Here is a 110,852-nt window from a genome sequence, read left to right as displayed (position 1 = left end):
GGTGTCATCTGAGGCCGGCTGGCTGAACCGACGGCCTCCGGCTCGGACTCCGGGCCCGTATTTGACCTTTTTCCTATTCACACGGCGGGTGGAAGCGGACATAGAATCGCTCCATGCGCTCCGATCGTGTCCGCCTGTTCCAGACCCTGCCGCACACCTGCGGCTATTTTGCCGAGCGCACGGCACAGAACCTGGTGATCGATCCGGCCGCGCCCCAGCTCGACCAGCTGTACGGCCCGGCGCTGGAACGCGGCTTCCGTCGTGCCGGCGGCCACCTTTACTACCCCTACTGCGTCAATTGCCGTGCCTGCACGCCCTGCCGCATCGATGTGGCGCGCTTCATGCCCGACCGCGCGCAACGCCGGTGCCTCAAGCGCAACGCCGACTTGCAGGTGGTGGAGTCCATGGCCGGCTATAACGCCGAGCGGCACGCGCTGTACGAGCGCTACCTGCGCAACCGGCACCCGGGCGGAGGCATGGACGAAGCCGACGCCAGCGACTTCCGGCGCTTCCTGACCGCGCCGTGGAGTCCCACCCTGTTCCTCGAATTCCGCCTGGGTTCGCGCCTGCTCGGCGTGGCGGTGACGGACGTCTGCCTGCAGGGCCTGTCGGCCGTGTATACGTTCTTCGACCCGGACGAAACCGCGCGCAGCCTCGGCACCTACGCCATCCTGCAGCAGGTGGCGCTTGCCCAGCGCCGTGGCCTGCCGTGGATCTACCTGGGCTTCTGGATCGCCGGCCATCCCAAGATGGACTACAAGCGCCGCTTCCGCCCGATGCAGATCCGCACCAGCGAGGGCTGGGTGGACATGCCCGAGCGTTGAGCGGCCTCGCCGCCCAACGCTGGCGTCAGCCCTGCGCCGCGGTGCGCGGCACGACCGGATAGGGATACAGCTTCACCAGCGGCACCGACAAGCCGTCGTCACCGACGACGCGGCAATGCGTGCGATTGAGTTGCCGTGGTTCGTCGACGCCACAGCTGTGCGCGATGATGCCCACTTCATGCATCACGTTGGTGGCGTAGTGCGCCACCCGTTCGCTCTTGTCGGTGACCACCAGGCCCCGCTGCAACTTCGGGTTCTGCGTGGTGATGCCGGTGGGGCAGGTGTTGCGATTGCATTGCAGCGACTGGATGCAGCCGAGCGCGAGCATGAAGCCACGCGCGGAATTGACGAAGTCGGCGCCCATCGACAGCGCCCACGCCACGTCGTACGCGGTGATGCATTTGCCCGAGCAGATCACCTTGATGCGATCGCGCAGGCCCTTGACGATGAGCATGTCGACCAGCGCCGGCAGCGATTCGTGCAACGGCAGGCCCACGCCTTCCATCAGGGTCTGCGGCGCGGCGCCGGTACCGCCTTCGGAGCCGTCGACGATGATGAAATCCGGGGCCGTCTCGATGCCGCGCTTGTGCACCTCGTCGCACAGGTCGGCAATCCACTCGACGCCGCCCATCACGGCCTTGAAGCCCACCGGCTTGCCGGTCAGGTCGCGGATGTGGGCGATCGCATCCATCAACTCCTGCACATTGCCGATATCGAGGTGACGGTTGGGGCTTTGCGAATCCTGCCCCACCGGAATGCCGCGAATGGCGGCGATTTCAGGCGTCACTTTCACTGCCGGCAGCAAGCCGCCCATGCCGGGCTTGGCGCCCTGGCCCAGCTTGATGCTGACCATCCTGACCTGCTTGTGCGCGCAGATGGCCAGCAGCTTCTGGTCGTCGAGCTTGCCGTCGGGCGTGCGCACGCCGTACTTGGCCGTGCCGATCTCGAAAACGATGTCGCAGCCGCCCTCGAGGTGATATGGCGCCAGGCCACCTTCGCCCGTATCCATCCAGATGCCGGCCTTCGCCGCGCCGCGGGACAGCGCGCGCACGGCCGGCGCGGACAGCGCGCCAAAACTCATCGCGGAGATATTGAAGAACGCCGCATGCTCGTACGGCTCACGCGCAAACGGGCCGAGCGTGACCGGTCGCGGCTCCACGTGCTTTTCGCCCAGCGCAGGAAACGGCGCGTTGACGAAGAACGGCACGCCTTCGCCGCGCAGGTCGCGGGTGGAGCCGAAGGCGTTGGTGTTGTCCACGTTCTTGGCCGCGCGGTACACCCACATGCGCTGCGCACGGTTGAACGGCAATTCTTCGCGGTCGCTGGAATACAGGTACTGCCGGAAGAACTCCCCCAGGTGCAGGAACCAGTAGCGGAAGTGGCCGATCACCGGGTAGTTGCGCAATACCGAGTTGGTGGTCTGGTTGCGGTCCACCAGCCACACCACCATCACCACCACGACCAGCAGGACCAGGAACAGCAGGAACAGTGCGGCGAAGGTCTCGACCACGACCACCAGCCAATGGGCAAATCCCGACGATTCCATCGCATTCTCCTGTTGTCATGCATTTCCCCCTCCCCGTAGGGAGAGGGGGCAAAGCTTACAGCTCCACGCGCAGTGCCCTGGCCGCGCGGATGGCCTTGGCCTTGGCGCCGTCGATGCCCTCGTCACGCGCCAGCGTCACGGCCATGCGGCGACGGCCCTTGACCGCCGGCTTGCCGAAGATGCGCAACTGCGTGTCAGGCTCGGCCAGCGCATCGGCCACGTTGAAGTAGCGCGGACCTTCGCCCTCGCCTTCCACCAGCACGGCACACGAGGCAGACGGACCCAGCTGGCGGATCGCCGGCACTGGCAGGCCAAGGATGGCGCGTGCGTGCAGCGCAAACTCGGAAAGGTCCTGCGAAATCAGCGTCACCAGGCCGGTGTCATGCGGCCGCGGACTCACTTCCGAGAAAATGACCGCGTCGCCCTTGACGAAGAACTCGACGCCAAACACGCCCCAGCCACCGAGCGCGCCCGTGATGGCGGCGGCCTGGCGCTGCGCTTCGACGAGCGCGGCGTCGCTCATCGGCTGCGGCTGCCACGACTCGCGATAGTCGCCGTCTTCCTGCCGGTGGCCGATCGGCGCACAGAAGCTCACGCCGTCCTTGTGGCGCACGGTGAGCAAGGTGATCTCGTAGTCGAAATCGACGAAACCCTCGACGATGACGCGGCCCTTGCCCGCGCGGCCGCCGGACTGGGCGTAATCCCAGGCGTGCTGCAGCTCGCTCTCCTGCCGCACCACGCTCTGTCCCTTGCCGGACGAGCTCATCACCGGCTTGATCACGAACGGCAGGCCGATGCTCGTCGCGGCGTCGCGGTAATCCGCCTCGCTGTCGCAGAAGCGGTAGCGCGAGGTGGGCAGCTGCAGGTCTTCGGCGGCGAGGCGGCGGATGCCTTCGCGGTCCATGGTGAGCCAGGCGGCGCGCGCGGTAGGGATCACACGCAGACCTTCCTTCTCCAGCTCGATCAGCGTGGGCGTGTGGATCGCCTCGATCTCCGGCACGACCAGGTTGGGCCTTTCCTGCTCGATCAAGGCGCGCAGCGCGGCACCATCGAGCATGTCGATGACGTGGCTGCGATGCGCCACCTGCATGGCCGGCGCGTTGGCATAGCGGTCCACCGCGATCACTTCCACCGCAAGACGCTGCAGCTCGATGGCCACTTCCTTGCCCAGCTCGCCGGAGCCCAGCAGGAGCACGCGCAGGGCATGGTCGGAATAAGGCGTGCCAAACGGCTTCATCGAAATCTCCGGGGTGTCAAAGATGCATTGTAAGCGTGGCCGAGGGCATCGCTCCAACCCGCCGCGCAATGACTCTTTCGTGCGTTGACAGCCGGACGCAAGCGGCGTTGAGTGTGCTCGTCACCGTCCCCACGGAAAGACCATGCGCAAGCCGATCGCCCCGCTGCTGCTTGTGCTGGCGTTGTGCCTCGCCGTCTGCGCTCTTGCCAGGGCCGCTGCGCTTGCCACCGACGACAGCACCTGGATGACCGTGCTGCTGGACGGCCGCAAGATCGGCTATGTGCATATCCGGTACCAGCGTGACGGCGACTTCGTCACCACCACCCAGACCCTGTCGATCCAGTTTCGTCGAAACGGCAAGGACATCCCGCTGAGCAGCATGACCCGCAGCGTGGAAAGCGCCACTGGCCAGCCGCTGGCCTTCTCCGCGCGCACGACGCTGTCCGCGACGGACAGCACGGTCGCCGGCCAGCGGCAGGCCGACGGCAGCTTCATGGTCACCACCACGGTCGGCGGCATGTCGCGGCAACAGGCGCTGGACTGGCCGGGAGGCGCCGTCCTGAGCGAAGGCCAGCGGCTGGCCCTGGTTCGCGCCAACAGTCATCCGGGCCAGCGCTACGAGCTGCGCATGTTCGATCCGGCCAGCCTGCGCGTCGCGCGTGCCTCGATGGAGGTCATCGGCACCGAACCCGTGGCCTTGCCCGGCGGCACGGCGACCCTCGTGCACCAGCGCCAGCGGCTCAGCTCGCAGCGCGAAACGCAGGTGGTCGACCTGTGGCTGGACGAGCGCGGCCAGACCCGCAAGGGCACGCTCAAGCTGCTCGGCCGCGAGATGGAAATGCTCGCCTGCAACCAGGCCTGCGCGCTGGCGCCGGTGCAGCCGACGGACATGTTCCGCGCGGCGCTGGTGAACTCGCCGCGCGCGATCCGCGGGGCGCTGGCGACGTCGTTCCTGCGCTACCGCCTGCATGTCCCGGAAGGCGAGCCGTCGCCGGCCATCGACACCGATGAACAGCACGTGGTGACGCTGGGGCATGGCGACTGGCTGGTGGATATCGGCGCCCCGCGCGCGGGCGGCGAGCCGCCGCCGCGGGCGGAGGATTCGCTGCCCAATGCCTGGCTGCAATCGGATACGCCGCTGATCCGCCGGCTCGCCGGACAGGCAGTGGGCGCAGCGCCGGACAACCTGCAGAAAATGCAGCGGCTGCGCCGGTTCGTGAGCGACTACGTGTCGCCGCACGGGCTCGACGTGGGCTATGCGTCCGCGCTGGAGGTGGCCACCCAGCGGCAGGGCGACTGCACCGAGTACGCGGTGCTGCTGGCGGCGCTGGCGCGGGCGCAAGGCATCCCGGCGCGGGTGGTCACCGGCATGGTCTACAGCGACCGCTATGCCGGCCGCTCGCACGTCTTTCTGCCCCATGCCTGGGTGCAGGCCTGGGTCAACGGGCGCTGGCAAAGTTTCGACGCCGCGCGGCAGGGTTTCGACAGCACCCACCTGGCCCTGGACATGGGCGACGGCGATCCCTGGCATTTCTTCAATGCGACCAACCTGTTCGGCCGCCTGCGCATCGATGACATCCGCTCGACCGGGCAACCCGCCAGCCGGGCCGTGCCCTGAGGCGCACTTGCTGTTGATATCTTTTTGATATCTACTTCCTCCATCCAAGGAGGAATCACCATGAACGAGCAGCAGGGTTTTTCGGTGGCTGGCATCCCGACCATCGTGTTTTGCATCGCGCTGGCAGCGATCGCCGGGGCGTTCTATGTCGGCATGGTCAGCGGCCCGGCGCCGTGGATGGGCCTTGCCGGCGCCGGCGTCATGGGTGTGACTGCGCTCATGCTCAAGGGTTTCTTCCAGGTGGCACCGAACGAAGGCCAGGTCCTGCAGCTGTTCGGCAAGTACACCGGCACGGTGCGCCACGAGGGCCTGCGCTGGACCAACCCGTTCTACAGCCGGCGTCGGGTCTCGCTGCGCGTGCGCAACTTCGAGAGCGGCAAGCTCAAGGTCAACGACAGCGACGGCAATCCCATCGAGATCGCCGCCGTCGTCGTGTGGCAGGTCGTCGACACCGCCGAGGCGGTGTTCTGCGTGGACGACTACGAGAACTTCGCCACCATCCAGAGCGAGTCCGCCCTGCGCCAGATGGCCCAGAACTATCCTTACGACGCACATGACGACGGCAAGCCCGCCCTGCGCAGCCACGGCGAGGTGATCAACAACCATCTGCGCGACGAGATCCAGGCGCGCCTGGACAAGGCGGGCATGCAGGTCATCGAGGCGCGCATCAGCCACCTTGCCTACGCCCAGGAAATCGCCCAGGCCATGCTGCAGCGCCAGCAAGCCAGCGCCATCGTCGCCGCGCGCGAGCGCATCGTCGAAGGCGCCGTGGGCATGGTGGCGATGGCCCTGGACAAGCTCAGGCAGCAAGGCGTGGTGGAGCTGGACGAAGAGCGCAAGGCCGCCATGGTCAGCAACCTGCTGGTGGTGCTGTGCGGCGATCGCGCCACCCAGCCGGTGGTGAACGCCGGCACGCTCTATGGCGGCTGAGAAAAAAGCCTACCCGCTGCGCATCAGCGCAGCCGTGCTCGAAGCCATGCAGCGCTGGGCCGATGACGATCTGCGCAGCGTCAACGCGCAGATCGAATTCGTCTTGCGCGAGGCGCTGCGCAAAAACGGACGACTGAAGCGCGGCGCGCCCGATCCCGTCGTCGACGACGACAGCGACTGACGCCCCTGCCCCGCCCTGGTGCCGCTTCGACGCGGCCTGCACGAAGCCAGCGCTACGGTCACGGCCTGCGCTGACACGCTCGCATCGCACGGCGCGTGCGATCGCCCAAGGGAGAGACGTCCCATGTCCCACGAATACCGTTCGCTGCCCATCGGCCCCGTGATGTGCGACACCTGCTTCCAGTCGGGCGAAAAGGTCGAGATGCTGCCGCATCCCCGGCTGCCGCCCGAAGACCAGGCCTGGAGCGACGCGCAGCACGTCGAATTGCAGAGCTACCGCTGCCCGGAATGCGAGGGCGTCCAGGTCTTTCGCGTCGACTGATGTACCGCGGGCGCGCGGCGCAAGATCCGGATGGCCGCCGACACCATGGAACTGCATGCTTTGGACACCCGTCCAGGAGCCCAAGCCATGCACTTTCGCATCTCCGGTCTGCCGGCCGAACCCTTCGCCGAGTTGTTCTCACTGTCTGACGCGGCGCTCGCCGCCCGCCAGGCGATGCGCACGGTGGCCGACAAGCCACACGCCTACCCTTGCCGTATCAGCCTGACCGATGCCGAACCGGGCCAGGCGGTGATCCTGCTCAACTACGAGCACCAGCCGGCGGACTCGCCGTTCCGCGCCAGCCACGCGATCTATATCCGCGAAGGCGAACGGCAATTCGACGAGGTCGACCAGGTGCCCGACCAGTTGCGGCGACGCCTGCTTTCCGTGCGTGGCTTCGACGAACGCGGCCTGCTGCGCGATGCCGACGTCGTGCCAGGTACCGCCCTCGAGCCCTTGCTCGAGCGGCTGTTCAAGGACGAGGGCACGGCCTATCTGCATATCCACATGGCCCGCCCCGGCTGCTATGCGGCGCGCGTGGACCGCGCCTGAGGACGTTCAGCGCGGATCGCGCGCGGCCAGCGCCGTGCCGAGCGCGATCCAGCCGACGATGAAGGCCACGCCGCCCAGCGGCGTGATCGCGCCGAACCAGCGCGGCGCACCCAGCGCCAGCGCGTAAAGGCTTCCGCAGAAAATCACGATGCCGCCGGCGAAGGCGGCCAGCGATACGCGCCGGGCCAGGCCGTGCGCCGGAACGATGGCCACCAGGGCCAGCGCCAGCGCGTGCCAGAAGTGGTAGCCCACGGCCGTGTGCCAGAGCTCGGCGCCGCGCACATCCAGCACATCGCGCAGGGCATGCGCGCCGAACGCGCCGAGCAGCACCGCGCTGGCACCGGCCAGGCCAATCAACGCGCCGACGGCAGGGGCAGTTTGTCGCATCGCCGGGTGTTCCTCCGCTCGCCTGGCGCCGGGCGGGCGGCCAGTGTCGTATTCTTGAGAGATGACTCCTTCCGATTCTCGCATGAAGCTTCCCCGCATCCGCCGCATCGCGCTGCTGCTGATGCTGGTCCTGGGCACCTTGCTGGTGGCTGCCTGCGACCGCGGCAGTTCGGCCCAGTGGCGACTCACCGACGTCAGCGGCCACATGCCCGACCTCGACTTCCGCCTGGTCAACGACCAAGGCAAGCCGGTCAGCGGAGCTGACTACCGTGGCAAGGTGGTCCTGCTCTACTTCGGCTACACGCATTGCCCGGATGTCTGCCCGCTGACGCTCGCCCAGCTTCACGTGGTGATGCAGCGACTGGGCCCGCTGGCCGACGGCGCGCGCATCCTGTTCGTGAGCGTGGATCCGTCCCGCGACACGCCGGACGTGATGCACGCCTACGTCAACGCTTTCGACCCCCGTGCCGTGGGCCTCTCCGGCGCGCCGCGCGAGATCGAGGCCTTGAGCAAGCGCTACCGTTCGGCGTTCACGCGCGAACCGGACAAGGGCGACGGCCAGTACGAGGTGAGCCACAGTTCGGCCATCTATGTGTTTGACCGCAACGGCAAGGCTCGCCTGCTGTCGACGCCCGAAAGAACCCAGGACGACCTCGTCCACGACCTCCACCTGCTGCTCGGCACGGGAGCGCCCGCATGATCTGCCGCCGTCACGCCATCCGATGCATGCCCCTGCTGGTTGCCGGCCTGCTGCTTGCAGGCGGCGCGCAGGCTACCGAGGCGGAACACATCCGTGCGAGCCAGGCATGGCTGCGCGTGCTGCCCGGCGACCTGCCCGCCGGTGCGTACGTGACGCTGGAGAACAGCGGGGACCAGCCGGCCAGCCTGCGCGGCGCCAGCAGCGCGAGCTATACCAGCGTCATGTTGCACAAGAGCAGCACCGAAGGCGGCATGGGCCGCATGAGCATCGTGGAAGACCTGCCCATTCCCGCGCATGGCAAGGCCGCGCTGGCACCCGGCGGTTACCACCTGATGCTGATGAAGGCCGCGGCGCCGGTGAAGCCCGGCGACAAGGTGAAGCTGATCCTGCGCTTCGGTGACGGCAGCACGCTGGCAACGGACTTCCTGGCGCGGCCGGCGAACGCCTCCGGCCCGGACGACGCGGCCGCCGCGCAAGACCACGGCCACTGAGCGGCCGCCTGCGCTCCCCGCGCGGCGGCGGCAGGGCAGACTCCGTCGCGTCAGTCGCGCGCCGCCTGCTGCACCGGCGCAACCGCCGTGCCACGACGCGTCGGCCACGGCTTGCGGCGAATGCGCCCGCTGCGTGACAGCCGCAACCATTGGCGCATGGCCAGCAGTCCACCGATCGACTCGATGATGGCCGCCGGCACCCACATGATCACGCCGCCGACCAGCTGTGCCGTGAGCACGTTGAAGGTAAACGCGCGGCCACAGACTTCGAAGATGGGATAGAGGTCGGTCTTGGAGAACGTGACGATGGCGCCGGCAACGATCTGCGGCGTCATCGTGATGCCCGGCGACAGCACGCGAAGGCCCGGCGTCATGCGACCCGGCGGGCGCGGCCTGTGGTCGAGCACCAGCCACCAGTAGCTGAAGCCACTGACCAGCATCGACCAGTTCATGAAGCGGTAAATGCGCCAGTCCAGCATGGCCAGCGTCTGCATCGACGGCACCAACCAGACCAGGATCAGCGCAACGAACAGGATCGTGGCCACCGCCGGATTGAGCAGCACGCCACTGGCCAGGCGCCATGGCCAGGAGCGCAGCACCGGCTGCAGCAGGCGCAGGCGCCACCGCAACGGCAGGCCCTTGCGCAGGACCGTGCCCGGATAGGACGCGATGATCAACAGCGGCGCCAGGTGGTGCAACAACACCTGCTGGATGCGATGCATGAAGAATTCATGCTCGAAGAAGTAGTCCAGATAGGTGTGCAGCGACACATAGATGATCGTCATGCCGACCCAGAACGCCAGCTGGCGGGCAAGGCTCACCCGCAGCCGCCGCGCGCCGCGCGCATAAAGCACGCCGCACACCACGAAGGTCAGCAGGAAAACCCAGGAAAACTCCCAGGGCACGATCCACTTGAGTACGCTTGCCATCATCGATCAGTTCCGGGCCGGCACGCCGGCGACCGCACATCATAGTTCCTCGCGGCCACCAGGCCTGCCCGCCCCCGCTGCGTCACAACACCGCCCACGAACTTGCGTCCCAGCTCAGGTGCGACGCCGGCTGTGGCGCGAGCGGCGCCAGCCGTAGAGCAGGCCGGCCAGGATCACCAGGCTGGGCATCAGCACGATATTGATGAACTTCAGGCGCAACCCCAGGGCATCGATCTCGGCATTGAACTGATGCTGCACTTCGCGCAAGGCCTTGTTGATCTCGAGCTGTCGCTGCAGGAACTGCTCGATTTCGGTGCGCTGCTCGGTGCTGACCGTGTCGCCCCGCCCTGTTTTCGCCGGCTGCAGCTCGCTCAGCCGGTTGCGGGTGACCGCCAGCTCGCGCTGAAGCTCCTGCTTCTTCGCCAGGTATTTCTGGTCGGCCGCGCTTTGCAGCGCCAGGACGCGGGTGAACGGCCGCTGCGAGCTCACCCGCCCGTGGATCGACAGCAAGGCCGACGAGCCGCTGAGGTTGTCGGCGATATTGGTGATCAGGTCGCCGTTGTTGGCGATCGCGCTGAGCTGGGGCTGGCCCAGCAGGCTCTGCGTATAGGACACCCACAGGCGATCACTGAGCAGGTCGGTATCCGCGACCAGGATCACCTCGGTGTTGGCTCCCGAACTGGCCAGGTGCCCGGCCTGGGCCGCGCGCTCCGGGAAGGCGCTGGGAAACTGCCCGTGCAGTCGCGCGGCAATGACGTAGTGGGCATTGTCCGCCTTGTAGTTGTCGAGCAGCCCCGTCGGATTGCTGATGGACTCGCGCACCCGCTCGCTGGTCACGACCTCGGCATCGGTCGTGGTCTGCATCAGCGGCTGCAGGCGCGACGTGGCCCCCGGCGCCAGGTCGAAGTAACCGGTGCTGGAAACATTGACGCGCTGCAGGCTGGCCGTGATCACATCGTTGCGATTGAGCTCCTGCTGACCCAGCCCGAGCATGGCCGGATGATTGGCCGAGCTGTTGTCGGCCAGTTCGATGCGCAGCGCGCGGGAGCGATCGAGCACGACCTTCTGCGGGTCGTACAACACGCCCCACGCCGCGAACAGGCGCTGCAGGTCCGAGTTGTGGTCGTCGGTGGCGCCGCTGCTGTCCACGAACGGCGTATTGTCCATCTCCGCCACGGGATCGACGAACACCACCAGGTGGCCGCCGCGCAGCACGTACTGGTCGATCGCGTACAGCGCATCGGCCGACAGGCGCTTCGGGTGGATCACCAGCAGTGCCTGCATGTCGGCGTCGACACCCTTCAGCTTCGACGCATCGAGGGTCTTGACCTCGAACTGCTGGCCCAGCTGGCGAATGACCGTCCAGGGTTCCTCGCCGATCACCGGGTTGCCCTGCACCGGCAGGCTGCTGATCAGGCCGATTCGCGGCTTGGACGGCTGGTCGAGTTCGTACAGCAGCTTGGCGATGTCGTACTCGAGGAACGTCTCGCGCGAGGGATCGAACAAGGGGATCGCCAGCGTCTTGCCGGGCAGGTGCTCTTCTCCGTCGGCATCCGCCTCGGCGTTCGGCGGCAGCGTGCTGCCGACCAGGCCGAAGAACACGCGTTCGCCGTTGGTGCCGCCGTTGATCGGCGTCAGCCCGTAGCCTTCCGCGCTGGCCTCGTCGTCGGAGTACGGCACCGGGTCGACGATCTGCAGGCGCAGCCGGCCATGGGAGCGCGCCACCATCTCCTGCAGCATCTCGCTCACCCGCTGCTCGTAGCTGCGCAGTTGCGGCAGGTCGCGCGTGGCGTGGTCCGAGAAATAGAGCGTGAGCCTGAGAGGCGCGCGCAGCTTGCCGACGATCTGCGCCGTGCCGGGCGTCAGCGTGTAAAGCTTGTCGGCGGTGAGGTCCACCCGCGCCACGCGCAGCCAGCGACTGCTGCCCAAAGTGATGGCGACGAAGGCCACGGCCAGCACGACGAGCGCGGACAACAATACGGTGCGGCGGCGAAAGTGAATGCGCACCATGGTTCAGGGCGTCCGCTTGAGATCGAGCACCAGCACGCCCGCGGTCAGCCAGGCCGCCATGCTCAGCACGAAGTACAACAGGTCGCGCAGGTCCAGCACGCCGCGCGAGATGGCCTCGAAGTGCCGCAACATGCTCAGGTGCGCCACGGCGTTGACCAGCTTGCGCGGCAGCGTGCCCTGGAAGAAATCCATCACCTGTGGCTGTCCCGCCAGGATCAGCAGGAAGCACACCACCAGCGTGAGCACGAACGCCACGACCTGGCTTTGCGTCACCGCCGAGAGGCAGGCGCCGATCGCCAGGAAGGCACCGGCCATCAGCCAGCTGCCCATGTAGCTGGCGAGAATGACGCCGTTGTCCGGCGAACCGAGGTAGTTGACGGTAATCCAGATCGGAAACGTGAGCACCAGGGCCAGCCCGATGAACAGCCACGCCGCCACGAATTTGCCCAGCATCGCCTGCGCCAGCGTGAGCGGCAGGCTCAGCAGCAACTCCAGCGTGCCGCCCTTGGCCTCCTCCGCCCACATGCGCATGGACACCGCCGGGACCAGCACGAGGTACAACCACGGATGCATCACGAAGAACGGCTGCAGGTCGGCCTGGCCGCGCTCATAGAAGTCGCCGGCATAGAACGTGAGGATGCCGGCCAGCACCAGGAAGATGACCAGGAACACGTACGCCACGGGCGTCACGAAATAGCTGCGCAACTCGCGCCGCGCGACCGCCGCCACCGGGCTCATGCGCCACCCTCGACGCCCGCGGTGGTGATGTGCCGGAACACCTCGTCGAGACGGCCACGCTCCAGCTGGATCTCGGAGACTTCCAGGCCCTGCTGGCGCAGCAAGGACTCGACCGGTTCAAGAATGCGTTCGCCCGCCTTCGGGAAAACCGTGATGCGGCCGTCCAGCGGATCCACTTCGATCGATGCGACCTGCGGCAGGCGACCCAGCATTTCCTGCGACACGCCGCTGCCGGGCGCGCTGAACGACACGGCGCCGTGATAGCGCGAACGCGCTTCCAGTTCCGCCGGCGTGGCATCCGCCAGCAGCCGGCCGTTGGCAATGATCACGACCCGGTTGCACAGCGCGTGGACTTCTTCCAGCAGGTGGGTGGAAATGAGGATGGTGCGATCGCGTGCCATCGCGTCGATCAGCTGCCGCACGGTGTGCTTCTGGTTCGGATCGAGGCCGTCCGTCGGCTCGTCCAGCATCAGCACCTGGGGGTTGTGCAGGATCGCCTGCGCCAGGCCGACGCGACGGCGCAGCCCTTTCGACAAGGTATCGATGCACTGGTCCAGCACGCTTTCCAGCTGCAGGCCGCCCACCACCAGTTCGAAGCGGCGGTAGCCCGCATCGCGGCGCAGGCCGCGCATGCGAACGATGAAAGTGAGGAACTCGCGCACGGTCAGTTCGCCATAGCTCGGCGCGCCTTCAGGCAGGTAGCCGAGGGCGCGCTTGGCCTTCAGCGGCTCCTTGCGCACGTCATGGCCGCAGACCCGCGCGGTGCCCGAAGTCGGCTCGAGGAAGCCGGCGATCATGCGCATGGCGGTGGTCTTGCCGGCGCCATTGGGACCGAGCAGGCCCAATACCTGGCCTGGCTCGGCGCGGATGCTCAGCGCGTCGACCGCGGTCAAGGCGCCGTAGCGCCGGGTGAGCTGTTCGGTTTCGATCATGTCCGGTCGAGGCAAGGGGCGGGCTGGCGCAGCAAGCGTGCCGCCGGTTGGTCCAGCGAGGTCGACCCGCAATGTAACCGAAAAGTTCGCCCGTGCCGGGCGATGCCATGGCAGAAATGAAAAGGCCCTTCACGGGGAAGGGCCTTCTCGAGGTGTTGCCGTGGACAGCTTACTGCGCGGTAGTGGCAGCGCTGGCCGGGGCAGCGGCGGTACCGGCGGCGGCCGGGGCCTGCTCGGTGCCTTCATCCAGGGTCGGCGGCTTGATGCCCGCTTCCTGTTCCGGGGTCTGCTCCGGAGCCCAGGTCAGCGGCAGGTAGACGTCGTACTCGTCGAAGGTCTTCTCGTTGTCGCCCTGCTTGACCTTGATGTCGTAGAAGCGGTTGACCACTTCGTCGAACTTGTAGCCATGGGTCTGCGAGTAGGCCTTGAGCAGGTCGCGGGTCTGCGGCACGCCAGCGGCGGTACCGTTCCACACGGCCTTCAGCGCCGGGCCACCGAAGGCCAGGAACGCACGGACGTTGTTGTCGACGATCAGGCGGCCAAAGCGGTCATGACCACCCGGGGCATTGTTGTCGGCGTTGCCTTCGGCGGCATTGGCGCTGCTGCTGGAGGCAGCGGCAGCGGCCAGGTCCGGGGCCTTGGCCGCGGTCAGTTCGATCGACTGGCCGCCCACGTTGAGGCTGGTCGCGCTGATCGGCAGGGCCACGTCGAAGGTATAGGTCTGGTCGCCGTAGCTGGTGGTGTAGATGATGCGCGGACCCACCACGTTCACGCCAAGCTTCTTGGCGGCAGCCTGGATCTCGGCGACGGCCTTGTCGGTCGCGTCATTGAGGGCCTCGAGGCCACCCTTGCGCTCGATCGACGAGGACACCAGCAGCACCGGCGTCGCCTGCGTCTGCTCGACGTACGGGATCAGCTTGGTGTAGTCGACGTTCTGCACCGACGCCAGCACGTTCTGCAGGTTGTTCAGGGTGAACTGGATGAACGAATCCGGGTCGCCGTGAATGTACAGGCTGGAATAGCGGTTGATCAGGTTGAAGCCGTAGGCGACGTCATACGACCAGGTGATCTTGGTCAGCTGGCCACGGCTGCCCTGGCGCTCCAGGTCAAGCGTGAAATGCTTGTCGTTGCCGCGCCAGTCGTTGTCGAGGTTCCACACGATGGTGGACTTCTTGGCGGTCGAGTCGATCTTGTCGAAGCTCGGATCGGCCGAAGCGATCGTCAGCTTGCCGTTGCCGACCTTGTCGTCCTGGCTGGTCCAGCTCAGCTCGGCACCCGGGCCGTAAGGCTTGCCGGAGAAGTCGAACTTGATGTTCCGGTCGTACTCGCGCTGCACGGAATACTCCGGGAAGCGACGGAAGTTGCTCAGCACGTCATAGACCTGACGCATGTCCTTGCCGACGACCAACGACCTTTCCACGTGGCCGTTGCCAGGCATGACCACGCCCACGACCACCGCCACGACCACGACGATGATCAGGGCAACAATAAATTCAAGAACACGCATCATTCCAGGGTTCTCCGCACGTCTCTCTGTATACGGCACAAGGCAGTCGCCGGAGACCGGCCCGCCACGGGAGATTCCCGAAGAATCGCTTCATGACAGGGGGTCGGCCGGCGCCGAAGCCACCGATGGTACTTGCTCAGGCGCAGGAACGCCATCAGGCCGTAAAGGCGGCTCTACCGGGGCCCCGGGGGCCGCCCCGGGCGGCTCCCGGGCGGGTCAGACGATGCCCAGTTCCAGCGCCTTCAGCACTGCACGGGTACGGTCGCGCACGCCCAGCTTGGACAGGATGTTGGACACGTGGTTTTTCACCGTCCCCTCGGCCACTTTCAGGGAGTTGGCGATCTCCTTGTTGCTGTAGCCCCCGGACAGCAGGCGCAGGATCTCGGTCTCGCGCTCGGTCAGCGGGTCCGGCTGTTCCAGGCTGGTGAACTGGTTCTGCATGCGGCCCACCCCGGCCAGCAGCCGCTGGGTGACCATCGGCGCCACCAGCGAGCCCCCGGCCGCCACCGTGCGCACGGCCTCGACCAGTTGCTCCAGCGATACATCCTTCAGCAGATAGCCACGCGCGCCGGCCTTCAGGCCCTGCAGCACCAGCTGGTCGTCATCGAAGGTCGTGAGGATGATGGTGGGCGGCAATTCGTTGCGCGCGGACAGCGCCTGCAGCACTTCCAGGCCACTCATGTTGGGCATGCGCAGGTCGAGCAGCACGACATCGGGCTTGACGCGCGGAATGTCCTGCACGGCCTGGGCACCGTCGGCGCACTCGGCCACCACACGGATGTCCTCCGCCAGGTCCAGCAGTGAACGGACACCCTGGCGCACCAGGTTCTGGTCGTCGACGAGACAGACGGAAATCATCGCGGATCCTCGGAGCGGTTGTAGCCCACCGGCCATGCAGGCGGGCAACGGGGAAGAACGATGCGGCTATCCAAGCAGTTCATTTTGGCATGACCCATCGATCAGGCGTGAGAGCTAGCGCATGCCCAGCGCCGGCGGCTCGAATCGGGAGGGGGTATGGGCCAGTTCCGGCACCTCGCCCAGCGGCAGCCGCACCGTGAGCGCAAAGCCCTGGCTGACCTCCAGGTCCACCGTGACGCTGCCGCCGAACTCGGCCAGGCGTTCGCGCATGCCTGACAGGCCATTGCCCGGGCGGAAATTCGTGGCGCCACGGCCGTCGTCGCGCGCCGCCAGTTCCAGCAGGTTCGCGTTGACATAGTCGAAGTGCAGCCACAGGTTGCGCGCACCCGCATGCTTGGCCGTGTTGGTGATGATCTCCTGGGCGCAGCGCAACAGCACCTGGGCCCGGCGCGGGTCTTCCACGCTGAAGCGCGGCGGGGTTTCCACATGCACATGCAGTCCCGGCACGCCTTCGATCAGGCTGCGAAACGCCTGGGTCAGGTCGATGGCGTCGTCCTGGCGCAGCTCGCTCACCACTTCGCGCACGTCCGATAGCAGGTGCTTGGCCGTGGCCTGCGCCTTGAGCACATGCTCGGCGGCCTGCGGGTTGGTGAGGTGGCTGGCCACTTCCAGGTTGAGGCTCAGCGCCGTGAGGTGATGCCCGATCAGGTCGTGCAGGTCGCGCGCGATGCGCATGCGCTCGGCGATGCGGGTCGACTCGGCCAGCAGCGCACGGGTGGCGCGCAGTTCCGAATTGAGCCGGCGCTGGTCTTCCCGGGCATCGGCCTGCTGGCGCGCCACCAGCGAGGCGACGAAGCCCAGGGCCGCAAAACCCATGTAGATGCTGGCCTGGAACAGGCCCCAGATGAAGCTGTAGTTCAACTCGGGGAAGGTGGAAAACACCGCCGCCAGCGCAAGGTTCCAGGTCAGCAGCCACACCACGCTGAGCCAGAACGGCACCAGCCAGGGCAGCACTACCGAGGCCACCACCATCAGGATCGCCGACAGGCCGCTGTGGCTGTACCAGCCCACCGCCAGCGTGGAAATGGTCATCAGCGTCAAGCCGACCAGGCGCGTGCCGAGGTTGCGCCGGGTGGTGCCCAGATTGCTGGTCAGCAGCAGGTACAGCACGCCGAACAGCAGATAGGACAGCGTCCACAGCAGCAGCGCGAAATTCGGCCGGTTGAGCTGGTCCAGCCGTTCGGCGGCCCAGCTCGTGATCAGCGGCATGCCGGAGCAGAGGTAGGCAAAGAAGCCGGTCAGGCGCAGCAGGCGGATGTGATCAATATTGAATCTGGGCATACCGGCATCATTAGCCACCGCTCAACTTGGTGCAATGCGTGAGAAGTCATTGCCCTGCCCCTGCCGGAAGCCATGCCGGCTGGCGCTTTACAAACGTTTTACATGGTGCGCCGTGATATGTGTGGCCGTCGGTCGCATGCCATAATGCCTCCGTCACGCGGGGCCGACAGTCGGTCTTGTCCTCGAACCACACAAAGCGGAGCAACGAATGGCCCTTGCCATCCGCGACGTGCGAGAGCACGACCTGGATGCCGTACTGGCGCTCAACAACGCCGCCGGCCGCACCATCCTCGCCCTTGACGCGGCTCAGCTGCGCTATTTCTACGACCATGCGGACTATTTCCGCGTGGCCGAGATCGATGGCCATCTCGCCGGGTTCCTGATCGCGCTGCGCGAAGGCAGCGATTACGACAGCCCGAACTACCTCTGGTTCGGCGAGCACTACCCGCAGTTCGCCTATATCGACCGCATCGTCATCGCCAACGCCTATCGCCGCCATGGCCTGGGTCGCATCTTCTATTGCGACGTCACCAGCTATGCCGAAGTGCGCGTGCCGTTGCTGACCTGCGAGGTGTTCCTGGAACCGCGCGACGATGTCGTGGTGTTGTTCCACGGCACCTACGGCTTCCAGGAAGTCGGCCAGCAACGCATGGGCGCCACCGGCCCGCAGGTCAGCCTGCTGGCCAAGGACCTGCCCAGCTATACCTTCGTGCGCGAGACCTACCTGGACCACGGCGGCCTGCCGCCCGAGCCCTGGCTGGCCGAACGCGAACGCCCTTTCCACCCTGATGCTCCCCAGCGTCGCCTCGCAGGAGACCGGCGCCCGTGAACGCCCGAATGGATACACAAGACGCCTGTGACCTGCGTTTCGGCCAGGTCGGTATTGCCAACGTGCGCATCCGCCGCGTCGACGCCGCCGCACTCTGCGAGGAACTGGAGCGCCGCGTGCGCGCCGCGCCGCAGTTGTTCTCGCGCGCTGCGGTGGTGCTCGACCTCAGCCATCTGATGGACCTGCCCGATGACGGCACGGTCGACGCCCTGCTCGAGGCCGTGCGCAGCGCCGGCATGCTGCCCGTGGGCCTGGCCTACGGCACCAGCGACGTCGAGGCGCTGTCCCGGCGCATGGGCCTGCCACTGATCGCGAAGTTCCGCGCCGCGTACGAGCCCGCCGATGGCGGCAGCATCGCGCCGCCCGCGGCGCCCGCGGCCCCGGTGGCGGCCGAGCCGCCGCGCCGTGCCGAGGCCGTGCGCAGCGAACCGGCCCCGGCAACCACCCCGGGGCTCGGCGCGCAGCATTTTGACGGCACCGTGCGCTCGGGCCAGCAGATCTACGCGCGCGAGCGCGACCTGGTCGTCACCGGCACGGTCGCCAACGGCGCCGAAGTCATCGCCGATGGCAGCATCCACATCTACGGCCACCTGCGTGGTCGCGCCATGGCCGGCGCCCAGGGCGACGAGAAGGCGCGGATCTTCATTTCCGACTTCCGCGCCGAACTGGTCGCCATCGCCGGCCACTACCGCGTGTTTGAACAAATTCCGAAAGACCTGGAGGGCCACTCTGTGCAATGCTGGCTCGACGGTGAAAAATTGCTGATCGCACGTCTGTGACGAAAGCCTAATTACTACAAAAGCAAGATGCGGGAGATGAGCCTTGACTGCTGAGATTATCGTTGTCACCTCGGGCAAGGGCGGCGTCGGCAAGACAACCACCAGCGCCTCGCTTGCCACGGGCCTCGCCATCGCCGGCAAGAAAGTCGCCGTGATCGACTTCGACGTCGGCCTCCGTAACCTCGACCTGATCATGGGCTGTGAGCGGCGCGTGGTGTACGACTTCGTCAACGTCGTGCACGGCGAAGCCACGCTCAAGCAGTCCCTGATCAAGGACAAGCGCTACGAGAACCTTTACGTGCTGGCCGCCAGCCAGACGCGCGACAAGGACGCGCTCACCCAGGAAGGGGTGGAGAAGGTCCTCGAGGAACTGGGCAAGGAAGGCTTCGACTATGTCGTGTGCGATTCGCCCGCCGGCATCGAAAAGGGTGCGCACCTGGCGATGTACTTCGCCGACCACGCCGTGGTGGTGGTCAACCCCGAAGTGTCCTCGGTACGCGACTCCGACCGCATCCTCGGCCTGCTCGCCAGCAAGACGCGTCGCGCGGAACGCGGTGACGGCGCCATCAAGCAGCACCTGCTGCTGACGCGCTACAACCCGGCCCGCGTGGCGGTGGGCGAGATGCTCAGCGTCAAGGACGTGGAGGAAATCCTCGGCATCAACGTCGTCGGCGTCATTCCCGAGTCGGAAAACGTACTGGCCGCATCCAATGCGGGCGTGCCGGTGATCCTCGACGACAACTCGTACGCGGGCCAGGCCTATAGCGATACGGTCGCCCGCATTCTCGGCGAGGAACGTGCCCTGCGCTTCCTCGAGGTGCCGAAGAAGGGCTTCTTCCAGCGCGTGTTCGGAGGTTGATCGCGATGGGTATTCTTGATTTCCTGAAGCGCAAGCCGGAACCCACCGCTGCGGTCGCCAAGGAGCGTCTTCGCATCATCGTGGCTCAGGAGCGCTCCACCCGTGGCGCCCCCGACTACCTGCCGTTGCTGCGCAACGAGCTGCTCGAAGTGATCAAGAAATACGTCCACGTCGACCTCGACGCCATCAACATCAACGTCGAGCGCGACAGCGGACACGAGATCCTCGAGCTCTCGGTGGCGCTGCCCGATAACACGCCGGCCAAGTCCATGTGACCGCGCGGCGCGGGCCATGCGGTCCGCGCCGCCACCTGTCGTGTCGCCTGGCCAGCGATCCCTGGCCGCCGGACGCATGCACGTGGATGCCATCCCTACCCCTCCCGAAGCCAGCGTCATGCGCCTGGGCGAGCTCGGCTTCGCCGCGCCGGCAGCGCTGCTGGCCCGCTATGGCCTGCGGCTGACGCGCGTTGCGCCGGACCAGGCCATTCCCGGCAGCTACTGGGGCGACGAAGAGGCCGGCATCATCGGGCACATGGTCTACGCACGCGACGACACGCCCGTGCATTCGCTGCTGCACGAGGCTGGCCACCTTATCGTGCTGCCGGACGCTCGCCGTGCGGCCGTCCATACCGACGCCACCGATTCCATCGACGAGGAAGACGCCACCTGCTACCTGCAGATCGTGCTGGCCGACGAGCTGCCGGGCGTGGGACGGCAACGCCTGATGACGGACATGGATGCCTGGGGGTATTCGTTCCGGCTGGGCTCGGCCCAGGCGTGGTTTGAGCAGGATGCCGACAATGCGAGGCAGTGGCTGATCGCGCAGGGCTTGCTGGATGAGGGCGGGCGCCCGGCTTTTCGCTGAGCGCCCCCTGCACGCCGTTCGACGGCGTGACCGACGAGCCGGCCCCGCCACGCCAGCAACCTACCGCGGCTCGGTGATTTCCGTCTGCAATTCCGTCTCCACCGTCGGCGCCAGGTGCTGCGTTGCCACCGGCCGTCGCGTGACCGCGCGATACCAGCGCCACGACAGCCAGCCGATGACGGTCAGCACGCTCGCCCCCAATGCCAGGTACAGCATGTGTCCCGACAACAGCGGCGACAACACGCCCGCCACGAACGCGCACAGCAGCAGGCTCGAGAACGCCTGCACGGACGACGCGCCGCCGCGGCGATGCGGAAAGCGATCGAGCAGCAGCAGGGTCAGCGTAGGGAACGCCAGCTGGACGCCAATGCCGTGCAGCACCAGCGGCAGCATCGACCAGGGCAGCACCGGTTCGCGGGTCACCAGCGCGATGAGCAGGTGCAAGGCACAGGCCAACAGCAGCGCGCCGTAGCCGAGGTTGACGGTGAAGGCCACGCTGCGGCGGCTCGCCAGCCGGCCGGACATCCACGCGCCAGCGGCCAGGCCCGTCACCACGGGCAGGAACAGCCACGGAAAGCCCTGCGCCGACAGATGCAGCAAGTCGCGAACGATATGGGGCGCCGATGAGATGTACAGGAACAGCCCGGCAAAATTCACCGAACAGGAAATCAGCAACGGCCAGAACTGGCGGTCCCGGCCGAAGGCCAGGTAGCCGCTCACCAGGGTGCGGGGATGGAAGTTCGTGCGCGCGGCGGGCGGATGGGTTTCCTCGAGGAACAGCACCAGGGCCACCGCCAGCATCAGGGTGAAGCCCATCAGCACCCAGAAGATGCCATGCCAGCCATTGAGGAACAGCAGCTGGGCACCGACGATCGGGGCGACCACCGGCGCCACGCTGAAAATCATCATCACCCGCGACATCAGTTGTTGTGCCGCCGCACCGGCCAGGCTGTCGCGCACCACGGCACGCCCCACCACCAGGCCGGCGCCGGCGCACACGCCCTGCAGCGCGCGGCAGGCCAGCAGCATGGTGTAGGAGGTGGACACCGCCGCGCCTGCCGAGGCGAGCGCGTAGACCAGCATGCCGGTGACGATGACCGGCTTGCGCCCGATGGCGTCCGAGATGGCGCCATGGAACAGGCTCATGGCCGCATAGGTGATCAGGTACACGCTGATCATCTGCTGCAACCCCGCGCTGTCCACGCCGAACCGCGCGCCGATCAGCGGGAACGCCGGGAACACGGCGTCGATCGAGAACGGGCCGATCATCGACAGCCCCGCCAGCAGCCAGGGCAAGCTGCGCCGGACAGGGCGCTGGGTTGGGGTCATGGCAACGGGAGCGGCAGGCGAGGAGCGCCGAGTATAGCGGCGCCGCGCACGCACCCGAGCCATGACGAGTGGCCGTGCTTCAGCTAGCATCACCCACCACAGGGAGATGGCATGCCTCCCGCTCCGGCGACGCCACCCCTGTAGTGGCTCGCGGGAAGCAAACCACCTTCGGGTTGATGATGCCTGCACCACCGGAGCTTCCGGGGCGCAGGCGCGGGTGCCTGTTTCCGGGAAGTCCGCCGACTTGCCAGGGAGACGAAACGTGGGCTTTACCGGATTTGTTGCCGTAGGTATTGGAGGCGCGCTGGGCTGCTGGCTGCGCTGGACGCTGGGCGTGCTGTTCAACCCGGTCTTTCCGACCCTGCCGCTGGGCACCCTCGCGGCCAACCTGATCGGCGGCTTGCTGATGGGCATCGTGCTGGGCCTGTTCGACCACTTCCAGGCCCTGCCACCCGAGCTGCGCCTGTTCGCGGCCACCGGCTTCCTGGGCGGCCTCACCACTTTTTCCACTTTTTCGGCCGAATCGACCACGCTGCTGCTGCGCCAGCAATACCTCTGGTTCGGCGGGCACCTGGCCATGCACCTGGTCGGCTCGATTGCGATGACGGTGACCGGCATCGCGCTCACGCGTGCGCTGTTGCGCCACTAGGGGGCGACATGAAGCAGGAAGTCTTGCATCAGGGTGTGCAGCTGTCCTTCTATTGCCACACGCGGGCACGCCACGACGGCGTGCTGATGTACGAGTGGCTGCTCGAGCGCGCCCGGAAGATCGGCATCGGCGGCGGCTCCGCCTTCCGTGCCGTCTGCGGCTTCGGGCGCCATGGCGTGCTGCGCGAAGAGCAGTTCTTCGAGTTGGCGGACGACCTGGCGGTCAAGGTGGAATTCCTGCTCACCGAGGCCCAGGCGCAGACCATGCTCGAAGCGGTGCGTGCTTGCGGCGTCGACGTCGTTTATGCAATGTCCCCGGCAAGCTTTGCATCATTGGGCAAGACCTGAGATCCCGACCGGCCACTTCGTTGTCTTCCATGCGAGGAATGCATGAGCCAGGATTCCCTGAAGCAGCGCGCCACCGGCTTGCTCGAACACGCCGGCATCCATATCGACGGCTCCGGCCCGACTGACCTTCGCGTCCACGACGAGCGGCTGTACTCGCGCGTATTCGCCCACGGCTCGCTGGGCCTGGGCGAGAGCTACATGGACGGCTGGTGGGACGCCGGCGACGTGCCCGGCCTGTTCACGCGCCTGCTGAGTGCGCATATCGATGCCGACCTGAAGACGCTCGACACGCTGATCGCCCACTTCAAGGCCCGCTTCATCAACATGCAGCGCGGCGAGAACGCCTTCGAGATCGGGCGCGCGCACTACGACCTGGGCAATGACCTGTTCCGGGCCATGCTGGGCCGGCGGCTGGTCTACTCGTGCGGCTACTGGGCGCAGGCGGACAACCTCGACGACGCGCAGGTGGCCAAGCTCGACCTGATCTGCCGCAAGCTGCGCCTGCAACCGGGACAGCGCGTGCTGGACATCGGCTGTGGCTGGGGCGAGGCGCTGAAGTATGCGGCCGAGCACTACGGCGTGGCGGGCGTCGGCATCACCGTCTCGCAGGAACAGGCCGAGTTCGCGCGCGAACTGTGCCGGGGCCTGCCGGTGGAGATCCGCCTGCAGGATTACCGCGAAGTCGACGAGACGTTCGACTCGGCCTTTTCGGTCGGCATGTTCGAGCACGTCGGCCCGCTCAACTACCGGACCTATTTCGAAGTGGCGCGTCGCTGCCTGCGCAATGACGGGCTGTTCCTGCTCCACACCATCGGCACCAACAGCACGCCGAGCCGGCCCGATCCGTGGATCGAGAAATACATCTTCCCCAACTCGGTCATCCCTGCCGCCAGCCAGGTGACGGAGGCGCTGCAAAACCTCTTCGTGGTGGAGGACTGGCACAATTTCGGTGCCGACTACGACCGCACGCTCACCGCGTGGCGCGCCAACTTCGACGCGGCCTGGCCACAGCTCTCGGCGCATTACGACGACCGTTTCCGCCGCATGTGGCAGTTCTATCTTTCGGTCTCGGCCGCCGTGTTCCGCAGCCGGCGCAACCAGCTGTGGCAGATTGCGCTCAGTCCCCATGGCGTGCCGGGCGGCGTGCGGGTGCCGCGCTAGGCGTCGGGGCCCGGCGCACGCACGCTTCGACGAAACCGCCGGTTTTCTGCATCATATCGAGGCCGGGACGGGCGTCCCGCGCATCCTTGCCCTCCCATCGCCGGGAAATCGCCTTGAAGCTGCTTCGACTCATCGGTGCCCTGCTCGCCCTCAGCCTGCTGTTCGTCGGTACCGCCATGGCGCAGCCGGGGCTGTGGGTGGCCAGCAACGGCCACGCCACGGTCTACCTGTTCGGCACCGTGCACCTGCTGCCGTCCGACACGAACTGGCGCTCGCCGGCGCTGGACAAGGCGCTGGCCGAAAGCCAGCGGCTGAGCATCGAGATCGTGGACGATGACCCGGCCTCGATGCAGGCGCTGGTGATGAAGCACGGCGTCGACCCGGCGCACCCGCTGTCCAGCAAGCTGGACGAGGCCGACGAGCAACAGCTGGAGACGGCCGCCAGCCTGGCCGGGCTGCCGGGCGGCGCGGCCGCCCTGCAATCCATGCAGCCATGGCTCGCGGCCATCACGCTCAGCATGGCGCCGCTGATGCAGGCCGGCATGGATCCCGAGCTCGGCGTGGACAAGCTGCTCAAGGCCCGGATGCAGGAGGCCGGCAAGCCCATCGACGGACTGGAAACCGCCGAACAGCAGATCCGCATGCTGGCGGACCTGTCCGAACCGATGCAGCTGGAATTCCTGCGACAGTCGTTCAAGGAAGCCAGCGAGGGACCGCAGAAGCTGCGCGAACTCATCGACGCCTGGCGTGACGGCGACACCGCCGCCATTGCACACATCGAGGACGAGGACCTGCGCAAGCAGAGCCCGCGGCTCTACCAGAGCCTGATCGTCGAGCGTAACCAGGCCTGGGCCAGGGTGATTGCCGAACGCATGAAGCAACCTGGCGTGAGCTTTATCGCCGTGGGTGCAGGCCATCTGGCCGGCCCGGACAGCCTGCAGGTGCAACTGGAGCGGCTGGGCGTGACCGTCCGGCGCGAGTGAGCACTGGCCGGGCAGCGACCGCAAGCTGTCGCCATGGACGCCAATCTGGCACCATCGCCCGGTTAAGCGCGCCGTCCCGCGTGCAGCCCATCGACGCAACTGCATGAATCTGCAAGCCAATTACGAACAGATACCACTCAAGGAATACGCCGAGCGGGCCTACCTCGATTATTCGATGTATGTAGTGCTGGACCGCGCCCTGCCCTTCGTGGGCGACGGGCTCAAGCCGGTGCAGCGACGCATCGTCTACGCCATGAGCGAGCTGGGCCTGGCCGCCGGCGCCAAGCCCAAGAAATCGGCGCGCACCATCGGCGACGTCATCGGCAAGTTCCATCCGCACGGCGACACCTCGTGCTACGAGGCGATGGTGCTGATGGCGCAGCCGTTCTCGTACCGCTATCCGCTGGTCGACGGCCAGGGCAACTTCGGTTCGCCGGACGATCCCAAGAGCTTCGCGGCGATGCGCTACACCGAGTCCAAGCTCAGCCCCATCGCCGAGGCGCTGCTGGGCGAGCTGGGCCAGGGCACGGTGGACTGGGTGCCGAACTTCGACGGCACCATGGACGAGCCCAGCTGGCTGCCCGCCCGCGTGCCGCACGTGCTGCTCAACGGCTCCATGGGCATTGCCGTGGGCATGGCCACCGACATTCCGCCGCACAACCTGCGCGAAGTGGTCAGCGCCTGCATCCGCCTGCTGGACGACCCCGACGCCACCGTCGCGGACCTTTGCGAGCACATCCAGGGCCCCGACTACCCGACCGAAGCGGAAATCATCACGCCGCGCAACGAGCTGCTGGCGATGTACCAGGGCGGCAGCGGCTCGGTGCGCGCCCGCGCCGTGTACCACCTGGACGAGGGCAACATCGTCATCACCGCGCTGCCGCACCAGGTGAGCCCGTCCAAGATCCTCGAGCAGATCGCCGCGCAGATGCGCGCCAAGAAGCTGCCGATGATCGAGGACCTGCGCGACGAGTCCGACCACGAAAATCCGATCCGCCTGGTGGTGGTGCCGCGCTCCAATCGCGTCGATGCCGACGAGGTGATGCAGCACCTGTTTGCCACCACCGACCTGGAAAAGAGCTTCCGCATCAACCTCAACATGATCGGCCTGGATGGCCGGCCGCAGGTGAAGGATCTCAAGCGCATCCTGTCGGAATGGCTGAGCTTCCGCACCACCACGGTGACGCGCCGCCTGGAGCACCGCCTGGCCAAGGTCGAGCGGCGCCTGCACCTGTTGGAAGGCCTGCGCATCGCCTACCTCAACCTCGACGAGGTGATCCGCATCGTCCGCACCGAGGACGAGCCCAAGCCGGTGCTGATGGAGCGCTTCAGGCTCAGCGACGAACAGACCGACTACATCCTCGAAACCAAGCTGCGCCAGCTCGCCCGCCTCGAGGAAATGAAGATCAATGCCGAGCGCGACCAGCTCGAGGAAGAACGCGCGCGCATCAATGTGCTGCTCAAGTCGCCGGCCAAGCTCAAGGGCCTGATCAAGGAAGAACTGCGCGCCGACGCCACCAGGTTCGGCGACAACCGCCGCTCGCCGCTGGTGCAGCGCGGTGCCGCGCAGGCGCTGGACGAGAGCGCGCTGGTCGCCAGCGAACCGGTCACCGTGGTGCTCAGCGCCAAGGGCTGGATCCGCGCCGCCAAGGGCCACGATATCGACGCCGAGGGCCTGAACTACCGCGAAGGCGACAGCCTGCTCGCCTCGGTGAAGGCGCGCACTACGCAGCAGGTGGCCCTGATCGACTCCACCGGCCGCAGCTACTCCACGCCCGCGCACACGCTGCCGTCGGCGCGTGGCAATGGCGAACCGCTGACCGGACGCTTCAGTCCGCCGCCGGGTGCCAGCTTCGACGCCGTCGCGGCAGGCGACAACGACACGCGCCTGATCCTGGCCACCGACCACGGCTACGGTTTTGTCACCCGCTTCGAGGCACTCACCGGCCGCAACAAGGCCGGCAAGCAGATCATCACGCTGGGCGACGGTGCCCGCGTGCTGGCGCCGCAGGTCAGCGCCGACCCGGCACGTGATCGCATCGTGGTGGTCACTACCGAAGGCCACCTGCTGATGTTCTCGGTGGCGGAACTGCCGGAACTGGACAAGGGCAAGGGCAACAAGCTGATCGACGTGCCCAAGGCCAAGCTCAGCGCGGGCGTGAAAGTCGTCGGCGTGGCGGTGGTTGCCGAGGGCAAGGGCGAAGTGACGCTCTATGCCGGCCAGCGCAAGCTCACCCTGAAGTGGTCGAACCTGGTCGAGTACGGCGGCAATCGCGCCACCCGCGGCGGCCTGCTGCCACAGGGCCTGCGCCGGGTGGAACGGATCGAGACGACGGCCTGAACGCCGGTGGCGGCGGGAACTTCCCGTTCGCCACCGGTTTCGAACAGGGATGTGTGCACACCGGCGACGGTTGCGCGTTACCAGCAGCATGTCCCCGGAGTTGTCCATGCAGACCATCCGCACTACCGCCTTCATCGTCGCCAGCCTGCTGACCACGGCCGCGTGGGCCCAGAGCGCCGGCCAGCCGCCGCTGAACCTGAAGCTGCCCTCGGACGTGCCCGCGGCCAGCGCCAGCACGGCCCCAGCGGCCGCCAAGGCGGCCTCCGACAGCACCGGAACGGCGACGCCCCCGGCACCGCCCGCGGCGTCGGCAGCGGCCACGGGCGCATACAGCAAGGACCCGCCGGGCACCTACTACGGCGACACCTCCGGGGCACCGGGCAAGTCGGCGCAGCCGGCGCAGGGGGCGGTCACCTGTGACGATGCCACCTACAACCAGCCCCAGGTGCACGGCGAAGTCAGCACGGGGGTGGTCAGTTCCAGCCATCACGGCAGCGGCAACTGGCAGTCGGGCGGGGTCACGCTCAGCCAAGCCTTCGGCAGCTGCGGCCATCCCAGCGGCGGCATGAGCATCTCCGTCGGCGGCAGCACGGGCCATTTCGGGCACTGAAGCTGCCCCATGCCCTGCCCGGGACCGGACCCGAAGGGTCGAAAGTTCTTGGAAAGGGTCGGCCAGCAGACTGGCCGCATGAATGATCGTAACCATGGCATGCGCCTGTCGCGCCTTTTCCAGCCTCACGCCAGCTGCGCCGGAGCTTTCGAGTGATCCAGAACGTCGAGTTCCGCTACGAAGGCGGCCGCAGCGGGGTGCTGCTCATTCACGGCCTCACCGGCACGCCGACCGAGATGCGCCTGCTGGGCAAGGGTCTCAACCGCGCCGGATATACCGTGTACGGCATGCAGCTGGCCGGTCACTGCGGCGATGTCGATGACCTGCTCAAAACGAGCTGGCACGACTGGTACGCCAGCGTGGAAGCCGCCGCCGAGAAGTTCCGCCACGAGGTGGACCACCTGTTCGTGGCCGGCCTGTCGATGGGCGCCGTGCTGGCCCTGAAGCTGGCGGCCGAGCGCCCGGAATGGGTCAAGGGCGTGGGCGTGTACGGCGCCACGTTCCGCTATGACGGCTGGGCGATTCCGTGGATCGGCAAGTTCTCCTTCCTGCTGCCGCTGCTGCACAAGTTCGGCATCGGCAGGCACCGCATGGTGCACGAAGGCGAGCCGTACGGCATTCGCGACGAACGCCTGCGCGCGCAGATCAGCTCGGCGATGCTCAGCGGCGACAGCGCGGCTGCCGGCCTGCCCGGCAATCCGTGGCCGTCGCTGGCGGAGATGTACAACATGGCCGCCGTGGTGAAGCGCGAGCTGCCCCGGGTGACGGCGCCCTGCCTGATCGCCCATGCGACCCAGGACGATATCGCCAGCCTCGAAAACGCCTACCTCGTGCAGCGCTCGGTGTCCGGCCCGGTGGAGACGCTGTGGCTGGAAGACAGCTACCACATGATCACGGTGGACCGCGAACGCCGCCTGCTCACCGATCGCTCGGCCGAATTCTTCCGCCAGATCGCCGCCACCTACGAGCCCGCTGCGCGCGCCGCGGCCTGAGGACCCTTCGTGAGTCCCCTGGTTGTCACGCTGTGGCTGCTCAACGTCACCCTCGACACCGTCGGCCAGCTCGCCTTCAAGGCGGCGGCCGGCGACCCGCGCGCGGGTGACGGCCTGGCGCGCTGGAAGTACATGGCGGCGCGGCTGTGGATCTGGATCGGCGTCATCTCGTATGTGGTCGAGTTCCTGGTGTGGATCGCCTTCCTGTCGCTGGTCGACCTGTCCGAGGGCGTGCTGCTGGGCTCGATCAATATCGTCGTCATCATGATCGCCGGGCGCATCCTGTTCCGCGAGAAGCTCACGCCCCTGCGCGTCACCGGCATCCTGCTGGTCACCGCGGGCGTGGCCATCGTCGGCGTGGCCGGTGGAGGCTGATCGCATGAAGCGCTTTTATTTCTTCGGCTTCTCCATCCTGGTGCTGTTCGACACGCTGGTGCAGCTGAGCTTCAAGTACGCCGGCAACCACGCGTTTCCGCCCGAGGCGAACTGGGCGTGGATCGTGCGCGTGTTCGGCCATCCGTGGATCTACGTGGCCGTGATCGGCTACATCGGCAACTTCTTCACCTGGATGACGTTGCTCAAGCACGCACCGATCGGCCCCGCGTTCGCGGTGACGCACCTGGAAGTGGTCAGCGTCATGCTGTTTTCCGTGTGGCTGTTCCAGGAGCCGCTGACCTGGCCGCGCGTGCTCGGTGCGGCCACCATCGTCGCTGGCATCATCTGCCTCGCCTTCGCCGAGAGCGGAGCGCACCCGGAACACGATGCGCCCACCGAGGCGAAGGGCGCCCTGGGCGTCGCCGCCGGCGACTGAGAGCCCACTCATGCGCGAGCTGCCACCTACCGCCGGGCTGCCGCTACGCCTGACCGACCTCAGGCCGGGCCGCGCGGCCCTGGCCGCGCACATGGCGCGGTGGCTGGGGGTCGAGCAACTGCAACTGGAATGTTCCGGTACCGCGGCGATGGTGGTGGCGCTGCGCGCCATGCAGCGGCTGCGCCCGCAACGCGATGAAGTGGTGGTGCCGGCATGGACCTGCCCGCTGGTGGCGCTGGCCATCCATCGCGCGGGCCTCAAGCCCAGGCTGTGCGACCTGGCGCCCAACCATTTCGACATGGATGCGGCCCTGCTCGCGCAGATCTGCAACGAGCGCACGCTCGCCATCGTGCCCACGCACATCGCCGGCCGCGTGGCCGACGTACAGGCGTCGCTCGAGGTGGCCCATCGCCATGGCGCCTACGTGCTGGAAGACGCCGCCCAGGCGCTCGGCGCGACGCAGGACGGCCGCAGCGTCGGCCTGCTGGGCGACGCGGGATTTTTCAGCCTGGCCGTCGGCAAGGGCCTCACCCTGTTCGAAGGCGGCCTGCTGCTGGCGCGCGATACCTGCCTGCGCGATGCCTTTGCCGCCAGCCACGACGACACCATCCATGCGGATGCGGGCATGGACTGGAAGCGTGCGCTGGAACTGGTCGGCTATACCCTCGCCTATCGCCCGTCGCTGTTGCCGCTCGCCTACGGCCGCCCACTGCGCAAGGCGCTGGCGGCCCATGACCCGGTCGCGGCGGTGGGCGATGATTTCGGCCCCGACATCCCGCTGCACACGGTGAGCGCCTGGCGCCAGGCCGTGGGTGCACGCGCGCTGCCGCGGCTGCGCCCGTTCCTCGACACCACCCGCGCCCAGGCCGTGCACCGTGTGGCACGGCTACGGCAGATCCCGGGCATCACGGTGTTCGACGACGCGCCCGGCCAGCGCGGCGCGTGGCCCTTCCTGCTGCTGACGCTGCCGGACGAAGCCATGCGCGACAGCGCGCTGGAGACGCTGTGGACCGCCGGCCTCGGCGTCAGCCGGCTGTTCATCCATGCCCTGCCCGACTACGGTTACCTGCGCGACATCGTGGCGGACACGCCGCTGCCCAACGCACGCGCATTCGCCGCGCGCTCGCTCACCATCACCAACAGTCCTTGGCTGGATGAAGCCACCTTCGAGACTATTTGCCAGACGCTGGCGCGTGCCGCAGGCGCCGGGCACGCGGCCTGAAGGTGACCGCCGGCGGCGCCGTCAGACGCTGCTCTCGGCAATCGCCGCCAGCAGGCGCGTGTTGAACTCGCGCTGCTGGGCCTGCCAGGCATCGAGCTCGCTTTGCGGAACGGGGGTCTGGCCATCGATGCCGCTCAGCATGCGCTTCCACCAGGTGCGGTAGCGGTACGCGGACACTTCGCCATTGATGTCGCTGGCGATGATGCGCCCGCGCAGTGCCTCGATGATGGCCATGGCGTGCGATTCCTCCAGACGCCCCTGGTCCCAGTTGGTGCGCGCCGTGTCCACGCTGAAGGCGTCCTTGTCGATCGACAGGTAGGTCGCCTGCGGTGCCTGCCGCAGCTGCCGGACGAAAGCGCAGGTCATCGCATCCGGATCGTCGAAACGGCGAAACGCATCGGACAAGCCGAAGCGCGCAGCCCAGTCGACATTCACGTCCATGCACCAGTAGGTGAGCTTGCCGGCCTGCAGCGGGCGCAGGTAATTCTCCCACGCGTGCTTTGCGCCAATGTCGCCGGAGGTGATGCCGACCACGTGCACGTGCGTCACGAACGGCAGCATGGCGACGCGGCGTACCCACGAGCCGCAGTGGATGCCCCACGGGAAGCGCATGTTGTCCGGATGGTTGTCAAACACCACCAGCTGGAACGGTCCGCGCGCGCGCTGGCGCTGCACCAGCGGCCAGGTGAGGTGGTGGTAATCGCCCGAGCCCATCAACACCGTGCCGTAGTCGGCCGGCAGGCGCGCGTCGAGGTGATCGCGCAGGCGGTCAAACGTGCGCAGCGTGCAGCCGAAGCGGATGGCCTCCTGCCAGTCCGACAAGCCCACGGAAGTGGCACCCGGCAGCTCGCCCACCGAGCCATCGAAATCCAGAATCAGCGGTTCACGCCTGGTCATGCGTTGCCCATTGGCTGTCGCTCTCGAAGAACCTGCCCAGCCGTCGCGCCAGCATGCGCAACAACGGATTGCGCAGGTAGATCGCGTGTCGGGTCAGGGTGAATTGTGCACCCAGATAGGACTTGATCTCCGGATCGGTCCAGCCGGCCACATAGTGGGTCAGCCCCTGTTCGCGGGCCCAGGCCAGGTTGTGGAACCAGCTGGTGAAGTAAAGATTCTGTTCGCGTGCCTGCGGATAGGCAAAGCCCACGTATTTGTCGATCAGTTTGCCTGCCACCGCGAAGCACAGGTTCCAGCCGATCATCGCGCCCTCGTGGCGGTAGACGAAGACCACGCCGCCGTTGCCGGCATCGCGCAGCACGGCGGCAAAGAAGTCACGGCTCAGCTTGTCGAAGTGGATCTCGCTCTGCGCGAAGACATTCTCGTAGAGCGCGTAGTACGCATCGACCACCGCTTCGTCGGCGAAGCGCGGATCGCCACAGCGGACCGACTCGACGGCAACGTCGTCCCGCTTGCGCAGCTTGCGCCGGATGTCCTTGCGGCGGCCCGAGGACAACCGCGCCAGGTAGTCGTCCTCGCTGGCGAAATCGATCGGCACATAGGCCAGCGCCTGGCCCTCCAGCAGGATGAAGCCGGCCGACCGGCAGGCGTCGGCAAAGCGGCGGCACCACTGGCCGGTAGCCGCATCGAACAGCGGCGAGGCCTGCGGAAGGTCCTTGACGATCAGCAGCCGCTGGCCGCGCCCCAGTTCATCGCGCAGCTCGACGGGCAGGCGCGCCGGGTCGGCATCGGGCGGAAACAGCGCATATTCGGACACCGTGGTGCCCACGAACGCCGTGCGCCAGCGCAGCAGGCGTCCCCACCAGCCGTAGCCCGGCGCACGCACGAGCTTCTGGCGGACCTCGGCGTCGGCCGTGGTCAGCAGGTCGAAGGGCGCGACGAAGGCCGGCGTACCCGCCGCCTCCAGCACACGAAAACCGATCGGTGGATGTTCCGCAAACCGGGCGATCAGCGCATCCGGTTCGAGCTGGTTGAGGTACCGCACGCGGCATTTCCACTGGACACAAGCCCATAGGATACGACTCCGCGGCACTGGTCGGCATGCTCGCGCACGCCGGGGCCACCGATAAGGTTGGCGAAAGGGAGCCCATGCAGGATCGGGCATACCGTTCCGTATGCGTCGGCATTCTGGACATTGCCGCGTTGGTTCGTCACCCTTGGGACGAGGCATCGGACCGATGCCCTTTCAATCCGGCGCCGTGGAATCCAGGAAAGCAGACATGAGCACAGTCCAGCAGGAAACCTTCGACATCATCGCCAAGCAGGCCAAGATCGAGCTCGATACGATCAAGCCGGAGTCCACCCTCAAGGATCTTGGCATAGCGTCGCTGGATGCCATCGAGGTGATCTTCGACATCGAAGAACACTTCAACATCAACCTGCCCAACGAAGACACCGATTTCGACAATGGCACTGTCGGCCACCTTGTCGAAGCCATCGAGCGCCAGCTCGCACAGAAGACCACCGACGGCTAAGCCATGCGCCGCATTGTGATTACCGGGATGGGCGCGATCTGCGCGCTCGGCCACGACGCGCCTTCCACCTGGAAGGCGATGGCCGAGGGCCGCTCCGGCATCGGCCCCATTCACCACATCGAGGCCGGCCAGTTGCGCAACGACGCGATTGCCGCCGAGATAACCAACTACGATCCGTCCAGGTATTTCGACGAGGCGCGGCGCGCCTTGCTCGATCCGTTCAGCGAGTACACGCTGATCGCGGCCAACGAAGCGATCCGGCAATCGGGCATTCGCTTCGAGGGTGAGGCCGGTGCGCGCACCGCCGTGGTCATCGGCACGGGCGTCGGTGGCGAGACGGTTCGCGACGATCTCTACGAGCGCCTGTATGGCGAGCACCAGGGTCGTTTCCACCCGCTGAGCATCGTGCGCATGATGATGAACGCGCCGGCCAGCCAGGTGAGCATGGTCCATGGCATCACCGGCCCGGCGTTCGTGGTGGCCAGTGCCTGCGCCTCGTCCAACCATGCCATCGCCCAGGCGGCGATGATGATCCGCTCGGGCCTCGTCGACGCGGCCGTCGTGGGCGGCACCGAGGCCTGCATCACGCTGGGCACGCTGCGCGCGTGGGAGGCGATGCGGGTGCTGGCCCCGGATACCTGCCGCCCGTTCAGTGCCGGTCGCCGCGGCCTGGTCCTGGGCGAAGGCGCAGGCATGTACGTGCTGGAAACGCTGGAGTCGGCCCGCGCGCGCGGCGCCGAGATCCTGTGCGAACTGACCGGCACCGGCATGAGTTCGGATGCGGGCGACATTGCCGCGCCGTCGGACATCGGCGCCGCCGCGGCCATGAACGCGGCGCTTCGCGACGGCGGCATGTCGCCGGATGAAGTGGACTACGTCAACGCCCACGGCACCGGCACGGCCGCCAACGACAGCACGGAGACGCGTGCCATCCACCGCGTGTTCGGCGCGCACGCCCGCGAACTGGTGGTGACCTCGACCAAGCCCATGCATGGCCATGCCCTGGGCGCGGCCGGCGCACTGGAGCTGATCGCGGCGATCGGTGCCGTCCGCGAAGGCATCGTGCCGCCCACGCTCAATTATCTTGGCCCCGACCCGACCTGCGATCTCGACTACGTGCCCAACGAGGCGCGCGAGATGAAGGTGAATGCGGCGATCAGCAATTCGTTCGCGTTCGGCGGGCTCAATGCCGTGGTGGCGATTCGCCGGACCCCCTAGTCCGCACGCCCCTTTCCCGACGGGACGAGGGGTGACCTCCAACTGGTGGCCGCGCCATCACGGCCCGGCTGTTCACAGCCGCGAATAGGCCCACGACTGCATGCGGCCGTCCTTGTAGGGCATGACGCCGTGGAACGGCCGCGGGTCCTGGTCGAACACCAGCGGCAGGAAGTGCCGGTCCCCTTCCCACATCGGCAGTTCCATCAGCCGGTCGACGGGCACCCACTCCAGCGTGCCTTCGGGGTTGGCGGCCAGCGGCGTGCCGCTGTAGCGATCGATCACGAAGATGAAACCCAGCCAGTCCTCGCCCTGCTTGCCGAAGCCGGGCCAGTTGAGCGTGCCGCGCATGCTCATCGACTCGCACACGATGCCCGCTTCCTCGAGGATCTCGCGCCGCATGCACGCCGCAATGTCCTCGCCGGGCTCCATCTTGCCGCCCAGGCCGTTGTACTTGCCCAGGTGCATGTCGTCGCTGCGCGCATTGCGATGGATCATCAGCACCTGGCGGCGATCGGGCGACAACACATAGCCGAGCGTGGCGACGATGGGCGTGTAAGGCATGTGGCACGGCACCTGGGGAAAGCCACAGTTTAAGCCATGTGGACGACCGGACTTGCGCCGATCGCACCGGGCCGGCGACCATCTGGGTCATGTCCGCGTCCTCGACCCGACGACCGCTTCGCTGCCGCCTGCCCTGGCTCGTCCCTGCCCTGCTCGTGCTGGGCGGCCTGGTCGGTTGCGGGCGCCAGGCGCAGGCGGTGGACAGCGGCGAGCGCGTGTTCGAGGGCCAGAACTTCCGCGTGGTGAGCATCGACCTCCGGCGCGAATCGCTGAGCCTGCACTGGAAAGACCCTGAAACGGGCGAGCCATTCGGCAGCATCAACACGCTGCGCCAGTGGGGCATGTCGCATGGCCGGCGCATGCTGTTTGCCGCCAACGCCGGCATCTACGACCGCCAGTTCGCGCCGCTGGGGCTGTTCGTCGAGAACGGCAAGACCGTAGTGCCGCTCAATCTTGCCCACGGTAATCCGTCCTCCGGCAACTTCTCGCTGCTGCCCAACGGCGTGTTCGCCGTCTATCCCGATGGCCACGCCGCCGTGCGCACCAGCGCGCAGTTCAAGGCCGACGCCAGGCCGGTGCAGTGGGCCAGCCAGTCCGGCCCGATGCTGGTGATCGACGGCAAGCTCAACGACCAGTTCATCGACGACTCGTCCAGCCTCAAGTGGCGCAGCGGCGTCTGCGCCAAGACTCCGCACCAGGCGGTGTTCGCGGTCAGCGAGGCGCCGGTGAATTTCCACACGTTCGCTCGCCTGTTCAAGGAAGAACTGGGCTGCCGCGATGCGCTGTACCTCGACGGCACCATTTCGCAGGTCTACGTGGAAGGCGATGGCTACGCCGGCGCCCCCACCTTCATGGTCAAGCCGTACGCCGGCATTTTCGCGGTGTTCGGCCAGCCCACGCCCTGAGCTCGACCCGCGCATCGCGCCGGCCTCGATCTTCCATCACCTCCCACGGACAGACTGACACGCGCCATGACCCAACCTCGACGCTTCCGCTGGCTTCGCTTCCTCCTGGGGACCGTGCTGATCCTCCTCATCGGGGTCGTCGCCGCCCTGTGGTTCCTGCTTGCCGGCAGCCGCGCGCGGCTTGATGGCGAGGTGCACCTGGCCGGGCCGACGGATGCGGTGGCGATCACCCGCGACGCGCTGGGCACGGCGACGCTGCAGGGCAAGAACCGCGACGACCTCAGCTTCGCGCTTGGCTATGTGCATGCGCAGGAGCGTTTCTTCGCCATGGACTTGATGCGCCGGTTGCCGGCCGGCGAACTGTCCGAACTGGTGGGCGCCAAGGCGCTGGATACCGACATCAATCATCGCCGCCATCGCCTTCGCAGCGTGGCAGCAGCCGCCTATGCGCAGCTGCTGCCCGAGCAGAAGCACACGCTCGACCTTTACGCCGCCGGCGTGAACGCCGGCCTGGCCGACCTGCATGTGAAGCCGTGGGAATACCTGCTGCTCAACAGCAAGCCACAACCGTGGCGCCCCGAAGACAGCTTCCTGGTCATCTCGGCCATGTATCTCGACCTCAATGGCGATGGCCGCAACGACCGCGAACTGCACATCGCCGAACTGCGCTCGGTGCTGCCCGACGCGGTCGCCGATTTCCTGCTGTCGCCCGACCAGGACTGGGAAGCGCCGCTGAAGGGCGACCTCTCGCGTCCGCCGGTGATTCCCGGCCCCGACGTGCTTGATCTGCACGGGTCGCAACCGGCCACGCACACGGACAGCAGCGCGCTTACCGCGGCCCTGCTGCCGGCGCTGGACCAGCCCCGTCCCGGCAGCAACAGCTTTGCGGTGGCCGGCAGCCTCACCGAGGGCGGCAGCGCGATCCTTGCCAACGACATGCACCTGAGCCTGCGCGTGCCCAATATCTGGTTCCGCACGCGCCTGCGCTATCCCGACCCGACCGCGCCCGGCGGACAGCGCGATGCCAATGGCGTGTCGCTGCCCGGCACGCCGGCCCTGGTGGTGGGCTCCAACGGCCAGGTGGCCTGGGGTTTCACCAACAGCTACGGCGACTGGCTGGACTGGGTGCGCGTGCAGCGCGACCCCAACGACGCGAGCCGCTACAAGGTGCCCGAAGGCTGGGCCAGCATCGAGTCGCATGACGAGGTCATCCGCATCAAGGACGCACCCAGCCATACGCTCAAGGTGGAAGGCACGCGCTGGGGCCCGATCCTGGGCAAGGACGCCGACGGCACGCCGCTGGCGCTGGCATGGATCGGCGATCGTCCGCGCGGCTACAACATCAACGTGATGCTGCTTGAGCACGTCGACAGTGCCCACGCCGCGCTGGACCTTGCGCCCACCATGGGCATGCCGCCACAGAACCTGCTGGCGGCCGACAGCGCCGGCCATATCGGCTGGACCGTCACCGGCAACAGCATTCCGCTGCGCAAGGGTTTCGACCCCGAGCTGCCGGCCGACTGGTCGGCCGCCGATACGGGCTGGGTGGGCTGGGCCGAACCGTCGCAATATCCGCGGGTCGAGGACCCCGCCGATGGCCGCCTGTGGACGGCCAACAACCGCACAGTGGACGGCGCCGACCTCGCACTGCTCGGCAATGGCGGCCACGACCTGGGGGCGCGTGCGCAGCAGATTCGCGACGATCTGCGCGCCCGCAACAGCTTCACGCCCGGAAACCTGCTCGACGTGCAGCTGGACAATCGCGCGGTGCTGCTGGGCCGCTGGCAGCGCCTGCTGCAGGACACCTTGGCGGGCACGCACAACGCCGACCTGGAGCAGTTGCGCCAGCTGACCGCCAACTGGAGCGGGCGTGCCGCGCCAGAAAGCGTCGACTACCGACTGGTGCGCACGTTTCGCGACAAGGTGAAGGAAGCCGTGCTGGCGCCGTTCGTGGCGCGGGTGCAGCAGAAGCATGCGGACTTCAGCTGGCCCGGCATGATCGACGCCGAGGCCGCCGTATGGACACTGCTGCGTGACCGGCCCGAGCACCTGCTCGACCCGAAGTACGACAACTGGAATGCCTTGCTGACTGCCTGCGCCCATCAGGTCGTGGACGAACTGGGCCAGCAGCCGGGCGGCCTTGCCGCGCGCAGCTGGGGCGAGTTCAACCGCACGGAAATCCGCCACCCGCTGTCGCGCGCCCTGCCCCCCTTCGTCGGACGCTTGCTCGACATGCCGGACGAACCGCTCGCCGGCGACCACAACATGCCGCGCGTCGCCTCCCCCGGTTTTGGTGCGTCCGAGCGCCTCGATGTCATGCCCGGCCACGAGGCGCAGAGCCTCCTGCACATGCCCGGCGGCCAGAGCGACCACCCGCTGTCGCCCTATCACGGTGCCGGCGAGGCGGACTGGGTCAATGGCCGGGCCACTCCGCTGTTGCCGGGACCCGATCAGCACACCTTGACCCTGCTGCCCAAGGCAGGCTGAGCGCGGCCATCATGGGGCAAGACCGGCAACGGACGTCTTGACGTCCGTTGCCGGCCGACGCATTGCGCAAACGCCGGCGTATCCCTATAACTACGCCTCGCCCACGCCAGACCCGTGGCCATGGGGAAAGCAGCGACCTTCGTACCAGGCTGGCCCGCAACCGCGCGGCCAGCCGGTGCGGCCGGTTGCCCATGCGACGGCCCGGCGAAGCGCCGCCCGATCTTCACTGAAGTACCGCTGTCCGCATGCCTCTCACCGGATGCAAGGAAACAAGGTATGGAAAGTTCGAGTCAGCCCTATGCCTCGCCGCTGCGTGCGTCCGGCGTGATCGCCCGCGCGTCGGCGACAGCCATGCGCCCTGCCCACGTCGCGCTGGCGATAAGCATGATCGCCCTGGGCATCCTGGGCTTCATCTACGGTGATGTTGCGCTGGTGTGGCAACGCATCCCCATCCCGCTTGGCCCGGGCCAGACCTTGCTCGCCTACGCCTGCGCGGCCATCGAGCTTGGCACCGGCGTCGGCCTGCTGGTCAGGCGAAGCGCGCGACCGGCTGCACTGGTGCTGCTGGTGTTCCTGTTGCTGTGGGCCGCATTGCTCAAGCTGCCGGCCGTCGTGCTGGTGCCGCAGATGGAAGCGACCTGGCTGGGCTTCGGCGAAATCGCCGTGATGCTGGCGGGTGGATGGGTGCTGTACGCGGCGCAGGCAGGCAACCACGCGACAGCGTCCGCCAGCTTCATCACGGGCCCGCGCGGCATCCGCTGCGCGCGGCTGCTGTTCGCGCTTGCCTTGCCGATGATCGGGCTGTCCCACTTCTTCTACGGCGAACAGACCGCGGCCCTGGTGCCGGCCTGGCTGCCCTCCCGCCTCGGCTGGGCCTACCTCACCGGCGCCTGCAGCATCGCCGCCTCCCTGGGTGTGCTGCTGGCCATCTGCCCGCGCCTCGCCGCTACCCTGCAAGCCGTCATGCTCGGCGTCATCACCGTGCTGGTCTGGTGCCCGGCGATCGTGGCCGCACCGTCGGACCGCACATCCTGGACCGCCATGGTGATCTCCTTCGCCATCGCCAGTGGTGCCTGGCTGATCGCCGATACCTATCGCGGCACGCCCTGGCTCGCCATGGGCAGACGCGGGTCGACGTTGCCCGCGCGCTGAGCGGGCCTGTCGTCAGCCGAGCAGCTTGGTGCAGACCGCCTGGTAAAGCGCTGGCAACCGCTCCAGGTCCGCGACTGCGACACACTCGTCGACCTTGTGGATGGTGGCGTTGATTGGTCCCAGTTCCACCACTTCGGCACCCAGCGGTGCAATGAAGCGGCCGTCGGACGTGCCGCCGCCGGTGCTCTGCTCCGGCTCGGTCCCACACAGTTCGCGGCAGGCGGCAATGATGGCCTCGCGCACCGCGCCACCCGGCGGCGTCAGGAACGGTTCGCCCGAGAGCGACCAATCGATCTGCCAGTCCAGGCCATGCCGGTCGAGGATGGCCTCGGCACGCGCGCGCAGATCCTCCGCCCGGCTCGCCGTGCTGTAGCGGAAATTCATCAGCGCCACGAGCGTGCCCGGGATGACGTTGTTGGCGCCGGTGCCGGCATGGAGGTTGGACACCTGGAACGACGTCGGCGGGAAGTCCTGGTTGCCCTCGTCCCAGCGCTCGGCGGCAAGCTCGGCCAGCGCCGGTGCGAACGCGTGGATGGGATTGTTCGCTTTTTCCGGGTAAGCCACATGGCCCTGGATGCCCCGCACCACCAGCCTGCCCGACAGCGAACCGCGACGGCCCACGCGAATGAGGTCGCCCAGCCGCTCCTTCGACGATGGCTCACCCACCACGCACCAGTCGATGCGTTCGCCGGTCGCACGGAAGTGCTCGGCCACGCGACGCACGCCATCGAGATTGTCCGGCCCCTCCTCGTCGCTGGTGAGCAACAGGCCAATGCGTCCGCGATGGCCGGGATGCGCTGCCACGAAGGCTTCCAGCGCCACCGCCATGGCCGCCACCGAGCCCTTCATGTCAGCGGCGCCGCGGCCGTAAAGCAGTCCATCGCGAATGGTCGGTTCGAACGGGTCGCTGCGCCACTGCTCCACCGGTCCGCTGGGCACCACGTCGGTATGGCCGAGGAACACCAGCAAGGGACCACCCTGGCCGTGCGTCGCCCAGAGATTGTCGACCTCGCCGAAACGCAGGTGTTGTACCTCGAACCCGGCTGCGGCCAGTCGATCACCGAGCAGTGCCTGGCAACCCTCGTCGCCGGGCGTGACGGAACGACGGCGGATCAGCTCGCAGGTGAGATCGACGACGGGGGACATAAAACTCCTCGGAGAATTGTATTGAAACGCCGATACCGCCGCGGCAGGCGCACGCCACTCAGCTGCTGAGCACCGTGCCCAGCGCGTGGCCAACGGCATAGGTGATCGCTGCCGCCGCCACGGTAATGCCCAGTTGCCGCGCGATGGAAAACAGCATGCTGCGCCCGGTGAACAAGGCCGTGCCCATGCCGATCAGCACCAGCCCCGCCATGGTGGACGCGATGCTGCCCACGAACGCCGCCTGGCCTTTCAGGATCAGATAGGGAACCACCGGGAAAAACGCGCCCAGCGCAAACAGGCAGAACGACGACAGCGCGGCACCGTAGGCGGACCCGCCCAGCTCGTCGGGGTCGATGCCCAGGTCTTCGCGCACCAGCGTGTCCAGTGCGTTGCGCGGGCGCTCGGAGATCTGTTCGGCCAGCGCTTCGGCCGTGCCGGGCTCCATGCCCTTCTCGCGATAGATGCCGGCCAGGCTGTACGTACCGTCTTCCGGCGCGACCGCCAGCCGCTCTGCGCGGGCGGCGATCTGTGCCTGGTAGAACTCGCGCGAACTGTTGACCGACAGCCATTCGCCCAGCGCCATCGAGCAGGCCCCCGCCACCAGCCCCGCAAAACCCGCCAGCAGGATGGCGTGCTCGCCGGACGCGGCACCGACCATGCCCATGACGAGGCTGCCGTTGGAGACCAGCCCGTCATTGGCGCCCAGCACCGCCGCGCGCAGCGTGTTGCCGCTTTGCGTGCGATGCCTGCCGCTGCGCGTGGCGGGTGCGTGCGGCTCCAGGAAGTGGTCGCGGTGGCCGCTGCGATCCACCGGCGTGGGCAGGTGATCGGCGTGCTCCAGCCGCACCACCGTGGGCATCACGAACTCCGTGCCGAATCGGCGTGCAAACCACGACAACACGTGCACGCGCGCACCGATGCGCGCCGCAGGCACATCGGCGCCCATCTGCCGGAGCCGCTCCTCCCAGAACAGCGCGTTGGCGCGTTCACCGTCGGCGATGCGACGGTAGGCATGGCTGAGCCGTTTGTCGCCGGCGATGTCGGCAAGTTGCTCGTAGAGCGCTGCGTTGTCGCGCTCGATGCGCAGGTTGCTGCGGTAGTGCCGTGCCGAGCGCGGTCTGGTCATCTCAATGGCCGAACAGCTTCTTGAAGCCGTTGTCGGTGAAGCCGACGCTGACCGAGCCGTCCTGCTGCAGCACGACGGGGCGGCGGATCAGCGCGGGATATTCCTTCAGCAGCAGCGTCCACTCCGGATCGCTGCCCGGATTCTTGCGCTGCGGCAGCAGGGTGCGCCAGGTGGTGGACGCCTTGTTCACCAGCTTCTCCCAGCCGCCGAGTTGCTGCGCCCACGCCTTCAGCGTGGTGGCCGGCACCGGCTCGGCGCGGTAGTCGACGAAGGTGTACGGCACCTCGAAACGGTCCAGCCAGTTGCGCGCCTTGCGGCAGGTGTCGCAGGTGGCCAGGCCATACAGCGTCACGCTCATTCGGCGCTCCGCAGCAGTTCGTTGATGCCGGTCTTGCTGCGCGTCTTCTCGTCGACCTGCTTGACGATGATCGCGGCATACAGGCTGTGCGAACCATCCCTGGACGGCAGGCTGCCGGACACCACCACGCTGCCGGCCGGCACGCGGCCATAGCTGATCTCGCCGGTGGCGCGGTTGTAGATGCGCGTGGACTGGCCCAGGAATACGCCCATGCCGATCACGCTGCCCTTCTCCACGATCACGCCTTCGACCACTTCGGAACGCGCGCCGATGAAGCAGTTGTCTTCGATGATGGTCGGGTTGGCCTGCAACGGTTCCAGCACGCCGCCAATGCCCACGCCGCCGGAAAGGTGCACGCCGGCGCCGATCTGCGCGCACGAACCGACCGTGGCCCAGGTATCGACCATGGTGCCTGCGCCGACATGGGCCCCGATGTTCACGTAGCTCGGCATCAGCACGGCGTCCTTCGCCACGTGTGCACCACGGCGCACCAGCGCACCCGGCACCACGCGCGCGCCCAGCCCCTGCAGTTCGGCGTCATTGCCGTGTGCAAAGCGCAGCGGCACCTTGTCGAACGCCAGCGCCGGGCCGCCATCGACCACGCGATTGCCATTGATGCGGAAGTACAGCAGCACCGCTTTCTTGATCCACTGGTTGACCGTCCAGCCGCCCTTGCCGTCGGGCTCGGCGACGCGACGCTCCCCGGATTCCAGCAAGTCGATGACCTGCTCCACGGCCGGCCGCAGGTGGGTGTCGATTTCGGCCTGGGTCAGTTCGTTGCGACGCTCGAAGGCGTCATCGATAAAGGCTTCGATGCTTTGCATGATTCTTCGCAGGACAGATGGGTACCTGCGAATGCTAACCCAGCAGGCCGGCGGGAGTAACGAACGGCACGCCCCGCCACGCCGGGCCCTGCGGCTCAGGCCACCTTGGTCGTGCCCAGGCGGTCCAGCAATGCCTGCAGCAGGCGATCCTGCTGGTCGACGGCCAGCGGCGCATCGTGGCGGTTGGTGATGAGGAAAAAGTCCTCCACGCGCTCGCCGAAGGTGGCGATGCGCGCATCGTGCACGCGCACGCCGGCCTCCAGCATCGCCTGCGCCACCGCTGCCAGCAGGCCCGGGCGATCGCTGCAGACCAGCGCCAGCCGCGTGCGCCCGCCCACGGTGCTGAAGGAAATCTTGGGCGTGGCCTGGAAGTGCTTGAGGTGGCGCGACATGCTGCGTCGGGACGGCTGGTGCACGTGGCCGGGCTGGGACAGCGCACGATGCAGGCGCTGCTTCAGCTCTTCGGCGCGCTCGGGACTCGCCGGCTGTTGCGTATCGGCCTCCAGCAGCAGGAACGTATCCAGTGCCATGCCGGTGGGCGAGCTGAGGATGCGCGCCTCCATCACCGAGAGATGCAGGCGATCGAGCATGATCGCCACGGCGGCGAACAGGCCGTCGCGATCGGGTACGTAGACGAACAGCTCGGTGGTGCCGCGGATCGACTGCGGATGCACCTCCACCAGCGGCGTGGCGCCGTGCGCGCGCAGGACCGCCGCCGTCTGCCACGCGATCTGTTCGGGCCGATGGCGCAGGAAGCTCGATTCGGGGAAGCCGCGCCACGCCCGCAGGCAGGCATCGGCGGCAAACCCCTCCCCTTCCAGCAGCAGCAGCGACTGCTCGCGACAGGTGCGCACGCGCGCCCCGGCGTCGGGCGGCAACTCCTCCTCGCTGCGCAAGGCATAGCGCGTGGCCGTATAGAGGTCCGCCAGCAGGCGATCCTTCCAGCCATTCCACAGCCGGGGGCTGGTGCCGATGATGTCGGCGATGGTCAGCAGGTAGAGCAGGTCCAGCCGCTGCGCGGTATCCACCGACTCGGCGAAGCGCTGCACCACGTCGGGATCGGTGATGTCCTGCCGCTGCGCCGTCGTGCTCATCAACAGGTGCCAGCGCACCAGCCATGCGACCAGTTGCGTGTCCGCCTCGGGCAGCCCAAGTCGTGCGCCGAACGCCAGCGCCTCTTCTTCCCCGAGCACCGAATGATCGCCACCACGCCCCTTGGCGATGTCATGGAACAACGCCGCCAGCAGCAACAACTCCGGCTTGGGCAAGGTGGGCCAGACTTCGCAGGCGAGGGGAAACTCGCCCGCCGCCGCCGGATCGGCGAAGCGCGCGACGTTGCGCAGCACGCGCAGCGTGTGTTCGTCCACCGTGTAGACGTGGAACAGGTCGTACTGCATGCGCCCGAACACGGTGCCGAAGGCCGGCAGGATCGCCGCCAGCAGACCGTGCCGATTCATGCGCCAGAGCGCTTCCACCGCCGGCGCGCCCAGGCGCAGCAGGCGCAGGAACGCGGCCAGCACGTCCGCATCGTCGGCGAGCGAGCGCTCCAGGACGGCGGCCGCCTGGTGGATGCGGCGCATGGTGTCGGCAGTGAACCCGATCAGGCCCGGTTCGCCCAGGCGGACGATAAAGGCCTCGACCAGCGCCGCCGGACAGCGCAGGAAAAGTTCGGGGTCGCGTGCCGCCAGGCGCCCGCCGTAGCGCACGAAATCCTCGCCGACCGGCTGCGGCTCGGACGGCGGCTCCAGCATTTCCTCGAAGCGGTCGGCCATCTGCACGCCCAGCCGCTCCACCTGGCTGGCGGCACGGTAATAGCCCTGCATGAACTGTTCGACGCCAAGGTTTTTTTCGTGCTCGTCGCGGAAACCCAGCCGCTCGGCAAGGGCGCGCTGGTAATCGAACAGCAGCCGTTCTTCCGGGCGCCCCGCCTCCAGGTGCAAGGCAAAGCGGTAGCGGCGCAGGGTGGCCTCCGATTGCTCGAGCGTGTCCTTCTCCGCCGGATCGAGCAGCCCTTCGGCCACCATGTCGTCGAAGTCGTCCGCATGCGCCAGGCGGCGGCCGAGCCAGCGCAGCGCGTCGAGCGTGCGCAGGCCACCCGGGCCATCCTTGAGGTTCGGCTCGAGGTTGTAGGCGGTGTCGTTGTAGCGCGCATGGCGCGCATCGCGTTCGGCCAGTCGCACGGCCAGGTACGCCGCGGGCGGCCAAAGGCCGGGGTCGTTGACGATGGCATCGAGACCCTCCTCCATCGCCGCATCGCCCACCAGTCGCCGCGCATCGAGCAGGCTGGTGAACACGCTGGCGTCCTGCTCCGCCAGCACGCGGCACTGCGGCAGGTCGCGCACCGCGTGACCCACTTTCAGTCCGATGTCCCACAGGGTGGCAAAGCATTGCTCCAGCGCGCGCAGGCGCGCCGGCTCGGACGGACCGACCAGGGCGAGCAGGTCCACGTCGGAACAGGGAAACAGCATCCCCCGGCCAAAGCCGCCCACGGCAAACAGCGCGGCCTGGGTCACCTCACCCAGGCATGCCGTCCACACATGCACCACGATGCGTTGCACCGACTCACTGCGCCGGCGCGCCAGCGCCGACGCATCGGCGCCGTCGCGAAAAGCGGTGGCCAACGCGCGATCCACGTCGCCCAGCAACTGCCGCAGGGCGCGCCGCGCATCCGTCGATACGCCCGAGCGCGGCACCACCGTGGGCAGGCGGGGCAGCGGGGGCAACACGACGGGCGTAACGGACATGGGGGTATTCGCGGCGGCAGCGTCGGTGAAGGGGACAGTCTGCCACGCGCGGACGCGGGATTCAGGCTCGCGCGCGGCGGCCTTCATGCGCATGCCGCCGGGCGCTCCCCGCGACGGCCGGCGCCCGCAAGGACGCGCCGGCCCGGCAGCGTGGTGTCAGCCCGCGTCCGGCCAGGGCGTGAGGATCTCGAAGCCGTGGTCGGTCACGGCGATGGTGTGTTCCCACTGCGCCGAGAGCGAATGGTCCTTGGTGACCACGGTCCAGCCATCAGGCAGCTGCTTGGTCTGCGGCTTGCCGGCATTGATCATGGGCTCCACCGTGAAGGTCATGCCCTGCCTGAGCTCCAGGCCGGTACCGCTGCGGCCGTAATGCAGCACCTGCGGCTCGTCGTGGTAGACCTTGCCGATTCCGTGGCCGCAGTACTCGCGCACCACCGAGAAACCCGCCGCCTCGGCGTGCTTCTGGATCGCCGCCCCGATGTCGCCGAGGGTGGCGCCGGGGCGCACGGCCTGGATGCCCTGCATCATCGCCTCGTAGGTGGTATCCACCAGGCGCCTGGCCAGCACCGACGGAGTGCCGACGAAATACATGCGGCTGGTGTCGCCGTGCCAGCCATCCTTGATGACGGTGACGTCGAGATTGATGATGTCGCCATCCTTGAGCACCTTGCCCGGCGTGGGAATGCCGTGGCAGATCACGTGGTTGACCGAGGTGCACAGGGTCTTGGGGAAGCCGTTGTAGCCGACGTTGGCCGGAATCGCCTTCTGCACGTTCACGATGTGCTCGTAGGCAAGGCGGTCCAGGTCCTCGGTGGTGACGCCGGGCTTGACGTGCTCCTTGAGCATCGCCAGCACTTCGGCCGCCAGCTTGCCGGCCTCGCGCATGGCCTGGATGTCTTCGGGGGTTTTCAGGGTGACTGCCATAGTTCCACTCACATGGCGACAAACCGGCCCGGTTCAACTCGTTGAATCCGCTGCGACTTGCCGCGCCGCCGGCGCACCGGCTACAATTTCGAAGTTTTGCTGACCACCTGCATCCGATCCGATCGGGCGCATGCCTAGTCGCAAAGCGGGGGAGATTGTAACCGCGTTGCGGTACAGCCCCCCAAGTCCTTGATTGGACACTTAAACGCCACACACGCATCGGCACCGCCTTCGGGGTGCCGTGGCATGCCCACCACATGATACGGGCTGCCGCGGTCGAAGCCGGGGATGCGTGGAGGTCCCAACCCCCGGGCTTTCAACAGCCCATGAAAATTGGAGTTACACCATGGCTCAAGTCACCATGCGCCAGATGCTCGAAGCTGGCGTGCATTTCGGTCACCAGACCCGTTACTGGAACCCGAAGATGGCCCCGTACATCTTTGGCGCCCGCGGCAAGATCCACATCATCAACCTCGAGAAGACGCTGCCGCTGTTCACCGACGCGATGAACTTCCTGTCGGCGATCGCGCAGAAGCGCGGCACCGTGCTGTTCGTCGGCACCAAGCGCTCCGCCCGTGAGCCGCTGGCCGAGGAAGCCGCGCGCGCCGGCATGCCGTTCGTCACCGCCCGCTGGCTCGGCGGCATGCTGACCAACTTCCGCACGGTCAAGCAGTCCGTTGCCCGCCTGAAAGAGCTGGAAGCCGCTGAAACCGACGGCAGCTTCGAGAAGCTGGTCAAGCACGAAGTGCTGGCCCGTCGCCGCGAGCGCGACAAGCTCGAGAACTCGCTGGGTGGCATCAAGGACATGAACCGCCTGCCCGACGCGCTGTTCATCATCGACATCGGCCACGAAGACATCGCCGTGCAGGAAGCCAAGAAGCTCGGCATCCCGGTCATCGCGGTGGTCGACACCAACTACAACCCGGAACTGGTCGACTACGCCATCCCGGGCAACGACGACGCCATCCGCGCCATCCAGCTGTACGCCCGTGCCGCCGCCGACTCCATCCTGGAAGGCAAGGCTGCCGCCCCGGCTGCCGCCCAGGGCGACGCCAACGAGTTCGTCGAGCTGGACGAAGAAGGCAACCCGGTCGCCAAGGACGAGCGCAAGGCTGCGCCGCCGCGCCGCGACAACCGCGGTCCGGCCAAGAAGGGCGCTGGCGCGCCGCGTCGTGACGGTGGCCGTGGCGGCCGCGGTCGCAGCGACGAGTCGTCGTCGGACGGCGAGTAAGCCTTACCGCCCCGGCCCTTCACGGGCCGGGGCGCATCAAAGATTTTGAGGAACCCAGATGACTGCCATTACCGCAAAACTGGTTAGCGAACTGCGCGAGCGTTCGGGCGCCGGCATGATGGATTGCAAGAAGGCCCTGGTCGAGAACGCCGGCGACATCGAAGCCGCGGTCGAGTACCTGCGCAAGACCGGCCTGGCCAAGGCCGACAAGAAGGCTGACCGCGTGGCCGCCGAAGGCCGCATCGCCACCGCCCAGGCCAACGGCCAGGCCGTGCTGGTCGAAGTGAACAGCGAAACCGACTTCGTCGCCAAGGCGCCGAACTTCATCGAGTTCACCAACGACGTCGCCACCGCCGTGCTGGCTTCCGGCGCCGCCGACATCGACGCCGCCAAGGTTGCCGCCTTCCCGGGCGCCGACAACGTCGAATCCGCCGCCAAGGCCCAGACCGCCACCATCGGCGAGAAGATCGAAGTGCGCCGCGTGGCCCGCATCGCGAATGATGGCCCGTTGGCCACCTATTCGCACGGCGGCAAGATCGGCGTGATCGTGGCCCTCAAGGGCGGCTCGGAAGAGCTGGCCAAGGGCATCGCCATGCACGTGGCGGCCATGAACCCGCCGCACATCAAGCCGGAAGACGTCCCGGCCGAGTTCATCGCGAAGGAAAAGGACATCGCGCTGAGCCAGATGACCGAGAAGGACAAGGCCAAGCCGGCCGAGATCCTCGAGAAGATCATCTCCGGCAAGATCAACAAGATCGTCTCGGAAGTGACCCTGGTCGGCCAGCCCTACGTGCTGGACACCAATGTCACCGTTGGCGACGCCCTCAAGAAGGAAGGCGCCGACGTGGTTGCCGTTGCCCGCCTGGTCGTGGGTGAAGGCATCGAGAAGGTCCAGGAAGACTACCTGGCCGAAGTGCAGAAGGCGATGCAGGTCTAATCCACCTTGCCGCCTTCGGGCCTCAGGAGAGCCGCGGGAAACCGCGGCTCTTTTGTTTTCATGAGGGCCCTCGCGCGAGCCGGCCAGCCCGGCTCGCGCGACATCGGCGGCCAGGCCATGCCCGGGCCGCCGCCGGGAACGGGCCAGCCTCGCCCTGCAGCACAAAACGCTTACTCCTTCGCGTCGCTGCCATTACAATGCGCACGTTTTGCCCCACACAATCCGGAGAACCCATGAGCGCACCGCTTAATTACCGCCGCATCCTGCTCAAGCTCTCCGGTGAAGCCCTCATGGGCGAGGCCGACTACGGCATCGACCCGAAGGTAATCGGCCGCCTGGCCGACGAAATCATCGAAGTGCAGAAGGCCGGCATCCAGATCGGCGTGGTGATCGGCGGCGGCAACATCTTCCGTGGCGCGGGCCTCGCGGCTGCCGGCATGGACCGCGTCACCGGCGACCACATGGGCATGCTCGCCACCGTCATGAACGCACTGGCCATGCAGGACGCCATCGAGCGCCGCGGCGGCTTCGCCCGCGTGATGAGCGCCATCCAGATCCACGACGTGGCCGAGGACTTCATCCGTCGCCGCGCCATCCGCCATATCGAAAAAGGCCGCATCGCGCTGTTCGCCGCCGGCACCGGCAATCCGTTCTTCACCACCGATTCTGCGGCGGCGCTGCGCGCGGTGGAGCTGGGTGCGGACCTGCTGCTCAAGGCCACCAAGGTGGACGGCGTATACACCGCCGATCCGGCTCGCCATGCCGACGCCACGCGCTACGACCACCTCACCTACGACCAGGTCATCGAACGCAAGCTCGCGGTGATGGATACCGCCGCCATCGCCCTGTGCCGCGACCACGCCATGCCGCTGCGCATCTACGACATGACGGTGCCCGGCAACCTCATGCGCATCATGCGCGGCGAGGCCATCGGCACGCTCGTTTCGGACCACTGACCCGCCCGCCCCGGGACACGCCCGGGGCCGCTCCCATGCGGCTTTCGGGCCGACCTCGCCTGCTATACTCGCGGGCTTGCACGCTATACCAGGGTGATATCCATGCTTAACGACATCAAGACCGATGCCCAGACCCGCATGGGCAAGAGCATCGACTCGCTCAAGCACGACCTGACCCGCCTGCGCACCGGCCGCGCCAGCACCGCCCTGGTCGAAGGCATCAAGGTGCCCTACTACGGTTCGGACATGCCGCTGAACCAGGTCGCCTCCATTGCGCTGGGTGATTCGCGCTCGATCATCATCACGCCGTTCGAGAAGAGCCTGATCGGCCCGATCGAGAAGGCCATCATGGCGTCCGATGTCGGCATCACCCCGACCACCGCCGGCGTGGTGATCCGACTAAACATGCCGCCGCTGACGGAAGAGCGCCGCAAGGAACTGGCCAAGCACGTGGCGCACGAAGGCGAGAACGCCAAGATCGCGATCCGCAACGTGCGTCGTGATGCCCTGCAGCAGGTTAAGGACCTGCTCAAGGAAAAGCTCATCACCGAAGACGACGAGCGCAAGGCCGAGGACGAGATCCAGAAGCTGACCGACCGCTTCGTCAAGGACGTCGACGGCGTCGTGAAGCACAAGGAAGAGGAGCTGATGGCGCTCTGAGCGCCACCGCCCCTGCACCATGACCAGCGCCGACCCTGCGCGGATACCGCGCCACATCGCCATCGTCATGGATGGCAACGGCCGCTGGGCAAAGCTTCGCCATCGGCCGCGCACGTTCGGCCATAACGCTGGACGCAAAGCGGTCCGCCAGGTGGTCGAGGGTTGCCTGCGCGAGCACGTCAAGGTCCTCACCCTGTTCGCGTTTTCGAGCGAGAACTGGAAGCGTCCCGAGGACGAAGTCGGCGCGCTGATGGAACTGTTCGTGCGCGCGCTGGACAAGGAAGTCGACGAGCTGCACGGCAACGGCGTACGCATCCGCTTCGTGGGCGACCTGGGCGCCTTCGACCCTGGCCTGCGCCAGCGCATGACGTCCGCGATGGCGCGCACCGCCGGCAACGACGCCCTGCACCTCAACATCGCCGTGAACTACGGCGGGCGCTGGGACATCGTGCAGGCCGCGCGCAAGGCGGCCGAAGCGGTCGCGCGCGGCGAACTGCGCGCCGACGAAATCGACGAAACCCTGCTTGGCCACTGGATGTCGCTGGCCGACCTGCCGCCGCTGGATCTTTTCATCCGCACCGGCGGCGAGTGTCGCGTCAGCAACTTCCTGCTCTGGCAGCTCGCCTACGCCGAGCTGCATTTCACCGAAACTCTCTGGCCCGACTTCGACCAGGCTTGCCTGCGAAGCGCAATCGACGACTATGCCCGCCGCGAACGCCGCTATGGCAAGACCGGCGAACAAGTCGCCTCCAAGGCGTAAACCAAGGACCTGCATGCTGCTCCAGCGCACCCTCACCGCATTGCTGCTCGCTCCGTTGGTGATCCTGCTGATCCTGCTGACGCCGACCTGGCTGTTCGCACCGATCGTGGCGATCGCCTTCCTCGCAGCCATGTGGGAATGGACACGGCTTTCCGGCCTCAAGGAAACCGCACGGCGTACCCTGCTGCTGGTGTTGACCGGCGTGCTGCTGGCGCTGAGCTGGTGGGTCCGGGGCACCGCCTGGTGGCCGGCGCTGCTCGGCCTGGGCGTGGCCTGGTGGGTGGCGAGCGGCCAGTGGCTGCGCCATTTCGCCTTCGCCGCCGCGCCGACGCGCGAAAACCTGCTGTTCAAGCTCGGCGCCGGCCTGCTGGTGATCGTGCCTGCCTGGGTGGCTGCGGTATCCATCCACGGCTCGGGCGAACACGGCCACTGGTGGACGCTGCTGGCCCTGCTCATCGTCTGGGCCGCCGATATCGGCGCCTACTTCAGCGGACGCCAGTTCGGTCGCCGCAAGCTGGCCCCCACCATCAGCCCGGGCAAGACCTGGGCTGGCGTTTATGGTGCCTTCGTGGCCGGCGCCATCGTCGCACTGGTCGGCGGCCTGCTGCTGGGTGTACATGATGGTCAGCTGTTCGGCCTGATGGTGTTGGCGGTGGTGACGGTGGTGGCCTCGATCGTGGGCGATCTGCTGGAAAGCCTGATGAAGCGGCACGCGGCCGTGAAGGATTCGGGCACCCTGTTCCCGGGTCACGGTGGCCTGCTTGACCGCCTCGACAGCGTATTCGCCGCCCTGCCCGTGTTTGCACTTGGCAAGTTGCTGCTGGGCCTATGAGTACAGGCGCGCCCCGCAACATCGCGGTCCTTGGCGCCACCGGCTCCATCGGCGGCAGCACGCTCGACGTCGTTGCCCGTCATCCGGAGCGGTTCCGCGCCAGCGTGCTTACCGCGCACAGCAATGTGGCGTCGCTGGCTGCACTGTGCGCGCAGCACCGGCCTGACCTGGCCGTGATTGCCGACCCGGCGCTGGAAGGCGAGCTTGCGCGCCGCCTGGCCGCTGCGGGCGTTCATTGCGATGTTGCCAGCGGCCATGGCGCGATCACGGCGGCGGCGTCAGGTGCGCTGTGCGATACCGTGGTCGCGGCCATCGTCGGCGCCGCCGGCCTGGATTCCACGCTGGCCGCGGCACGCGCCGGCAAACGCCTGCTGCTGGCCAACAAGGAATCCATCGTGATGGCCGGCCCGCTGCTGCTGGAGGCCCTGGCCGCCGGTGGCGGCGAACTGATTCCGGTGGATTCGGAACACAACGCGATCTTCCAGTGCCTGCCCGGTGGCCGCTCCAACCTGGCGGCCAGTGGTGTCCGACGGCTCATCCTCACCGCGTCCGGCGGACCCTTTCGCGGCCGCAGCCGCGCCGAACTGGCGGGCGTGACGCCCGAACAGGCCTGCAAGCATCCCAATTGGGTGATGGGTCGCAAGATTTCGGTGGACTCGGCCACGCTGATGAACAAGGGGCTGGAGGTCATCGAGGCGCATCACCTGTTCGGCGCCTCGCCCGACACCATCGAAGTATTGGTGCATCCGCAAAGCCTGGTGCACTCGCTGGTGGAATACGTGGACGGTTCGGTGCTGGCGCAGCTGGGTAATCCGGACATGCGTACCGCCATCGCCTATGCGCTGGCCTGGCCCGCCCGCGTGGACGCCGGCGTCGCGCCGCTGGATCTCGCCGCGTGCGCACCACTGGCCTTCGAGCAGCCTGACCTCGCCACGTTCCGCTGCCTGGCGCTCGCCTTCCAGGCCCTGCGTGCGGGCGGCGACGCGCCGGCGATCCTCAATGCCGCGAACGAGGTGGCCGTCGAGGCTTTCCTTGCCGGCAGCCTCCCCTTCCTGGGCATCGCCAACCTCGTCGAAAGCGTCCTTGCGGAACTGCCGTCCCGCTCTGTGGTCGATGTGCAGACCCTGAATGAACGCGACCGGGCAGCCCGCGAAGCCGCCCGCCGCATCCTCCGCAACGCGTGCTGACAAGCCTGATAAGCTCTTGCAGATGAATCCTCTCTTCGGCTCGGTGTTCTGGTTGCTGGTCACGCTCGGCGTGCTGGTGACCTTTCACGAATTCGGCCATTACTGGGTAGCGCGGCGCTGCGGCGTCAGGGTGCTGCGTTTCTCCGTGGGTTTCGGCAAGGCCATCTGGAAGCGCATCGGCAAGGACGGCACCGAGTACCAGGTCGCCATGATTCCGCTGGGCGGCTACGTGAAGATGCTCGATGCCCGCGAAGGTGACGTCGACCCAGCCCTGGCCGGCCAGGAGTTCACCGGCAAGCCCGTGTGGCAGCGCATCGCGATCGTCGCAGCAGGCCCGGGCTTCAACCTCCTGTTCACCGTGCTGGCGTTCTGGCTGATGTTCATGCTGGGCAAGCCGGACCTGGCGCCGGTCGTCGCCGCCGTGCCGCAAAGCATGGCCGCCGAGGCCGGCATCCATGCCGGCGACCGCATCCTCAGCATCGATGGCCGCCCGGTCGCGACCTGGAGCGACTCCATGGACGCGGTGGCCAACGCCATGCTGGGGCGGGATCCGCTGCCGCTGCAGGTGCGCGGCACCGACGGCACCCAGCGCAACCTGGTGCTGCCGCTCGACCGGCTGCCGGCCGGCGAGGACATCGGCCAGTACCTGGACACGCTCGGCCTGAAACTCGCCCCGCTGCCCCCGGTCGCCGCCACCGTGCTGCCCGGCAAGCCGGCGGCCGAGGCCGGCATGCAGGGTGGCGACCGCATCGTGAGCATCAACGGCCAGCCGGCCGCCGGCTACGACGATTTCCAGCGCCTGATTCCCCTCGAGGCAGCCAAGTCCCCGCATCTGCACGTGATCGTGGAGCGCGGCGGCAAGGCCTTCCCGCTGGACATCACGGCCCGCAAGGAATCGCTGGAAGGCCAGCCCGTCACCTGGGTGATCGGCGTGTCCTCGCTGGAGCACGAGAAGGCCGTCCTGCGCTACGGCCCCGCCAAGGCCTTCGGCGCCGCGCTGCAGACGACCTGGAACAGCGCCGCCGCCACCTTCAACATGATCGGCAAGATGCTGACCGGACAGGCTTCCACCAAGAACCTTTCCGGCGTGATCGGCATCGCCCAGGTCGCCAACGCCTCGGCCAGCATGGGCCTGGGCTGGTTTTTCAGCTTCCTGGCCATGGTCTCGCTGAGTCTTGCGATTCTCAACCTGATGCCGATCCCCGTCTTGGACGGCGGTTACCTGCTGTATTACCTTATTGAGTTGGTCAAGGGCAGCCCTGTCAGTGAGCGCGTGATGATGGCCGGTCAGTATGTCGGCCTCGTCCTGCTGTTTACGTTAATGGGGTTGGCTTTCTACAACGACATCCACCGCTTCCTGCCCACGTGACGCGCGCGGCTTCGGTCTCAAGCCGTGCTGTGTCGGTGGTTGGTGGCGTGCTGGTGGCACGTGCTTCGGCACGCCCGCCACAACGGCATGGCGGTGGTTTACCCGGTGCATCTGGGGAAGATGCAAGCACCCTTTCAAGGCTGGGCTTGTCCTGGCTTCACGTATTGATGGGGGCGGCCCAGGCCGTCCCCTCAGAATAAAACCAACGGAATCGACGATGAAGCGTATCGCCGCCCTGATCCTGCTTGCCTCCCTGTCCGCCAATGCCCTCGCATTCGACCCGTTCGTCGTTTCCGATATCCGTATCGATGGCCTCAGCCGCATCTCCACCGGCACGGTGCTCAACTACCTGCCCATCAACAAGGGCGACCGCCTGACCAACGATGGCGCCCAGCGCGCCATCCGCGCGCTGTACCAGACCAAGTTTTTCAGCGAGGTCGAGGTCGAGCGCGAAGGCAGCATCATGGTCATCAAGGTCGTGGAGCGCCCCTCCATCGCCAAGCTGACCCTGCGCGGCAACAAGGACATCAAGGAAGACGACCTGCGCAAGGGCCTGAAGGAGATCGGCCTGGCCGAAGGCGAAACCTTCGATCGCCTGTCGCTGGATCGCGTGCAGCAGGAACTGATCCGCCAGTACTACAACCGCGGCAAGTACAACGTGTCGATCGATCCGCACGTGACCAACCTTGACCGCAACCGCGTGGCCATCGACATCGAGATTCGCGAAGGCAAGGTCGCGAAGATCAAGGAAATCAACATCGTCGGCAACAAGGCCTTCACCGACAAGGACATCCGCAAGGGTTTCGAGTCGGACACGAGCAACTGGCTGTCCTGGTACTCCAAGGACGACCAGTACTCGCGCGAAAAGCTTTCCGGGGACCTGGAAAAACTGCAGTCGTACTACATGGACCGCGGCTATGCCGACTTCGGCGTCGACTCCACCCAGGTGTCGATCGCGCCGGACAAGCGCTCCATGTACATCGCCGCCAGCGTGAAGGAAGGCGACATCTACACCATTTCGGACGTGCACCTGCTCGGCGACCTGGTGCTGCCGGAGGAATCGCTGCGCCAGCTGGTGTTCGTCCACCAGGGCGATACCTTCAACCGCAAGGCGATCGAGGCGAGCACCAGTTCGATCAAGAACATCCTCGCCAGCATCGGCTACGCGTTCGCCAAGGTGACGCCGGTGCCGAAGCTCGACAAGGACAAGCGCACGGTTGACCTCACGCTCTACGTCGAGCCGGGCAAGCGCGTGTATGTGCGCCGCGTGGTGTTCCAGGGCAATACCCGCACCGAAGACGACGTGATGCGCCGCGAAATGCGCCAGCTGGAAGGCAGCTGGTTCTCGCAGCCGGCCATCGACCGCTCCAAGATCCGCCTGCAGCGCCTGGGTTATTTCAAGACGGTCAACATCGACAAGGCGCTGGTGCCGGGCACCGAGGACCAGGTCGACCTCACGGCGAAGGTGGAAGAACAATCCGCCGGCAGCCTGATGTTCGGCGTGGGCTATTCGCAGTACTCGGGCATCATCCTGTCCGCGTCGGTGTCGCAGAACAACTTCCTCGGCACGGGTGACAGCTTCTCCGTGGGCGCGTCGCGCAGCGACTACTCCACCAGCGTCAACGCGAGCTACTTCAACCCGTACCTGACCGACAGCGGCGTCGGCATCGGCTACAACGTCGGTTACACGAAGAGCAACTACGGCAACACCAACAGCGACTTCGTGAACTACGAGAGCAGCCTGAAGTCGTTCTCGAGCTTCCTCAGCTTCCCGATCTCCGAGACGGACAACGTCCGCGCCGGCCTCGGCATCAGCAGCAACAAGATCAACCTCAGCTACCAGTACATCACCACGGACGTGAACGGCAATCAGGTCATCCAGACGGCGAACTACTCGCCGCAGGTGATGATCGATTACCAGAACGCACTGGGTCACCAGACCATCCATACCTGGGACGCGACGCTGGGCTGGAACCACGACACCCGCAACGGTTACTGGGCGCCCACCCGCGGCGGCCTGATCTCGCTGTCGACCGACATCGCGCTGCCGGGCTCGACCGTGCAGTACTACAAGATCTTCGGCGAAGCCAACCACTACTGGCCGATCGGCAAGGGCTTCGTGCTCTACGTGGACGGTCAGGTTGGCTACGGCAAGGCCTATGGCCAGACCTTCGACAACGATGGCGGCACGACCTACAAGGCTGGCGACCCGGTGACCTTCCCGTTCTGGGAGAACTACTACTCGGGCGGTGTGCGCGACGTGCGCGGCTTCCAGGACAACACGCTGGGCCCCCGCGTCTGTACGGGCGTGGACGCGACCGGCAAGCCGATCCAGCCCAACGCCAATGGCACCTGTACCGGCAGCGTGTACAGCTATGCGCAGCCGATCGGTGGCGCCTTCAAGGTGCTGGGCACGGCCGAGCTGTACCTGCCGCTGCCGTTCCTCAAGGACATCAACACCGCCCGCGTGTCGTGGTTCGTCGACGTCGGCAACGCCTACGAAAACTACCAGTCGTTCACGGCCAGCACGCTGCGTGCCTCGACCGGTATCTCGCTGCACTGGCAGGCGCCGATCGGCCCGCTGATCATCAACTTCGCGGTGCCGTTCCGTAAGCAGAAGGACGACGGCCACTACGAAGAGCGCATCCAGTTCACCTTCGGCAGCCAGTTCTAAGCGCAGCCGTCGGCCCGGGGCCAGGGGTAAGGAGGGCGCGGCCAGGCCGCGCCTTCTCTTTTGCGCCCGGGAGGGCTTCACGCCCTACAATGTGCCGATTGCAGGGAGCCATGCATGAGCGTTTTCCACACCACCGTGGCCGAACTCGCTGAGCGGTTCGGCCTTCAGTTCCATGGCGACGGCGCCCGTGCCATCGATGGCGTCGGCACGCTGGCCGGCGCCGGCCCCAGCCAGCTGAGCTTTCTGTCCAACAGCAAATACTCGGCCCAACTGGGCAGTACGCGCGCCGGCGTCGTGGTGATGCGCGAGGAGAACCTTGCCGACAGCCCCGTGCCGGCGCTCGTCGCGCGCGACCCTTATGTCGCCTACGCGAAGATCGCCGCGCTGTTCGAACGCCTGCCGGCAGCGCCAGCCGGCATCCACCCCAGCGCGGTCGTTGCCGCGGGTGCCCGCGTCTCCCCGTCTGCCAGCGTCGGTCCCTGCTGCGTGATCGAGGATGGCGCGGTGGTGGAGGATGGCGTCGTGCTCGGTCCCCACTGCATCATCGGCGAGGGCTGCATCGTCGGCGCCCAGTCGCGGCTGGTGTCGCGCGTGACGCTGGTCACGCGCGTGACCCTGGGCAAGCGGGTGCTGGTGCATCCGGGCGCGGTGATCGGCTCGGACGGCTTTGGCCTCGCCTTCGACCGCGACCACTGGATCAAGCTGCCGCAACTCGGTGGCGTGCGCATCGGCGACGACTGCGAGATCGGCGCCAATACCACCATCGACCGCGGCGCGCTGGATGACACCGTGCTGGAAGAAGACGTGCGGCTGGACAACCAGATCCAGATCGCCCACAACGTCTACATCGGGGCACACACCGCCCTGGCCGGCTGCGCCGCCGTGGCGGGCAGCGCAAAAATCGGACGTTACTGCATGATCGGCGGCAATGCCGGCGTGCTGGGCCATCTGGAAGTGGCCGACCGCGTTACCATTACGGCCAAGAGCCTGGTCACGCATTCCATACGCGAGCCTGGCGAATATTCCTCGGGCGTGCCACTGCAGGAAAACCGCCTGTGGCGGCGCAATGCAGCCCGCTTCAAACATCTGGACGAATACGTGCGCCGGCTTTCGGCGCTTGAGAAGGACAACAACAATGAGTGACCTCACCGTGCCCTTCCACCTGCCCGTGAACGTGGAGCATATCCAGCAACTGCTCCCCCATCGCTATCCCTTCCTGCTGGTCGATCGCGTGGTCGAACTGGTGCCCGACAAGAGCGTCGTGGCGCTGAAGAACGTGACGATCAACGAGCCGTTCTTCCAGGGACATTTCCCCGGCCACCCGGTGATGCCTGGCGTGCTGATCGTGGAAGCCATGGCGCAGGCGGCGGGGCTGCTCACGCAGATCTCCAGCCGGCTCAAGGGCAACACCGGCAGCCCGTTGTTCTACCTGGCCAAGGTCGACAACGCGCGCTTCAACGCGCCGGTGGTGCCGGGCGACCAGTTGCGCCTGGAGGTGACCCTCAAGCGCCTGCTGCGCAGCATGGGCCTGTTCGAGGCGCGCACCATGGTCGACGGCAAGGAAGTGGCCAGCTGCGAACTGATGTGCGCCGCGAGGTCCGAGAAATGATCCATCCCACCGCGCAGATCGATCCCTCCGCCGTCATCGGCGACAACGTCAGCATCGGCGCGTACAGCGTGATCGGTGCCGATGTGCAGATCGGCGACGGCACGGTGATCGGCCCGCACGTGGTGATCGAAGGACCCACACGCGTCGGCCGCGACAATCGCATCAGCCAGTTCGCATCGCTGGGTGGCGCGCCACAGGACAAGAAGTTCGCCGGCGAACACACCGAGCTGGTCATCGGTGATCGCAACCTGATCCGCGAATTCGTCACGATCAATCGCGGCACCGGCGACGGTGGCAGCGTGACGCGCATCGGCAACGACAACTGGTTGCTGGCCTACGTCCACGTGGCCCACGACTGCCACATCGGCAACAACACGGTGTTCTCCAATTATTCGGCGCTGGCCGGGCATGTGGAGATCGGCGACTTCGTGATCATGTCGGGTTTCTCCGGCGTGCATCAGTTCTGCAAGGTCGGTGCCCACGCCTTCATCGGCATGGGCTGCCTGGTCGGCTCCGATGTGCCGCCCTTCGTGATGATGGCCAACGAGCAGCGCGGCCGCCCGCGTGGCATCAATAGCGAAGGCCTCAAGCGCCGCGGCTTCGATGCGCCCCGCATCGCCGCCATCAAGCGCGCCTATCGCACGCTCTACATGGCCGGCCTCACCCTCGCCGATGCGCGCGAACAGCTGACCACGCAGGCCTCGGAAAGCGAGGACGTGCGGGCCATGCTCGAGTTCCTCGATCGCAGCGAGCGATCGCTGGCGCGTTGACGTGTGCGCGGCACAGGTCAACGGATCAGGCATGCGCCCGGGCCCCGACGCTCGTGAGTGACGCCATGTCCCGGGCCGCGGTGTCCACCCGGGCACCCCTGATCGCCCTGATCGCCGGCGAGGATTCCGGCGATCAACTCGGCGCCGACCTCATCGCCGCCCTGCGCGACCGCTACCCCGATGCCCGCTTCGTCGGCATCGGCGGTGCGCGCATGCAGGCGGCCGGGTTCGAGTCCTGGTACGACATCAAGGAGCTGTCGCTGTTCGGCTTCGCCGAAGTGGTGTCGCACCTGCCGCGCCTGCTGCGCCTGCGCAAGGAGCTGGTCGCGCGCCTGGTCGCCGCGAAGCCTTCCGTGGTGGTCGGCATCGACGCCCCCGACTTCAACCTGGGCGTGGAAAAGCGCTTGCGCGCGGCGGGCATCCGCACCGTGCACTACGTCAGCCCGTCGGTATGGGCCTGGCGCGAAAAACGCGCGGAGAAGATCGGCCGCAGCGCCGACCGCGTGCTGTGCCTGTTCCCGATGGAACCGGCCATCTACGAGAAGCATCACGTCGACGCACGCTTCGTCGGTCATCCGCTGGCCGACCGCTTCGCGCTGGTGTCCGACCGCACCGGTGCGCGTGATTTCCTCGGACTGCCGCACAACGTGCCCGTGCTCGCCGTCCTGCCGGGCAGTCGCGCCTCCGAGATTGCGCGGCTGGGGCGCAGCTTCATCGACGCCGCGCGGCAGGTGGCGGCGAATCTGCCCGGCCTGCGCGTGATCATCCCCGCCGCGAACGAGCGCGTGCATGCCACGCTCAAGGCCCTGCTTGGCCCGGCGCAGGGCGAGGACGCCCCGCTGCTGCTCGATGGCCGTGCCCATGAAGCCATGCTCGCCGCCGATGTGGTGCTGCTGGCGTCCGGCACGGCGGCGCTGGAAGCCATGCTGGCCAAGCGCCCCATGGTGGTGGGCTATCGCGTGTCGCCGGTGAGCTACCGCATCGCCCGTGCGCTCAACATGCTCAAGACCGACGTGTATGCCTTGCCCAATATCCTGGCCCGCGCCGGCGGCATGGGCGACAACGTCGTGCTGGTGCCTGAGCTGATGCAGGACGATTTCACCGCGGACAAGCTGGCTGCGGCGACGCTGGCGCTGTTCCAGGACAGCGAACGCCGCGGCGCCATCGTGGCCGCCTTCGAACAGTTGCACCTGGCGCTGCGTGGCGACCTCCAGGGCCATGCCGGCGACCTGGCTGCGGCGGCCGTGGCCGAACTGATCGAGGACGGGCGTGGTGGCTAGCCGGCGCGCAGTAAGCCAGGCCGGCCACCTGGTTGCCGGCGTCGACGAAGCCGGTCGTGGGCCGCTGGCTGGCCCCGTGGCGGTAGCGGCCGTGATCCTCGACCCCGCGCGGCCCATCCAGGGCCTGAACGATTCCAAGAAGCTGACCGAGGCACGCCGCGAAACCCTGTACGCGCAGATCGTCGAAAACGCGCTCGCACACTGCGTGGTCATGGTGATGCCGGACGAGATCGACCGCATCAACATTTTCCAGGCCACCATGACTGGCATGTGCCGTGCGCTGGCCGCCCTGACGCCGGCCGCGCATGAAGCCTGGATCGACGGCAACGCCCTGCCGCGCGACCTGCCCTGCGCCGGCCGCGCCATCGTGGGCGGCGATGCCCTGGAACCGGCAATCAGCGCAGCCTCGATCCTGGCCAAGGTCAGCCGCGATCGCTGGATGGTCGCGCTCGACGGCGAACACCCGGGCTACGGTTTCGCCGTGCACAAGGGCTATCCGACGCCGGCGCATCTGGATGCCCTGCGGCGGCTGGGTCCGTGCCCGTCGCATCGACGCAGTTTCGCGCCGGTGAAGCTGCTGGTGGACCAGGGCGTCCTGTTCTGATCGCGACGTCCAATTGGACGTCCATATCAAGCGCGATGATCCACGGGCCAAGCATCAGCGGGGCCAAAAACGACGCGCCTGCACATGCCCAATGGCCCGCGCGGAATGCGCACCGCGGCGTTAGCATGCAGTCGTGTTTCGAAGACCCATGACCTGCGGCACGGTGTCCGGGAAAGCAGGAACTAACCGGGTTTTCCGCTCTCTATCCGTCAACGAGGTCTGTTTTCGAGGCAACCTTTTCCGTCCTTGCCGCATCCCAACGGATACAGGAAGCGAAGTCGCCGGGCCGTCCACAGAGCCCACGCCAAGTCAACCGAAACGCCCGAATCCGCGGCACGGTGCACTTCCGGCACAGCATGGACGCACAGCCAACCCAGTGTGCTCCCATCGGCCACGGGGCCCATCAACGACGTCCACGCGCGCAACTGACCGCAGGAGTCGTGTCATGACGCTAACCAACCGCCCGCGCAACAACACACCGCCTGGCAGCACCGCGAACGTGGTGCGTTCGCCGCTGCTGACGCCCGAAGAACTCACCGCCATCGTCGATGCCGAATACCAGCACGTCGACTACGACCTGCACCCGCTGAAGGTGCGCGGCCTCGACCACTACATCGACGGCCCCGACGGCGACGAGCGCTTCCACATTTCATGAGCGCCTGAGGGATTGCGACGACGGACGTGCCTTGGCATCCGTCGTCGCGATGCGCCTGCGATCCATCGAAGCGGCCTGACCGGCCGTGCCGACCGCTGCCGCTGGGTGGGCCCCGTGGCCAGGGGTAGCCCGCCGACGCCCCGGGCCGGCATGGCGCCAGTGACGGAGCAGCCCGCGCCTGCGCTAATCTGGCGACAGGGGGAACCAACATGAAACGAACCTTGCGCCACGCGCTGGCCGTCGTCCTGCTTTGCGCCACATCCTTGTGCCTGGCCCGGCCGGGGCCGGGCGACCTGCCGCCGGACTATCTTGGCCACGACGCCAACGGGCATGAAGTGCACGTGTCGGCGTTGCACGGCAAGGTCGTGATCGTCACGTTCTGGGCTTCCTGGTGCGGCTACTGCAGGAAGGAACTGCCCGTGCTGGCCGCGCTGCAGAAGCTCAAGGGCACGGCCGACCTGCAGGTGGTCGGCGTCGACCACGACGACGACCTGGACACCTTCAGGCAGCTGCGCCGGCGCTGGAAGGATCTCGATGTGATGCTCACCTACGACGCTGGCGACGGACGCATCGCCAAGCCCTACGGCGTCAATGGCATTCCCCACATGGTGATGATCGGGCGCGATGGCCGCATCGCGGACGTCTACGTGGGTTATGGCGAGGACATGCTCGACAGCATCCTCGCCAGGGTCGACGAACTGCTGGCCGAACCGGTGCCCGCCGCACCGGTGGCCGCCGTCCCGGCGGCTGCGCCCTGAGCACGGACGGAATCGCGCGGCCGGGAGCAAAGTCAATTCTTGCCCGCCCCGGGCCGCGCCGTTAGGCTGAACTTCCATTTCGCGCGTGCGCCATGTCCGTTCGCTTCGCCCACCTCCATTTGCACAGCGAATACTCGCTGGTCGACTCGACCATCCGCATCAAGGCGCTGGTCGAGGCCTGCGTGCGCCATGGCGTGCCTGCGGTGGCGCTCACCGACGACAGCAACATGTTTGCGCTGGTGAAGTTCTACAAGGCGTGCAGCGCAGCCGGCATCAAGCCGATCGGCGGTTGCGACCTGTGGATCAGCGCGCCGGATGACCCGCGTCCGTGGCGCCTGACCCTGATCTGCCAGGATCGCGAGGGCTATCTCAACCTGTCGCGACTGGTGTCGCGCGCGTGGCGCGACGGCCAGCAGAGCGGACGCGCGCTGGTCGACGCCGCGTGGCTGACGCCGGAAGCCACCCGTGGCCTGATCGCCCTGCTCGGCCGCGAGAGCGAAGCCGGGCGCCTGGCCGTCAACCAGGGCGTGGACGCCGCCGCCGCGCGCCTGCGCCCGTTCGCGCTGCAGATGCAGGACCGGCTGTACCTGGAGCTGACGCGCTGCGGTCGCGAGGGCGAGGAAAACTGGAACACCGCCGCGCTGGCGCTGGCCTCGCGGCTCGAGCTGCCGGTGATCGCCAGCAACGACGTGCGTTTCCTCAAGCAGGACGATTTCGAGGCGCACGAGGCGCGCGTGTGCATCAACCAGGGTCGCGTGCTGGCCGATCCCAAGCGCCCGCGCGACTACAGCGACCAGCAGTACCTGAAGACGCCCGAGGAAATGGCCGCGTTGTTCGCCGACCTGCCCGAGGCGTTGGAAAACGCCGTCGAGCTGGCCAGGCGCTGCACGCTGGAGCTGAGCTTCGGCACCTATTACCTGCCCGATTTCCCGGTACCCGAAGGCCACGACCTGGCCAGCTATATCCGCCTGCTGGCGCGCGACGGCCTCAAGGAGCGCCTCGCCCATGCACCGCTGGCGCCCGGTCGCACGCTGGAAGAGTACGAAGCGCGACTGGAGCGCGAGCTCGACGTCATCGTCCGCATGGGTTTTCCGGGCTACTTCCTGATCGTGGCGGACTTCATCAACTGGGGTAAGCAGAACGGCATCCCGGTCGGCCCGGGCCGTGGCTCGGGTGCCGGTTCGCTGGTGGCCTGGGTGCTGAAGATCACCGACCTGGACCCGATCCAGTTCGAGCTGCTGTTCGAGCGCTTCCTCAATCCCGAACGCGTGTCGATGCCCGACTTCGACATCGACTTCTGCATGGATCGCCGCGACGAGGTGATCGACTACGTCTCGCGCAAGTACGGCCGCGACCACGTCAGCCAGATCATCACCTACGGTTCGATGGCGGCGAAGGCCGTGCTGCGCGATTCCGGCCGCGTGCTGGGCATGGGTTACAACCAGGTCGACCGCATCGCCAAGCTGATTCCCGCGCGCCCGCTCGACCTCACCCTGTCCTGCGCGCTGGGTCGCTCGGAGAAGGCGAAGAAGGAGCCCGATCGCGTCGTCAAGGAATTCTGCGAGCTGTACGAGCAGGACGAGGAGGCGCGCACGCTGATCGACCTCGCGCTCAAGCTCGAAAGCCTCACCCGCAATGCCGGCAAGCACGCCGGCGGCGTGGTGATCGCGCCGACCCCGCTGACCGACTTCGCGCCGCTGTACTGCGAACCGGGCGGCGGCGGCGTGGTGACGCAATACGACAAGGACGACGTCGAAGCCGTCGGCCTGGTGAAGTTCGACTTCCTCGGCCTGCGCACGCTCACCATCATCGACTGGGCGGTGAAGGCGATCAACGCGCGGCGCGCGACCAGTGGCGAGGAAGCACTGGATATCTCGGCGCTGCCGCTGGACGATCCCGCCCCGTACGAACTGCTGAAAAAAGCGCAGACGGTGGCGGTGTTCCAGCTCGAATCCTCGGGCATGCAGCGCATGCTCAAGGACGCCAGGCCCGACCGCTTCGAGGACATCATCGCGCTGGTGGCGCTGTACCGCCCCGGCCCGATGGACCTGATCCCCAGCTTCGTGGCGCGCAAGCACGGCCGCGAGGAAGTGGAATACCCCGACCCGCGCGTCGAGCCGATCCTGAAAGAGACCTACGGCATCATGGTCTACCAGGAGCAGGTGATGCAGATGGCGCAGATCGTGGGCGGCTACTCGCTCGGCGGCGCCGACCTGCTGCGCCGCGCGATGGGCAAGAAGAAAGTCGAGGAAATGGCGAAGGAGCGTGCCAAGTTCCGCGAGGGCGCCGCCAAGGACGGCCTCAGCGGCGACAAGGCCGATTCCATCTTCGACCTGATGGAAAAGTTCGCCGGCTACGGCTTCAACAAATCGCACGCGGCCGCTTACGCCCTGGTCTCGTACCAGACCGCCTGGCTGAAGGCGCACTACCCCGCCGAGTTCATGGCCGCGACGATCTCGTCGGACATGGACAACACCGACAAGGCGGTGACCTTCATCGAAGAGTCCAAGGCGATCGGGCTCAAGGTGCTGCCGCCGGACGTCAATGCGTCCGAATTCATGTTCGTGGCAGTGGAGTCGAAGGTCATCCGCTACGGGCTTGGCGCCATCAAGGGCGTCGGCCAGGGTGCCTGCGAGGCGATCGCCGAGGAACGTCATCGCAGCGGCCCCTACAAGGACCTGGCCGACTTCTGCCGCCGCGTCGATTCGACCAAGCTCAATCGCCGCGTGCTCGAGGCGCTGATCCTGTCCGGCTCGCTCGATGCGCTGGCGACCAACCGCGCCAGCCTGATGGCACAACTGCCCAACGCGATGAAGGTGGCCGAGCAGCACCTGCGCGACAAGCAGTCGGGCCAGAACGACATGTTCGGCGCGATGATGGGCAGCGTGGCGCCGGTGGTACAGGTGGACCTGCCGACCGTCGCCGACTGGCCGCTCGAGCAGACCCTGCAGGGCGAGCGCGACACGCTCGGCCATTACCTGTCCGGCCACCCCACCGATCCGTGGAAGGACGAACTGGCCCAGCTGTCGACCTGCCCGCTCGGCGAGATTGCCGTCCGCTACCAGCCACCCAAGCCGCGCAAGAACGACGACGGCGACAACAACCGCTTCCGCCGTGGCCCGGATACGCCGTGGACGGTGGCCGGCATGGTCACCGCCATCCGCAAGCGCGGCGACAGCGACGCCTTCGTGCGGCTGGAAGACGGCACCGGCATCATCGAGGTGAGCTTCTTCGGCGAGCTTTACCAACAGGTCGCCCCCCTGCTGACGCGGGACGAGCTGCTGGTGGTCGAGGGCGGCCTGCGCATCGACGATTTCTCCGGCGGCGGCTTCGCCCTGCGTGCCCGCGCTGCCTACACCCTGGGCGATGCCTGTCGCCGTTTCGCCCGCCTGCTGCGGCTAAAACTGAACGGCGTGGGGCCCGGCTTTGTCGACGACCTGCGTCGGGCGCTGGCCGGCTACCGCGGCGGTCGCGCCAGCGTGGTGCTTTACGGCTACCACAACCAGGTCGCCCAGGCTGACCTGGAGCTTGGCGAGGAATGGCGCGTGGACGCCATCCCCGAGCTCCTGCGCGCCATCCGCGCGGTGCCCGGGGTGGAGGCGGCCAGGTTGCGCATCGTCAAGACGGACGACCGGCCGCGAGGCGACTGAAACCCCTTCCCAACTCGCTCCCCTGTCGTCGTTCACGCGAACGCGGCAAGCCCTTTGCCGCAGCCCAAGGGCTGGTTATCCAATACCTTTGCCTGGTCGTCGCACGGCCCCGGGAAGACGCTGGATTCCCGCGTTCGCGGGAATGACGGGTTTGTGAAGCCTTAGGCACCATTCCCATACGCCGCCGTTCCCGCCTTGTTCCGCGGACCGGTATACTGCTCCGCTTCCGTGTCACGAATAGCACCGAATGAACCCCAACTTCCTCGATTTCGAACAACCGATCGCCGAGCTGGACGCGAAGATTGAAGAGCTTCGCCACGCCAGCCATGGGCAGGCGTTCAACATCGACGAAGAAGTCGGTCGCCTGCGCGAGAAGCTCAAGCTCAAGACCAACGAGATCTTCCGCAACCTGACCCCGTGGCAGGTGACCCAGCTGTCGCGCCATCCGGCGCGCCCGTACACGCTGGACTACATCAGCGTGATCTGCGACGAATTCCATGAACTGGCCGGCGACCGCGCGTACGCGGACGACGCCGCCATCGTCGGTGGCCTGGGCCGCATCAATGGCCGCTCGGTGATGATCATCGGCCACCAGAAGGCACGCGACACCAAGGGCAAGGTACGCCGCAACTTCGGCATGCCGCGTCCCGAGGGCTACCGCAAGGCGCTGCGCCTGATGAAGATGGCCGAGCGCTTCGGCCTGCCCCTGCTCACCCTGATCGACACCCCAGGCGCCTACCCCGGCGTCGGCGCCGAAGAGCGCGGCCAGAGCGAAGCCATCGCGCGCAACCTGCTCGAGATGGCCGATCTGAAGACGCCCATCGTCTGCACGGTGATCGGCGAAGGCGGATCGGGCGGCGCGCTGGCCATTGGCGTGGGCGATCGCACCATCATGTTGCAGTATTCGACCTATTCGGTGATCTCGCCGGAAGGTTGCGCCTCGATCCTGTGGAAGAGCGCAGAGAAGGCCAAGGACGCCGCCGAGGCGCTCGGCCTCACCGCACCGCGCCTGCTGGAGCTGGGCCTGATCGACAAGGTCGTGCGCGAGCCGCTGGGTGGCGCCCATCGCAACCCGCACTCGATGGCCGTGCGCCTCAAGGCCGTGCTGATGAACCAGCTGGACGAGCTGGAGGCGATGCCGACCGCCGACCTGCTTGAACAGCGCTATCAGCGCCTGCGTCGCTACGGCGCCTACACGGAATAACCCGCCATGGGCGTGCGCGGGCTCGACCACGTCAACCTGCGCGCACCCGCTGAACTGGTCGAACGATTGCGTCGGTTCTACGTCGAGGTGATCGGCCTGCACGAAGGCCATCGCCCCGTCTTTCGTTCGGGCTCGCGTGGCTACTGGCTCTATGCCGGCACGCAAGCCGTGATGCACCTGACCATCACCGCCGAAGGCGATGGCCAGCCGCAACGCGCCGGCTGGCTGGGCCACTACGCCTTCGCCTGCGACGATCTTGCCGCCACGCGTGCCCGGCTCGATGCGGCAGGCATTCCCTACCAGGTCGACCGCGTCGACTCGCCGGGCCAGGTGCAGCTCTTCCTCAGCGACCCTTCCGGCCTTGCCGTGGAGCTGAATTTCAGCACCGACAAACGCTGATCACATTCGCAGCGTTACCATCGGCGCACCTTCGCCAGGAATCGCATTCATGGCCCACGAGCACGCCACCAAGCTTGCCGTCCTCATCGATGCCGACAACGCCCAGCCGGCCATCGCCGAAGCGCTGCTCGCCGAGGTCGCGAAGTACGGCACCGCGCACGTCAAGCGTGCCTACGGCGACTGGACCAGCACGCACCTGAAGGGCTGGAAAGAACAACTGCTGACGCAGTCGATCCAGCCCATCCAGCAGTTCGGCTATACCAGCGGCAAGAACGCCACCGACTCGGCCATGATCATCGATGCGATGGACCTGCTCTATTCGGGACGCTTCGACGGCTTCTGCATCGTCTCCAGCGACAGCGACTTCACCCGGCTGGCGGCACGCATTCGCGAATCCGGCCTGATCGTGTACGGCTTCGGCGAGCGCAAGACGCCCGATCCGTTCGTGGCCGCCTGCGACAAGTTCATCTATGCCGACATCCTGGTCGCCAAGCCGGACGAGGAGCAGCCGCTCAAGCCGCGCACCGCGGCCCAGCTCAAGCAGGACAGCAGCCTGGCCAACCTGCTGCGCAACGCGGTCGAGGCCGCCTCGGACGACGACGGCTGGGCGGCGCTGGGCGGCGTGGGTTCCATCATCACCAAGCAGCGCCCCAACTTCGACGCGCGCAGTTACGGCTACAACAAGCTCAGCGAGTTGATCGCCGCCACCACGCTGTTCGAGATCGACCGGCGCAGCCCGGCCGACGGACGTCCCAAGGTGATCTACGTGCGCAACAAGACGAAGAAACCGGCGTCCCGTGAGTAGGCTGACCGAACTCCTGCAGCGCGCCCTCCAGCAACAGCCGGCAGGCGCGCTGTGCGTTGCCTACAGCGGTGGCCCGGACTCCACCGCGCTGTTGCATGCGCTTGCGCAATTGCCCGAGGCGCACGCCCGCCAGCTGCGCGCGCTGCATATCGATCACGGCCTGCATGCGGAGAGCCGCCAGTGGTCGGAACACTGCCGGCAGCTCGCGCAGGAATGGCGCGTGCCATGCCTGGTACTGCGCGTCGAAGTGGCGCACGAACGCGGCTATGGCCTGGAGGCCGCCGCGCGCGATGCACGCTACCGCGCCTTCGCCCTCTCGCTGCAGGATGGCGAACGCCTGCTGCTGGGCCACCACCGCGACGACCAGGCCGAAACGGTCTTGCTCAAGCTCCTGCGCGGTGCCGGCCCGGAGGGCCTGGGCGGCATGCGCGCCACGCGCCCACTCGGACGCGGCGTGCTGTGGCGACCGCTGCTCGACGTGCCGCGCGCGTTGCTGCGCGCCCATATCGACGAACACGCACTGCCATGCATCGATGATCCGTCGAATGCCGACCGTCGCCTGTCGCGCAATTTCCTCCGCCATGAAATCCTGCCGCGCCTGACCCAGCACTGGCCGCAAGCGGTGGAGTCGATCGCACACAGCGCGCGCCTCAACCGTTCCGCCTGCGACACGCTGGAACGGCAATGGCGGTCCGCGCAGGTCGCCCTGCTGGACAGCACCAACGGCAGCCTGGACGCGACCGGCTGGCTGGCGCTGGCGCCCGCGCTGCGCCATCCCCTGCTCGACGACTGGCTGCATGCACGCGGCCTGCCGGTGCCGACGACGGCGCAACGCGAGCAGATCGAACGGCAGGTGACGGCTCGCGATGGCCAGCTCCCCTGCATCCGCTGGGCTGGCGCCGAGCTGCATGTATGGAAGGGCCGGCTGTGGGCGCTGCCGCCGCAGCGAACGATCGACCCGCAATGGCAGGCCACCTGGGAAGGCGAACCGCTGGCCCTGCCCGACGGCGGCAGCCTGATGCTCGACCCGGCGGGGCGACTGCACGAGGCCGTTACCGTGCGACTGCGCCGGGGCGGCGAGCACCTGCGCCCGGTGGGCGATGCGCACACGCGGGAACTGCGCGACCTGTTCCAGCAGAGTGGCATGCCGCCGTGGCGCCGCCTCGCCTGCCCCCTGCTCTATCTCGGCGACGAACTCGTGGGCGTGGCCGACCGCTGGTTCACGCCGCGCGGCGCGGCCTTGTTCGAAAGCGCCGGCGCGATACCGCACTGGCAACCGGCTTTCTAGCACGGCCGCACGCTCGCGCCAGCCGCGGCGGGTGTGCGGAGCGTCGCAATGCTCACGCGATGCCGCACCACGCCACGCCATGGCATCGCCTGCGGATTGATTCCACGCGCCCCCTGCGCTAGCTTTGCGGGCCATGGCCAAGTCCGCTCCCGTCCCTGCCAATCCCGCCCCCGCGGCCGACTTCGAGCACTCGCTGGACGAACTCGAGCAACTGGTGGCGCGCATGGAAGGCGGCGACCTGAGCCTGGACGAATCCCTCACTTCCTTCGAGCGTGGCATCGGCCTCTATCGCCATTGCCAGCAGGCACTGGAAAGTGCCGAGCTGCGCGTGCGACTGCTGCTTGATCCCGATGCCCCCGACCGCGCCGAACCGTTTGAACCCGAACTCTGAACTCGGTCCTGCCCTCAAGTCGCTGATCGCGCGCGCCGACGAGGCCCTGGCCCGCTCGCTGCCGCCGGAACACAGCGCTCCCGTCGAGCTTCACCGTGCCATGCGCTACGCCGTCCTTGGCGGCGGCAAGCGCCTGCGCCCCCTGCTGGTGTACGCGACCGGCCACGCGTTCGGCGAGACCGATTCGCGGCTGGACGCGCCTGCCTGCGCGGTCGAGCTGATCCACGCCTATTCGCTGGTGCACGACGACCTGCCGGCGATGGACGACGATGACATGCGTCGCGGGCGCCCGACCTGCCACATCGTGTTCGGCGAGGCGATGGCGATCCTCGCCGGCGACGCCCTGCAGGCGCTGGCCTTCGAACTGCTGGCCCATGACGTGGCGCTGGGCGTGGCGCCCACGCGCTGCGTGGAAATGCTGCGCGTGCTCGGCCGAGCCTGTGGTGCGGAAGGCATGGCGGGCGGACAGGCGCTGGACCTCGCTGCGGTCGGCCGCAAGCTGTCGCTGGCCGAACTGGAACACATGCACGCCTGCAAGACCGGGGCCTTGATCCGGGCTGCCGTGCGCCTTGGCGCGCTCGCCGCCGGCGCACCCGACGATGCGCTGGCCGCGCTGGACCGCTATGCCCACGCCGTGGGCCTGGCCTTCCAGGTGCGCGACGACATTCTCGACGTGGAAGGCGAGTCCGCCGTGATCGGCAAGACCGCCGGCAAGGACGCCGCCGCCGACAAGCCGACGTTCCCGTCGATCCTCGGCATGGACGCCTCGCGCGCCCATCTGGCCCGGCTGACTGCCGACGCGCTCGAGGCCATCGCGCCGCTGGGCGAGCGCGCTGCGCTGCTGGAACAACTGGCCCGCTACGCGGCGGAACGCGCGCACTAGCCGCCAGCGTCAACAGCGGCGGTGTTCGCGCGTTCCATGGCAGATACGTTTGATCCGCCGTGACGCCATGCCCGCCTCCCTTCGCACCACCCTGCTGGCCGTTGCCGGCCTGCTGGCGACAACCGTCGCCTGCGCTGCCGCGCCTCCCGATTTCAGCGGGGCCTGGCGGCTGGACGACCGCAACAGCGATACCGCCGACACCCTCACCGCCTCGTTGCGCGATGAAGCGCGCAGGGAGCAACAGGCCAATGCGGGGCAGCCGGCGCCTGCGTCTTCAACGGCGTCTGCTGCTGGCGGTCATGGCGGCGGTGGCCACCACGGTGGCGGCATGGGCGGTGGTGGCCATGGTGGTGGCATGGGCGGCGGTCACGGCGGGCGCGGCGGTGACCCGGGTGCGGGCAAGGGGCCTGCGCGGGACAAGGACCCGGTCGCCACGGCGACTTACCCGATGCCCCCGACACTGAAAGTCGATGCCGTGGTGCTGGTCCAGCAGGACCCGCAGTCGTTGCAGATCCGCCTCGGCGACGGCAGCCAGCTCAACGGCAAGCTGGATGGCCAGGCCCGCCAGTCGCTCAGCGGCAACGCCATGGTGCGCGCCCACCTGGAAGCCGGGAAACTGCTCATTTCCATCCAGTACCAGGACGATACGCGGCTGGACCAGGCATGGACGCTGTCGCCGGACGGCAAGCAGATGACGGTGACCGGCGACTGGAAGGTACCGACGCTGGACCAGCCGGTCAGCTTCAGGCGCACCTACGTCGGGCTGCACTGAAGCAGACAAGGGCGGCCCGGTGACCGCCCTTGTTGATCGCAACGGCCGTTACTTGATCAGGCGCAAGGTGAACGGGTAGCGGTAGTACACGCCTTCATTGGCGCGGATGCCAGCGATGATGGTGAACACCAGCCAGGCCACGCAGACCACGGTGCCGACCGGGATGGCCACCAGCAGGCCCAGGCCCAGGGTGATCAGCACCAGGATCTTCAGCGCCAGCAGCACGATGCCCACGGTGATATTGAAGTTGAGCGCCTCCTTGCCCTGGTCGTTGACGAAGGGCATGGTGTCCCGCTTCACCAGCCAGATCACCAGCGGTCCAAGGAAGCAGCCCCAGCCGAACCAGGCGCCGGTAATGATCAGGCCGACCAGGGCGGAAAGATGCGCGAACAACCCCCATTGCCGCTCATCGGCGGAGGGCGTGGCGGACGGCGGTACGGCAGGGCCGTTCGACGGCGGCGGTACGACGGACTCGGGTGGAACGCTCATGCGCACATCTCCTGGTCGTAGAGGCCTGGTTTTGCTGCCGGCAAGCTGCCGGCAGCCCGATCCTAGCAAGGCTCCGCCGAATTTTCCGATGCCGGATGGGTTATTCGCCCGCGATGGTCATCTGTTCCACCAGGATGGAGCCGGTGAGGATGTGCGAGCGAGGGTCCACGTCCGCGCCCACCGCCACGATATGGGCGTACATGTCGCGCAGGTTGGCGGCAATGGTGATCTCCTCCACCGGGTAGGCGATCTGTCCGTTTTCCACCCAGAAGCCTGCCGCGCCACGCGAGTAGTCGCCGGTAATCGTCGACACGCCCTGCCCCATCACCTCGGTCACCAGCAGGCCGGTGCCCATGCGTCGGAGCATGCCGGCGAAATCGTCCGGGCCGGGCTCGACCAGCAGGTTGTGGATGCCGCCCGCGTTGCCGGTCGACTCCAGCCCCAGCTTGCGCGCCGAATAGCTGCCCAGCACGTAGCGCGCCAGCACGCCGTTCTCGATCAGCGAGCTGTCGCGCGCGGCCACGCCCTCGGCATCGAACGCACCCGAGCCCTGGCCGCGCAGCAGGAACGGCCGCTCCACGACATTGAGCCACGACGGCAGCACCTGCTTGCCGACGTGGTCGAGCAGGAAGCTGGCGCGCCGATACAGCGCGCCGCCGCTCACCGCACCCACCAGGTGACCGATGAGTCCGCGCGCCACTTCGGGCGCGAACATCACCGGGCTCTGGCGCGTCGACAGTCGCTGCGCGCCCATGCGTGACAGCGTGCGCTGCGCCGCCTTGTCGCCCAGCGCGCGGGCACTCATGAAGTCGTGGGCCGAGCGCACGCTGTCGTACCAGTAGTCGCGCTGCATGCCTTCCTCATCGCCGGCGATCAGCGAGAGCGACAGCGAATGCCGCGTGCCGCGCTCGCGGCCAAGGAATCCGTGCGAATTGGCGTACACCGCCAGGCTTTCACCCATCTGCACGCTGGCGCCGTCGGAATTGGTGATGCCGGCGTGCGCGCGGCCGGCGTCCTCGATCTCCTGGCCCAGGGCAATGGCCCCGGCGGTATCGATGCGCCAGGGGTGCCACAGGTCGAGGTCGGGGAACGCCGTGGCCATCCGCGACGCGTCGGCGAGGCCCGCCGCCGGGTCCTCCTCGGTGAAGCGGGCGATGGCGCAGGCCTGGTCCAGGGTGGCCTGGATCGAGTCCGGGTTGAGGTCGGCCGTGCTGGCCGAGCCCTTGCGCTGGCCGAAATAGACGGTGAGCCCGAAGCCGCGGTCGCGCGTGTGCTCCACCGTTTCCACCTCGCCCAGGCGCACGTTCACGTTCAGCCCGGTGTCGATGCTGGCGGCCACCTCGGCCTGGCTGGCGCCAGCGGCGCGGGCGCGGCGGATCACGTCCTCGGCCAGCTGGGCCAGGCAGTCGAGTTCTTCGCGGCTGCGGTCCTGGGAGGGGCTCAGATCGGTCACGTGGGTTTCCTGCAGAGGGGCGGGTAGAATACGCGGTCCGACCCGCGCAGCTTTCCCACATGGGGGTGGCGCGGCCGAATTGCAAAGAGCGTCCCGCGGAGAACGCCATGTCACCGACAGCAGGCATCTACCGTCACTACAAGGGCCAGCGTTATCGCGTCCTGGGCACGGCCCGGCACAGCGAGACTATGGAGCAGGTAGTGGTCTACCAGGCGCTTTATGGCGACTTCGGCCTGTGGGTGCGCCCTGCCGCGATGTTCTGCGAAACCGTGGAACTGGAGGGTGAGCCGATTCCACGCTTCTCGCTGGAACAGGCCGAGCCCAACCTCTTCGACGGCCAAGCTGCCGCGCACTAAGCGTCAGGCCGAACTGCTGGAATATTTCCGTGAACCGTACCTACACCGACAACCCCGAGCACGACTACGGCCCGACCCGCACGCAGCAGCGTCGCGACGCGCTGGCCGTGCTCGCTCTGGCCAACCAGTTGATGGAGCTGCCGCCGAGCAAACTGGCCAAGCTGGAGCTGCCGGAAGACGTGCTGCGCGAGATCGCGCAGACGCGCCGCATCACCGCTCACATCGCGCGCAAGCGCCAGCTGGCGTTCCTGGCCAAGGTGATGCGTCGCCACGACCAGGAAGTCTTCGATGGCGTGCGCGCCGCCCTGGGCGAGAACCGCGAGCGCCAGCGCCAGGAAACCGCCGCCATGCACCGCATGGAGGCGCTGCGTGACCGCCTGCTCGCCGACACCGATACGGCCATGGGCGAACTGATCGAGCAGTACCCCGGCATCGATCGCCAGCACCTGCGCTCGCTGGTGCGCCAGGCCAAGGCCGAGCGCGACGCGAACAAGCCGCCGCGCGCGTATCGCGAGATCTTCCAGTTGCTCAAGGAGCTGGCCTCCGGCGTCGAAGGTGATGCGCCGGATCAGGCCAGCGACGCGGAAGAACCCGCGCCCTGAGCTTCCGCGAAGCTGGCGCAGGCATCGCCGGGCGATACCCAGCGATCGTGCAGGCCACACAATCGGCTTTCACCGATGCTTGCGCCATAGGCTGAGCCAAACGAAGCCAGCCCGCCGATCCGTTGCTCCAGCTTCCGTCGATCGTCAAGGCGATGACGGCAGTATTCGCAGCGCGCGGCCAGCCCGGCGGAAATCATTGCCCCGGCGCCGCTCATCCACCCAGCCCGTTCCAGTAAGCGGCAAACACGTGCACTGACAGCACGTAGCCGATGACGATGTTCACCGCCACGCCGGCCGCGAATGCGAGCAGCGGACGCCATCCCGTGGCCGTGAGCGAGCGCAGCCGCGTGGTGAGCCCGATGCTGAGGAAGCAGAACGTGAACGCCCAGGTGCGTAGCGTACTGATCGGCGCGACCAGGTCAGGCGTGACGACCTTGCGGTAATCGGCCAGCGAGTAATGGCTGGCGATCCACGTGACCAGGGCCGATGCCAGCACGAATCCGAAGACGAATTTCGGGAAGCGCGCCCAGATCTCCCGCGCATCGGCCTTCGCCTGCACGCCAGAGGCATCCGTGTTCCAGCGCGTGGTCGCCACCCAGGCCAGCACGAACGCCCAGATGCCAATCCAGATATCGCGACCTACTACCTTCATCAGCGTGAACGCCTGCACGGCGGCGTCCGGCGCGCCGGCAATCGCACCGCCTGCGTGGCGCGCCGCATCGCCATAAGCCTGAGCCGCAGCGACGCCCGCCGCATCGGCGAATTCAGACGTACCGATCCACGCGCCGGCAACCGCCGTGGAGAGACCCAAGGCACGCGACGCGAACGGCAGCACGAAGATCATCACGATCGCCCACACCACGACCAGCGTGATGGCCACCGACGTATCCTCGCGGCGTGCACGCACCGCACCACCACTGGCGATCGCCGCGGAGACGCCGCACACGGCGCCACCCACGCCAAGCACCGCGGCGAAACGCCGGTCGAGCCCGAGTGCCCTGGCAACGAGGAAGATGGTGAAGAAGGTGGCGAGCGAAACGATGGTCGCCTGGCCCACCGCCACGGGACCGGCCCAGAACAGCAAGGTCATCGGCAACGTGGCACCGAGCAGTACGATGCCCACCTTGATGTAGAACTCCACGCGCAGTCCCGACTGGAACCACCCGGGCAGCGTCACCGTGTTGGACACCAGCAGTCCGAGCGCCAGCGCGAGCAGCGGCGCCTCGAGGTTGTAGCGCGAGGCCTCGACCCAGGCGGAGGCGGTGAAGATCAGCAGCGACACCACGAACAGGATCGCGAAGGCCGGCAGAAAGCGCGACAGCGAATGCCCGATCACGGCGAGGCCCGTGCCGAACAGCAGCGCGAAGGCGGCAAACAGCGCGAGGTAGTTGGGTCCGTGCGCCACGATGCCTTGCCATGCCTCCGCCAGCGTCTTCCACTTCGCCGGCGCCGTTGCCAGCCACTTCAGGCTGCCGCCGTTGGCGAACAGTGCCCAGGCCGCCACGATCACCAGCAGGCCAATCCACACCGACCACCAGTCTTCGTTGGAGAACACGCCCCACCGCACCGGACTTGCAGCGACGTCTGCCCGGGCACGGGCCTGGCCCGGCAAAACTCGTGTCGCTTCGCTCATCGCACCGCCCTCACCGCCAGCAAGTGACCGGACGTCCAGACGTCCGGGCGGCCAACGGAAAAGGCCGCAACGGACACTGTCCGCGCGGCCTGGGTCAAAGCGAAATGAGCTTTTGTTCTATGGATATAGCCTGCGGCGCGATCAAGGCCGGCTGATTCCCGGCATCCTCAGGACGCCGTACCACCCACCGTCATCGCATCCACCTTGAGCGTGGGCTGGCCCACGCCCACGGGCACGCTCTGGCCATCCTTGCCGCACACGCCGACGCCTTCGTCCAGCGCGAGGTCGTTGCCGATCATCGACACGCGGGTCAGTACTTCGGGACCGGCGCCGATCAGGGTGGCGCCCTTCACCGGACGGGTCACCTTGCCGTCTTCGATCAGGTAGGCCTCGCTGGCGGAGAACACGAACTTGCCGTTGGTGATGTCCACCTGGCCGCCGCCGAAGTTCACCGCGTAGATGCCCTTCTTCACCGAGCGGATGATCTCCTGCGGATCATGCTGGCCGGCGAGCATGTAGGTGTTGGTCATGCGCGGCATCGGCAGCTGCGCGAAGGACTCGCGGCGGCCGTTGCCGGTAGGCGCCACGCCCATCAGGCGGGCGTTGAGCTTGTCCTGCATGTAGCCCTTGAGGATGCCATCCTCGATCAGCGTGGTGCACTCGGTCGGCGTGCCTTCGTCGTCGACGCTGAGCGAGCCGCGGCGGCCCTGCAGCGTGCCGTCGTCGACCACGGTGACGCCGGGCGCGGCGACGCGCTGGCCGATGCGACCGGCAAAGGCGGAACTGCCCTTGCGGTTGAAGTCGCCTTCCAGGCCGTGGCCGATCGCCTCGTGCAGCAGCACGCCGGGCCAGCCGGGACCGAGCACCACCGGCATGCTGCCGGCGGGCGCATCGACCGCTTCCAGATTGACCAGGGCCTGTCGCACGGCCTCGTCGGCGAAAGCCATGCCGCGGCCGTTGTCGATCAGCTCGCGGTAGCCGTAGCGGCCGCCGCCGCCGGCACTGCCCTGCTCGCGGCGGCCGTTGTGTTCGGCGATGACCTGCACGTTCAGGCGCACGAGCGGGCGCACGTCGGCCGCCAGCGTGCCGTCGGAACCGGCCACCAGCACGGTGTCCATGGTCGCGGCCAGGCTCACGATGACCTGCTTGATGCGCGGGTCGCGCGAACGCGCATAGGCGTCCACTTCGCGCAGCAGGGCGATCTTGTCAGGATTGGGCAGGCTTTCGACCGGATCGATCGCCGGATACAGCTGGCGCCCGCCGTTCAGCGCCAGCGGCTTGCCGGCGCCGTTGCCGCCCTGGGCAATCGCGCGCGCGGCCCTGGAGGCGTCCAGCAACTGCGGCAGCACGATCTCGTCGGAATAGGCGAACCCGGTCTTCTCGCCGCTGATCGCGCGCACGCCCACGCCCTGCTCGATCGAGTGGCTGCCGTCCTTGACGATGCCCTCTTCCAGCAACCAGGACTCGCTGCGCGAATGCTGGAAATACAGGTCGGCGGCGTCGATGGACGGCCCCATGAGCTGGTTGAACACGCGGTCAAGGTCGGTGGCGGCCAGCCCGCCGGGCGCAAGCAGCCGGCGCTCAGCCTGTGCGATCAGGGAATCCATGAAGTCGGTGCCGTTTGCAAAAGGGAGACTTTAGCAAGTTGGGGCCGTCCGACGGAGGTTTAAAGCCCGTCCGATGGAGCCCCGCGGACGCACCGGGATAAGATGCCACCACCATTCATGACGCACATGTGAAGGATCACGTATGAGCGATGCACCCCGGCGGCCCCTGGCGCACAAGGTGATCGACCGCACCATCAAGGCGCCCATCGAGGAAACCCGGGAGCTGTTGCACAAGGACGGCGAGCTCAAGCCGGGCCAGGGCATGATCAGCAGCGTCGTCGCGCTGTCGCTCGGCTTCCTGAGCCTGCTGGCGGTACTGGCTTTCCACTTTCCCCAATACCTGACCACGCCGGACCTGCGCCACCAGTATTCCGTCGACGTACTGCGCCAACTGCTGCTGGGCGCCCTGCTCGTTTCCGGCGGCATGTCGCTGGCAAACATCATCCTGGGACGGGCGCGCCGGCTGAGCATGGTGGCGTTTGCGTTCGTGATCGCGGCGACCGCGCTGGGCGGCTCGCGCGTACCGGTGGGTGCCTTTCCGGACCACACGCCGTATATCGGGCTGGACTGGTTCATCCTCGACCTGCTCGGCTCCACGCTGGTGTTCGTGGTGATCGAGAAGCTGTTTCCGCTGTACAAGGGCCAGACGCTGTTTCGCAAGGAATGGCAGACCGACCTGAAGCATTTCGCCGTGAACCACTTCATCGTGGGCCTGGCACTGCTGACGGTGAACTTCCTGCTGCACCACCTGTTTGGCTGGCTGGTGCGCAGCGACTTCCAGCAGTTCGTGCAGCACATGCCGTTCGTGCCGCAACTGCTGGTGTGCATCCTCGTTGCCGATCTCGCGCAGTACTGGACGCATCGCGCGTATCACGAGGTACCGTTGCTTTGGCGTTTCCATGCCGTGCATCATTCGGTGAAGACCATGGACTGGCTGGCCGGATCGCGCCAGCACATGCTGGAGCTGGTCGTCACGCGTGTCGCCGTGCTGGCACCGCTCTACATCCTCGGCTTCAGCGAGGGCGTGATGAATGCGTACATCATCGTGGTCGGCTTCCAGGCCGTGTTCAATCATGCCAACGTGCATCTGCCGTGGGGTCCGCTGAAGTACGTGATCGTCACGCCGGACTTCCACCACTGGCACCACGCTTCCGACGAGGAAGCGATCGACAAGAACTACGCCGCGCACTACGCCTTCCTCGACTACATCTTTGCGACGGCGGTGAAGTCGACCAGGAAATTCCCGGAACGCTACGGCGTGGTGGGCAACTACATGCCCGATGGCTTCGTGCGCCAGCAGCTGTTTCCCTTTCGCGGCAGCACCAGGCCGCGAGAGTCGATGGACTGAGTGTGGCAGCGCACCCCGTGCGCCAAGGCAACATGACCCGGCAGTCGCGCACGGCGTGCGCTCCCATCATGGCAACCTGATTCAGCGCGCGCTGCTGCTCGCCGGCGCCGGTGACACGTTGCCCACCGGCGCCAGCACCGGGGGCGACGCCGGAACACTGCGCCGCTCGATCACGGTGATCACCGGCTTGTCCCAGCTTCCGCTGACCTTGTAGCGCGCGCTCGCGGCGTGGTTGATGCCCTTGCCGAGCAGGCCTTGCGCCACGAAACCGGCCGCCACGCCGATGGGGCCGCCGACGACGGCGCCTACCAGGGGCAGGCTGTTGCCCGCATGCGGGGTCGCCAGCACCTGCAGGTCGTAGTCTTTCGCGCGGACGCCCGTGCGCCCACTGATGGCGATCTCGGCGGCCGGGCTGCGGATCTGCAGATTGTCGGTATCCGCATTGCCATCGCCGAGCTTGAAATCGCCGGTGACTGCATCGAAGGCCAGGCCCTTGCCGAACACGTCGCCGAAGTCGAACGAGAGGCGGCGCGGCAGTTCCAGCACCGACATCAGGCCGAACAGGCGTGCCACTCCGGGCGTCACTTCAGGCATGCGCCCATCGATGATGTTGATGCTCAGCTTGCCGTCCATGTTGCCCAGTTCCATGGCCGAGGGCGCGCCCGGCCAGGTGGAATCGAGCTGCGCGTGCACCTTGCCGCCGGCGATCAGCCCCTCGTAGCCAAAGGCGGCCAGCATGTCGCCGAGGTTGTCCGCGGCGAAATCGATGCGCAGGTGGGAATGGCTGTCGCCGGCGGTGCCGTTCCAGTCGCCCGTGCCGTTGATCTGCACGCCCCTGGACAAGGTGCGCAACTGGTCGATGTGCATGCCGCGGTCGGTCGGCCAGGTTTCCAGCCGTGCATCGCCCAGCTTGGAGTCACCAAAGCGCAGGTCGTTCACCCATAAGTGGAATGGCGGCAACGACGACGGGGTGATGCCGGTGGCGCCGGGATTGGGCGCGGGCACGGCGACATCCGCCGGCGACGCCACGACCGCGGCCTGCTCCACCGCGGCGGCTTCGGCGCCACCCTTCTTCGGCGGCGGCACCACGTCCTTGGGCCAATACAGGCGCTGCAGGCGCGCGGTGACGCCACGCTTGTTGATGTCGGCCAGTGGAATGGCGAAACGCCCGGCCAGCCCGGCGCTGTCCACGTCCACCGTGAGGCCCTCGGCCTGCGCCGTGGCCAGCAGGTGCATGTCGGCAAACGGATGGCCGAACACCATCGCCTGGTCGGTGTTCACGTCGATGGCTTCCAGGCCCGGCCCCTCACCGCTGCTGCCGGACGAGGTGTATTGCACCCACCCGGTGACGTCCAGCTTGGCCGCACGACCGCGGATGCGCATGCCTTTGTCAGGCACGGTGTCGGGCATCTTGGTGCCAAAGGCGAACGTCGCTGCCAGCGACTGGCTGTTGTTCTTCGGCAGGCGCAGGCGTGCACGCACGACCTGTCCCACGCTCAGCTGCACGTCGCTGCCTTCCATCGGCAGGTTCATGTCCATGTGCAGGGGCAGCGATGCGTCGGCGGCCTTCTTCAACGGCACCGGGAAGGTCAGCGCCATGCCATTGAGCGTCGAATCCACGCTCAGCTGCTGCGTGTTCGCCGCCGTGCCATTGGCGTGGCTGATGCCGAAACCAATGTTGAAATCGCTGCGGCCTTCGGCCACCTGGTTGATCCAGTCCAGCTGCTTGTAGCCCTGGGTCAGCTCGCTCATGCTGAAGCGGCCGTTGAGCCTGGCCGACAGCAACAGGTCGGGCTGGCCGGTGGCGCCGGCAATGGCCAGGTCGAGCTTGGCCGGCTGTCCACGGAAGCTGGTGTCAAGCGGGCCGGCATGGAAGCCCGCCTTGTCGAACGTCGCCGGGCCGGTGAGCTTGTCCAGCTTGAGGTTCCACTCCGGTGCGTTGAAGTCCACGCCCTTGAGCTGGGCGCGTCCATTGAGCAGGAGGTCGCTGGCATGGGCCACGGGCAACGACAGGTGGAAATCGAACGCGCCGGTACCGCCGAGGCTCAACTTCGAAAGCACGTCGGCCTGGTGAATGCCGATCGGGCTCTTGCGCACGAACTCCATCATGCTCGCGCCTGAGCCGTTGCCACTCACGTTCAGGTCCAGCACGACATTGCCGAACTCGGGAATCAGCGCGACCGCGCGATCCACCTTGTTGCCCAGCGACTGGCCGGCCGTGGCCTCGACCAGCATGCCGTTGTTGACGAAGCTGGCCACCGCGCTGACGCCCTCGGCGCGCGGCCAGTCCTTGCCGTAGTCCAGAACCAGGTCGCTGATGCCCGCACGCGCCTCGAAGCGGCCTTCGTTGTGCGGGAACGGCCAGTCGGCCAGGTCGCCGCGCACCAGCACGTCGCCGCTGTCGATCTTGCCGCTCACCAATGCCTGGTCCAGCCACTGGATCGCGGCCGGCGACATGGAGTCGATGGGCCAGAACAGCTTGGCCGCAACCACATCGGCGTGGCCGAGCGAGGCATACAGATCGAGGAACGGGTGGCCGCCCGCATCCGGCAGCACCGCTTCGCCGCGTGCTTCACCGCCGAAGCCGGTGCCTTCGAAACTGAACCTGTCGGTGCCGATGTGCCAGGCATCGTCCTCATGCCAGAACGCGATGTCGCCACCCAGGCCAGGCATCACGAACGGTTCGCGGAACGTACGGGGAAAGCGCGCGATGGTGGGCTGCACGGGCAGCGACAATGCCATGGCCTGCGCATCGCCACGCAGCTCGCCGCGCAGGCTGTCCACGCCAGGCAGCTTGCCCACCGGGTCGATGCCCACGCCGGTGAACGCGACATCGAGCGCCTGCAGTCCGTCCTGGCGACTCCAGCGCAGCAGCGCCTGGGTCACCTCGCCGCGCGGCTTGCCGCTGCCCACCCATTGCGCCAGACCCGGCGAAAGCTGCGGTTTGAGCGCCAGCCATGGCACCAGCGGCGCCAGCTGCAGGTTGCGCACCGAGGCCTCCACGTGGGCCTGGTCGGTGTCCATCAACTGGAAGCTCGCGGCCAGCAGACCGCCGTTGTCACTGGCCCAGCGCAGCTGGTAGCCACTCTTGCCGATCGCCAGCTCGGCCATGCCGTCCAGTGCCGGCGCGTTGGCACGCGCACCCTCGGGACTGACCACCGACAGTTGCCGCACATGAAGGCGCGTGAGGCTGCGCACGACCTTTGCGTCGCGCCAGTCCAGCCAGCTCTCGAACGAACCGCTGCCGCTTTCGGCCGTATAGCCGCCCATGTCCATGCCGGCCGAGGCGGCACGAAAATCAATGTCGGTGCCGCTGATCCACACCTTGCCGTCGGCGCCGTTGTCGCTGAAGTTGCCGGCGCCGCGGACCTGGCCGGGCACGCCCTCGCGCCTCATCAGCGCGCCGACGCGTATGCGGCGGCCCTGGCGACTCAGGCGCAACTGGTCGGCCAGCAGCGTGTAGTGCTTGTGGATGCGGTTGTCGGTGATGTCCAGGCGCACGTCGCGCAGCCACAGGCCGATCGACAACTGCGAGAAGGCAAACTCCTGCCGCCCCTCGCCACCGGCCAGGCCAAGGCCGTTGATGTGCCAGGCACCCTCGGCATCGCGGCTGAGGTCCAGTTGCAGGCCGCGCGCGCGCAGGTTCACCACGTGGCGCGTCGGCAGCAGCCAACCGCCAAGATCCAGTTTCAGCTCGGCTTCGGGGATCTGCAGCGGCATGCCGCCCTCGCCCGCGCCGATAGTGACGTTGCGCATGACGAACAGCGGGCCGGAGGTCTGCCAGCGCCCGTCCATCGACTGGAACGATACCGGTTGATGCAGCTTGTCGGTGAGCTGCGCGGCGACCCATTCGGGGTGACGCGCCAGCAAGGGCAACAGCAGCTGGGTCAGCGCCATCAGCACGGCCATCGAAATCACGGCCACGCCGACCGTCCAGCCCAGCAGCCGGATCACTCGATGCAGGTATTTACGCCATGGCGCGATCACGGCCGGCTCACGACGCGACATGCCTGTTGCGTCCTACAACAAAACCACATCGAACTGTTCCTGCGAATAATGCTCTTCGGGCTGGAAGCGTATGCTTTTGGAGATGAACTCTTCCAACTCGGCCACCGCGGTCGACTCCTCCTCCAGGATGCGCCCGACCACCTTCGGGCTGGCCATGACCAGCAGCTTCTCGGTATTGAACTGGCGCACCGCCCGGGTGATCTCGCGGAAGATCTCGTAGGTCACCGTTTCGGCCGTCTTGACCGTGCCCCGCCCGCTGCAGGCCGGACAGGGCTCGCACAGCTGGCGTTCCAGGCTTTCGGTCGTGCGCTTGCGCGTCATTTCCACCAGTCCCAGCGCCGACATCGGGTAGACGGTGGTCTTGGCGTGGTCGCGCAGCAGGCCCTTTTCGAGCATGCGCAGGACCTGGCGCTTGTGCTCCTCATCGGTCATGTCGATGAAGTCGATGATGATGATGCCGCCCAGGTTGCGCAGGCGAAGCTGGCGCGCCGCCGCCTGCGCGGCTTCGAGGTTGGTGCGGTAGACGGTTTCCTCGAGATTGCGCGTACCCAGGTAGCCGCCGGTATTCACGTCGATCGTGGTCATCGCCTCGGTCTGGTCGACGATGAGGTAACCACCGGATTTCAGCGGCACTTCCTTCCTCAGCGCACGCTGGATCTCGTCTTCCACCCCGTACAGGTCGAAGATCGGGCGCTCGCCGGCGTAGTGCTCGATGCGGTCGTCCAGGTGCGGCATGAACTTGTGCACGAACTTGACCACCTTCTCGAAAGTCTCGCGCGAATCCACGCGCACCTTCTCGATGTCGTCGTTGAGCATGTCACGCAGGCTGCGCAGCGGCAGCGACAGTTCCTCGTAGACACGCTCGCCCACCTTGGCCTTGACGATGTTCTCCTGCACCACGCGCCATACCTTGCCCAGGTAGGTCACGTCGAAGGCCAGCGACTCGGCGGTCTGCTCCTCCGCATTGGTGCGCACGATGTAGCCCAGCGGGTTCTCGCCGATGAGGGCGGTCAGCACGTCCTTCAGGCGCTGGCGCTCGGCCTCGTCCTCGATGCGGGCGGAAATGCCCAGGGTCTTGGCGTGCGGCAGCAGCACCAGGTAGCGCGACGGAATGGACAGGTGGGTGGAAAGCCGGGCGCCCTTGGTGCCGATCGGGTCCTTGACCACCTGCACCACGATTTCCTGGCCCTCGTGGACCAGTTCGCTGATCGACGGCACGTGGCCGTTGCCGGCAGGCACCACTTCGGCGCCCTCGGCCGATGCGGGCAGCGGCGGCCGCAGGATGTCCGAGGCATGCAGGAACGCCGCCCGCTCCAGCCCGATGTCGACGAACACGGCCTGCATACCGGGCATGACCCGTTGCACGCGGCCCTTGTACACATTGCCCACATAGCCGCGCCGGGAGGCCCGCTCCACGTGCACCTCCTGCAACATGCCATTCTCTACCACGCCGACGCGAGTCTCGCGCGGGGTCACGTTGATCAGGATTTCTTCGCTCACCGGGCACTCCCCTGGATGGGGGATCTTTATAGCGGCAGGACGCGCACACTGTCGATGCGTGGCTCACGTCACTGGCAATGATTGGCTAAACCCCGGTGAATAAGGCAAAAAACCGGGACATTGGTGTACCGGGCGGTGTTCCATTAACCCGGCTTCGCCAGCACGCATTATGCTGCCGGGCGATGCCCGACCCCATTCTTCCCGACCTGCTGCAGCCCGGGCTCGCGCTGGTGTTCTGCGGCACCGCCGCCGGTCGGCGTTCCGCCAGCGAAGGCGCCTACTACGCGCATCCGGGCAACCTGTTCTGGCGCGCCCTGCACGCGGTGCAGCTGACCCCGCGCCAGTTCGCGCCGGCCGAGTTTCCGCTGCTGCCGGCGCTGGGCATCGGCCTGACGGACCTGGCCAAGCACCATGTAGGCAACGACGACGAACTGCCGCGCGACGCCTTCGACGTGGCCGCGCTGCGGACCCGCATCGGGCGCTACGCGCCGCGCCTGCTGGCCTTCACCAGCAAGGCCGCCGCCCGGGCCGTGCTGGGCCAGGCATGCGGCTATGGGCTCCAATCCGGCCACATCGGCAGCACGCGGCTGTTCGTACTGCCGTCGCCGTCCGGGCAGGCGCGTGGGCACTGGGACCTCGCACCGTGGCAGGCACTGTCCGACCTGGTGCGGCAGGAACGCGGCGCTCAGGAACGGCAGTAGGCCGCCAGCGCCTCGGCCAGATGCTCGAACAGGCGGCGCACGCGCAGGCTCTGGCGCAGGTCTTCGTGCATCACGACCCAGGTTTCCAGCGGCAAGGACAGCTCGTCGGGCAGCAGGCGGACCAGCTGCGGATCGCGGCGGGCCAGGCCAGCCTGCATGATGCCGATGCCAAAGGCGGCCCGCAGCGCGGCCAGTGCGGCCAGGTCGCTGTCGGTGCGCCAGGCGAAGTGCTCGCGGACATAAGGCATGCCGCTGGGCCGCATGCGGCGGATATACGCCGTTTCGGTATCGAAGCCGATCACCGCGTGCTCGGCCAGCTCGGCGAGCGTGCCCGGGCGTCCGTGCGCCTCGACGTAACGGCGATGCGCGAACAGGCCCAGCTCCACCTGGCCCACGTGCCGCGCCACCAGCGCGTCCTGCGTGGGCTGCACCATGCGGATGGCGATATCGGCGTCGCGCCGCAGCAGGTCGGCCGGCCGGTTGGAGAGGGACAGTTCGATCACGATGCCGGGGTGTCGCTGCCGGAACTCGGTGAGGATGGGCGGCAGCACTTCCGCACCCACCACTTCGCTGGCACTGATGCGCACGGCACCGCGGATGTCGTCGCGCCCCGCCGAGGCCGTGCGCTGCAGGGCGGCCGAGGCAGACGCCATGGCCTCCGCATGGGCCACCAGTTCCTGCGCCAGCTCGGTCGGTGCCAGCCCCTGGGGCGACCGGGCGAACAGCACCACGCCCAGCGCAGCTTCCAGCTCGCGCATGTGCCGGCCCAGGCTGGGCTGGGTCATGCCCAGCGCCCGTGCCGCCGCCGACAGGCTGCCCTCGCGCATCACGGCGAGGAAGGATCGGTAGAGCTCCCAACCCGGATTGGTCATGGCCATGCATATTTGTATAGCAGATCTTAGCCAATAGCGAATTTCCATTTGGCTGACCGGCGTCCATGCTTGGCCTGACCTTTTCGAGGACACGACCATGAAGACACAGCGGACAGCACTGGTGATCGGCGCCAACGGTGGCATCGGCAGCGAAGCCTGCATGGCGCTGCGACGGCACGGCTGGCAGGTACGCGCCCTGGTGCGCACGCCACCGGCGGACGGCGGCCAGGACGGCATCGAGTGGGTAGCCGGCGATGCACTGAAGGCGGACGTCGTGCAGCGTGCCGCCCGCGGCGCGGCGGTGATCGTGCACGCGGTCAACCCGCCGGGCTACCACGCCTGGGACCGGCTGGTGCTGCCGATGCTGGACAACACCATCGCCGCCGCCCGGGCCAACGGCGCGCGAGTGGTGCTGCCCGGCACGATCTACAACTTCGGGCCGGATGCCTTCCCCTCGCTCACCGAGGGCTCGCCACAGCACCCGCACACGCGCAAGGGCGAAATCCGCGCCGAGATGGAACGACGGCTGGGCGCCGCCGCCGGCGACGGGGTGCGCGTGCTGATCCTGCGCTGCGGCGATTTCTTCGGCCCGCGCGCCGGCAACAACTGGTTCGCGCAAGGCCTCGTCAAGGCGGGAACGCCGGTGCGCCAGGTCAGCTACCCCGGTGACTACGCGATCGGCCACAACTGGGCCTACCTGCCGGACGTCGGCGAGGTGCTCGCGCGGCTACTGGACCGCGAGGCCGAGCTGGGCGGGTTCGAAAGTTTCCACTTCGGCGGCAGCTGGCTGGACGGCTACGCCATGCTCGACGCGATCCGCCGGGCAGCGGGAAATCCCCGCATCAGGGCCGGCCGGTTCCCGTGGTGGTTGGCGCGGCTGGCATCGCCGTTCAATGAAACGCTGCGCGAACTGTGCAAGATGCGCTACCTGTGGCGCGCGCCGATTCGCCTCGATGACCGCAAGCTGATCGCGTTTCTCGGCGACACGCCCTACACGCCACTGGACGATGCAGTGCGCGCGGCACTGGCGGGCGCCGGCTGCCTCGCCGACACGTCCGCGCCATCGACGCCGGCCAGATCCATCGCCTGATGTAGCGTGATCAGTCGATCGGCGTATGCCGGTACTTGATCACGTCACGCTCAAGCACCGGCGACGCCTGGTTCGACCACGACTGCCGGATATAGGTGACCACCGCGGCCACGTCGCTGTCGCTGAGCTGCTGGGCGAACGGCGGCATCGAATACGGCCGCGCATTGCCTGCCGTCACCGGCGCAAAGCCGCCGAGCAACACCACGCGCATCGCATTGATGCCGGTGGGTTCGTTTACCGACGAGTTCCCGCTCAGCGGCGGATAGATGCCCGCCACGCCCTGGCCGTCCTTGCCGTGGCAATCGGCGCAGCGCTCGGCGTACACCTTCGCGCCCTGCAGCATGATGGCGTGCGTGTTGAGCTGCGACTTTTCGGTCGCCACCAGCGGACGCGGCGGCAACGACTGCAGATAGGTGGCGATCGCGCGAAGGTCGTCGTCGCGCATGTGCTGCGTGCTCTGCACCACCACTTCGGCCATGGGGCCGAATGCGCTGCCACGCGCCGACTGGCCGGTCTTGAGCAGGTCGACGATGTCCTGATCGCTCCAGCCGGCCAGGCCGCCATTGGCCTGCGTGCTCAGGTCGGGCGCGTACCAGTTCTGCGCGGGAATCTGGCCGCCGGCGAGCGACGGATTGCTCTGCGAACCACCCAGCGCATCGCGCGGCGCGTGGCATTCGTTGCAATGGCCCAGCCCCTGCACGAGATAGGCGCCCCGGTTCCAGGCCTGGGACTTGGTTTCATCGGGCTGGTATTGGCCTTCGTGGAAGTACAGCGCGCGCCAGGCATTGAGGCTGCTGCGCACGCTATAGGGAAATTCCAGCCCCAACGGCTTGGCCGCACGCCGCACCGGCGCAAGCGACTGCAGATAGGCATACATGGCCAGCGCATCGTCGCGCGTGACCTTGGTGAACGAAGTGTAGGTAAACACCGGATACAACAGTTCGCCGTGGCGCCCCTTGCCGCTGTGCAAGGCCTGCCAGAAATCTTCGAAGCTCCACTCGCCAAGGCCGGTTTCGCGATCAGGCGTGAGGTTGGGCGCAGGGATGTTGCCGAACGGCGTCGCCAGCACGCGACCACCCGCGTAGCGCGCACCGCCCTGCTCGGTATGGCACGACGCGCAGTCGCCCACGGTGGCCAGGTACTGGCCCCTGGCGATGAGCGCCGGGTCCTTCAGGGTGGACGCGTCCACCTTGCTCGCAGCCTGCGACACCGGCTGCCGTGCCCCGCCGTGCAGCAGCAGCCCGCCGGCAAGCGCCAGTGCCAGCAGCACCAGCGCGATGACGATCACATGCACGCGCTTCATGCGCCGTCTCCCTTGTCGCCCAGCACGCCGCAATGCAGCGGCGGCGTCACCGTACCCGCCGCCTGCGCATGCATGTCCGCCGGCAGTTCACGTCCCGCAAGCCATGCCGATACCGCGCCGATGTCCGACTCGCTCAGCCGGTTGGCGATCTCGGACATGCAGTCGGGCGCCGCCGAGGCACGCGTCCGTGTGCGCCACGAACCGAGCTGCGAGCTGATGTAGTCATAGGGCAGTCCGATCAGGCCGGGAATATCCGGCTGCACGCCGGTGAGCTGGCTGCCATGGCAGGCGGCACAGGCGGGGATCTGCCGCGACGGATCACCTTTCAGCACCAGCTCTTCGCCGCGCCCGAGCGCCGACGCCGGCAGGCGCGGCATCGGCGAGCGGCTGTACGGCACTTCCTGCCTGGCGAAGTACTGCGCAATCTCGTGCATGTATTCGGGACTGAGCTGGCGCACCGTGTATTCCATCGGTCCGTACTTGCGCAGGCCGTCCTGGAAGTCCTTCAGCTGACGCGCCAGATAACCGGCCGGCTTGCCTGCCAGGCGTGGAAAGAACCCACTGTCGGGCGTGCCCTCGCCATGCACGCCATGGCAGGCCGTGCAGGCGGCGATGCGCTGCTCGATGGTGTCGGGAATCACCGGATGGGGCGCGTCCGCTTGCTGCGCATGCACCTGCGACGCAAGCATGCACCCCATGATCGACACGCAGACGAATCGCCTGGCCTGCCACAGCTTCGCTGAGAGCCCTTTCATGATCTTCCCGTCATACGCGTGAATGCGTGGTCGCCAGGACAGCGACCCGGCGATGTCCCTGCATTCATTATAGGGGTCGGCTCAGGTCGAGCTAGGATGAAGGCCTAAAAGCTGCGCGTTCGCGACATCATGTCGCACGACATTGTTCGGAGGAGGTCACGTGTCCCGTCGTCTGCCCTCGCTCGTCGTGTTCACCACCCTGCTCGTCAGCCCACCGCTGCTCGCCGGCGATGCACCGGACGCAGCGTTCGCCTCCATCGCCACGCTCCGGCAGCGCATGGACGCGGGCGCGCTCAGCAGCACCGCGCTGACGCAGCAATTCCTCGAACGGATTGGTCACATCGATCGCAGCGGCCCGTCGTTGCACGCCGTGATCGAGACCAATCCGGATGCACTGCTGATCGCCGCCGAACTGGACCGGGGCCGCGCCAGGGCCAGCCGGCGCGGTCCGCTGTATGGCATTCCGGTCCTGCTCAAGGACAACATCGACACCGGCGATCGCATGCTCACCAGCGCCGGCTCGCTGGCCATGACGGATGCGCCCGCCGCGCGCGACGCCGCGCTGGTGGAACGACTGCGCGCGCACGGTGCATTGATCCTCGGCAAGAGCAACCTGAGCGAATGGGCAAACTTCCGCTCCAACCATGCCAGCAGCGGCTGGAGCGCACGCGGCGGCCAGACGCGCAGCCCGTATGCGCTGGACCGCAATCCCTGCGGATCCAGTGCCGGCTCCGGCGCAGCGGTAGCCGCCGGACTGGTCACGGTGGCGATCGGCACCGAGACGGACGGTTCCATCCTGTGCCCGGCTGCGGCCAATGGCATCGTCGGCATCAAGCCGACGCTCGGCCTGGTGAGCCGCAGCGGCATCGTGCCCATCAGCCATAGCCAGGACACTGCCGGCCCCATGGCCCGCAGCGTCGCCGACGCGGCGGCGACGCTCACGGTCATCGCCGGCAGCGACACGCGTGACCCGGCCACGGTCGACGCCGACCGGCATGCCACCGACTACACCCGCTTCCTCGATTCGCGCGGCCTGCGCGGCAAACGCATCGGCGTCGTGCGCCAACTGGCTGGTGCGGAGCCGAATGCCGATCGCATCCTGGACGAGGCTATTGCACAGATGAAGGCGCAGGGAGCGATCATCGTCGACCCGGTGGAGCTTCCCCACCTGAAGGAACTGGGTGATGCCGAGCTGATCGTGCTGCTCTATGAATTCAAGCACGACCTCAACCAGTACCTGGCCACCCGGCCCGGCCTCAAGGTCAAGAGTCTCGCCGACCTGATCGCCTTCAACCAGCGCGAAGCGGCGCGGGAGATGCCCTGGTTCGGACAGGAGCTGTTCGAGCAGGCGCAGGCCAAGGGGCCGTTGAGCGACGAGGCCTACACCTCGGCCCTGGCCAAGGCCAGGCAGCTGTCCGGACCCGACGGCATCGACGCGGCGCTGAAGGCCCACCGGCTCGACGCCCTGCTCGCGCCGTCATGGGGCCCGACCTTCGTGACCGACCCGGTACTGGGTGATCACGTGGTCAGCGGCAACCCGACCATCGGCGGCGCATCGCAGCCTCCGGCGGTGGCCGGCTATCCGTCCATCACGGTGCCCGCCGGCTTTGCGCACGACCTGCCCGTCGGCATCGTGTTCTTCGGTACGCGCTGGAGCGAGCCCACGCTGATCGCGATCGCCTACGGCTTCGAGCAACACACCCGGGCATGGCAGCCGCCGACCTTCCTGGACACCGTGGGTGGCAAGCCCGTCGCCACCACTCCCTGACCGACCCGGGCCGACCCTAGGCTGAAACCGGGCGCTCGAAAGCAACGTTGGCCACCGTGGCCGACCCGACCCGCAGCGCGTCATGCAGGAGCAGCGACACCGACAACTGATCGTCCGAGTCGCGCTGATGGACCACGCCGCCATAGATGTGTGCGCGGTCCTGGATGGTCCGGATGCCTTGCCCGCTCGCGCCCAGCAAGGACACGACCTGTTTCCACTCCGGCGCCGACGCGTGCCGGTACGCCGGCGCGGCGCGGTGGCAGGTCATGCGCAGGACCACCCAGCGCCTGCCCCTGGTCCGGCCGCCGCGGATCTGCAGGTGGATGCGCCGGACCGGCTCGCGCGCCAGCACATAGACCATGGCCTCGCAGGCAAGGCGATACAGCATCATATGGACGTCCGGAGCGAGCTGGTCCAGGCCGCAGCCGGCAATGTCACAGCGATAGCAGGCGCCCGCCAGGGCCGCCGCCTGGGCCAGCGGCCCGTCCTGGAAGGTGGCCGGCGCACCGCGCTCCCGCCAGGTTTTTGGATAGAGCGCATCGGAAAGGCGGTGCATCTCGTGCTGGGTTATCGCCGCCTGCCGGGAATACACGTGTTCCATGTTGGCGGGCAGCACCGGGCGCAGGCGGTCGAGCAGGCGTTTCTGGCTGTCGCGCATCGACTGCCCGATGCGGTCGAGTGCCTCGGCTGTCTGCCGCAGACGCAACTCTTCCTGGTACAGGCCCTGCTGCGCCAGCTGGAACCCGCGCAGCATGTCGCCGGCATCGGCGACATCGGTCCTCGCCGGTGACAGCCGCGAACCGAGCATGAGCAAGGTGGAAATGGCGAATGCGATCAGCGCCTGCGCCTGGATCACCGCGGGGTCGCGCACCACCGTCATGGTCAGCTGGACCGCCGCGCTCGCGAGCATGCCGGCCACCGCCGCGCCTTGCCAGCCATAGCGCAAGGTCATCCATGCCACCGGCAGGAACATGGCCATGCGGCACAATTGCATCACTTCGTCGTTGCCCGGCGTGGTCAGCCACATCAGCCAGAGCAACAGGGGCAGCACGCCCAGGGCGAGATCGCGCGCGAAGACGCTTCTGGCGGCAGCCTGCCAGGACGGACGGCCCTTGTGCCCCGCCAGCCACGACCGCAGCGCCAGCGCCGCCGGCACCAGGGTCAACGCGCCCAGGTCGTTGCCAAGCAAATAGCCCAGCACGATGCGTGCGGTGATCGCGGGACCGGGCTCGCCACCCGGCAGGCGCACCGTTGCCAGCGCCGCCGTATCGGCCAGGGCGGTCAGCGCCGCACCAAGCAGAATGGCGCCAAGCAGGGCGACCATGTTGGGCTGCCCTGCATCAAACAACTTCATGCGGCGACGACACCAGGCAAACACCGGCGCATTCAGCGCGATCGGCGGCACGATGCCAATGACCGCCCACCACCAGCCGAAGCGCTCGTGATAGTCCCAGGCCTCGAAACACAGCGGCAGCGCCTCGCCGACGACCAGTGCAGGCCAATAGCGATAGGGAACGAACAGCAGGCACAGGACGCGCAGCCCCGCCGGGAGGTTCCAGTGCGAAACCGAAACGGCCCGCAGCGCCATGTAGCACGCCGCATAGGCGGCGATCGTGGCTGCTTGCGCGACCCAGCCGCCCTGCGCGAAACGCTTTCGCACGGCAGCCATCCAGTTTGTTGCGATCTCGATCAAGCGTGCAGAACCTCTGGTTCGATGAGCCCGTCGGGGGCCGCTTGCACGGCCTGAGTCCCGGCCTGGCCTTGCGTACCCGCTCACCTTTCCCCCGGGTCGATTGGATCACATATTCATGGTTTATTCATCCCTTTGTAACAAACAGCGGGTAGTGGCCGCGCCAGGCAAAAAAAACCCGGCGAATGCCGGGCTTTCCTTCACTTGGTCACTGCCGGGCCCGTCAGGCGGTCAGGCGGTACGCGCTGCCACCGACTTGCGCACGATCAGCATGGCCAGTTCCAGCGACTGTTCGTAGTTGAGGCGCGGGTCGACCATCGACTTGTAGGCCCGATCCAGGTCGGTCTCGCTGAGGTCGCGGGCGCCGCCCATGCATTCGGTGACGTCCTCGCCGGTCAGTTCCAGGTGCACGCCGCCCAGCCGCGTGCCGGCGGCGGCATGGATATCGAACGCCTGGTCCAGCTCGCCGCGGATGTTGTCGAAACGGCGGGTCTTGTAACCGTTGGAGGTGGCCTCGGTATTGCCATGCATCGGGTCGGCCACCCACAGCACGCGGCGCCCCTCGCGCTTCACCGCCTCGAGCAGGCGCGGCAGCACGCTGCCGATCTGGGCATTGCCCATGCGGTGGATCAAGGTCAGCCGGCCCGGCTCGTCCTCGGGATTGAGCGCTTCGATCAGGGGCAGCAAGACATCGGGTGTCACCGAAGGCCCGACCTTCACGGCCACCGGGTTACGGATGCCGCGGAAATACTCCACGTGGGCGCCGTCGAGCGCCGCGGTGCGCATGCCGATCCACGGAAAGTGGGTCGACAGGTTGAACCAGCCGTGGTGCCGGGGCACTTTGCGGGTCAGCGCTTCCTCGTAATGGAGCAACAGGGCTTCGTGCGAGGTGAAGAAATCCACCCGGGTGAAGCCGGCGATCGGACCGGCCAGCGTCTCCATGAAGCGCAGCGAGTCGCCGATGGCCGCCACCATGCGGCGGTATTCGGCGGCCAGCGGCGAATGCTCGACCCAGGCGAGGTCCCAGTATTCGGGGTGATGCAGGTCCGCGAAGCCGCCGTCGACCAGCGCGCGGACAAAATTCATCGTCAGCGCCGAATGGGCGTGCGCCTGGATCAGTCGCTGCGGGTCGGCGCGCCGGGCCGCAGGCGTGAATTCCTGGCCGTTGACCAGATCGCCGCGGAAGCTGGGCAGGGTCACGCCATCGCGTGTCTCGGTATCCGTCGAGCGCGGCTTGGCGTACTGGCCGGCGAAGCGCCCCACGCGCAGCACCGGCTTCTTGAGCCCGTGCACCATCACCAGGCTCATCTGCAGCAGCACCTTGAGCCGGTTGGAAATGATCGGGCTGGTGCAGTCGGCAAAGCTTTCGGCGCAATCACCGCCCTGCAGCAGGAAGCGCTTGCCTTCCTGCGCCTCGCCCAGGGCCTTCTTGAGCGCAAGCACCTCCCAGGACGTCACCAGCGGCGGCAGCGTGGCCAGCTGGGCCGTCGCACGCGCCAGTTCCGCGCCGTCCTCATAGAGCGGCTGCTGCAGGGCCACGCGCTGTTGCCAGCTGTGCGGGGCCCATTCGGAGGGGTGATCGATGGTGGGAGCGATAGACATGGCGGGGCTGTCAGGAATGGGGTGAGCGCTTGCGCGCCGCGGCGTAGATCGCGAAGAACAGCAGCAGCAGATACCAGCCCAGGGTCCAGGCGGGCATGGGCAGGCCGAACACAGGCTCGATCTTGGCGCACTCACCCGAACCGGTGAAGACCATTTTAAGCACCTTGGCGAACGGGAACGTATCCATCATGTAGCCGAGGTTGGGGCCACAGGAGGGAATCTGGTCCGCCGGCAAGGTCTGCAGCCACAGGTGCCGCGCCGCCGTGGCGATGCCACCCGCCGCGCCCAGCAGGACGCCGCCCGCATACACCCAGCGGCCGGCGCCCCGCGGCGCATGCAAGCCGCCAACCAGGAAGAACACCGCCATCACCAGGAAGGCGATGCGCTGGAAGATGCACAGCGGGCACGGAATCATGCCCAGCACGTGCTCGGCATAGAGCGCGTACCCCAGCAGCGCCGCGCAGACGAAAAAGCCGACGAGACAGGTGACCCGGTACGACCAACGGAAAGGATTCATGGCAGCCATGTTGCGTTGCGAGAGCGCGACATTAACCGTTCCGCCACGCCGCTGTCAGCCCTGCCCGGCAGTCGCGCTTGCCATGCCGGGATGCCCGCTCCAGCGCGTCCGGTCAGCACTAACCCCCGATGCCCCGGCGCTATAAAACAAAACCCCGGCAGGTCGCCCGGCCGGGGTTTCGTAACAAGCGATGGTCGCAACCGATTACTCGGCAGCCGTCTCGACGCGCGGACGATCGACCAGTTCGACGTACGCCATCGGCGCGTTGTCGCCCGGGCGGAAGCCGGCCTTGAGGATACGCAGGTAACCGCCGGGACGCTCGCGGTAACGGGGGCCCAGCTCGATGAACAGCTTGCCCACGGCTTCCTTGTCGCGCAGGCGCGCGAACGCCAGGCGGCGGTTGGCGACGCCGTCGGTCTTGGCGAGCGTGATGAGCGGCTCGGCGACGCGACGAAGTTCCTTGGCCTTGGGCAGGGTGGTGCGGATCAGCTCGTGCTTGATCAGCGACGAGGCCATGTTCTTGAACATGGCTTCGCGGTGGCTGCTCGTGCGATTGAGCTTGCGACCGGATTTCTGGTGGCGCATGGCAATACTCTCTATGGTCTGTTGTTATGAAAAGTCGGCGGTTATGTCCGACTTCCCGCGGTTACCCGCTGATTAAGCCCTTCGTACCACGGGCTCTTATTGAGCAAGACGACCAAGCTGGTCGTTTCAGGCGTCTGCAAAATCCGAGGGTTGAACACTCGTCAGACCACCAATACCGGCAACCAAGGCGGTCACCCAGGACATCACGCGGTTTTGATACCGCTTTTTGGCCGCTGGCCAGCACACCGAGGTACGCTGGCCAGCTTGCCGATACAGCAGGCGGTCGCGAACGACCGCCAAGACATCAGCCCAACTGCATGCCGTGGGACAGGCCCGGCGGCGGCCAGTTCTCAAGCTTCATGCCGAGTGCGAGACCACGGCCGCCGAGGACGTCCTTGATTTCGGTCAGCGACTTCTTGCCCAGGTTCGGGGTCTTGAGCAGCTCGACTTCGGTCTTCTGCACCAGATCGCCGATGTAGTAGATGCTCTCTGCCTTCAGGCAGTTCGCCGAACGCACGGTGAGCTCCAGATCGTCGATCGGGCGCAGCAGCAGCGGGTCGAAACCGCCCTTCTCCGCCTTGTCCGTGGCGCTCTCGCGACGCGAGAAGTCACCGAACACCGACAGCTGGTCGTTGAGGATTTCGGCGGCCTTGCGAACCGCATCTTCCGCACCGATGGTGCCGTTGGTCTCGATGTCCAGCACCAGCTTGTCGAGGTTGGTGCGCTGCTCGACACGAGCGGCGTCAACTTCGTAGGCCACGCGCAGCACCGGCGCGAACGACGCGTCGAGCTGCAGGCGACCGATCGGACGAGCTTCATCGTCCGGGTGCTGGCGCGCGCTGGCCGGCTGGTAGCCGACGCCGCGACGCACCTTCAGGCGCATGTTGAGGGCGATGTCCTTGGTCAGGTGGCAGATCACATGCTCGGGGTTGATGATTTCCACCGAGTGATCGACGGCGATATCGCCGGCGGTGACCACGCCCTTGCCCTTCTTGGACAAGGTCAGGGTGACTTCGTCACCCGAATGCTGGCGAATAGCCACGTCCTTGAGGTTCAGCAGGACTTCGATCACGTCCTCCTGCAGACCCTCAAGCGTGGTGTACTCATGCAGCACGCCATCAATTTCCACCTCGACGATGGCAGAGCCAGGAATCGAGGAGAGCAGCACGCGGCGCAGCGCGTTGCCCAGGGTGTGGCCGAACCCACGCTCGAGCGGCTCGACCACCACCTTGGCGCGGTTGGCTCCGAGTTGCTCGACGCTGAGGCCGCGAGGGCGCAGCACGCTAGTTGACGAAACTGCCATGCAGGGCTCCGGTTGATTACTTCGAGTAAAGCTCGACGATCAGGCTCTCATTGATGTCGGTCGGCAGATCGCCGCGGTCCGGCATCGCCTTGAACGTACCTTCGAACTTCTTGCTGTCGACTTCCACCCACTGCGGGCGCAGGTCCATGGTGTCGAACACGGTTGCCGCTTCCTGGACGCGCAGCTGGGTGCGGGCGCGCTCGGTCAGGGCAATCGCGTCGCCGGGACGAACCTGGTACGACGGAATGTTCACTTTCTTGCCGTTCACCAGCACAGCCTTGTGGCTGACCATCTGGCGGGCCTGGGCGCGGGTGACCGCAAAACCCATGCGATAGACGACGTTGTCCAGGCGGCTTTCGAGCAGGCGCAGCAGGTTCTCGCCGGTGTTGCCCTTGAGGGTCGACGCCTTGGAGTAGTAGTTGCTGAACTGACGCTCGAGCACGCCGTAGATGCGCTTGACCTTCTGCTTTTCACGCAGCTGGTTGGCGTAGTCCGACATGCGCATGCGCTTGTTGGCGCCGTGCTGGCCGGGCTTGTTTTCCAGTTTGCACTTGGAGTCGATGGCGCGAGCCGGACTCTTCAGGCTGAGATCTGCACCCTCACGACGGGCGAGTTTGCAGGTAGCTCCACGATAACGGGCCATGGGTATGCTCCTTTAGACTCGACGCTTCTTGGGGGGACGGCAGCCGTTATGCGGAATCGGCGTGACGTCGATGATGTTGAGGACCTTGTAGCCGAGCGCGTTCAGCGAACGCACGGCCGACTCGCGGCCCGGGCCCGGGCCCTTGATTCGAACTTCCACGGTCTTCACGCCGTAGTCGCCTGCAGCGCGGCCAGCCTTTTCGGCGGCAACCTGCGCGGCAAACGGGGTCGACTTGCGCGAGCCGCGGAAACCCGCGCCGCCCGCCGTCGCCCACGACAGGGCATTGCCCTGGCGATCGGTGATCGTGACAATGGTGTTGTTGAAGGAGGCTTGCACGTGGGCCACGGCATCCGTGACAACGCGCTTGATCTTCTTCTTGGTCTTGACCGGCTTAGCCATATTCGGAATCCGTTACTTCTTGATCGCGCGACGCGGACCCTTGCGGGTGCGTGCGTTGGTACGCGTGCGCTGGCCGCGCACCGGCAAACCACGACGATGGCGCAGGCCGCGGTAGCAACCCAGATCCATCAGACGCTTAATGGCGATACCCACTTCGCGACGAAGATCGCCTTCGACGACATACTTGCCGATTTCGTGGCGAAGCTTTTCGACTTCACCTTCACTCAGGGACTTGATCTGCGTGGTGGGAACCACGCCTGCGTCCACGCAGACCTTCTTGGCCCGGCTGCGGCCGATCCCATAAATGCTCTGCAGGCCAACCCAGACATGCTTCTGGACCGGCAAATTGACACCCGCGATGCGCGCCATGATGTACTTTCTCCGATGCGTTTCGTGCGCGGTAAACGCGCAATTCTAACCTTAATTAACCCAACAGGAAAGCCCTGCGGCACCACGGTGCCGCCACCCTCCGACCTAGACCAACTCCTACCACCCCAGCAGCCATCAGTTGCGGCGGAGATTGGCCTTCTTGAGCAGGCTTTCGTACTGGTGACTGACCAGATGCGCCTGCACCTGAGCAGTGAAATCCATCACCACGACCACCACGATCAGCAGAGAGGTGCCGCCGAAGTAGAACGGGACGTGCCAAGCCTTTTGCATAAACGATGGAACCAGGCAGACCAGCACCAGGTACAGCGCGCCGACACCGGTCAAACGGGTCATTACGTTGTCGATGTAGTCCGCCGTGGAGCGGCCCGGGCGGATGCCCGGAATCAGGGCGCCGGAGCGCTTGAGATTATCTGCCGTCTCCTGGGAGTTGAACACGATCGCCGTGTAAAAGAAGGCGAAAGTGATCACCAGCACCGCGAACACGATGTCGTACAGCGGCTCACCCGGGGTGAGCGCCTGGGTCACTTCCTGCACCCAGCGCGACTGATGTCCCGCGCCGAACCAGCTGGCGGCGGTTGCCGGGAACAACAGCAGGCTCGAGGCAAAAATCGGCGGAATGACGCCCGCCATGTTGATCTTCAGCGGCAGGTGCGAGGTCTGGTTCATGTAGGCCCGCTGCCCGCCGGAGCGCCGTGCGTAGTTCACGGTGATGCGCCGCTGGGCGCGCTCCATGAAGACCACGAACGCCGTGACCGCGAGAATCAGGCCCACCACCATGATCATCTTGATCACGGACAGTTCACCGTTGCTGGCCATGGTCAGCGTGTGGGCCACCGCACCCGGGAGGCCGGAGACGATACCCGCGAAGATCAGCAGCGAAATGCCGTTGCCGATACCGCGCTCGGTGATCTGCTCACCCAGCCACATCAGGAACATGGTGCCCGCCGTGAGGCCGACCACCGAGGACATGACAAAACCCATGCCCGGGGTGTAGACCACCGGCGCACCACCCAGGGCGGTCTGCTTCTGCAGCGCCATGGCGATGCTGAACGCCTGGAATGCCGCCAGACCCACCGTACCGAAGCGGGTGTAGGTGGTCATCTTGCGACGACCCGACTCGCCTTCCTTGCGCAGCGCCTGCAGGCTCGGGATCACCGACCCCATCATCTGCACCACGATGGATGCCGAGATGTAAGGCACCACGCCGAGCGCGAACACCGAGAAGCGTGCCAGCGAGCCGCCCGAGAACATGTTGAACATGTTCATCAGGCCGCCGCCCTGCTCGATGAGGTTCGTCATGGCTTCCGGGTTCACGCCGGGAACCGGGATGAAGGAACCGAGACGGAAAACGATCAGCGCACCAATCACGAAGAAGATGCGCTGACGCAGTTCCGTCAGCTTGCCGAGCGATCCGAGCGATGTGCCCTGGGCTGACGCCACGTGATTACTCCACGCTGCCGCCGGCAGCTTCGATAGCTGCCTTGGCGCCGGCCGTTGCCAGCACACCCGACAGCTTCACCGCGCGGCCGATCTCGCCCTTGGCGACGACCTTGACCTTCTTGGCGCGGCTGTCGATCAGACCGGCCTGGTGAAGGGCGATCGGGTCGATCACGTCAACCTTGAGGCCGGCGAGCTGGTACAGGAACACTTCCTGGCTCTCGACCTTCTTCAGCGAACGGAAGCCGACCTTCGGCAGGCGGCGCTGCAGCGGCATCTGGCCGCCTTCGAAACCGTACTTGTGGGTGCCGCCCGCGCGAGCGTGCTGACCCTTGTGACCGCGACCAGCGGTCTTGCCCAGGCCCGAACCGATACCGCGACCGACGCGAAGGCGGGTCTTGCGGGAACCGGCGGCCGGCTTGATGTCGTTAAGACGCATGGTGATTACTCCTCGACCCGCACCAGGTAGTAGACCGTGTTGATCAGGCCACGCACCTGCGGGCTGTCCTTCAGTTCACGGACGTCGTTGAGCTTGTTCAGGCCCAGGGCCTTCACGCTCAGGCGATGACGGCTCTGCACACCGCGCAGGCCCTTGACCAGGCGCACGCGCACGGTGGCGGCGGCGGTTTCTTTGTTCTTAGCCATTACCCAGCACCTCTTCCAGCGTCTTGCCACGCTTGGCAGCGATCTGCTTCGGCGAGGCAACGGCCTGCAGGCCCTTGATGGTCGCGCGCACCAGGTTGATCGGGTTGCGCGAACCGACGGCCTTGGCCAGCACGTTCTTCACGCCAACCACTTCCAGCACGGCACGCATGGCGCCGCCGGCGATCACGCCGGTACCTTCGGAAGCCGGCTGCATGAAGACGCGGGCTGCACCGTGGTTGGCCTTGATGGCGTACCACAGGGTGCCGTTGTTGAGATCAATGCTCACCATGTTGCGACGGGCGCGGTCCATGGCCTTGGAGATGGCAACCGGCACTTCACGCGCCTTGCCATAGCCGAAGCCCACGCGACCTTCGCCATCGCCGACCACGGTCAGCGCGGTGAAGCTCATCTGGCGGCCACCCTTGACGGTCTTGGCCACGCGGTTGACGGCGATCAGCTTTTCGAGCAGGCCGTCTGAATTTTCGCGATCGGTAGAAGACATGTTCTTTTCCGTATGCCCGGCTAACCGGGACTTTGCTTGCGGCTGAGCCGCTTGGAGTTGTAGGTACTACTGCTGGAACCAGGTACCGGACGAGTCCGGCACCCGGCTCCGACCGGCTTAGAACTTCAGGCCGGCTTCGCGGGCTGCGTCAGCCAGCGCCTTGATGCGACCGTGGTAGCGGAAGCCCGAGCGATCGAACGCCACGGACTCGATACCAGCGGCCAGCGCACGCTCGGCCACCGCCTTGCCCACGGCCGCAGCCGCGGTAAGGTTCTTGGTGCCCTTCAGGCCTTCGGCCACCGACTTCTGAACGGTGGAGGCGGCTGCCACCACGTTCTGGCCGGAAGCGTCGAACACCTGCGCGTACAGATGCTGGCCGGTGCGGTGCACCGACAGGCGGGCGACGGCCAGCTTGCGGATATGCGAGCGGGTCGACTTGGCGCGGCGCAGGCGGGATTCGTTCTTGTTCATAGTCATAGTTCCTGGAAGCGGATCGACAAGTAGTCAGTGGCTCTTTGTGAAGAGTGCGGCCATGGAAGGCCGCTTTCTCACGCAGGGACTGCGTACTTATGCCTTCTTGGCTTCCTTCAGGGTGATCTTCTCGCCGGAGTAGCGCACGCCCTTGCCCTTATAGGGTTCCGGCGGACGGAAGCCACGGATCTTGGCGGCCACCTCACCCACGCGCTGCTTGTCCGAACCCTTGATGAGGATTTCGGTCTGCGTCGGGGTTTCGATGGTGATGCCTTCCGGAGCTTCAAACACGACCGGATGGGAGAAGCCCAGGGCGATGTTCAGCGACTTGCCGGCCATCGAGGCACGGTAGCCCACGCCCACCAGCTCGAGCTTGCGCTCATAGCCGTCGGACACGCCCTTGACCATGTTGGCCAGCAGCGCGCGCAAGGTGCCGCCGAACTTGTCGTCGGCGCCCTCGGCAACCTGGATGGTGGCCACGCCGTTGTCGAGGACCACTGAGGCGCCCGGGAGCGCGTGGGTCGACAGGGTGCCCTTGGCGCCCTTCACGGTGATGCCGCTGGCATCGATCTTGAGCTCGACGCCCTTCGGCAGGGTAATCGGTTTCTTGGCAACACGGGACATCGTCGGCTCCTTATGCGACCTGGCCGATGACTTCGCCGCCCAGACCCTTGGCACGGGCCTGCGCGTCGGTCAGCAGACCGGCGGAAGTCGAGATGATCGAGATACCCAGGCCACCCAGGACCTTCGGCAACTCGTCCTTGCCGCGGTACACGCGGAGGCCGGAGCGGCTGATGCGGGTGATGGTCTCGATGGCCGGACGGCCTTCGAAATACTTGAGCTTCACTTCGAGCACCGGCTTGCCCTCCACGGTGGAGGTCTTGGCGTCGAGGATATAGCCCTCGTTCTTGAGAAGGTTGGCGATCGCCACCTTCAGCTTCGACGATGGCATGTTTACGGCCTGCTTGCCCGTGAGCTGGGCATTGCGGATGCGCGTAAACAGATCGGCGATGGGATCAGTCATGCTCATGAAAACATCCTTCAGAGTGCACCGATATCCGAAAAACCGGAAATCAATTCAATTGTGAGCCGGCATAAACGCCGACCTGCGGAACGCAGACCGTCGACTATAGCAGCTTTTTCCGATTTTGCGAATCTCGACGCGTAAATCGCGCCAACGGCAGCGGGCACCGGCCCGCTGCCGCATCGAACGCCACGGGCCGGAGCCCGTCAGCGCCCAGTTTGGGGTCTTACCAGCTGGCCTTGCGCAGGCCAGGCACGTCGCCACGCATGGTGGCTTCGCGCAGCTTGTTGCGACCCAGGCCGAACTTCTGATACACGGCGCGCGGGCGGCCGGTCAGAGCGCAGCGGGTGCGCTGGCGAGACGGGCTCGCGTCGCGCGGCAGCTTCTGCAGCTTGGTCTGGGCTTCCATCTTCTCCTCGTAGGAGGCGGTGGGGCTCAGCACGATCGCCTTCAGTTCGGCGCGCTTGGCGGCGTACTTCTTGACGAGCTTGGTCCGCTTGATATCGCGGTTGACCATCGAGGTCTTTGCCATGGGTATCTCTCGCGTCTATCAGTTGCGGAACGGGAAGCTGAAGGCTTCCAGCAGCGCCTTGGCTTCTTCGTCGGTCTTGGCGGTGGTGGTGATGGAGATATCCATACCACGCATGGCGTCGACGGCGTCGAAATCGATTTCCGGGAAGATGATCTGTTCCTTGATGCCGAAGTTGTAGTTACCACGGCCGTCAAAGGCACGACCCGAGACACCACGGAAGTCGCGCGTACGCGGCAGCGAGATGTTGATCAGGCGATCCAGGAATTCCCACATCTGCGCGCGGCGCAGCGTGACCTTGCAGCCGATCGGCCAACCATCGCGGATCTTGAACGAGGCAACGGACACGCGTGCCTTGGTCTGGATCGGCTTCTGGCCGGAGATCTTGGCCATGTCGGCCACGGCGTTCTCGAGCACTTTCTTGTTGCCCGCCGCTTCGCCCACGCCCATGTTCAGCGTGATCTTGGTGATGCGGGGAACCTGCATCACGTTCTCGTAGCCGAAGCGCTCGGTGAGCTTCTTCACTACCTGGTCTTTGTAAAAGGTTTCAAGGCGCGTCATGACTTAGTTCCTCACGCGTCCACGACCTCGCCAGACGAACGGAACACGCGGACCTTGCGCCCATCAGAGAGCGTCTTGGCACCAACGCGTTCACCCTTGTTCGTGGCGGGGTTGAACAGCTGTACATTGGAGATGTGGATCGAAGCCTCACGCTCGACGATGCCGCCGGCCTGGTTGGCCTGCGGATTCGGCTTGGTGTGACGCTTGACGAGATTCACGTTGGAGACGAACACGCGATCGCCGTCCACGCGCAGCACGTCACCGCGCTGACCCTTGTTTTTGCCGGTGATCACGAGGACCTGATCACCCTTGCGGATACGGTTCATGGTCTGGTCTCCGCTCAGAGCACTTCGGGCGCGAGCGAGACGATCTTCATGAACTTCTCGCTGCGCAGCTCGCGGGTGACCGGCCCGAAAATACGGGTGCCGATCGGCTCGAGCTTGTTGTTGAGGAGCACCGCTGCATTGCCGTCGAAACGGATCAGCGAGCCATCGGGACGGCGCACACCCTTGGCGGTACGAACCACCACGGCGTTGTACACCTCGCCCTTCTTCACCTTGCCGCGGGGAATGGCATCTTTCACGGTGACCTTGATGACGTCACCGATCGCGGCGTAACGGCGCTTGGAGCCGCCGAGCACCTTGATGCACATCAGTTCGCGGGCGCCGCTATTGTCAGCCGCGGAAAGCGTGCTTTGCATCTGGATCATGTCTGCACCCTCCCTTAGACGTTAGCGCGCGTGATGATTTCGACCACGCGGTGATGCTTGGTCTTGGACAAAGGACGGCATTCCGCGATGCGGACCAGGTCGCCCTCGTTCGCGCCCAGGTCGTCCTGCGCGTGAAGCTTGGTCGAACGCCGGATGATCTTGCCGATCAGCGGATGCTGTTCCTGGCGCTCGATCAGGACGGTAACCGTCTTGTCCATCTTGTTGCTGATGACGCGACCCTCGAGGGTACGCGTCTGCTTCTTGTTGTCGCTCATATCGGCCGTCCCTTACTTCTTGCCGCCGAGCACGAACTTCGTGCGGGCGATGTCGCGCCGAACTCGGCGCAGCTGGTGCGGCTGGTTGAGCTGGCCGGTGCCTTTCTGCATGCGAAGGTTGAACTGCTCCTTGCGCAGATCCAGCAGATGCTTGTTCAGCTCGTCGGCCGACTTGGTGGTCAAATCTTTGATGGCCATATCACATCACCGCCCGGGTCACGAATTGGGTCTGGACGGACAGCTTGGCAGCGGCCAGGCGGAAAGCCTCGCGTGCGGTCGTCTCGTCGATACCCTCGATTTCATAAAGCATGCGGCCCGGCTGGATCGGGGCGACCCAGTATTCGACGCCACCCTTACCTGCACCCATTCGGACTTCGATGGGCTTCTTGGTGATCGGCTTGTCGGGGTACACACGGATCCAGAGCTTGCCACCACGCTTCACGAAGCGGGTGATGCAACGACGGGCGGCCTCGATCTGGCGTGCGGTGAGCATGCCGTGCGTGGTTGCCTTCAGGCCATACTCGCCAAAGCTGACGAGGTTGGAGCAGAAGGCCAGACCGTCGTTACGGCCCTTGAACTGCTTACGGTATTTGGTTCGCTTAGGTTGCAGCATGGCAACTCTCCTTACTTCGCCGTCCGCTCGCGACGGCCTTCACCGCCCTCGCGACGCGCATCACGACGACCCTCACCACCCTCACGGCGCGGCTGGGACTGCTCTTCCTTCGACTCCTGGTTGATCTGGGACAGATCGAAGATCTCGCCCTTGTAGACCCACACCTTGATGCCGATGATGCCGTAGGTGGTCTTCGCCTCGGCGAAGCCGTAGTCGATGTCGGCACGCAGCGTATGCAGCGGCACGCGACCTTCGCGGCTCCATTCGGAACGGGCAATCTCAGCGCCGTTCAGACGGCCAGAGACATTGATCTTGATACCCAGGGCGCCCAGGCGCATCGCGTTGCCGACCGAGCGCTTCATGGCGCGGCGGAACATGATGCGACGCTCCAGCTGCTGCGCGATCGACTCGGCAACCAGCTGCGCGTCCAGCTCGGGCTTGCGCACTTCGCTGACGTTGATGTGCGCCGGAACGCCCATCATGTCGCTGACTTCCTTGCGCAGCTTCTCGATATCCTCGCCCTTCTTGCCGATCACCACGCCCGGACGGGCGGTGTGGATCGTCACGCGCGCGGTCTTGGCCGGGCGCTCGATGAGGATCTTGGAGATGCCGGCCTGGGCCAGCTTCTTGCGCAGCATCTCGCGGACCTTAAGGTCGGCCGCGAGGTACTGGGCGTATTCGCCCTTGTTGGCGTACCACTTCGAGTTCCAGTCCTTGGCAATGCCGAGGCGGATACCGGTGGGATGAACTTTATGACCCATCGTCTACGTCCTCAGTTAGTTGCCAACGACCACAGTGATGTGGCTCGTGCGCTTCAGGATGCGGGAACCGCGGCCTTTGGCGCGGGCATACATACGCTTCATCGCCGGACCTTCGTCCACGAAGATGCGCGAGACCTTCAGCTCGTCCACGTCAGCGCCGAGGTTGTTCTCAGCGTTGGCGACGGCCGACAGCAGCACCTTGCGAACAAGGGTTGCGGCCTTCTTGTTGGTGAACTGGAGCACGTCGCTGGCTCGGCCCACGGGCATACCGCGGACCAGGTCAGCTACCAGGCGTGCCTTCTGCGCCGAAATGCGGGCGCTGCGCAGGATCGCTTTGGCTTCAGTGCTCATCACTTGCCCTTCTTGTCGCCGCCATGGCCCTTGAAGGTACGGGTCACCGCGAACTCGCCGAGCTTGTGCCCGACCATGTTCTCGTTGACCAGCACGGGGACATGCTGACGGCCATTGTGGATGGCGATGGTCAGGCCGACCATCTCCGGCAGGATCATCGAGCGACGCGACCAGGTCTTGATCGGACGCTTGTTATTGGCGGAAACGGCGGCTTCCACCTTCTTTACGAGGTGCAGGTCGACAAACGGACCTTTCTTTAGAGAGCGCGGCATAATCGTTTCCTATTACTTGCGACGACGCACGATGAACTGCTGGGTGCGCTTGTTATTGCGCGTCTTGTAACCCTTGGTCGGCGTGCCCCACGGGCTGACCGGATGACGGCCACCGGAGGTACGGCCTTCACCACCGCCATGCGGATGGTCAACCGGGTTCATCACCACACCGCGAACGGTCGGGCGGATACCCAGCCAACGCTTGGCGCCAGCCTTGCCCAGCTTCTTGAGGCTGTGCTCGCTGTTGCCGACTTCGCCGATGGTGGCGCGGCAGTCGACCGGCACGCGGCGCATTTCGCCGGAGCGAAGACGCAACGTGGCGTAACCGGACTCGCGGGCCACCAGCTGGACCGAAGCGCCGGCGGAGCGTGCGATCTGCGCACCCTTGCCCGGCTTCATCTCGATGCAGTGGATGGTGCTACCGACCGGGATCGCGCGCAGCGGCAGGCTGTTGCCGGCCTTGATCGGCGCGTCGCTGCCCGACACCAGGCGGTCACCCGCCTGCACGCCCTTCGGCGCGATGATGTAGCGGCGCTCGCCGTCGGCGTAGCACAGCAACGCGATGTGCGCGGTGCGGTTGGGATCGTACTCGATGCGCTCGACGCGGGCGGCAATGCCTTCCTTGTCGCGCTTGAAGTCGATGATGCGGTAACGCTGCTTGTGACCGCCGCCCTGGTGGCGAACGGTGATGCGACCGTAGTGGTTGCGACCGCCGTTCTTGGTCTTTGCCTCGGTCAACGCCGCGTACGGCGCGCCCTTGTGCAGACCTTCGGTGCGAACGCTGACTGCGTCGCGGCGACCAGGGGAGGTCGGCTTGTGAGTGATCAGTGCCATCTCAATTCAACTCCTGGCTCAGGCCTTGGCCGACACGTCGATGGTCTGACCATCAGCGAGGCGGACATAGGCCTTGCGCTTGCCCTGGCGGTTGCCAGTGCGGAAACGGAAGGACTTGACCTTGCCCTTGGCATTGACGAGGTTCACCTGCTCGACCTTGACGTCGAACATCTGTTCCACCGCTGCGCGGACATCGGCCTTGGTTGCCTCGGGGGCGACCACGAATACGTACTGGTTCTTCTCGGCCAGGCGCGCGGCCTTCTCCGAAATGTGCGGCGCACGCAGCGTATTCAGAATGCGTTCGTTGCTCATGCCAGCCACTCCTCGATCTTCTTCACCGCATCGACGGTCATGACGATGTGGTCCGAACCGACCAGGCTGACCGGGTTCAGCGCCAGCACGTCCACCACGTGGATGTACGGGATGTTGCGCGCGGCCAGGAAGGTCGCTTCGTTGGCGTCTTCCGACACCAGCAGCACGCGGCCGGAAACCTGCAGCTCGGCCAGCTTGGCAACCATCGCCTTGGTCTTCGGCGACTCGATGCCGAAGCTCTCGACGACCTTCAGGCGATCCTGGCGGATCAGCTCGGACAGGATCGAACGGATGGCAACGCGATACGACTTGCGGTTGACCTTCTGCTCGTAGCTGCGCGGTTTGGCAGCGAACGTGCGGCCACCACCGACGAAGATCGGTGCACGGTAGTCACCGTGACGGGCGCCGCCGCCCTTCTGCTTCTTGAACTTCTTGGTGGTACCGGACATCTCGCCGCGCGACAGCTGCGACTGGGTGCCGGCGCGACCGCCTGCCTGATAGGCAACGACCACCTGGTGGATCAGGGCCTGCTTGAGCTCACCGCCGAACACTTCGTCCGACACATTGAGCGGCTTGGCGCCAATAACATTGAGTTCCATGGCGTCTCTCCTCAACCCTTGGTCGTCGGACGGATGACGACGTCGCCGCCGGTAGCACCCGGCACCGCGCCCTTCACCGCGATCAGATGACGCTCGGCGTCGACCTTGACCACTTCCAGGCCCTGCTGCGTGCGGTTCACCGCACCCATGTGACCCGACATCTTCTTGCCCGGGAACACGCGACCCGGGGTCTGACGCTGACCGATAGAACCCGGCGCACGATGCGACAGCGAGTTACCGTGGGTGGCGTCACCCATGGTGAAGTTGTGGCGCTTGATGGTGCCCTGGAAACCCTTGCCCTTCGACACGCCGGCGACGTCAACGATCTGACCCACCTGGAACACGTCATCGGCCTTGATCTCGGCGCCCACGCTGTACTTGCCGAGGTCGTCGGCAGACACGCGGAACTCCCACAGACCACGACCCGGCTCGACTTTCGCCTTGGCGTAGTGACCCTTCAGCGGCTGGGTCAGCAGGCTGGCGCGCTTGACGCCCGCCGCGACCTGCACAGCGCTGTAACCATCGTTATCTTCCGTCTTCAGCTGGGTGACGCGATTCGGGGTGGCTTCAATCAGCGTCACCGGAATCGAGCGTCCATCTTCAGTGAAGAGTCGGCTCATGCCGCACTTGCGGCCAACCAGTCCGATACTCATCTTCGTATCCTATCTATCGCTCAACCGAGCTTGATCTGAACATCAACGCCAGCGGCGAGATCAAGCTTCATGAGCGCGTCCACGGTCTTGTCGTTGGGGTCGACGATGTCGAGCACACGCTTGTGCGTACGGGTCTCGTACTGGTCGCGGGCATCTTTGTCGACGTGCGGCGACACCAGAATGGTGTAACGCTCGATCTTGGTCGGGAGCGGAATCGGGCCGAGCACCGTAGCGCCAGTGCGCTTGGCCGTCTCGACGATCTCGCTGGCCGAACGGTCGATCAGACGATGATCGAACGCCTTAAGCCGGATGCGAATCTTTTGGTTCGCCATAAACCGTGTCCTGTTTATCGAAAGAACAAATACTGTGAACCGGATAGGCTTCTCACCTACCCGCACAACCCATTGTCGCTAAGGCACTGCAAGTCGACCGCGGCGAGCGACATCGTGCCGCACGATCAACCCTAAAAGACTAGGCAGGCCCTAAACGGGCCCGCCCAGACGGAAAAGTATAAAACGCGCGAAATGCCCAGGTCAACAAAGCGTAACGCTTCGCAACCCAAGCTCTTCTTGCGTGTTGGCCATCCCAGCCAGCGAACTCGAAGCACTTCCTGTGCCTCATTTCGCAGTAGTGTCGATCAGCTTCTGGGGCTGTCGACTAGCAAGCCATTAACTATAGCTGCAAATCCGCGCCAGGGAAAGCCTAAAACCCGCTCCCGGCTGAACTTTTCACACGGCCCACGCTTGGGCGGGCCAATGTGAAGGGCCCCCACCATCCGGTGGAGGCCCCTGGTACTTACTTGATGACCTTGGCCACCACGCCGGCGCCGACGGTGCGGCCGCCTTCGCGGATGGCGAAACGCAGGCCTTCGTCCATCGCGATCGGGTGGATCAGGGACACCACCATCTTCACGTTGTCGCCCGGCATCACCATTTCCACGCCGTCCGGCAACTGGCAGGCGCCGGTCACGTCGGTCGTGCGGAAGTAGAACTGCGGGCGGTAGCCCTTGAAGAACGGCGTATGACGGCCACCCTCGTCCTTCGACAGCACATAGACCTCGGCTTCGAAGTCGGTGTGCGGGGTGATCGTGCCCGGCTTGGCCAGCACCTGGCCACGCTCCACGTCGTCGCGCTTCAGACCACGCAGCAGCAGACCGGCGTTGTCGCCTGCCTGGCCCTGGTCCAGCAGCTTGCGGAACATTTCCACGCCCGTGACGGTGGTCTTCTGGGTCGGACGGATGCCGACCACTTCGATTTCGTCA

General features: G+C 66.7%; 120 protein-coding genes and 1 riboswitch (1 of these 121 running past the window's edge). Of the genes, 59 read left to right on the top strand and 61 right to left on the bottom strand.

Annotated elements, in window-relative coordinates; all coding sequences use genetic code 11:
* Both ACXU4B_RS00600 and ACXU4B_RS00595 read left to right on the top strand, forming a co-directional pair.
* Window positions 1-12, top strand: the 3' portion of a protein-coding gene (locus tag ACXU4B_RS00600) for a putative signal transducing protein (RefSeq protein ID WP_131406754.1). 381 nt of this gene lie to the left of the window's left edge; the window shows 12 of its 393 coding nt (coding positions 382-393); its start codon lies off the left edge, out of view; it ends in the stop codon at window positions 10-12.
* Between the two features lie 101 nt (window positions 13-113).
* Window positions 114-824, top strand: a complete 711-nt coding sequence (locus ACXU4B_RS00595) for an arginyltransferase (RefSeq protein ID WP_131406752.1) — start codon at window positions 114-116, stop codon at window positions 822-824.
* 25 nt (window positions 825-849) lie between these two features.
* On the opposite strand, the gene ACXU4B_RS00590 is transcribed toward ACXU4B_RS00595, so the two are convergent.
* On the bottom strand, window positions 850-2,370 hold the full coding sequence (locus tag ACXU4B_RS00590) for an FMN-binding glutamate synthase family protein (RefSeq protein WP_131406750.1): 1,521 nt from the start codon (window positions 2,368-2,370) through the stop codon (window positions 850-852).
* Window positions 2,371-2,425: 55 nt separating this feature from the next.
* Entirely contained in the window at window positions 2,426-3,607 is a 1,182-nt protein-coding gene (gene purT / locus ACXU4B_RS00585) for a formate-dependent phosphoribosylglycinamide formyltransferase (protein WP_131406748.1), read from the bottom strand.
* A gap of 142 nt (window positions 3,608-3,749) precedes the next feature.
* On the opposite strand from purT, the gene ACXU4B_RS00580 reads away from it, so the two are divergent.
* The 5 genes from ACXU4B_RS00580 (at window position 3,750) to ACXU4B_RS00560 (ending at window position 7,209) form a co-directional block, all read left to right on the top strand.
* Window positions 3,750-5,225, top strand: coding sequence for a transglutaminase-like domain-containing protein (locus tag ACXU4B_RS00580; RefSeq protein ID WP_131406746.1), 1,476 nt, complete (start codon window positions 3,750-3,752; stop codon window positions 5,223-5,225).
* Between the two features lie 60 nt (window positions 5,226-5,285).
* Window positions 5,286-6,155, top strand: coding sequence for an SPFH domain-containing protein (locus ACXU4B_RS00575; protein ID WP_131406744.1), 870 nt, complete (start codon window positions 5,286-5,288; stop codon window positions 6,153-6,155).
* Entirely contained in the window at window positions 6,145-6,336 is a 192-nt protein-coding gene (locus tag ACXU4B_RS00570; RefSeq protein WP_131406742.1) for a type II toxin-antitoxin system antitoxin, read from the top strand. The genes ACXU4B_RS00575 and ACXU4B_RS00570 overlap by 11 nt, the downstream gene beginning before the upstream one ends.
* Before the next feature lie 123 nt (window positions 6,337-6,459).
* Entirely contained in the window at window positions 6,460-6,657 is a 198-nt protein-coding gene (locus tag ACXU4B_RS00565) for a hypothetical protein (RefSeq protein WP_131406740.1), read from the top strand.
* Between the two features lie 87 nt (window positions 6,658-6,744).
* Window positions 6,745-7,209, top strand: coding sequence for a DUF1203 domain-containing protein (locus ACXU4B_RS00560; protein WP_131406738.1), 465 nt, complete (start codon window positions 6,745-6,747; stop codon window positions 7,207-7,209).
* 6 nt (window positions 7,210-7,215) lie between these two features.
* Here ACXU4B_RS00560 and ACXU4B_RS00555 read toward each other — a convergent pair whose 3' ends face one another.
* Window positions 7,216-7,596, bottom strand: coding sequence for a DUF423 domain-containing protein (locus ACXU4B_RS00555; RefSeq protein WP_131406736.1), 381 nt, complete (start codon window positions 7,594-7,596; stop codon window positions 7,216-7,218).
* Window positions 7,597-7,678: 82 nt separating this feature from the next.
* Here ACXU4B_RS00555 and ACXU4B_RS00550 point away from each other — a divergent pair, with 82 nt between their 5' ends.
* On the top strand, window positions 7,679-8,296 hold the full coding sequence (locus ACXU4B_RS00550; protein ID WP_131406734.1) for an SCO family protein: 618 nt from the start codon (window positions 7,679-7,681) through the stop codon (window positions 8,294-8,296).
* Window positions 8,293-8,787: a copper chaperone PCu(A)C gene (locus ACXU4B_RS00545; protein WP_131406732.1), complete on the top strand. Its 495-nt coding sequence runs from the start codon at window positions 8,293-8,295 to the stop codon at window positions 8,785-8,787. Before ACXU4B_RS00550 ends, ACXU4B_RS00545 begins: the two co-directional genes overlap by 4 nt.
* A gap of 50 nt (window positions 8,788-8,837) precedes the next feature.
* On the opposite strand, the gene ACXU4B_RS00540 is transcribed toward ACXU4B_RS00545, so the two are convergent.
* The 7 genes from ACXU4B_RS00540 to ACXU4B_RS00510 all read right to left on the bottom strand — a co-directional run bounded on the left by ACXU4B_RS00540 (window position 8,838) and on the right by ACXU4B_RS00510 (window position 17,102).
* On the bottom strand, window positions 8,838-9,719 hold the full coding sequence (locus ACXU4B_RS00540) for a cytochrome c oxidase assembly protein (protein WP_131406730.1): 882 nt from the start codon (window positions 9,717-9,719) through the stop codon (window positions 8,838-8,840).
* A gap of 111 nt (window positions 9,720-9,830) precedes the next feature.
* The gene (locus tag ACXU4B_RS00535) at window positions 9,831-11,726 is read right to left on the bottom strand and encodes a GldG family protein (RefSeq protein ID WP_131406728.1); all 1,896 of its coding nucleotides are present in this window, start codon (window positions 11,724-11,726) and stop codon (window positions 9,831-9,833) included.
* 3 nt (window positions 11,727-11,729) lie between these two features.
* On the bottom strand, window positions 11,730-12,464 hold the full coding sequence (locus ACXU4B_RS00530; RefSeq protein WP_131406726.1) for an ABC transporter permease subunit: 735 nt from the start codon (window positions 12,462-12,464) through the stop codon (window positions 11,730-11,732).
* Window positions 12,461-13,396, bottom strand: coding sequence for an ABC transporter ATP-binding protein (locus ACXU4B_RS00525; protein WP_131406724.1), 936 nt, complete (start codon window positions 13,394-13,396; stop codon window positions 12,461-12,463). Before ACXU4B_RS00525 ends, ACXU4B_RS00530 begins: the two co-directional genes overlap by 4 nt.
* Window positions 13,397-13,565: 169 nt before the next feature.
* The gene (locus ACXU4B_RS00520) at window positions 13,566-14,906 is read right to left on the bottom strand and encodes an SRPBCC family protein (protein ID WP_131406722.1); all 1,341 of its coding nucleotides are present in this window, start codon (window positions 14,904-14,906) and stop codon (window positions 13,566-13,568) included.
* 213 nt (window positions 14,907-15,119) lie between these two features.
* Window positions 15,120-15,761, bottom strand: coding sequence for a response regulator (locus ACXU4B_RS00515; RefSeq protein WP_019464490.1), 642 nt, complete (start codon window positions 15,759-15,761; stop codon window positions 15,120-15,122).
* A 114-nt stretch (window positions 15,762-15,875) separates the two neighbouring features.
* Window positions 15,876-17,102: a sensor histidine kinase gene (locus ACXU4B_RS00510; protein ID WP_131406720.1), complete on the bottom strand. Its 1,227-nt coding sequence runs from the start codon at window positions 17,100-17,102 to the stop codon at window positions 15,876-15,878.
* A gap of 208 nt (window positions 17,103-17,310) precedes the next feature.
* Here ACXU4B_RS00510 and ACXU4B_RS00505 point away from each other — a divergent pair, with 208 nt between their 5' ends.
* The 5 genes from ACXU4B_RS00505 to ACXU4B_RS00485 all read left to right on the top strand — a co-directional run bounded on the left by ACXU4B_RS00505 (window position 17,311) and on the right by ACXU4B_RS00485 (window position 20,433).
* Window positions 17,311-17,931: a GNAT family N-acetyltransferase gene (locus ACXU4B_RS00505; protein WP_131406718.1), complete on the top strand. Its 621-nt coding sequence runs from the start codon at window positions 17,311-17,313 to the stop codon at window positions 17,929-17,931.
* An 8-nt stretch (window positions 17,932-17,939) separates the two neighbouring features.
* Window positions 17,940-18,710, top strand: coding sequence for a septum site-determining protein MinC (minC, locus tag ACXU4B_RS00500; protein ID WP_425481342.1), 771 nt, complete (start codon window positions 17,940-17,942; stop codon window positions 18,708-18,710).
* Between the two features lie 43 nt (window positions 18,711-18,753).
* A complete protein-coding gene (minD, locus tag ACXU4B_RS00495) occupies window positions 18,754-19,569 on the top strand; it encodes a septum site-determining protein MinD (RefSeq protein WP_131406714.1) in 816 nt (271 codons plus the stop codon).
* 5 nt (window positions 19,570-19,574) lie between these two features.
* Entirely contained in the window at window positions 19,575-19,844 is a 270-nt protein-coding gene (gene minE, locus ACXU4B_RS00490) for a cell division topological specificity factor MinE (RefSeq protein ID WP_131406712.1), read from the top strand.
* 76 nt (window positions 19,845-19,920) lie between these two features.
* Window positions 19,921-20,433, top strand: coding sequence for a hypothetical protein (locus ACXU4B_RS00485; RefSeq protein ID WP_131410220.1), 513 nt, complete (start codon window positions 19,921-19,923; stop codon window positions 20,431-20,433).
* Between the two features lie 60 nt (window positions 20,434-20,493).
* On the opposite strand, the gene ACXU4B_RS00480 is transcribed toward ACXU4B_RS00485, so the two are convergent.
* A complete protein-coding gene (locus tag ACXU4B_RS00480) occupies window positions 20,494-21,762 on the bottom strand; it encodes a multidrug effflux MFS transporter (protein WP_131406710.1) in 1,269 nt (422 codons plus the stop codon).
* Window positions 21,763-21,855: 93 nt separating this feature from the next.
* Window positions 21,856-21,955: riboswitch (Fluoride riboswitch) on the top strand.
* 69 nt (window positions 21,956-22,024) lie between these two features.
* Here ACXU4B_RS00480 and crcB point away from each other — a divergent pair.
* The 10 genes from crcB (at window position 22,025) to ACXU4B_RS00430 (ending at window position 30,878) form a co-directional block, all read left to right on the top strand.
* Entirely contained in the window at window positions 22,025-22,411 is a 387-nt protein-coding gene (crcB, locus tag ACXU4B_RS00475) for a fluoride efflux transporter CrcB (protein ID WP_131406708.1), read from the top strand.
* A gap of 8 nt (window positions 22,412-22,419) precedes the next feature.
* Window positions 22,420-22,758, top strand: coding sequence for a DUF190 domain-containing protein (locus ACXU4B_RS00470; RefSeq protein WP_131406706.1), 339 nt, complete (start codon window positions 22,420-22,422; stop codon window positions 22,756-22,758).
* Window positions 22,759-22,800: 42 nt separating this feature from the next.
* Window positions 22,801-23,919: a cyclopropane fatty acyl phospholipid synthase gene (cfa, locus tag ACXU4B_RS00465; RefSeq protein WP_131406704.1), complete on the top strand. Its 1,119-nt coding sequence runs from the start codon at window positions 22,801-22,803 to the stop codon at window positions 23,917-23,919.
* Between the two features lie 113 nt (window positions 23,920-24,032).
* Window positions 24,033-24,902, top strand: a complete 870-nt coding sequence (locus ACXU4B_RS00460) for a TraB/GumN family protein (protein WP_131406702.1) — start codon at window positions 24,033-24,035, stop codon at window positions 24,900-24,902.
* 103 nt (window positions 24,903-25,005) lie between these two features.
* Entirely contained in the window at window positions 25,006-27,243 is a 2,238-nt protein-coding gene (gene parC, locus ACXU4B_RS00455) for a DNA topoisomerase IV subunit A (RefSeq protein ID WP_131406700.1), read from the top strand.
* A 106-nt stretch (window positions 27,244-27,349) separates the two neighbouring features.
* Window positions 27,350-27,853, top strand: a complete 504-nt coding sequence (locus ACXU4B_RS00450; protein ID WP_131406698.1) for a hypothetical protein — start codon at window positions 27,350-27,352, stop codon at window positions 27,851-27,853.
* A gap of 152 nt (window positions 27,854-28,005) precedes the next feature.
* Entirely contained in the window at window positions 28,006-28,845 is an 840-nt protein-coding gene (locus ACXU4B_RS00445) for an alpha/beta hydrolase (RefSeq protein WP_131406696.1), read from the top strand.
* Window positions 28,846-28,854: 9 nt separating this feature from the next.
* Window positions 28,855-29,220: an EamA family transporter gene (locus ACXU4B_RS00440; RefSeq protein WP_131406694.1), complete on the top strand. Its 366-nt coding sequence runs from the start codon at window positions 28,855-28,857 to the stop codon at window positions 29,218-29,220.
* 4 nt (window positions 29,221-29,224) lie between these two features.
* Window positions 29,225-29,656 (top strand): DMT family transporter, encoded by a 432-nt coding sequence (locus tag ACXU4B_RS00435; protein ID WP_131406692.1) that lies wholly within the window; start codon window positions 29,225-29,227, stop codon window positions 29,654-29,656.
* A 10-nt stretch (window positions 29,657-29,666) separates the two neighbouring features.
* On the top strand, window positions 29,667-30,878 hold the full coding sequence (locus ACXU4B_RS00430; RefSeq protein ID WP_131406690.1) for a DegT/DnrJ/EryC1/StrS family aminotransferase: 1,212 nt from the start codon (window positions 29,667-29,669) through the stop codon (window positions 30,876-30,878).
* Window positions 30,879-30,899: 21 nt separating this feature from the next.
* Here ACXU4B_RS00430 and ACXU4B_RS00425 read toward each other — a convergent pair whose 3' ends face one another.
* Both ACXU4B_RS00425 and ACXU4B_RS00420 read right to left on the bottom strand, forming a co-directional pair.
* Window positions 30,900-31,775 (bottom strand): arginase family protein, encoded by an 876-nt coding sequence (locus tag ACXU4B_RS00425; RefSeq protein ID WP_131406688.1) that lies wholly within the window; start codon window positions 31,773-31,775, stop codon window positions 30,900-30,902.
* Window positions 31,762-32,820 carry a GNAT family N-acetyltransferase gene (locus ACXU4B_RS00420; RefSeq protein WP_131406686.1) on the bottom strand — a complete coding sequence of 353 codons (1,059 nt, stop codon included), beginning with the start codon at window positions 32,818-32,820 and terminating at the stop codon, window positions 31,762-31,764. The genes ACXU4B_RS00425 and ACXU4B_RS00420 overlap by 14 nt, the downstream gene beginning before the upstream one ends.
* A 235-nt stretch (window positions 32,821-33,055) precedes the next feature.
* Between ACXU4B_RS00420 and ACXU4B_RS00415 the strand changes: the two genes are divergently transcribed.
* Window positions 33,056-33,310 carry an acyl carrier protein gene (locus ACXU4B_RS00415; RefSeq protein WP_131406684.1) on the top strand — a complete coding sequence of 85 codons (255 nt, stop codon included), beginning with the start codon at window positions 33,056-33,058 and terminating at the stop codon, window positions 33,308-33,310.
* A 3-nt stretch (window positions 33,311-33,313) separates the two neighbouring features.
* Complete coding sequence (locus ACXU4B_RS00410; RefSeq protein WP_131406682.1) at window positions 33,314-34,528, top strand: beta-ketoacyl-[acyl-carrier-protein] synthase family protein; 1,215 nt, start codon at window positions 33,314-33,316, stop codon at window positions 34,526-34,528.
* 72 nt (window positions 34,529-34,600) lie between these two features.
* Here the strand turns inward: ACXU4B_RS00410 and ACXU4B_RS00405 are convergent, their stop codons facing one another.
* Window positions 34,601-35,089, bottom strand: coding sequence for an NUDIX hydrolase (locus ACXU4B_RS00405; protein ID WP_131406680.1), 489 nt, complete (start codon window positions 35,087-35,089; stop codon window positions 34,601-34,603).
* An 89-nt stretch (window positions 35,090-35,178) separates the two neighbouring features.
* Here ACXU4B_RS00405 and ACXU4B_RS00400 point away from each other — a divergent pair, with 89 nt between their 5' ends.
* The 3 genes from ACXU4B_RS00400 to ACXU4B_RS00390 all read left to right on the top strand — a co-directional run bounded on the left by ACXU4B_RS00400 (window position 35,179) and on the right by ACXU4B_RS00390 (window position 39,633).
* Window positions 35,179-35,994, top strand: a complete 816-nt coding sequence (locus tag ACXU4B_RS00400; protein WP_131406678.1) for a phosphodiester glycosidase family protein — start codon at window positions 35,179-35,181, stop codon at window positions 35,992-35,994.
* Between the two features lie 66 nt (window positions 35,995-36,060).
* Window positions 36,061-38,481, top strand: a complete 2,421-nt coding sequence (locus ACXU4B_RS00395; RefSeq protein ID WP_131406676.1) for a penicillin acylase family protein — start codon at window positions 36,061-36,063, stop codon at window positions 38,479-38,481.
* A 276-nt stretch (window positions 38,482-38,757) separates the two neighbouring features.
* Entirely contained in the window at window positions 38,758-39,633 is an 876-nt protein-coding gene (locus tag ACXU4B_RS00390) for a DoxX family protein (protein WP_165583104.1), read from the top strand.
* Between the two features lie 12 nt (window positions 39,634-39,645).
* Here ACXU4B_RS00390 and dapE read toward each other — a convergent pair whose 3' ends face one another.
* The 6 genes from dapE to map form a co-directional block, all read right to left on the bottom strand.
* Window positions 39,646-40,779: a succinyl-diaminopimelate desuccinylase gene (dapE, locus tag ACXU4B_RS00385; protein ID WP_131406672.1), complete on the bottom strand. Its 1,134-nt coding sequence runs from the start codon at window positions 40,777-40,779 to the stop codon at window positions 39,646-39,648.
* Between the two features lie 58 nt (window positions 40,780-40,837).
* Window positions 40,838-41,905 (bottom strand): VIT1/CCC1 transporter family protein, encoded by a 1,068-nt coding sequence (locus tag ACXU4B_RS00380; protein ID WP_131406670.1) that lies wholly within the window; start codon window positions 41,903-41,905, stop codon window positions 40,838-40,840.
* A gap of 1 nt (window position 41,906) precedes the next feature.
* Window positions 41,907-42,263, bottom strand: coding sequence for a Spx/MgsR family RNA polymerase-binding regulatory protein (locus tag ACXU4B_RS00375; RefSeq protein WP_131406668.1), 357 nt, complete (start codon window positions 42,261-42,263; stop codon window positions 41,907-41,909).
* Window positions 42,260-43,219 (bottom strand): 2,3,4,5-tetrahydropyridine-2,6-dicarboxylate N-succinyltransferase, encoded by a 960-nt coding sequence (gene dapD, locus ACXU4B_RS00370; protein ID WP_425481400.1) that lies wholly within the window; start codon window positions 43,217-43,219, stop codon window positions 42,260-42,262. The genes ACXU4B_RS00375 and dapD overlap by 4 nt, the downstream gene beginning before the upstream one ends.
* Window positions 43,183-45,831, bottom strand: a complete 2,649-nt coding sequence (gene glnD / locus ACXU4B_RS00365; protein ID WP_131406664.1) for a [protein-PII] uridylyltransferase — start codon at window positions 45,829-45,831, stop codon at window positions 43,183-43,185. Before glnD ends, dapD begins: the two co-directional genes overlap by 37 nt.
* 156 nt (window positions 45,832-45,987) lie before the next feature.
* Window positions 45,988-46,755: a type I methionyl aminopeptidase gene (map, locus tag ACXU4B_RS00360; protein WP_131406662.1), complete on the bottom strand. Its 768-nt coding sequence runs from the start codon at window positions 46,753-46,755 to the stop codon at window positions 45,988-45,990.
* Window positions 46,756-47,101: 346 nt separating this feature from the next.
* Between map and rpsB the strand changes: the two genes are divergently transcribed.
* From rpsB to ACXU4B_RS00240, 24 genes are all read left to right on the top strand, one after another.
* Complete coding sequence (rpsB, locus tag ACXU4B_RS00355; RefSeq protein WP_131406660.1) at window positions 47,102-47,986, top strand: 30S ribosomal protein S2; 885 nt, start codon at window positions 47,102-47,104, stop codon at window positions 47,984-47,986.
* A 58-nt stretch (window positions 47,987-48,044) separates the two neighbouring features.
* Entirely contained in the window at window positions 48,045-48,923 is an 879-nt protein-coding gene (gene tsf / locus ACXU4B_RS00350) for a translation elongation factor Ts (RefSeq protein WP_131406659.1), read from the top strand.
* A gap of 233 nt (window positions 48,924-49,156) precedes the next feature.
* Window positions 49,157-49,879 (top strand): UMP kinase, encoded by a 723-nt coding sequence (pyrH, locus tag ACXU4B_RS00345; protein ID WP_131406657.1) that lies wholly within the window; start codon window positions 49,157-49,159, stop codon window positions 49,877-49,879.
* 102 nt (window positions 49,880-49,981) lie between these two features.
* A complete protein-coding gene (gene frr / locus ACXU4B_RS00340; RefSeq protein WP_131406655.1) occupies window positions 49,982-50,539 on the top strand; it encodes a ribosome recycling factor in 558 nt (185 codons plus the stop codon).
* Window positions 50,540-50,558: 19 nt separating this feature from the next.
* Window positions 50,559-51,299: a polyprenyl diphosphate synthase gene (uppS, locus tag ACXU4B_RS00335; RefSeq protein ID WP_131406653.1), complete on the top strand. Its 741-nt coding sequence runs from the start codon at window positions 50,559-50,561 to the stop codon at window positions 51,297-51,299.
* A gap of 13 nt (window positions 51,300-51,312) precedes the next feature.
* Window positions 51,313-52,131: a phosphatidate cytidylyltransferase gene (locus ACXU4B_RS00330; RefSeq protein WP_131406651.1), complete on the top strand. Its 819-nt coding sequence runs from the start codon at window positions 51,313-51,315 to the stop codon at window positions 52,129-52,131.
* Entirely contained in the window at window positions 52,128-53,318 is a 1,191-nt protein-coding gene (locus ACXU4B_RS00325) for a 1-deoxy-D-xylulose-5-phosphate reductoisomerase (protein ID WP_131406649.1), read from the top strand. The genes ACXU4B_RS00330 and ACXU4B_RS00325 overlap by 4 nt, the downstream gene beginning before the upstream one ends.
* Window positions 53,319-53,340: 22 nt before the next feature.
* Window positions 53,341-54,687, top strand: a complete 1,347-nt coding sequence (rseP, locus tag ACXU4B_RS00320; protein ID WP_131406647.1) for an RIP metalloprotease RseP — start codon at window positions 53,341-53,343, stop codon at window positions 54,685-54,687.
* Between the two features lie 217 nt (window positions 54,688-54,904).
* The gene (gene bamA / locus ACXU4B_RS00315; protein ID WP_131406645.1) at window positions 54,905-57,361 is read left to right on the top strand and encodes an outer membrane protein assembly factor BamA; all 2,457 of its coding nucleotides are present in this window, start codon (window positions 54,905-54,907) and stop codon (window positions 57,359-57,361) included.
* A gap of 114 nt (window positions 57,362-57,475) precedes the next feature.
* Complete coding sequence (gene lpxD / locus ACXU4B_RS00310) at window positions 57,476-58,504, top strand: UDP-3-O-(3-hydroxymyristoyl)glucosamine N-acyltransferase (protein WP_131406642.1); 1,029 nt, start codon at window positions 57,476-57,478, stop codon at window positions 58,502-58,504.
* Entirely contained in the window at window positions 58,497-58,970 is a 474-nt protein-coding gene (fabZ, locus tag ACXU4B_RS00305; RefSeq protein WP_131406640.1) for a 3-hydroxyacyl-ACP dehydratase FabZ, read from the top strand. The genes lpxD and fabZ overlap by 8 nt, the downstream gene beginning before the upstream one ends.
* Window positions 58,967-59,740: an acyl-ACP--UDP-N-acetylglucosamine O-acyltransferase gene (lpxA, locus tag ACXU4B_RS00300; RefSeq protein ID WP_131406638.1), complete on the top strand. Its 774-nt coding sequence runs from the start codon at window positions 58,967-58,969 to the stop codon at window positions 59,738-59,740. Before fabZ ends, lpxA begins: the two co-directional genes overlap by 4 nt.
* Window positions 59,741-59,805: 65 nt before the next feature.
* Window positions 59,806-61,020: a lipid-A-disaccharide synthase gene (lpxB, locus tag ACXU4B_RS00295; RefSeq protein ID WP_131406636.1), complete on the top strand. Its 1,215-nt coding sequence runs from the start codon at window positions 59,806-59,808 to the stop codon at window positions 61,018-61,020.
* A complete protein-coding gene (gene rnhB / locus ACXU4B_RS00290; RefSeq protein ID WP_240733975.1) occupies window positions 61,013-61,624 on the top strand; it encodes a ribonuclease HII in 612 nt (203 codons plus the stop codon). The genes lpxB and rnhB overlap by 8 nt, the downstream gene beginning before the upstream one ends.
* Window positions 61,625-62,069: 445 nt before the next feature.
* Complete coding sequence (locus tag ACXU4B_RS00285) at window positions 62,070-62,279, top strand: hypothetical protein (protein ID WP_131406632.1); 210 nt, start codon at window positions 62,070-62,072, stop codon at window positions 62,277-62,279.
* Window positions 62,280-62,488: 209 nt separating this feature from the next.
* Window positions 62,489-63,037, top strand: a complete 549-nt coding sequence (locus ACXU4B_RS00280) for a TlpA family protein disulfide reductase (RefSeq protein WP_131406630.1) — start codon at window positions 62,489-62,491, stop codon at window positions 63,035-63,037.
* 92 nt (window positions 63,038-63,129) lie between these two features.
* Window positions 63,130-66,687, top strand: a complete 3,558-nt coding sequence (dnaE, locus tag ACXU4B_RS00275; RefSeq protein ID WP_131406628.1) for a DNA polymerase III subunit alpha — start codon at window positions 63,130-63,132, stop codon at window positions 66,685-66,687.
* A gap of 247 nt (window positions 66,688-66,934) precedes the next feature.
* Window positions 66,935-67,891, top strand: a complete 957-nt coding sequence (locus ACXU4B_RS00270; protein ID WP_131406626.1) for an acetyl-CoA carboxylase carboxyltransferase subunit alpha — start codon at window positions 66,935-66,937, stop codon at window positions 67,889-67,891.
* Between the two features lie 6 nt (window positions 67,892-67,897).
* Complete coding sequence (locus ACXU4B_RS00265) at window positions 67,898-68,290, top strand: VOC family protein (RefSeq protein WP_131406624.1); 393 nt, start codon at window positions 67,898-67,900, stop codon at window positions 68,288-68,290.
* Window positions 68,291-68,339: 49 nt separating this feature from the next.
* Window positions 68,340-69,095, top strand: coding sequence for an NYN domain-containing protein (locus ACXU4B_RS00260; RefSeq protein ID WP_131406622.1), 756 nt, complete (start codon window positions 68,340-68,342; stop codon window positions 69,093-69,095).
* Window positions 69,088-70,383 (top strand): tRNA lysidine(34) synthetase TilS, encoded by a 1,296-nt coding sequence (gene tilS, locus ACXU4B_RS00255; RefSeq protein WP_240733974.1) that lies wholly within the window; start codon window positions 69,088-69,090, stop codon window positions 70,381-70,383. Before ACXU4B_RS00260 ends, tilS begins: the two co-directional genes overlap by 8 nt.
* Window positions 70,384-70,516: 133 nt before the next feature.
* Window positions 70,517-70,774, top strand: a complete 258-nt coding sequence (locus ACXU4B_RS00250; RefSeq protein ID WP_131406620.1) for an exodeoxyribonuclease VII small subunit — start codon at window positions 70,517-70,519, stop codon at window positions 70,772-70,774.
* Window positions 70,758-71,657, top strand: a complete 900-nt coding sequence (gene ispA / locus ACXU4B_RS00245) for a (2E,6E)-farnesyl diphosphate synthase (protein WP_131406618.1) — start codon at window positions 70,758-70,760, stop codon at window positions 71,655-71,657. Before ACXU4B_RS00250 ends, ispA begins: the two co-directional genes overlap by 17 nt.
* 67 nt (window positions 71,658-71,724) lie before the next feature.
* Entirely contained in the window at window positions 71,725-72,429 is a 705-nt protein-coding gene (locus tag ACXU4B_RS00240; RefSeq protein ID WP_165583101.1) for a hypothetical protein, read from the top strand.
* Between the two features lie 48 nt (window positions 72,430-72,477).
* On the opposite strand, the gene ACXU4B_RS00235 is transcribed toward ACXU4B_RS00240, so the two are convergent.
* Together ACXU4B_RS00235 and pmbA are read right to left on the bottom strand one after the other, a co-directional pair.
* Window positions 72,478-72,918 carry a DUF4870 domain-containing protein gene (locus tag ACXU4B_RS00235; protein WP_131406614.1) on the bottom strand — a complete coding sequence of 147 codons (441 nt, stop codon included), beginning with the start codon at window positions 72,916-72,918 and terminating at the stop codon, window positions 72,478-72,480.
* A gap of 100 nt (window positions 72,919-73,018) precedes the next feature.
* Window positions 73,019-74,371, bottom strand: coding sequence for a metalloprotease PmbA (gene pmbA, locus ACXU4B_RS00230; RefSeq protein WP_131406612.1), 1,353 nt, complete (start codon window positions 74,369-74,371; stop codon window positions 73,019-73,021).
* Window positions 74,372-74,478: 107 nt separating this feature from the next.
* Here pmbA and ACXU4B_RS00225 point away from each other — a divergent pair, with 107 nt between their 5' ends.
* Together ACXU4B_RS00225 and yjgA are read left to right on the top strand one after the other, a co-directional pair.
* On the top strand, window positions 74,479-74,727 hold the full coding sequence (locus ACXU4B_RS00225) for a DUF1653 domain-containing protein (RefSeq protein WP_131406610.1): 249 nt from the start codon (window positions 74,479-74,481) through the stop codon (window positions 74,725-74,727).
* Between the two features lie 29 nt (window positions 74,728-74,756).
* Entirely contained in the window at window positions 74,757-75,329 is a 573-nt protein-coding gene (gene yjgA / locus ACXU4B_RS00220) for a ribosome biogenesis factor YjgA (RefSeq protein ID WP_131406608.1), read from the top strand.
* Here yjgA and ACXU4B_RS00215 read toward each other — a convergent pair.
* The 3 genes from ACXU4B_RS00215 to tldD form a co-directional block, all read right to left on the bottom strand.
* Window positions 75,296-75,544 (bottom strand): hypothetical protein, encoded by a 249-nt coding sequence (locus tag ACXU4B_RS00215; RefSeq protein WP_131406606.1) that lies wholly within the window; start codon window positions 75,542-75,544, stop codon window positions 75,296-75,298. The two genes, yjgA and ACXU4B_RS00215, sit on opposite strands and share 34 nt — an antisense overlap.
* Window positions 75,541-76,884, bottom strand: a complete 1,344-nt coding sequence (locus ACXU4B_RS00210; RefSeq protein ID WP_240733973.1) for a YeiH family protein — start codon at window positions 76,882-76,884, stop codon at window positions 75,541-75,543. The genes ACXU4B_RS00215 and ACXU4B_RS00210 overlap by 4 nt, the downstream gene beginning before the upstream one ends.
* 245 nt (window positions 76,885-77,129) lie before the next feature.
* Complete coding sequence (gene tldD / locus ACXU4B_RS00205) at window positions 77,130-78,569, bottom strand: metalloprotease TldD (protein ID WP_131406602.1); 1,440 nt, start codon at window positions 78,567-78,569, stop codon at window positions 77,130-77,132.
* Window positions 78,570-78,711: 142 nt separating this feature from the next.
* Between tldD and ACXU4B_RS00200 the strand changes: the two genes are divergently transcribed.
* Window positions 78,712-79,917 (top strand): sterol desaturase family protein, encoded by a 1,206-nt coding sequence (locus ACXU4B_RS00200; protein ID WP_131406600.1) that lies wholly within the window; start codon window positions 78,712-78,714, stop codon window positions 79,915-79,917.
* Window positions 79,918-79,998: 81 nt separating this feature from the next.
* On the opposite strand, the gene ACXU4B_RS00195 is transcribed toward ACXU4B_RS00200, so the two are convergent.
* Both ACXU4B_RS00195 and rng read right to left on the bottom strand, forming a co-directional pair.
* On the bottom strand, window positions 79,999-83,925 hold the full coding sequence (locus ACXU4B_RS00195; RefSeq protein ID WP_131406598.1) for a YhdP family protein: 3,927 nt from the start codon (window positions 83,923-83,925) through the stop codon (window positions 79,999-80,001).
* Between the two features lie 12 nt (window positions 83,926-83,937).
* Window positions 83,938-85,425, bottom strand: a complete 1,488-nt coding sequence (gene rng, locus ACXU4B_RS00190) for a ribonuclease G (protein WP_131406596.1) — start codon at window positions 85,423-85,425, stop codon at window positions 83,938-83,940.
* A gap of 182 nt (window positions 85,426-85,607) precedes the next feature.
* Between rng and ACXU4B_RS00185 the strand changes: the two genes are divergently transcribed.
* Window positions 85,608-86,126, top strand: coding sequence for a mismatch-specific DNA-glycosylase (locus ACXU4B_RS00185; RefSeq protein WP_131406594.1), 519 nt, complete (start codon window positions 85,608-85,610; stop codon window positions 86,124-86,126).
* On the opposite strand, the gene ACXU4B_RS00180 is transcribed toward ACXU4B_RS00185, so the two are convergent.
* Entirely contained in the window at window positions 86,111-87,004 is an 894-nt protein-coding gene (locus ACXU4B_RS00180) for a LysR family transcriptional regulator (protein WP_131406592.1), read from the bottom strand. The genes ACXU4B_RS00185 and ACXU4B_RS00180 overlap by 16 nt on opposite strands.
* A 91-nt stretch (window positions 87,005-87,095) precedes the next feature.
* Between ACXU4B_RS00180 and ACXU4B_RS00175 the strand changes: the two genes are divergently transcribed.
* Complete coding sequence (locus ACXU4B_RS00175) at window positions 87,096-88,088, top strand: NAD-dependent epimerase/dehydratase family protein (protein WP_131406590.1); 993 nt, start codon at window positions 87,096-87,098, stop codon at window positions 88,086-88,088.
* 10 nt (window positions 88,089-88,098) lie between these two features.
* Here ACXU4B_RS00175 and ACXU4B_RS00170 read toward each other — a convergent pair whose 3' ends face one another.
* Both ACXU4B_RS00170 and ACXU4B_RS00165 read right to left on the bottom strand, forming a co-directional pair.
* Window positions 88,099-89,391 carry a cytochrome c gene (locus tag ACXU4B_RS00170; RefSeq protein ID WP_131406588.1) on the bottom strand — a complete coding sequence of 431 codons (1,293 nt, stop codon included), beginning with the start codon at window positions 89,389-89,391 and terminating at the stop codon, window positions 88,099-88,101.
* Window positions 89,388-90,089 carry a c-type cytochrome gene (locus ACXU4B_RS00165; protein ID WP_240734070.1) on the bottom strand — a complete coding sequence of 234 codons (702 nt, stop codon included), beginning with the start codon at window positions 90,087-90,089 and terminating at the stop codon, window positions 89,388-89,390. The genes ACXU4B_RS00170 and ACXU4B_RS00165 overlap by 4 nt, the downstream gene beginning before the upstream one ends.
* A gap of 217 nt (window positions 90,090-90,306) precedes the next feature.
* Here ACXU4B_RS00165 and ACXU4B_RS00160 point away from each other — a divergent pair, with 217 nt between their 5' ends.
* The gene (locus ACXU4B_RS00160) at window positions 90,307-91,914 is read left to right on the top strand and encodes an amidase (RefSeq protein ID WP_131406584.1); all 1,608 of its coding nucleotides are present in this window, start codon (window positions 90,307-90,309) and stop codon (window positions 91,912-91,914) included.
* 16 nt (window positions 91,915-91,930) lie between these two features.
* Here ACXU4B_RS00160 and ACXU4B_RS00155 read toward each other — a convergent pair whose 3' ends face one another.
* The 31 genes from ACXU4B_RS00155 to ACXU4B_RS00005 all read right to left on the bottom strand — a co-directional run.
* Entirely contained in the window at window positions 91,931-93,574 is a 1,644-nt protein-coding gene (locus tag ACXU4B_RS00155) for an MASE1 domain-containing protein (protein ID WP_165583103.1), read from the bottom strand.
* A gap of 261 nt (window positions 93,575-93,835) precedes the next feature.
* Complete coding sequence (locus ACXU4B_RS00150; RefSeq protein ID WP_131406580.1) at window positions 93,836-95,206, bottom strand: class II 3-deoxy-7-phosphoheptulonate synthase; 1,371 nt, start codon at window positions 95,204-95,206, stop codon at window positions 93,836-93,838.
* 10 nt (window positions 95,207-95,216) lie between these two features.
* On the bottom strand, window positions 95,217-95,723 hold the full coding sequence (locus ACXU4B_RS00145; RefSeq protein ID WP_131406578.1) for a disulfide bond formation protein B: 507 nt from the start codon (window positions 95,721-95,723) through the stop codon (window positions 95,217-95,219).
* A gap of 204 nt (window positions 95,724-95,927) precedes the next feature.
* Window positions 95,928-96,308: a 50S ribosomal protein L17 gene (gene rplQ / locus ACXU4B_RS00140; protein WP_131406576.1), complete on the bottom strand. Its 381-nt coding sequence runs from the start codon at window positions 96,306-96,308 to the stop codon at window positions 95,928-95,930.
* A 304-nt stretch (window positions 96,309-96,612) separates the two neighbouring features.
* Entirely contained in the window at window positions 96,613-97,611 is a 999-nt protein-coding gene (locus ACXU4B_RS00135) for a DNA-directed RNA polymerase subunit alpha (protein ID WP_026033857.1), read from the bottom strand.
* 16 nt (window positions 97,612-97,627) lie between these two features.
* Complete coding sequence (gene rpsD, locus ACXU4B_RS00130) at window positions 97,628-98,254, bottom strand: 30S ribosomal protein S4 (RefSeq protein WP_131406574.1); 627 nt, start codon at window positions 98,252-98,254, stop codon at window positions 97,628-97,630.
* Between the two features lie 12 nt (window positions 98,255-98,266).
* Window positions 98,267-98,653 (bottom strand): 30S ribosomal protein S11, encoded by a 387-nt coding sequence (gene rpsK / locus ACXU4B_RS00125; RefSeq protein ID WP_007513384.1) that lies wholly within the window; start codon window positions 98,651-98,653, stop codon window positions 98,267-98,269.
* Window positions 98,654-98,665: 12 nt separating this feature from the next.
* The gene (rpsM, locus tag ACXU4B_RS00120; RefSeq protein ID WP_109126884.1) at window positions 98,666-99,022 is read right to left on the bottom strand and encodes a 30S ribosomal protein S13; all 357 of its coding nucleotides are present in this window, start codon (window positions 99,020-99,022) and stop codon (window positions 98,666-98,668) included.
* A gap of 135 nt (window positions 99,023-99,157) precedes the next feature.
* On the bottom strand, window positions 99,158-100,483 hold the full coding sequence (gene secY / locus ACXU4B_RS00115) for a preprotein translocase subunit SecY (protein ID WP_131406572.1): 1,326 nt from the start codon (window positions 100,481-100,483) through the stop codon (window positions 99,158-99,160).
* Window positions 100,484-100,487: 4 nt separating this feature from the next.
* Window positions 100,488-100,925, bottom strand: a complete 438-nt coding sequence (gene rplO / locus ACXU4B_RS00110; RefSeq protein WP_205746551.1) for a 50S ribosomal protein L15 — start codon at window positions 100,923-100,925, stop codon at window positions 100,488-100,490.
* Window positions 100,925-101,125: a 50S ribosomal protein L30 gene (rpmD, locus tag ACXU4B_RS00105; protein WP_131406568.1), complete on the bottom strand. Its 201-nt coding sequence runs from the start codon at window positions 101,123-101,125 to the stop codon at window positions 100,925-100,927. The genes rplO and rpmD overlap by 1 nt, the downstream gene beginning before the upstream one ends.
* Window positions 101,118-101,627: a 30S ribosomal protein S5 gene (rpsE, locus tag ACXU4B_RS00100; RefSeq protein ID WP_114239845.1), complete on the bottom strand. Its 510-nt coding sequence runs from the start codon at window positions 101,625-101,627 to the stop codon at window positions 101,118-101,120. Before rpsE ends, rpmD begins: the two co-directional genes overlap by 8 nt.
* Window positions 101,628-101,744: 117 nt before the next feature.
* Entirely contained in the window at window positions 101,745-102,104 is a 360-nt protein-coding gene (gene rplR / locus ACXU4B_RS00095) for a 50S ribosomal protein L18 (RefSeq protein ID WP_205746485.1), read from the bottom strand.
* A 90-nt stretch (window positions 102,105-102,194) separates the two neighbouring features.
* A complete protein-coding gene (gene rplF, locus ACXU4B_RS00090; RefSeq protein ID WP_131406564.1) occupies window positions 102,195-102,722 on the bottom strand; it encodes a 50S ribosomal protein L6 in 528 nt (175 codons plus the stop codon).
* 10 nt (window positions 102,723-102,732) lie between these two features.
* Entirely contained in the window at window positions 102,733-103,128 is a 396-nt protein-coding gene (rpsH, locus tag ACXU4B_RS00085; protein WP_131406563.1) for a 30S ribosomal protein S8, read from the bottom strand.
* A gap of 220 nt (window positions 103,129-103,348) precedes the next feature.
* Window positions 103,349-103,654, bottom strand: coding sequence for a 30S ribosomal protein S14 (rpsN, locus tag ACXU4B_RS00080; protein ID WP_131406561.1), 306 nt, complete (start codon window positions 103,652-103,654; stop codon window positions 103,349-103,351).
* Between the two features lie 18 nt (window positions 103,655-103,672).
* The gene (gene rplE / locus ACXU4B_RS00075) at window positions 103,673-104,212 is read right to left on the bottom strand and encodes a 50S ribosomal protein L5 (protein ID WP_131406559.1); all 540 of its coding nucleotides are present in this window, start codon (window positions 104,210-104,212) and stop codon (window positions 103,673-103,675) included.
* A gap of 11 nt (window positions 104,213-104,223) precedes the next feature.
* Window positions 104,224-104,538 carry a 50S ribosomal protein L24 gene (gene rplX / locus ACXU4B_RS00070; protein ID WP_131406557.1) on the bottom strand — a complete coding sequence of 105 codons (315 nt, stop codon included), beginning with the start codon at window positions 104,536-104,538 and terminating at the stop codon, window positions 104,224-104,226.
* Between the two features lie 14 nt (window positions 104,539-104,552).
* Window positions 104,553-104,921 (bottom strand): 50S ribosomal protein L14, encoded by a 369-nt coding sequence (rplN, locus tag ACXU4B_RS00065; RefSeq protein WP_038620422.1) that lies wholly within the window; start codon window positions 104,919-104,921, stop codon window positions 104,553-104,555.
* A 14-nt stretch (window positions 104,922-104,935) separates the two neighbouring features.
* A complete protein-coding gene (gene rpsQ / locus ACXU4B_RS00060; protein ID WP_131406555.1) occupies window positions 104,936-105,196 on the bottom strand; it encodes a 30S ribosomal protein S17 in 261 nt (86 codons plus the stop codon).
* Between the two features lie 12 nt (window positions 105,197-105,208).
* The gene (gene rpmC / locus ACXU4B_RS00055) at window positions 105,209-105,394 is read right to left on the bottom strand and encodes a 50S ribosomal protein L29 (RefSeq protein WP_046972906.1); all 186 of its coding nucleotides are present in this window, start codon (window positions 105,392-105,394) and stop codon (window positions 105,209-105,211) included.
* 1 nt (window position 105,395) lies between these two features.
* On the bottom strand, window positions 105,396-105,809 hold the full coding sequence (rplP, locus tag ACXU4B_RS00050) for a 50S ribosomal protein L16 (protein WP_131406553.1): 414 nt from the start codon (window positions 105,807-105,809) through the stop codon (window positions 105,396-105,398).
* Between the two features lie 11 nt (window positions 105,810-105,820).
* Entirely contained in the window at window positions 105,821-106,570 is a 750-nt protein-coding gene (gene rpsC / locus ACXU4B_RS00045; protein WP_131406551.1) for a 30S ribosomal protein S3, read from the bottom strand.
* A 15-nt stretch (window positions 106,571-106,585) separates the two neighbouring features.
* Window positions 106,586-106,921 carry a 50S ribosomal protein L22 gene (gene rplV / locus ACXU4B_RS00040; RefSeq protein WP_131406549.1) on the bottom strand — a complete coding sequence of 112 codons (336 nt, stop codon included), beginning with the start codon at window positions 106,919-106,921 and terminating at the stop codon, window positions 106,586-106,588.
* Entirely contained in the window at window positions 106,921-107,193 is a 273-nt protein-coding gene (gene rpsS, locus ACXU4B_RS00035) for a 30S ribosomal protein S19 (protein ID WP_017461870.1), read from the bottom strand. Before rpsS ends, rplV begins: the two co-directional genes overlap by 1 nt.
* 12 nt (window positions 107,194-107,205) lie before the next feature.
* Window positions 107,206-108,027, bottom strand: a complete 822-nt coding sequence (gene rplB / locus ACXU4B_RS00030; protein ID WP_131406547.1) for a 50S ribosomal protein L2 — start codon at window positions 108,025-108,027, stop codon at window positions 107,206-107,208.
* 18 nt (window positions 108,028-108,045) lie between these two features.
* Complete coding sequence (rplW, locus tag ACXU4B_RS00025; RefSeq protein WP_046972911.1) at window positions 108,046-108,339, bottom strand: 50S ribosomal protein L23; 294 nt, start codon at window positions 108,337-108,339, stop codon at window positions 108,046-108,048.
* Entirely contained in the window at window positions 108,336-108,938 is a 603-nt protein-coding gene (gene rplD, locus ACXU4B_RS00020; protein WP_131406545.1) for a 50S ribosomal protein L4, read from the bottom strand. Before rplD ends, rplW begins: the two co-directional genes overlap by 4 nt.
* 11 nt (window positions 108,939-108,949) lie before the next feature.
* A complete protein-coding gene (gene rplC / locus ACXU4B_RS00015; protein ID WP_109126895.1) occupies window positions 108,950-109,591 on the bottom strand; it encodes a 50S ribosomal protein L3 in 642 nt (213 codons plus the stop codon).
* 20 nt (window positions 109,592-109,611) lie between these two features.
* The gene (gene rpsJ, locus ACXU4B_RS00010) at window positions 109,612-109,923 is read right to left on the bottom strand and encodes a 30S ribosomal protein S10 (protein WP_014402136.1); all 312 of its coding nucleotides are present in this window, start codon (window positions 109,921-109,923) and stop codon (window positions 109,612-109,614) included.
* A 463-nt stretch (window positions 109,924-110,386) separates the two neighbouring features.
* Window positions 110,387-110,852 (bottom strand): EF-Tu C-terminal domain-related protein (locus ACXU4B_RS00005; protein WP_458910819.1); only part of this gene is annotated, 466 nt, incomplete at its 5' end.

It is taken from the genome of Dyella soli (genome assembly GCF_054482295.1).
Note: the sequence above shows the minus strand (reverse complement) of the source record. Positions and strands in the feature narration are given on the sequence as shown.

Coding starts and splice junctions, on each gene's coding strand:
- ACXU4B_RS00215 (WP_131406606.1), bottom strand. CDS start 75,544: ATGAGCGGCGCCGGGGCAATGATTTCCGCCGGGCTGGCCGCGCGCTGC.
- ACXU4B_RS00575 (WP_131406744.1), top strand. CDS start 5,286: ATGAACGAGCAGCAGGGTTTTTCGGTGGCTGGCATCCCGACCATCGTG.
- ACXU4B_RS00400 (WP_131406678.1), top strand. CDS start 35,179: ATGTCCGCGTCCTCGACCCGACGACCGCTTCGCTGCCGCCTGCCCTGG.
- rpsE (WP_114239845.1), bottom strand. CDS start 101,627: ATGTCTTCTACCGATCGCGAAAATTCAGACGGCCTGCTCGAAAAGCTG.
- ACXU4B_RS00590 (WP_131406750.1), bottom strand. CDS start 2,370: ATGGAATCGTCGGGATTTGCCCATTGGCTGGTGGTCGTGGTCGAGACC.
- ACXU4B_RS00510 (WP_131406720.1), bottom strand. CDS start 17,102: ATGCCCAGATTCAATATTGATCACATCCGCCTGCTGCGCCTGACCGGC.
- rpsS (WP_017461870.1), bottom strand. CDS start 107,193: ATGCCGCGCTCTCTAAAGAAAGGTCCGTTTGTCGACCTGCACCTCGTA.
- ACXU4B_RS00520 (WP_131406722.1), bottom strand. CDS start 14,906: ATGATGCGTGTTCTTGAATTTATTGTTGCCCTGATCATCGTCGTGGTC.
- rpsD (WP_131406574.1), bottom strand. CDS start 98,254: ATGGCCCGTTATCGTGGAGCTACCTGCAAACTCGCCCGTCGTGAGGGT.
- ACXU4B_RS00325 (WP_131406649.1), top strand. CDS start 52,128: ATGAGTACAGGCGCGCCCCGCAACATCGCGGTCCTTGGCGCCACCGGC.
- minC (WP_425481342.1), top strand. CDS start 17,940: ATGGATACACAAGACGCCTGTGACCTGCGTTTCGGCCAGGTCGGTATT.
- ACXU4B_RS00565 (WP_131406740.1), top strand. CDS start 6,460: ATGTCCCACGAATACCGTTCGCTGCCCATCGGCCCCGTGATGTGCGAC.
- ACXU4B_RS00530 (WP_131406726.1), bottom strand. CDS start 12,464: ATGAGCCCGGTGGCGGCGGTCGCGCGGCGCGAGTTGCGCAGCTATTTC.
- lpxD (WP_131406642.1), top strand. CDS start 57,476: ATGAGCGTTTTCCACACCACCGTGGCCGAACTCGCTGAGCGGTTCGGC.
- purT (WP_131406748.1), bottom strand. CDS start 3,607: ATGAAGCCGTTTGGCACGCCTTATTCCGACCATGCCCTGCGCGTGCTC.
- tldD (WP_131406602.1), bottom strand. CDS start 78,569: ATGGATTCCCTGATCGCACAGGCTGAGCGCCGGCTGCTTGCGCCCGGC.
- ACXU4B_RS00435 (WP_131406692.1), top strand. CDS start 29,225: ATGAAGCGCTTTTATTTCTTCGGCTTCTCCATCCTGGTGCTGTTCGAC.
- cfa (WP_131406704.1), top strand. CDS start 22,801: ATGAGCCAGGATTCCCTGAAGCAGCGCGCCACCGGCTTGCTCGAACAC.
- ACXU4B_RS00270 (WP_131406626.1), top strand. CDS start 66,935: ATGAACCCCAACTTCCTCGATTTCGAACAACCGATCGCCGAGCTGGAC.
- rplN (WP_038620422.1), bottom strand. CDS start 104,921: ATGATCCAGATGCAAAGCACGCTTTCCGCGGCTGACAATAGCGGCGCC.
- glnD (WP_131406664.1), bottom strand. CDS start 45,831: ATGTCCGTTACGCCCGTCGTGTTGCCCCCGCTGCCCCGCCTGCCCACG.
- ACXU4B_RS00380 (WP_131406670.1), bottom strand. CDS start 41,905: ATGACCAGACCGCGCTCGGCACGGCACTACCGCAGCAACCTGCGCATC.
- rplB (WP_131406547.1), bottom strand. CDS start 108,027: ATGGCACTGATCACTCACAAGCCGACCTCCCCTGGTCGCCGCGACGCA.
- ACXU4B_RS00390 (WP_165583104.1), top strand. CDS start 38,758: ATGGAAAGTTCGAGTCAGCCCTATGCCTCGCCGCTGCGTGCGTCCGGC.
- ACXU4B_RS00180 (WP_131406592.1), bottom strand. CDS start 87,004: ATGGCCATGACCAATCCGGGTTGGGAGCTCTACCGATCCTTCCTCGCC.
- rplQ (WP_131406576.1), bottom strand. CDS start 96,308: ATGCGCCACCAGAAATCCGGTCGCAAGCTCAATCGCACGAGCAGCCAC.
- ACXU4B_RS00285 (WP_131406632.1), top strand. CDS start 62,070: ATGACGCTAACCAACCGCCCGCGCAACAACACACCGCCTGGCAGCACC.
- rplP (WP_131406553.1), bottom strand. CDS start 105,809: ATGCTGCAACCTAAGCGAACCAAATACCGTAAGCAGTTCAAGGGCCGT.
- ACXU4B_RS00165 (WP_240734070.1), bottom strand. CDS start 90,089: ATGGGGTGCATGCTTGCGTCGCAGGTGCATGCGCAGCAAGCGGACGCG.
- rplD (WP_131406545.1), bottom strand. CDS start 108,938: ATGGAACTCAATGTTATTGGCGCCAAGCCGCTCAATGTGTCGGACGAA.
- ACXU4B_RS00195 (WP_131406598.1), bottom strand. CDS start 83,925: ATGTCGCGTCGTGAGCCGGCCGTGATCGCGCCATGGCGTAAATACCTG.
- rpsQ (WP_131406555.1), bottom strand. CDS start 105,196: ATGAGCGACAACAAGAAGCAGACGCGTACCCTCGAGGGTCGCGTCATC.
- ACXU4B_RS00405 (WP_131406680.1), bottom strand. CDS start 35,089: ATGCCTTACACGCCCATCGTCGCCACGCTCGGCTATGTGTTGTCGCCC.
- ACXU4B_RS00595 (WP_131406752.1), top strand. CDS start 114: ATGCGCTCCGATCGTGTCCGCCTGTTCCAGACCCTGCCGCACACCTGC.
- ACXU4B_RS00260 (WP_131406622.1), top strand. CDS start 68,340: ATGGCCCACGAGCACGCCACCAAGCTTGCCGTCCTCATCGATGCCGAC.
- ACXU4B_RS00540 (WP_131406730.1), bottom strand. CDS start 9,719: ATGATGGCAAGCGTACTCAAGTGGATCGTGCCCTGGGAGTTTTCCTGG.
- rpsM (WP_109126884.1), bottom strand. CDS start 99,022: ATGGCGCGCATCGCGGGTGTCAATTTGCCGGTCCAGAAGCATGTCTGG.
- ACXU4B_RS00415 (WP_131406684.1), top strand. CDS start 33,056: ATGAGCACAGTCCAGCAGGAAACCTTCGACATCATCGCCAAGCAGGCC.
- rplE (WP_131406559.1), bottom strand. CDS start 104,212: ATGACGCGCCTTGAAACCTTTTACAAAGACCAGGTAGTGAAGAAGCTC.
- rplR (WP_205746485.1), bottom strand. CDS start 102,104: ATGACTATGAACAAGAACGAATCCCGCCTGCGCCGCGCCAAGTCGACC.
- uppS (WP_131406653.1), top strand. CDS start 50,559: ATGACCAGCGCCGACCCTGCGCGGATACCGCGCCACATCGCCATCGTC.
- ACXU4B_RS00200 (WP_131406600.1), top strand. CDS start 78,712: ATGAGCGATGCACCCCGGCGGCCCCTGGCGCACAAGGTGATCGACCGC.
- ACXU4B_RS00425 (WP_131406688.1), bottom strand. CDS start 31,775: ATGACCAGGCGTGAACCGCTGATTCTGGATTTCGATGGCTCGGTGGGC.
- minE (WP_131406712.1), top strand. CDS start 19,575: ATGGGTATTCTTGATTTCCTGAAGCGCAAGCCGGAACCCACCGCTGCG.
- ACXU4B_RS00225 (WP_131406610.1), top strand. CDS start 74,479: ATGTCACCGACAGCAGGCATCTACCGTCACTACAAGGGCCAGCGTTAT.
- ACXU4B_RS00185 (WP_131406594.1), top strand. CDS start 85,608: ATGCCCGACCCCATTCTTCCCGACCTGCTGCAGCCCGGGCTCGCGCTG.
- ACXU4B_RS00580 (WP_131406746.1), top strand. CDS start 3,750: ATGCGCAAGCCGATCGCCCCGCTGCTGCTTGTGCTGGCGTTGTGCCTC.
- ACXU4B_RS00505 (WP_131406718.1), top strand. CDS start 17,311: ATGGCCCTTGCCATCCGCGACGTGCGAGAGCACGACCTGGATGCCGTA.
- ACXU4B_RS00450 (WP_131406698.1), top strand. CDS start 27,350: ATGCAGACCATCCGCACTACCGCCTTCATCGTCGCCAGCCTGCTGACC.
- ACXU4B_RS00395 (WP_131406676.1), top strand. CDS start 36,061: ATGACCCAACCTCGACGCTTCCGCTGGCTTCGCTTCCTCCTGGGGACC.
- fabZ (WP_131406640.1), top strand. CDS start 58,497: ATGAGTGACCTCACCGTGCCCTTCCACCTGCCCGTGAACGTGGAGCAT.
- ACXU4B_RS00250 (WP_131406620.1), top strand. CDS start 70,517: ATGGCCAAGTCCGCTCCCGTCCCTGCCAATCCCGCCCCCGCGGCCGAC.
- ACXU4B_RS00240 (WP_165583101.1), top strand. CDS start 71,725: ATGCCCGCCTCCCTTCGCACCACCCTGCTGGCCGTTGCCGGCCTGCTG.
- tsf (WP_131406659.1), top strand. CDS start 48,045: ATGACTGCCATTACCGCAAAACTGGTTAGCGAACTGCGCGAGCGTTCG.
- ACXU4B_RS00150 (WP_131406580.1), bottom strand. CDS start 95,206: ATGTCTATCGCTCCCACCATCGATCACCCCTCCGAATGGGCCCCGCAC.
- ACXU4B_RS00145 (WP_131406578.1), bottom strand. CDS start 95,723: ATGAATCCTTTCCGTTGGTCGTACCGGGTCACCTGTCTCGTCGGCTTT.
- rplC (WP_109126895.1), bottom strand. CDS start 109,591: ATGAGTATCGGACTGGTTGGCCGCAAGTGCGGCATGAGCCGACTCTTC.
- ACXU4B_RS00550 (WP_131406734.1), top strand. CDS start 7,679: ATGAAGCTTCCCCGCATCCGCCGCATCGCGCTGCTGCTGATGCTGGTC.
- ACXU4B_RS00135 (WP_026033857.1), bottom strand. CDS start 97,611: ATGGCAGTTTCGTCAACTAGCGTGCTGCGCCCTCGCGGCCTCAGCGTC.
- rplV (WP_131406549.1), bottom strand. CDS start 106,921: ATGAGCACTGAAGCCAAAGCGATCCTGCGCAGCGCCCGCATTTCGGCG.
- ACXU4B_RS00430 (WP_131406690.1), top strand. CDS start 29,667: ATGCGCGAGCTGCCACCTACCGCCGGGCTGCCGCTACGCCTGACCGAC.
- ACXU4B_RS00280 (WP_131406630.1), top strand. CDS start 62,489: ATGAAACGAACCTTGCGCCACGCGCTGGCCGTCGTCCTGCTTTGCGCC.
- rpsN (WP_131406561.1), bottom strand. CDS start 103,654: ATGGCAAAGACCTCGATGGTCAACCGCGATATCAAGCGGACCAAGCTC.
- ACXU4B_RS00545 (WP_131406732.1), top strand. CDS start 8,293: ATGATCTGCCGCCGTCACGCCATCCGATGCATGCCCCTGCTGGTTGCC.
- rplF (WP_131406564.1), bottom strand. CDS start 102,722: ATGTCCCGTGTTGCCAAGAAACCGATTACCCTGCCGAAGGGCGTCGAG.
- rpsK (WP_007513384.1), bottom strand. CDS start 98,653: ATGGCTAAGCCGGTCAAGACCAAGAAGAAGATCAAGCGCGTTGTCACG.
- ACXU4B_RS00560 (WP_131406738.1), top strand. CDS start 6,745: ATGCACTTTCGCATCTCCGGTCTGCCGGCCGAACCCTTCGCCGAGTTG.
- ACXU4B_RS00515 (WP_019464490.1), bottom strand. CDS start 15,761: ATGATTTCCGTCTGTCTCGTCGACGACCAGAACCTGGTGCGCCAGGGT.
- rplW (WP_046972911.1), bottom strand. CDS start 108,339: ATGAGCAACGAACGCATTCTGAATACGCTGCGTGCGCCGCACATTTCG.
- rpmC (WP_046972906.1), bottom strand. CDS start 105,394: ATGGCCATCAAAGATTTGACCACCAAGTCGGCCGACGAGCTGAACAAG.
- dnaE (WP_131406628.1), top strand. CDS start 63,130: ATGTCCGTTCGCTTCGCCCACCTCCATTTGCACAGCGAATACTCGCTG.
- rpsB (WP_131406660.1), top strand. CDS start 47,102: ATGGCTCAAGTCACCATGCGCCAGATGCTCGAAGCTGGCGTGCATTTC.
- rpsH (WP_131406563.1), bottom strand. CDS start 103,128: ATGAGCATGACTGATCCCATCGCCGATCTGTTTACGCGCATCCGCAAT.
- ACXU4B_RS00470 (WP_131406706.1), top strand. CDS start 22,420: ATGAAGCAGGAAGTCTTGCATCAGGGTGTGCAGCTGTCCTTCTATTGC.
- ACXU4B_RS00235 (WP_131406614.1), bottom strand. CDS start 72,918: ATGAGCGTTCCACCCGAGTCCGTCGTACCGCCGCCGTCGAACGGCCCT.
- frr (WP_131406655.1), top strand. CDS start 49,982: ATGCTTAACGACATCAAGACCGATGCCCAGACCCGCATGGGCAAGAGC.
- ACXU4B_RS00410 (WP_131406682.1), top strand. CDS start 33,314: ATGCGCCGCATTGTGATTACCGGGATGGGCGCGATCTGCGCGCTCGGC.
- dapE (WP_131406672.1), bottom strand. CDS start 40,779: ATGTCCCCCGTCGTCGATCTCACCTGCGAGCTGATCCGCCGTCGTTCC.
- bamA (WP_131406645.1), top strand. CDS start 54,905: ATGAAGCGTATCGCCGCCCTGATCCTGCTTGCCTCCCTGTCCGCCAAT.
- lpxA (WP_131406638.1), top strand. CDS start 58,967: ATGATCCATCCCACCGCGCAGATCGATCCCTCCGCCGTCATCGGCGAC.
- rpsC (WP_131406551.1), bottom strand. CDS start 106,570: ATGGGTCATAAAGTTCATCCCACCGGTATCCGCCTCGGCATTGCCAAG.
- ACXU4B_RS00485 (WP_131410220.1), top strand. CDS start 19,921: ATGCACGTGGATGCCATCCCTACCCCTCCCGAAGCCAGCGTCATGCGC.
- lpxB (WP_131406636.1), top strand. CDS start 59,806: ATGTCCCGGGCCGCGGTGTCCACCCGGGCACCCCTGATCGCCCTGATC.
- ACXU4B_RS00265 (WP_131406624.1), top strand. CDS start 67,898: ATGGGCGTGCGCGGGCTCGACCACGTCAACCTGCGCGCACCCGCTGAA.
- ACXU4B_RS00375 (WP_131406668.1), bottom strand. CDS start 42,263: ATGAGCGTGACGCTGTATGGCCTGGCCACCTGCGACACCTGCCGCAAG.
- ACXU4B_RS00170 (WP_131406588.1), bottom strand. CDS start 89,391: ATGAAGCGCGTGCATGTGATCGTCATCGCGCTGGTGCTGCTGGCACTG.
- ACXU4B_RS00330 (WP_131406651.1), top strand. CDS start 51,313: ATGCTGCTCCAGCGCACCCTCACCGCATTGCTGCTCGCTCCGTTGGTG.
- ACXU4B_RS00525 (WP_131406724.1), bottom strand. CDS start 13,396: ATGATCGAAACCGAACAGCTCACCCGGCGCTACGGCGCCTTGACCGCG.
- pyrH (WP_131406657.1), top strand. CDS start 49,157: ATGAGCGCACCGCTTAATTACCGCCGCATCCTGCTCAAGCTCTCCGGT.
- rplX (WP_131406557.1), bottom strand. CDS start 104,538: ATGAACCGTATCCGCAAGGGTGATCAGGTCCTCGTGATCACCGGCAAA.
- ACXU4B_RS00535 (WP_131406728.1), bottom strand. CDS start 11,726: ATGGTGCGCATTCACTTTCGCCGCCGCACCGTATTGTTGTCCGCGCTC.
- rpmD (WP_131406568.1), bottom strand. CDS start 101,125: ATGGCTAAGAACAAAGAAACCGCCGCCGCCACCGTGCGCGTGCGCCTG.
- ACXU4B_RS00555 (WP_131406736.1), bottom strand. CDS start 7,596: ATGCGACAAACTGCCCCTGCCGTCGGCGCGTTGATTGGCCTGGCCGGT.
- ACXU4B_RS00570 (WP_131406742.1), top strand. CDS start 6,145: ATGGCGGCTGAGAAAAAAGCCTACCCGCTGCGCATCAGCGCAGCCGTG.
- map (WP_131406662.1), bottom strand. CDS start 46,755: ATGGCAGTCACCCTGAAAACCCCCGAAGACATCCAGGCCATGCGCGAG.
- ACXU4B_RS00175 (WP_131406590.1), top strand. CDS start 87,096: ATGAAGACACAGCGGACAGCACTGGTGATCGGCGCCAACGGTGGCATC.
- rseP (WP_131406647.1), top strand. CDS start 53,341: ATGAATCCTCTCTTCGGCTCGGTGTTCTGGTTGCTGGTCACGCTCGGC.
- rpsJ (WP_014402136.1), bottom strand. CDS start 109,923: ATGGCGAACCAAAAGATTCGCATCCGGCTTAAGGCGTTCGATCATCGT.
- parC (WP_131406700.1), top strand. CDS start 25,006: ATGAATCTGCAAGCCAATTACGAACAGATACCACTCAAGGAATACGCC.
- ACXU4B_RS00480 (WP_131406710.1), bottom strand. CDS start 21,762: ATGACCCCAACCCAGCGCCCTGTCCGGCGCAGCTTGCCCTGGCTGCTG.